This is a genomic window from Streptomyces sp. Edi2, assembly GCF_040253635.1.
Lineage (GTDB): Bacteria > Actinomycetota > Actinomycetes > Streptomycetales > Streptomycetaceae > Streptomyces.
In genome coordinates, this window is sequence record NZ_JBEJGX010000003.1 from 575,134 (window position 1) to 690,476 (window position 115,343).

The 115,343-nt window shown below is 71.4% G+C and carries 77 protein-coding genes and 2 pseudogenes (2 of these 79 only partly in view); 39 read left to right on the forward strand and 40 right to left on the reverse strand.

Annotated elements, in window-relative coordinates:
• Together ABR737_RS06055 and ABR737_RS06060 are read left to right on the forward strand one after the other, a co-directional pair.
• Positions 1-901, forward strand: the 3' portion of a protein-coding gene (locus ABR737_RS06055; RefSeq protein WP_350249152.1) for an erythromycin esterase family protein. Its footprint begins 455 nt before the window's first position; the window shows 901 of its 1,356 coding nt (coding positions 456-1,356); the start codon falls outside the window, past its left edge; its stop codon occupies positions 899-901.
• A 198-nt stretch (positions 902-1,099) separates the two neighbouring features.
• Positions 1,100-1,825 carry an MOSC domain-containing protein gene (locus ABR737_RS06060; protein WP_350249153.1) on the forward strand — a complete coding sequence of 242 codons (726 nt, stop codon included), beginning with the start codon at positions 1,100-1,102 and terminating at the stop codon, positions 1,823-1,825.
• A 207-nt stretch (positions 1,826-2,032) separates the two neighbouring features.
• Here ABR737_RS06060 and ABR737_RS06065 read toward each other — a convergent pair whose 3' ends face one another.
• From ABR737_RS06065 to ABR737_RS06075, 3 genes are all read right to left on the reverse strand, one after another.
• Entirely contained in the window at positions 2,033-3,934 is a 1,902-nt protein-coding gene (locus ABR737_RS06065) for an alpha-keto acid decarboxylase family protein (RefSeq protein WP_350249154.1), read from the reverse strand.
• Positions 3,931-6,060 (reverse strand): flavin monoamine oxidase family protein, encoded by a 2,130-nt coding sequence (locus tag ABR737_RS06070; RefSeq protein WP_350249155.1) that lies wholly within the window; start codon positions 6,058-6,060, stop codon positions 3,931-3,933. The genes ABR737_RS06065 and ABR737_RS06070 overlap by 4 nt, the downstream gene beginning before the upstream one ends.
• A 989-nt stretch (positions 6,061-7,049) precedes the next feature.
• A complete protein-coding gene (locus ABR737_RS06075) occupies positions 7,050-7,703 on the reverse strand; it encodes a TetR/AcrR family transcriptional regulator C-terminal domain-containing protein (RefSeq protein WP_350249156.1) in 654 nt (217 codons plus the stop codon).
• A gap of 89 nt (positions 7,704-7,792) precedes the next feature.
• On the opposite strand from ABR737_RS06075, the gene ABR737_RS06080 reads away from it, so the two are divergent.
• Positions 7,793-8,224 (forward strand): ester cyclase, encoded by a 432-nt coding sequence (locus ABR737_RS06080; protein WP_350249157.1) that lies wholly within the window; start codon positions 7,793-7,795, stop codon positions 8,222-8,224.
• A gap of 77 nt (positions 8,225-8,301) precedes the next feature.
• Here ABR737_RS06080 and ABR737_RS06085 read toward each other — a convergent pair whose 3' ends face one another.
• The 3 genes from ABR737_RS06085 to ABR737_RS06095 form a co-directional block, all read right to left on the reverse strand.
• Positions 8,302-8,850, reverse strand: a complete 549-nt coding sequence (locus ABR737_RS06085; protein WP_350249158.1) for a nitrobindin family protein — start codon at positions 8,848-8,850, stop codon at positions 8,302-8,304.
• A 439-nt stretch (positions 8,851-9,289) separates the two neighbouring features.
• Complete coding sequence (locus tag ABR737_RS06090; protein ID WP_350249159.1) at positions 9,290-10,204, reverse strand: GNAT family N-acetyltransferase; 915 nt, start codon at positions 10,202-10,204, stop codon at positions 9,290-9,292.
• A gap of 228 nt (positions 10,205-10,432) precedes the next feature.
• A complete protein-coding gene (locus tag ABR737_RS06095; protein ID WP_350249160.1) occupies positions 10,433-11,599 on the reverse strand; it encodes a serine hydrolase domain-containing protein in 1,167 nt (388 codons plus the stop codon).
• Positions 11,600-11,883: 284 nt separating this feature from the next.
• Between ABR737_RS06095 and ABR737_RS06100 the strand changes: the two genes are divergently transcribed.
• Both ABR737_RS06100 and ABR737_RS06105 read left to right on the forward strand, forming a co-directional pair.
• Positions 11,884-13,335, forward strand: a complete 1,452-nt coding sequence (locus tag ABR737_RS06100; RefSeq protein ID WP_350249161.1) for an MFS transporter — start codon at positions 11,884-11,886, stop codon at positions 13,333-13,335.
• Between the two features lie 398 nt (positions 13,336-13,733).
• Entirely contained in the window at positions 13,734-14,357 is a 624-nt protein-coding gene (locus ABR737_RS06105; protein WP_350249162.1) for a DUF4142 domain-containing protein, read from the forward strand.
• Between the two features lie 104 nt (positions 14,358-14,461).
• On the opposite strand, the gene ABR737_RS06110 is transcribed toward ABR737_RS06105, so the two are convergent.
• Together ABR737_RS06110 and ABR737_RS06115 are read right to left on the reverse strand one after the other, a co-directional pair.
• Positions 14,462-14,986 (reverse strand): MarR family winged helix-turn-helix transcriptional regulator, encoded by a 525-nt coding sequence (locus ABR737_RS06110; protein WP_350249163.1) that lies wholly within the window; start codon positions 14,984-14,986, stop codon positions 14,462-14,464.
• A 211-nt stretch (positions 14,987-15,197) separates the two neighbouring features.
• The gene (locus ABR737_RS06115) at positions 15,198-15,767 is read right to left on the reverse strand and encodes a TetR/AcrR family transcriptional regulator (protein ID WP_350249164.1); all 570 of its coding nucleotides are present in this window, start codon (positions 15,765-15,767) and stop codon (positions 15,198-15,200) included.
• A gap of 323 nt (positions 15,768-16,090) precedes the next feature.
• Here ABR737_RS06115 and ABR737_RS06120 point away from each other — a divergent pair, with 323 nt between their 5' ends.
• Positions 16,091-16,882, forward strand: coding sequence for an SDR family NAD(P)-dependent oxidoreductase (locus ABR737_RS06120; RefSeq protein ID WP_350256689.1), 792 nt, complete (start codon positions 16,091-16,093; stop codon positions 16,880-16,882).
• Positions 16,883-17,025: 143 nt separating this feature from the next.
• On the opposite strand, the gene ABR737_RS06125 is transcribed toward ABR737_RS06120, so the two are convergent.
• Complete coding sequence (locus ABR737_RS06125; RefSeq protein WP_350249165.1) at positions 17,026-18,300, reverse strand: GNAT family N-acetyltransferase; 1,275 nt, start codon at positions 18,298-18,300, stop codon at positions 17,026-17,028.
• Positions 18,301-18,556: 256 nt separating this feature from the next.
• Between ABR737_RS06125 and ABR737_RS06130 the strand changes: the two genes are divergently transcribed.
• Positions 18,557-19,087 carry a hypothetical protein gene (locus tag ABR737_RS06130; protein WP_350249166.1) on the forward strand — a complete coding sequence of 177 codons (531 nt, stop codon included), beginning with the start codon at positions 18,557-18,559 and terminating at the stop codon, positions 19,085-19,087.
• A 33-nt stretch (positions 19,088-19,120) separates the two neighbouring features.
• On the opposite strand, the gene ABR737_RS06135 is transcribed toward ABR737_RS06130, so the two are convergent.
• On the reverse strand, positions 19,121-20,146 hold the full coding sequence (locus ABR737_RS06135; protein WP_350249167.1) for a helix-turn-helix transcriptional regulator: 1,026 nt from the start codon (positions 20,144-20,146) through the stop codon (positions 19,121-19,123).
• 63 nt (positions 20,147-20,209) lie between these two features.
• Between ABR737_RS06135 and ABR737_RS06140 the strand changes: the two genes are divergently transcribed.
• Entirely contained in the window at positions 20,210-20,596 is a 387-nt protein-coding gene (locus ABR737_RS06140; RefSeq protein WP_350249168.1) for a VOC family protein, read from the forward strand.
• A gap of 101 nt (positions 20,597-20,697) precedes the next feature.
• On the opposite strand, the gene ABR737_RS06145 is transcribed toward ABR737_RS06140, so the two are convergent.
• Complete coding sequence (locus ABR737_RS06145; protein WP_350249169.1) at positions 20,698-21,141, reverse strand: hypothetical protein; 444 nt, start codon at positions 21,139-21,141, stop codon at positions 20,698-20,700.
• 403 nt (positions 21,142-21,544) lie between these two features.
• Between ABR737_RS06145 and ABR737_RS06150 the strand changes: the two genes are divergently transcribed.
• On the forward strand, positions 21,545-22,300 hold the full coding sequence (locus ABR737_RS06150) for a dienelactone hydrolase family protein (protein ID WP_350249170.1): 756 nt from the start codon (positions 21,545-21,547) through the stop codon (positions 22,298-22,300).
• Positions 22,301-22,441: 141 nt separating this feature from the next.
• On the opposite strand, the gene ABR737_RS06155 is transcribed toward ABR737_RS06150, so the two are convergent.
• The 6 genes from ABR737_RS06155 to ABR737_RS06180 all read right to left on the reverse strand — a co-directional run bounded on the left by ABR737_RS06155 (position 22,442) and on the right by ABR737_RS06180 (position 66,038).
• Positions 22,442-22,996 (reverse strand): GNAT family N-acetyltransferase, encoded by a 555-nt coding sequence (locus ABR737_RS06155; RefSeq protein WP_350249171.1) that lies wholly within the window; start codon positions 22,994-22,996, stop codon positions 22,442-22,444.
• An 887-nt stretch (positions 22,997-23,883) separates the two neighbouring features.
• A complete protein-coding gene (locus tag ABR737_RS06160) occupies positions 23,884-24,087 on the reverse strand; it encodes an MbtH family protein (protein ID WP_088796130.1) in 204 nt (67 codons plus the stop codon).
• Between the two features lie 212 nt (positions 24,088-24,299).
• Positions 24,300-44,492, reverse strand: a complete 20,193-nt coding sequence (locus tag ABR737_RS06165; RefSeq protein ID WP_350249172.1) for a non-ribosomal peptide synthase/polyketide synthase — start codon at positions 44,490-44,492, stop codon at positions 24,300-24,302.
• Between the two features lie 11 nt (positions 44,493-44,503).
• Positions 44,504-63,142: a non-ribosomal peptide synthetase gene (locus ABR737_RS06170; RefSeq protein ID WP_350249173.1), complete on the reverse strand. Its 18,639-nt coding sequence runs from the start codon at positions 63,140-63,142 to the stop codon at positions 44,504-44,506.
• A gap of 149 nt (positions 63,143-63,291) precedes the next feature.
• Positions 63,292-64,647, reverse strand: coding sequence for a serine hydrolase domain-containing protein (locus ABR737_RS06175; RefSeq protein WP_350249174.1), 1,356 nt, complete (start codon positions 64,645-64,647; stop codon positions 63,292-63,294).
• A 182-nt stretch (positions 64,648-64,829) separates the two neighbouring features.
• On the reverse strand, positions 64,830-66,038 hold the full coding sequence (locus ABR737_RS06180) for a cytochrome P450 (protein WP_350249175.1): 1,209 nt from the start codon (positions 66,036-66,038) through the stop codon (positions 64,830-64,832).
• 1,960 nt (positions 66,039-67,998) lie between these two features.
• On the opposite strand from ABR737_RS06180, the gene ABR737_RS06185 reads away from it, so the two are divergent.
• Positions 67,999-68,397, forward strand: a complete 399-nt coding sequence (locus ABR737_RS06185) for an STAS domain-containing protein (RefSeq protein WP_350249176.1) — start codon at positions 67,999-68,001, stop codon at positions 68,395-68,397.
• Positions 68,398-68,635: 238 nt separating this feature from the next.
• Here the strand turns inward: ABR737_RS06185 and ABR737_RS06190 are convergent, their stop codons facing one another.
• Positions 68,636-70,273 carry an APC family permease gene (locus ABR737_RS06190; protein WP_350249177.1) on the reverse strand — a complete coding sequence of 546 codons (1,638 nt, stop codon included), beginning with the start codon at positions 70,271-70,273 and terminating at the stop codon, positions 68,636-68,638.
• Between the two features lie 725 nt (positions 70,274-70,998).
• On the opposite strand from ABR737_RS06190, the gene ABR737_RS06195 reads away from it, so the two are divergent.
• From ABR737_RS06195 to ABR737_RS06215, 5 genes and pseudogenes are all read left to right on the forward strand, one after another.
• Positions 70,999-71,355 (forward strand): hypothetical protein, encoded by a 357-nt coding sequence (locus tag ABR737_RS06195; protein ID WP_350249178.1) that lies wholly within the window; start codon positions 70,999-71,001, stop codon positions 71,353-71,355.
• A gap of 254 nt (positions 71,356-71,609) precedes the next feature.
• Positions 71,610-71,783 (forward strand): CsbD family protein, encoded by a 174-nt coding sequence (locus ABR737_RS06200; RefSeq protein WP_088796137.1) that lies wholly within the window; start codon positions 71,610-71,612, stop codon positions 71,781-71,783.
• Between the two features lie 171 nt (positions 71,784-71,954).
• Positions 71,955-72,233: a hypothetical protein gene (locus tag ABR737_RS06205; protein WP_350249179.1), complete on the forward strand. Its 279-nt coding sequence runs from the start codon at positions 71,955-71,957 to the stop codon at positions 72,231-72,233.
• A gap of 72 nt (positions 72,234-72,305) precedes the next feature.
• Positions 72,306-72,527 (forward strand): annotated as a pseudogene (locus tag ABR737_RS06210) (amidohydrolase family protein); the annotation flags it as partial.
• Entirely contained in the window at positions 72,490-73,056 is a 567-nt protein-coding gene (locus ABR737_RS06215; RefSeq protein ID WP_350249180.1) for an amidohydrolase family protein, read from the forward strand. The pseudogene ABR737_RS06210 and the gene ABR737_RS06215, both read left to right, overlap by 38 nt.
• A gap of 166 nt (positions 73,057-73,222) precedes the next feature.
• Here ABR737_RS06215 and ABR737_RS06220 read toward each other — a convergent pair whose 3' ends face one another.
• Positions 73,223-73,813: a TetR/AcrR family transcriptional regulator gene (locus ABR737_RS06220; protein ID WP_350249181.1), complete on the reverse strand. Its 591-nt coding sequence runs from the start codon at positions 73,811-73,813 to the stop codon at positions 73,223-73,225.
• Between the two features lie 128 nt (positions 73,814-73,941).
• Here ABR737_RS06220 and ABR737_RS06225 point away from each other — a divergent pair, with 128 nt between their 5' ends.
• Entirely contained in the window at positions 73,942-74,916 is a 975-nt protein-coding gene (locus ABR737_RS06225) for a quinone oxidoreductase family protein (RefSeq protein ID WP_350249182.1), read from the forward strand.
• Between the two features lie 48 nt (positions 74,917-74,964).
• On the opposite strand, the gene ABR737_RS06230 is transcribed toward ABR737_RS06225, so the two are convergent.
• Positions 74,965-75,621 carry a maleylpyruvate isomerase N-terminal domain-containing protein gene (locus ABR737_RS06230; protein ID WP_350249183.1) on the reverse strand — a complete coding sequence of 219 codons (657 nt, stop codon included), beginning with the start codon at positions 75,619-75,621 and terminating at the stop codon, positions 74,965-74,967.
• 122 nt (positions 75,622-75,743) lie between these two features.
• Between ABR737_RS06230 and ABR737_RS06235 the strand changes: the two are divergent.
• Positions 75,744-76,517 (forward strand): annotated as a pseudogene (locus ABR737_RS06235) (DUF817 domain-containing protein); the annotation flags it as partial.
• A gap of 100 nt (positions 76,518-76,617) precedes the next feature.
• Here the strand turns inward: ABR737_RS06235 and ABR737_RS06240 are convergent.
• The 8 genes from ABR737_RS06240 to ABR737_RS06275 are packed head-to-tail and all read right to left on the reverse strand — an operon-like array spanning position 76,618 to position 80,294.
• On the reverse strand, positions 76,618-76,914 hold the full coding sequence (locus ABR737_RS06240) for a gas vesicle protein K (protein ID WP_350249184.1): 297 nt from the start codon (positions 76,912-76,914) through the stop codon (positions 76,618-76,620).
• Positions 76,911-77,141 (reverse strand): gas vesicle protein, encoded by a 231-nt coding sequence (locus ABR737_RS06245; protein WP_350249185.1) that lies wholly within the window; start codon positions 77,139-77,141, stop codon positions 76,911-76,913. Before ABR737_RS06245 ends, ABR737_RS06240 begins: the two co-directional genes overlap by 4 nt.
• A gap of 4 nt (positions 77,142-77,145) precedes the next feature.
• A complete protein-coding gene (locus ABR737_RS06250; protein ID WP_350249186.1) occupies positions 77,146-78,042 on the reverse strand; it encodes a GvpL/GvpF family gas vesicle protein in 897 nt (298 codons plus the stop codon).
• On the reverse strand, positions 78,039-78,419 hold the full coding sequence (locus ABR737_RS06255; RefSeq protein WP_350249187.1) for a gas vesicle protein: 381 nt from the start codon (positions 78,417-78,419) through the stop codon (positions 78,039-78,041). The genes ABR737_RS06250 and ABR737_RS06255 overlap by 4 nt, the downstream gene beginning before the upstream one ends.
• 47 nt (positions 78,420-78,466) lie before the next feature.
• Entirely contained in the window at positions 78,467-78,691 is a 225-nt protein-coding gene (locus ABR737_RS06260; RefSeq protein WP_328389800.1) for a gas vesicle protein GvpG, read from the reverse strand.
• A 1-nt stretch (position 78,692) separates the two neighbouring features.
• Positions 78,693-79,460 carry a GvpL/GvpF family gas vesicle protein gene (locus ABR737_RS06265; RefSeq protein ID WP_350249188.1) on the reverse strand — a complete coding sequence of 256 codons (768 nt, stop codon included), beginning with the start codon at positions 79,458-79,460 and terminating at the stop codon, positions 78,693-78,695.
• Between the two features lie 7 nt (positions 79,461-79,467).
• A complete protein-coding gene (gene gvpJ, locus ABR737_RS06270; protein WP_350249189.1) occupies positions 79,468-79,938 on the reverse strand; it encodes a gas vesicle protein GvpJ in 471 nt (156 codons plus the stop codon).
• Positions 79,939-79,973: 35 nt separating this feature from the next.
• On the reverse strand, positions 79,974-80,294 hold the full coding sequence (locus ABR737_RS06275) for a gas vesicle protein GvpO (protein ID WP_350249190.1): 321 nt from the start codon (positions 80,292-80,294) through the stop codon (positions 79,974-79,976).
• A gap of 280 nt (positions 80,295-80,574) precedes the next feature.
• On the opposite strand from ABR737_RS06275, the gene ABR737_RS06280 reads away from it, so the two are divergent.
• From ABR737_RS06280 to ABR737_RS06295, 4 genes are all read left to right on the forward strand, one after another.
• A complete protein-coding gene (locus tag ABR737_RS06280; protein ID WP_350249191.1) occupies positions 80,575-82,149 on the forward strand; it encodes a GMC family oxidoreductase in 1,575 nt (524 codons plus the stop codon).
• A 268-nt stretch (positions 82,150-82,417) separates the two neighbouring features.
• Complete coding sequence (locus tag ABR737_RS06285; RefSeq protein WP_350249192.1) at positions 82,418-83,677, forward strand: PP2C family protein-serine/threonine phosphatase; 1,260 nt, start codon at positions 82,418-82,420, stop codon at positions 83,675-83,677.
• Positions 83,678-84,078: 401 nt separating this feature from the next.
• The gene (locus ABR737_RS06290; protein WP_350249193.1) at positions 84,079-84,576 is read left to right on the forward strand and encodes a hypothetical protein; all 498 of its coding nucleotides are present in this window, start codon (positions 84,079-84,081) and stop codon (positions 84,574-84,576) included.
• 136 nt (positions 84,577-84,712) lie between these two features.
• Positions 84,713-86,086, forward strand: a complete 1,374-nt coding sequence (locus ABR737_RS06295; protein WP_350249194.1) for a hypothetical protein — start codon at positions 84,713-84,715, stop codon at positions 86,084-86,086.
• A gap of 49 nt (positions 86,087-86,135) precedes the next feature.
• On the opposite strand, the gene ABR737_RS06300 is transcribed toward ABR737_RS06295, so the two are convergent.
• The 5 genes from ABR737_RS06300 to ABR737_RS06320 form a co-directional block, all read right to left on the reverse strand.
• On the reverse strand, positions 86,136-86,855 hold the full coding sequence (locus tag ABR737_RS06300) for a hypothetical protein (protein ID WP_350249195.1): 720 nt from the start codon (positions 86,853-86,855) through the stop codon (positions 86,136-86,138).
• Complete coding sequence (locus tag ABR737_RS06305; RefSeq protein ID WP_350249196.1) at positions 86,852-88,189, reverse strand: molybdopterin-dependent oxidoreductase; 1,338 nt, start codon at positions 88,187-88,189, stop codon at positions 86,852-86,854. Before ABR737_RS06305 ends, ABR737_RS06300 begins: the two co-directional genes overlap by 4 nt.
• A 206-nt stretch (positions 88,190-88,395) precedes the next feature.
• Positions 88,396-89,019: a CBS domain-containing protein gene (locus tag ABR737_RS06310; RefSeq protein ID WP_350249197.1), complete on the reverse strand. Its 624-nt coding sequence runs from the start codon at positions 89,017-89,019 to the stop codon at positions 88,396-88,398.
• Positions 89,020-89,175: 156 nt separating this feature from the next.
• Positions 89,176-90,135 carry a universal stress protein gene (locus tag ABR737_RS06315; RefSeq protein WP_350249198.1) on the reverse strand — a complete coding sequence of 320 codons (960 nt, stop codon included), beginning with the start codon at positions 90,133-90,135 and terminating at the stop codon, positions 89,176-89,178.
• 160 nt (positions 90,136-90,295) lie between these two features.
• The gene (locus ABR737_RS06320; protein ID WP_350249199.1) at positions 90,296-90,631 is read right to left on the reverse strand and encodes a MerR family transcriptional regulator; all 336 of its coding nucleotides are present in this window, start codon (positions 90,629-90,631) and stop codon (positions 90,296-90,298) included.
• Between the two features lie 829 nt (positions 90,632-91,460).
• On the opposite strand from ABR737_RS06320, the gene ABR737_RS06325 reads away from it, so the two are divergent.
• The 3 genes from ABR737_RS06325 to ABR737_RS06335 all read left to right on the forward strand — a co-directional run bounded on the left by ABR737_RS06325 (position 91,461) and on the right by ABR737_RS06335 (position 93,886).
• Positions 91,461-91,664: a cold-shock protein gene (locus ABR737_RS06325; RefSeq protein ID WP_042152846.1), complete on the forward strand. Its 204-nt coding sequence runs from the start codon at positions 91,461-91,463 to the stop codon at positions 91,662-91,664.
• A gap of 344 nt (positions 91,665-92,008) precedes the next feature.
• The gene (locus tag ABR737_RS06330; protein ID WP_350249200.1) at positions 92,009-93,517 is read left to right on the forward strand and encodes a DEAD/DEAH box helicase; all 1,509 of its coding nucleotides are present in this window, start codon (positions 92,009-92,011) and stop codon (positions 93,515-93,517) included.
• A gap of 54 nt (positions 93,518-93,571) precedes the next feature.
• Positions 93,572-93,886 (forward strand): SCO5918 family protein, encoded by a 315-nt coding sequence (locus ABR737_RS06335; RefSeq protein ID WP_350249201.1) that lies wholly within the window; start codon positions 93,572-93,574, stop codon positions 93,884-93,886.
• A gap of 145 nt (positions 93,887-94,031) precedes the next feature.
• Here ABR737_RS06335 and ABR737_RS06340 read toward each other — a convergent pair whose 3' ends face one another.
• Complete coding sequence (locus ABR737_RS06340) at positions 94,032-94,409, reverse strand: GvpU-like protein (RefSeq protein ID WP_350249202.1); 378 nt, start codon at positions 94,407-94,409, stop codon at positions 94,032-94,034.
• Between the two features lie 354 nt (positions 94,410-94,763).
• On the opposite strand from ABR737_RS06340, the gene ABR737_RS06345 reads away from it, so the two are divergent.
• Positions 94,764-95,168 (forward strand): VOC family protein, encoded by a 405-nt coding sequence (locus ABR737_RS06345; RefSeq protein WP_350249203.1) that lies wholly within the window; start codon positions 94,764-94,766, stop codon positions 95,166-95,168.
• A 108-nt stretch (positions 95,169-95,276) separates the two neighbouring features.
• Here ABR737_RS06345 and ABR737_RS06350 read toward each other — a convergent pair whose 3' ends face one another.
• From ABR737_RS06350 to ABR737_RS06380, 6 genes are all read right to left on the reverse strand, one after another.
• Entirely contained in the window at positions 95,277-95,639 is a 363-nt protein-coding gene (locus ABR737_RS06350; RefSeq protein WP_350249204.1) for a hypothetical protein, read from the reverse strand.
• A gap of 354 nt (positions 95,640-95,993) precedes the next feature.
• A complete protein-coding gene (locus tag ABR737_RS06355; RefSeq protein ID WP_350249205.1) occupies positions 95,994-97,841 on the reverse strand; it encodes a phospholipase C in 1,848 nt (615 codons plus the stop codon).
• A gap of 170 nt (positions 97,842-98,011) precedes the next feature.
• Positions 98,012-99,265 (reverse strand): iron uptake transporter deferrochelatase/peroxidase subunit, encoded by a 1,254-nt coding sequence (gene efeB / locus ABR737_RS06360; protein ID WP_350249206.1) that lies wholly within the window; start codon positions 99,263-99,265, stop codon positions 98,012-98,014.
• Positions 99,266-99,270: 5 nt separating this feature from the next.
• Positions 99,271-100,488, reverse strand: a complete 1,218-nt coding sequence (locus ABR737_RS06365) for an EfeM/EfeO family lipoprotein (protein ID WP_350249207.1) — start codon at positions 100,486-100,488, stop codon at positions 99,271-99,273.
• A 269-nt stretch (positions 100,489-100,757) separates the two neighbouring features.
• A complete protein-coding gene (locus tag ABR737_RS06370) occupies positions 100,758-101,654 on the reverse strand; it encodes an NAD(P)H-binding protein (protein ID WP_350249208.1) in 897 nt (298 codons plus the stop codon).
• Positions 101,655-102,001: 347 nt separating this feature from the next.
• The gene (locus ABR737_RS06380; RefSeq protein WP_350249209.1) at positions 102,002-102,616 is read right to left on the reverse strand and encodes a helix-turn-helix domain-containing protein; all 615 of its coding nucleotides are present in this window, start codon (positions 102,614-102,616) and stop codon (positions 102,002-102,004) included.
• A 509-nt stretch (positions 102,617-103,125) separates the two neighbouring features.
• Between ABR737_RS06380 and ABR737_RS06385 the strand changes: the two genes are divergently transcribed.
• From ABR737_RS06385 to ABR737_RS06450, 14 genes are all read left to right on the forward strand, one after another.
• On the forward strand, positions 103,126-104,334 hold the full coding sequence (locus ABR737_RS06385) for a cytochrome P450 (RefSeq protein ID WP_350249210.1): 1,209 nt from the start codon (positions 103,126-103,128) through the stop codon (positions 104,332-104,334).
• Positions 104,335-104,616: 282 nt separating this feature from the next.
• On the forward strand, positions 104,617-105,681 hold the full coding sequence (locus ABR737_RS06390) for a type III polyketide synthase (RefSeq protein WP_350249211.1): 1,065 nt from the start codon (positions 104,617-104,619) through the stop codon (positions 105,679-105,681).
• Between the two features lie 427 nt (positions 105,682-106,108).
• The gene (dnaK, locus tag ABR737_RS06395; protein ID WP_350249212.1) at positions 106,109-108,019 is read left to right on the forward strand and encodes a molecular chaperone DnaK; all 1,911 of its coding nucleotides are present in this window, start codon (positions 106,109-106,111) and stop codon (positions 108,017-108,019) included.
• The gene (gene grpE, locus ABR737_RS06400) at positions 108,016-108,666 is read left to right on the forward strand and encodes a nucleotide exchange factor GrpE (RefSeq protein ID WP_350249213.1); all 651 of its coding nucleotides are present in this window, start codon (positions 108,016-108,018) and stop codon (positions 108,664-108,666) included. The genes dnaK and grpE overlap by 4 nt, the downstream gene beginning before the upstream one ends.
• Before the next feature lie 595 nt (positions 108,667-109,261).
• A complete protein-coding gene (locus tag ABR737_RS06405; RefSeq protein WP_350249214.1) occupies positions 109,262-109,591 on the forward strand; it encodes a gas vesicle protein GvpO in 330 nt (109 codons plus the stop codon).
• A gap of 84 nt (positions 109,592-109,675) precedes the next feature.
• On the forward strand, positions 109,676-110,122 hold the full coding sequence (locus ABR737_RS06410; protein WP_350249215.1) for a gas vesicle structural protein GvpA: 447 nt from the start codon (positions 109,676-109,678) through the stop codon (positions 110,120-110,122).
• Between the two features lie 2 nt (positions 110,123-110,124).
• Entirely contained in the window at positions 110,125-110,838 is a 714-nt protein-coding gene (locus tag ABR737_RS06415; RefSeq protein WP_350249216.1) for a GvpL/GvpF family gas vesicle protein, read from the forward strand.
• Positions 110,839-110,858: 20 nt separating this feature from the next.
• Positions 110,859-111,116: a gas vesicle protein GvpG gene (locus ABR737_RS06420; protein WP_350249217.1), complete on the forward strand. Its 258-nt coding sequence runs from the start codon at positions 110,859-110,861 to the stop codon at positions 111,114-111,116.
• Between the two features lie 30 nt (positions 111,117-111,146).
• Positions 111,147-111,920: a hypothetical protein gene (locus ABR737_RS06425; protein WP_350249218.1), complete on the forward strand. Its 774-nt coding sequence runs from the start codon at positions 111,147-111,149 to the stop codon at positions 111,918-111,920.
• Positions 111,913-113,214 carry an SRPBCC family protein gene (locus tag ABR737_RS06430; RefSeq protein ID WP_350249219.1) on the forward strand — a complete coding sequence of 434 codons (1,302 nt, stop codon included), beginning with the start codon at positions 111,913-111,915 and terminating at the stop codon, positions 113,212-113,214. The genes ABR737_RS06425 and ABR737_RS06430 overlap by 8 nt, the downstream gene beginning before the upstream one ends.
• A 54-nt stretch (positions 113,215-113,268) precedes the next feature.
• Complete coding sequence (gene gvpJ / locus ABR737_RS06435; RefSeq protein ID WP_350249220.1) at positions 113,269-113,694, forward strand: gas vesicle protein GvpJ; 426 nt, start codon at positions 113,269-113,271, stop codon at positions 113,692-113,694.
• A 203-nt stretch (positions 113,695-113,897) separates the two neighbouring features.
• On the forward strand, positions 113,898-114,677 hold the full coding sequence (locus tag ABR737_RS06440) for a GvpL/GvpF family gas vesicle protein (RefSeq protein WP_350256690.1): 780 nt from the start codon (positions 113,898-113,900) through the stop codon (positions 114,675-114,677).
• Between the two features lie 119 nt (positions 114,678-114,796).
• Complete coding sequence (locus ABR737_RS06445) at positions 114,797-114,991, forward strand: gas vesicle protein (protein WP_350256691.1); 195 nt, start codon at positions 114,797-114,799, stop codon at positions 114,989-114,991.
• A 128-nt stretch (positions 114,992-115,119) separates the two neighbouring features.
• A protein-coding gene (locus ABR737_RS06450; protein WP_350256692.1) for a gas vesicle protein K crosses the window boundary here: on the forward strand, positions 115,120-115,343 show its 5' portion. It continues 193 nt past the right edge of the window; 224 of the gene's 417 nt are visible here — the first part of the coding sequence; it begins with the start codon at positions 115,120-115,122; its stop codon lies beyond the right edge, outside the window.

Consider the following 115,343-nt stretch of genomic DNA (forward strand, 5'->3'; position numbering starts at 1 on the left):
TTACAACCGTCTGCATCCGCACGATCCGGTGCAGTTCATGGGCGATGACTTCGGGTACGCCGGTCGGGAGCTCTACGACAAGGTGACCGCCTATGTGGCCAAGGCCAACCCGTCGCTGCTGCCGCGCTTTGCCGAGCTCTATCGCGGCTTGCGGCCCACGACCAGCGTGGAAGCCCACCTGAGCGCTTATCAGAAGCTGCCGCTGGCCGACCGGAAGGAGATCGCCCACCGAACCGGGCGCGCGCTGGACCTGCTCAAGCGGCAGCGGCCCGGCACGGGAACCGACGGGGAGGCGCAGGCCTGGGCCGTACAGCACGCCACCGCCATCGACCAGACGGCCAGGGGGTACGCCTTTGACTTCGACGACCCGCGACAGAGCGCGGCGGCCATGCGCTACCGCGATGCGGTCATGGCGGACAACGTGGCCTGGTGGCAGCAGCACACCGGAGACAAGGTCATGCTGTCGGCCCATGATGCGCATGTGGCCCTGCAGAGCCCTGACCCGGAGCACTACCCCAAGATGCAAGGCAGCTTTCTGCGGGACAAGTTGGGCACCCGCTATGTGAGCATCAGCACGACCTTCGACCGGGGGTCGTTCCATGCCACCGGAGACGACGGAAAGGTGCGGACCTACACCGTGGGTCCCGCGAAACCCGGCAGTAATGAATACACCCTCGACCGGGTACGCCACCGCGACTACATCCTGGACCTGCGAACCGCCCCTCCCGCGGCCCGCGCCTGGCTGGCCACGGCCCGCCCCACCAAGAGCATCGGCACGGCCTATCCCGGTCCCGGCGTGGAGTATCCGATCGCTCTCGCGCGGTCGCACGACATCCTCGTCCATCTGCACCAGGTCGGTGCCGCCCGGCTGCTGGGCGCCCCGTCATCCGGCGGAAGGTGAGCCTCCGGAATCCGCTGCGGTGAACCGGGCGGGGGCGGTCACCAGATCGCACCAAGTCGCTCAGGTCGGTGAACGGGGTGACAAGCGGCCACCGGTGACACGGTGAGAAGGCTACGGGCAGATAGCCGGTCCGCCGCCGGTCCGCTTCCGGGTTGAAATCGGTGGAGGGGCAGAGGCGGGATGGCTAGCCTCCGGATCATGCAGCTGCTGACTGTGAACCTGGGCCGCCCCAGGGCCGTGGAGTATGCCACCGCCCCGAACGGCACCACCGGGATCTTCAAGGAGCCCACCGACGCTCCCGTCCGGGTGACGGATCCCGGCACCCCCGGCCAAGGAGCCAGCGGCAGCGGTCTCGCCGGTGACGCGGTCTGTGACCTGCGTCGTCACGGCGGCAGCGACCAGGCGGTGTACGCCTTCGCCCGGGAGGACTTGGACTTCTGGGAGCGCGAGCTGGGACGGCCGCTTTCCAATGGCGCCTTCGGGGAGAACCTCACCACGTCCGGCTTGGACGTCAACGGCGCAAAGGTCGGCGAGCGCTGGCGAATCGGTCCCGATCTGGTGCTGGAGGCCACCACGGGACGGATTTCCTGCCTCACCTTTCAGGGCCGGCTCGGCGAACAAGGCTGGGTCAGGCGCTTTACCCGGCACGCAGCCACCGGGGCCTATCTGCGGGTGATCGCTCCCGGCGAGATCCGCGCAGGCGATCCCATCGAGATCGTGCACCGACCGGATCACCGGGTGACGTGCGCCATGGCCCTCCGGGCCGTCACCTTCGAGCGGGACCTGCTGCCCGAGATCCTCGCCGCGGGCGAGGCCCTGCATTCCGAGGCGCGGCGAGTGGCGCAGGAGTATGTCGCCGCGGTCGAAGAGCGTGAGCGGAACAGGAAGGGAGCGGAGCGGGTCGTGAACGGAGCGGGCCCGTAAGGGCAAGGGCCCTGTACAGGTATGGGGCCGGCTCGCCGAAGGTGTCCGTGAAAGTGTCGGCGAACCGGCCCCGGAACCGCTCAGTCAGGCCCGGACAGCCCGCTCATGGTGTGCCGGTGCGCCTTAGCGGAGCAGACGGTCGCGCCGCCCCTCTGCCCCGGCCCGGCCCGCTCCGGCTCGCTCCGGTCCACCGTTCGGCGGCTCCGGTCATCGTGCGGCCCCTTCCCCCGCTACGCCACCGGGCGGCGGACAGTTCTCGGCGATCTTGTACTTGAGGGCCTTGGGGTAGTCGTGCCGCCCGAGCTGCACCCGTACGACGACCGGCCCCTGGTTGACCGTGTCGGTGGGCTCGGCGAGGCGCTGGAGCAGGGCGGCGAGTTCGTCGTGCGTGCGGACGGTGAAGCCGTTCATCGGGTGCTTGGCGGAGCCGAAGACCTCCGCAAGCTTCTCGTACCGCCAGGGGTGCAGTTCGTTGTAGAACTCGGCGCCGTCGGAGGGCGCGCCGTCGGAGGGCGGTGTCCCTTCCTTGTAGTAGCAGGGCTCGACGAGCATCTGCTCGATGCCGTAGAAGCCTTCGTTGTCCAGGACGAACACCACCGGGCGCAGACCCTGCCGTACGTGGGTGGACATCTCCTGGCATGTCTCCTGGAAGGAGCCGTCGCCGACGAAGACCAGCGGGCGCTTGTCCGCAGGGCGCCGGCCGAGCGCCACACCGGTGGCCGCGCCGACCGAGTAGCCGATGGACAGCCAGCTGTTCTGCGCGACGTACGAGGCACGCTCCGCCATCCGCAGATTCATCGAGCCGATCAGCGCGAACGCGGCGTCGCACACCACCGTGAATGGGTTGGTGCGCTCGCCCCTGGACTCGCTGGTCTGCGCTTCGAGGAAGGCGTTGAGGTGCCGGAAGAGGCTGTCGTACGTCACGTTCTGCGGGTACGGGCCGCCGGTCTGGGAGTCCAGGTAGGCGGCGGTGCTGCCGGGGACGTCCAGGCCCTCGTCATGCGCGCGGGTGAAGTAGTCCGCCTCGAAGGCACCGCTCCCGAACTCGGCGACCAGGCGTTCCCGTAGCGCGGGAAGGAACCCGGCGAGCTGCACATCGGGGAAGTACGAAGCGCCGACGTGCACTCCGTCGTGGGCGGCGACCGTCCAGTCGTCGCCGATCGACCGTGCACCGCCGAGGTTCTTCGAGGTCGCCCATGTGCCCAGTCCGATGCGGCAGCCCGCGCTGTTGAAGACCTCGGCCACCTCCGGGCTGCTGGCTTTGCCGTTGTAGACGCCGGAGAAGCCCGGGGTGTACTCGGAGACCACGGACTTGGCGCCGATGGTGGTGCAGAACGGGATGCGGGTATCGCGCACCAGCTTCTCGAACTCGTCGGAGAGCCGGAAGCGGTCGATCTCCTCACCGGCCCACAGAATCGGGTTGCCGTGCTGCCGCACCAGATCCATGCACGCCGTGACCGCCTCGTCGAGCATGCGCTGGTTCTTGGCGGTGACGGGCCGTTCCCGCCGGGTCAGCCGGCCCCGGGGTGCGGGGCACTGCGCCTCCCAGACGTCATCCATGACCTCCAGATAGACCGGCCGGCGGTGGGAGAGGCACGCGGTGATCGCGCTGTCGATCTGGGTGGGGGCCAGGCCCGGGTTGGAGATCGCCTGGGCGTCCACCGTCACCTGGCGGTAGACCTCCAGGTTGCTCTCGGGGCGCTGGGACATGTGCGAGGTGAGCAGGCCGATCGCCCGCTGGTTGAGCCACTGCTCGTAGGACGGCGCGGCGTTGATGGCGATCAGCGGCACGTATTCGGCGAAGCCGCCGCCGATCGCATTGAGCAGGTTGAACGCGCCCACGCTGTAGGTGACCGCGACCGCGCCGATGCCCTGCTCGCCGAGTTCGATCTGTGCGTCGGCGGACTTCACCCGCGCATACCCGTCGGCGGCCTGGCCCGCGCCGCCCTCGGTCGGGGTGCCCACCCAACGCACCGTGGTCTTCTCGTGCAGGGTCGACAGGAACGGGCCCAGATGGTCGCCCGGAACGCCGAACAGATGAGTGATGCCGAGCTGTTCCAGCCTGATGGCCAGGTACTCGGCGACGGTGCAGGTCGGTGAGGTGGTCATGACGTCACCACGTCCTCTCGCGACGGGGCCGGTTGAGTGGCGCCTGCCCGGCGCTCTCGGGGTGCCGCGGTCGGCGCGGCAGTGGCGCTCTCGTACGCCGTGGGGGACTCGTGGACCGTGAGGGCGGCGCGTACGGCCGTCTCCACCGCGCCCTCGATCCAGGCGTGTTTGAGCGAGACATGCTCACCGGCGAAGTGCACAGGCCCCTCGGCCCGGACCGCGTCGAGGTGGAAGCTGGTCATCTGATGCGGGGTGTAGACGGCCGCCTCACCACAGGCGTACGGGTCGCGCAGCCAGCTCTGGGTCTGGCCGGCACCGGTGTAGAAGACCTCGATCCGGCGGCCGTGCACCGACTGGAGGTTGAGCAGGGCGTAGCTGTAGCGCTCGGCATCGTCGAAGGAGTCCCAGCGGGCCGCGTCGTCCGACCAGGAGTAGGCGGCGAGTACCACGCCGCCCCTGCTGCCCGGGACGGGGTGCGAGGGGTAATACATGAAGCGGTTGGGGTTGTCGGTGGTGGAACCGCCACCGACGGCGTGGGTGGCGGGCCGCACGCCGCCGCGCAGCGTGGAGTTGCGGTAGTACTCCACCTGCTCCTGGCTGATGTGCTTCTCGTCGACACTCGGATGGGCGCCGAGCAGGCCGGTGGGCAGATTCCGCACGCTCTGCGGCACGGACACCGCGGCCTCGGCCTCGTCCTCGCCCCACTGCTGGTAGTACTCGTACAGGCCGGGCGCGATGGCGTCCAGCTCCCGCTTCCAGTCCGCCTCGGTGAACTCCCACCAGCGGCAGGAGAATTCCAGGAGCACCTTGGTGGCCTGGTCGTAGTGCGTCTCGATGACGGCGCGGCGCTTCTTGTAGGAGAACGGCGGGGTCACGGTGGTGAACCGCAGGCTGGAGAAGGGGATGGTGACGATCGCCAGGTCGCCGGTCCAGGTCTGCGGCTCTCCGTACGGATCGCCCTCGGGCACGGTCTGGATGGCGACGGCGGGGCCGCCCGGCCCGGTGAGCCCGCCCTGATGGCCGTCACGGCCCGGATCGTAGTACTCCAGCCTGACCATCCGCCGGCCCATCGCGATCTGGTCCCGCAGATTCTCGGCGAGTGCTTCCGGAAGCTGCCGGCTGCCGCCCTCGATCTCCCAGTACGTGGCGGCGGGGTCGATGTCGCTGCGGCCCAGGAAGCTGTGGAAGAACGCGAGGTGCAGGCGCGAGGTCATGTTCTCGACCGTGCCGATCGCCTCGATGGCCTCGTCGCTGAACCCGGCGTACTCGCGCAGGAAACGGCCCATCGAGTAGCCGTCGAAGTCCCGAATGACCGCGGCCCAGCCGTCCAGCCACTCCTGGAAGGGCTTGTTGACCCGGGTTCCGTCGCTCTGCAGCACGGAGTAGTAGTCGCGCACCGGCTCCAGTGCCTGGTGGACCATCTCGGCGACGGACAGCCGCGATTCGCAGCCGGTGAGGTGGAAGCCCTCGTTGATCGCGGACGGGTCCTTGGCGTACTGGGCGCGCCGTACCTGCGTGCGGTTGGTGCGGATCCAGGTGTTGTTGCGCTTGTCCGGGGCCCGGAACTCGGGGCTCGGAGCGCCGTTCGTCCAGACCTTGTCGTCCTTGAACGACTTGTAGATCACGGGTGGTAGCGGGGCGCTCTGGTTGCCGGTCGCCGGATCGATGTCGACGTTGAAGAACAGCCTCCGCTTCAGGCCGAGTTTGTCGATCAGCGCCAGGGTCAGCGGATGGAAGCTGGGCAGGCGCATCGCGCCGGCCTCCGCGTACTGCGCGGGGTCGGTGAAGGGCGGCTGCTCGCCCTTCTTGGCGTGGAAGGTCTTGATCCGGCCACCGACCCGGTTGGCATTGGCCTCCAGGATCGTCACCTCGTGCCCGGCGCGGGTCAGCAGATCACCGGCGACCAGCCCGGCGATGCCTGCTCCCACGATCAGGATGCGCTTGGGGACGACGGCCGGCTCCAGCCCGTTGTCGATCAGTACGTCGAGGTAGCGCAGCTTGAGGTCTTCATTGGCCGGCTCGGGGCCGACGAGCAGAAGTTCGCGGGCGAGCTGCTGATAGGTCTTCTCGGTGGCGCGCTCGGCTCCGGTGTGCTCACGGGAGAGGCCATGGCGGGTGTCGTTCATGACCGTTCCTCGATGGTGGTCACTTTTCTCCTTCGCTGGAACTCCGGGTGCATCGGAGCATCACGGGGCTTCGCGTAAGGGCGAATCCGGCTCCTGACACGCGGACTTGGAAAGGGACGTGGAAAGGGAACAAGGGCACGCCAAAGGCAACCGGCGCACGGCTGGTGGCGGCTTCTGGCGCCAGCCCAGCACCGAATGAACCACCTCGCAGAAGCACGAACGTCAAACGGAGCACCGGATCACTCGAAACGGCGAGTCCGACTCGGATTCGGTGTAAGACGCCGCGCAGGGGCCGAGTCGGAGAGGCGAAGGGCCCCGCCGCTTGTCGGATCCCGTGCCCTCAGCGAGCGCACGCAGAGGGAGAGAGGGGACAGCGAAGGAGCCGCCCGGCGGTCATCGCTGCAGGTCAGGCGCCTGTCGTGGTCAGACTGCAGGCCGGTGCTAGCGCCGGCACGCACGCCGTACGGTCGGGTAGGGAGGGCTCCCTCCGGGTGCTCGATTCGATGCGGAGGATTTTGTTCCGGCGTGGGTGCGCGGTCCGAGGGGGGCCGGTGAGACCGGGGAGACAGACCGGGTGAGCAGTGCGGTTGACGAGGGGCCCAGGCGCGGGCCCGGTCTCGGGCTCCGGGCAGACTCGGTGCGGACTCCGTGAGCGGACTCCCGTGGATGCGGGTGTCGGCTTGCTCAGGTCCGGCCCCGGTGGCGGCCCCGGTTCCAGATCCGACCCCGGGTCCGTGGCGGGCCAGTGGGGGCCGGCAGCAAAGGAACTTAACCCTTTCGCCTGGCAGCTACCCGGCTCGGACACCGGCGTTACGGTCGATGGGCAGCGACGCGGGTGGACCACGCCGTTCATGCGGTGTCGGCGAACTCCCTTACCCGCGTCCAGCCACAGCTTGCCGACTCCAACCGCCGCATACTGCCGCAGAGCCCCGAGAAGGGAAGCTCCGAAGCCGCGGGGACGGTATCCGGGTCCGCCGGCCACATGCCGCCTACTTCTGCGTCGTCCCGGCGATGGCGCCCCGGAGGCCGGTCAGTAGGGCGTCCAGTGCGAGGTCGAAGCGGGCCTGGTGGTCGGACGGCGTGCCGAGCCCGCCTGCGACTGCTTCGGACAGGGTGGGGAACGCGGTGAGGTCGAGGGCATCGTCGGTGGGCTGTTCGGGGTGCCCGGGGGTGTCAGCCGCTTCGGCAAGGCAGTGACCGATCACCAGCGTGGTGACGGAGTTGACGATCCGCATGGCCTCGACAGGGGCGATCCCGGCCCGCCCGAGCGCTGCCGCCGTGTCCTCAACTGCCTGCAGAGCCACGGGAGATCGGACGGGGCGCGTGGCGACCAGCGCGATCACTCCGGTATGCCGGAGCAGTTCAGCCCGGAAGGCGACGGCAAACTCCTTCAGGCGCAGCGCCCATTCCTCTGCCGGACCGTCGAAGGAGGGGCGCACGGCGGAGACCACCAGCTCGACCAGGCCGTCAAGCAGGGCGGCCTTGTTGGGCAGGTAGTGGTAGAGGGTCATTGCCTCGACGCCGAGCTCGGCGCCCAGGCGGCGCATGGACAGCTTCTCGACGCCGTCCCGGTCGGCGGCTTCCAGAGCCGCGCGCAGCACCTTGTCGCGAGTGAGCCCCACCCGCTTACCGGTCGTTCCCATGTACTCGGCAGCTCCGATTGACTTTCTTACACCGTAAGGCAAGAGTAGCACCCGGCCGAAACCTTACGCCGTAAGAAACGGGTGGGAACATGTGCGTCGCCAACGAGAACAAACAGCTCGTCACGGACTTCTTCACCGCACTCAACCAAGCCCGCACAACCGACCTGGGCGACTACCTGGCGGCGGACGTGGTGGACCACAACAAGGTCATCCACGGTGAACCGGATGAGCCCGGCGCAGCCTTCGCCGCCATCGCCACCCAGCTCTCGGCGCTGGCGCCCTACCACGCACGGGTCGACGAACTGATCGCCGAGGGCGACAAGGTCGTCGCCCGGATCACCCAGAGCGGCGTCAGCTCCGGGGTGCATCCCCGGATGCCGGTGCCGACCGGCCGCAGCTTCGAGAACGAGGCGATCTTCGTCTTCACCGTCACCGCCGGCCGGATCAGCGAGATCCGTGGTGTCTCCGACCGGCTCGGTCTCTTCCTGCAGCTGGGGTGGGACTGGCCGACCGCCGATTGACCGACCGGCAGTCGATGCAGGGGCACGCAAGAGCCTGCATGCGCCCGCGGCGACGGCGTGATGACGGGACTCTGCCCTCAGAGTCCGCCCCGGCGCCGAAGCTGCGCGGAGAGGTGGTGTTGCAGCGGGCGGCCGACCGCCGCGAGGTCGTGGACGAAGGTGAGGGTGTCGGCGTCGGTGAGGGTGTAGCGGCGGCGGGTGGCGGTGACCTCCTTGGCAGTGGGGGCGAGAGCCACCTCGTGGGTGGAGAGGTCGACCGTGCCGTCTGCTGCGGCGCCGACCGAGATCTCCGCGATGCCGGTGGGCTGGGTGATCAATGCCTCCACCCGCCCCTCCGGCTGCAGCCGCCACCAGCCGCTCTCCCTGGCCGACGGGCGCAGCGGGGTGCCGTCCGCGTCGAGCAGCCAGGCGCGTGCCTCGTAGTGGAGGAAGGGACGCCCGTCATGGCTGAAGGTGACCTCCTGCGCGTAGGTGAACTCCTCGTCGAGCGTCGGGTACCCACCGCGGCCCCGACCGGCCCAGGTACCCAGGAGGCCGAGCACCGGCGCGAGCAGGGCGTGTGGCGCAGGTGCTTCGTCCGGTCGAAGCGCGTCGGGATACGGGTGCTTCTGGGCGTGGTCGAACATGAGGGGTGCTCCTGGGCCGAGGCTGTCGAGGCTGGTGACGGGGGCAGCCTAGGGCCTGTGCGGCCGATCATGTGACGGGCTCGGGGTGGGTCGCTGGATCGGGCATGGGGCGGGGAGACCGTGTCGGCGGAGCGCCGCGCCGCATCTGACGAGTGACGAGTAGTTCCGCCCGGTTGAAGCCGTCTTCCCCCAAGGCAGGGCCGGCTGCAGGGCGGGCGTTGGGACGGCCACCGCAGGGGGATCAACGGGATGCTCTTCCGGAAGCGGATGGGTCTCGCGTGGCCGGATCTGCTCCTGCGTTTCGGGCCGTTCCGTGCTGTTCCGTGCCGTGCCCTGCCGCGCCCTGCCGTGCCCTGCCGTGGAAGACCGTGTACGAGCACGGGCACCGTCCCCGCCATCCGCCTCTCTTGCTCCGGCCGTGGTCCGCTGGGGCCCTCCTCTAGGCACGCAGGTCTTTGCGGAAGACCGTGGAGCTGTGCCGGACCGTCATGCCCACTCGTAGATACAGGTCGATCGCGCCGGTGTCCGAGTGTGTCCACAGGGTGCAGGAGCGCCGGCCCGCCTGGTGGAAGGCGCGGAACGTGTGGCGTAGCAGAAGCCGGGCGATGCCACGGCCACGGTGGCCGTGGCGGACGGCGACCTGTTCGATGTAGCCCTCGCCCGTACCGGATACGTCCAACGCCAGAACAGCGCCCACCAGTTGGCCGTCAGCGAGTGCCAGAGTCGACTGGGCCGGAGCGAAGGCGGCTCGCTCGATGGTGTGGGTGGCCCACTCCTCGTACGCCTGCCGCCGCTCCTGCCACTCGTCGAACGCGTCCTGGACGAGCACGTGCGCGGCGGGGCCGTCTCCGACGTGGAAGGGCCGCACCGCCACGCCCGTCGGTGGTTCAGGCACCGAGGGCTCGACGGGCATGGCGAACTCCAGCAGCCAGGCCGTCACCAGTGGCTCGTAACCGCGCGAGCGCAACAGCGCGACGGCTCGGGTGTCCGCGTCCGGCACGGTCTGCACGATGCCGTCCACGCCGGCCTGCCGCGCCCGTGCCTGCGCCCAGTCGAGAAGCGCGGCACCCAGGCCCCGGCCCCGGTGCTCCGGATGCACGTCGACCTCGGAGCGGCGGTCCACCCAGGCCCGGGCAGCCAGACGCCCGTCCCGGTCGTGGACAAGCACGGTGTCCGACTCCGGCACCAGACCTGGCCGCGCAAGATCGGCGGCGACGGCCCCGGCGTCGCTCTGCACGCGCCCGTAGGCCTCCCGTTCGCAGGCCGTGACCAGGGCCCGGATCGCCGGGCTGTCGTGGGCGCCCGCGGGACGCGAGCGGTAGCCGGGCGGCAGCGACGGGACAATTGAGGGCATCAACGGATGCTAAGGGCTGCCCCGTACGCCGGTCGCCCGGTCCAGGTGTATTGGCCTGATCCGCCGGCCAGGCGCTCGGGGCCCCCTCCCGGCTCATGCGTCAGGCGGTCGCGGACGCGTGGAGCGTCTTCCTCGGGTGGTCGCGGACGCGTAGAGCGTCTTCCTCAGGCAGTCGCGGCCTCGTAAAGCGCCTTCGTCAGGCAGTCGCAGCCTCGTAGAGCGCCTTCGTCAGGCAGTCGCAGCCTCGTAAAGCGCCTTCGTCAAGCGGGCGTTCTCCGGTGCCGCGCCGCCCGGGAAGGCGAAGCGGCGGCGGGTGTAGCCGTAGGCGAGACCCGGGCGCGCGTCGCCGAATGCGAGCGAGCCGGCCGCGCCGCTGTGCCCGAAGGCGTGCGCGCCGAGCGCCGGGAAGACCACGCTGACCGCCTCGAAGTCCAGGGCGAACGTGTTCGGATTGTGGGTGACCAGGTCGGTGCCGGCCGAGTGGATGCGGGAGAACTCGGCAACGGTCTCCGGCTTGAGCAGCGCGCCCAGGCCGTTGAACCCGCCGATGGTCGCGGCGTACATCCCGGCGATGCCTCGGGCATTGCCCACTCCGCCCACCGAGGCGGGGCTCTTCGCCAGCGACGCATCGGAGTTGACGAACCCAATCATGTCGAAGGACGGGTCCGCACTGGCGTTGAAGGCGATGGCGGCCGGCTGCAGCGGCCACTCGCCTTGGCGGCCACTCGCGTTGGCGGTCAGCTCGGCACGCTGCTCGGGGGTCGGCAGCATCGGCAGCACATCGCGGTGGCGGGCCCGCTCGGACTCGGGCAGTCCCAGGAAGAAGTCGAGAGCATACGGCGCGCGGACCCGCTCCTCGTAGATCTCCTGAAGGGAACGGCCGGTGGTCCGCCGTACCACCTCACCGGTGAGCGCGCCGATCGCCAGGGCGTGATAACCGTGGCCGACCCCCGGCTGCCAGAACGGCCGTTGTCCGGCGAGCCGTTCGGCGATGATCCGGTCGTCGGCAAGCTCCTCCGGGGTGAAGCCGTCGTCCGCGCCGATGACGCCGGAACGGTGCGCCATCAGCTCGCGCAGCGTCAGCGAGCCCTTGCCCTCGGCGGCGAACTCCGGCCAGTAGTCGGCAACCTTGCGGTCCAGCTCCAGGACCCCGTCCTGAACGAGCAGCGCGACCACCAGGTGAGCGGCACCCTTGGTGGTGGAGAAGACACCGGTCAGGCTGTCCCCACTGACGTCCCCCGCCCATAGGTCCACGACCAGCGTCCCGTCCTTGTACGCGGCGAGCTGGGCGCCCGGGTCGTTCTCCTCCCCTGCGAGGAATGCGGCGAACTCCTCGCGCACGCCGTTGTATCCCTTGGCGACAGTGCCGTGGACCGTGGTGGCCGCGGTCGTCATTCCCGCGGGCGTGGCACATGGCACACCGCAGGCCGCAGGCCGCAGGCCGCGCGTGGCGCCTGGCAGTCGGCACCCGGCACCCGGCACCCGGCACCCGGCACGAAGGAATGTTCCGGCCGGGCCCCGGTGGCGAGCCGGCGACCGGGCCCGCTCGGCCGCCCATGCCCCGGCCGGAAGCCGTCCGCGTCAGCTCGTATCCCGCATCCCGCATCCCGCACGATGCGCCCTGCGCGCCTTACGGTTCATCTCGGGCAATCCCCCGCAGACGGGATGGAGTGGTCGACATGATGTGCGCGGCGGGAGCCGACGGCGGCGGGTCCGTACCTGTTCCTGAGCGGGCCCCGGAGTCCGGGCGGCGGTCCTTGGCGCCGCTGCTGGCGGTGTGCGCCGGGTATTTCATGGTGATCCTGGACGTGACGATCATCAACGTCGCCGTGCCGGTGGTGGGCCGGGAGCTGTCGGCCTCGCTCACCGGCATCCAGTGGATCACCGACGGGTACACCCTGGTCTTCGCCGGGTTTCTGCTGACCGGCGGGGCGCTGGGCGACCGGCTGGGCAACCGTCGGGTCTTCTGCACGGGCGTGGTCGTGTTCACCGCATCCTCGGCCGCGTGCGCACTCGCGCCGAACGCCCCGTTCCTGGTCGCCGCCCGGCTGGTGGAAGGGCTCGGCGCGGCGCTGATCGTGCCCGGTTCCCTGGCGCTGCTCCAGCAGTCCTACCCGGCAGCCGCCGCGCGCTCACGGGCCTTCGGACTATGGGGTTCGATGGCGGGGATCGCGGCCTCCGCCGGGCCGTTGCTGGGCGGACTGCTGGTCTCCACTGCGGGCTGGCGATGGGTGTTCCTGATCAATCTGCCCGTTGGTCTGGCCTGCCTGGTACTGACGCTGCGACAGGTGGCGGCCTCACCCCGGCGCGCCGACCGGGCCCTGGACTGGCCCGCTCAGTGCCTGGTCGTGGCGGCAGTGGCACTGCTGACGGCCGCCCTCAACGAGGCCGGGCGTCGCGGCTGGTCCGATCCGGCCGTTCTCGCGGGGCTGGGCCTGTCCGTCGCGGCGGTCGCGGCACTGATGACACGCGAGCGGCTGGCCCGGTCTCCCGCCCTGCCGCCGCGCCTGCTGCGGTCCCGTGCGATGAGCGGCGGAGCCCTGATCGGCCTGCTGTTCAACTTCGGCTTCTACGGCATGGTGTTCACCGCCAGCCTGGACTTCCAGCACCAGCGCGGCTTCAGCGCCCTCGGCACCGGCGCGGCCCTCTTCCCGGCCGTCGCGATGACCATGTTCGCCTCCGTCCTGTCCGGGCGGCTGACCCGCACCACCGGCGACCGCCCGCTGGTGGCCTGCGGCATGCTCCTGGCGGCCCTGGGGCTGGCGGGCTGGGCCGCGGCCGGAGCCGCCCCGGCCTACCCGCTGCTGGTGCTCCCGATGATGGCCGCGGGCTTCGGCACTTCCTTCGCCCTCACCGGCTCGACGTCCACCGTGATGGGCGCCGCACCTGAGGCGTACTCGGGTACCGCGTCCGCGTTCTTCAATACCACGCGCCAGGTCGGCAGCGCCACCGGCGTGGCTCTCGGCGGCACCTTGCTCGCCACCGCCGCCGACTACGACGCGGGAACACGCCTGAGCATGGTCATCGGCGCACTCGCCTACCTGACGGCGGCAGGCCTCGCGTGGCGGTGCGTACCGGCGGGGCCCGGAAGGTCTCAGGGCAGCACACGGCATGGCGGGAGACGTCGGTAGTAGTCGGAAGTCGGCGTTGGCATCGGCAGGCGGCAGGCGGCAGGCGATGGCACTGCGGGCCGGCCGGCGTACGTCGTGAGTGCGGGCCGCACCGATTCGGCATCCTGCCGGCGGCATGCGGATGGCGAGCGACGGGCGCCGAGCGGTGAGTGCCGAACGGCGAACGGTGAACGGTGAACGGCGAGAAGGGGGCGGGATCTTATCCGATGGGTATCGAGCGTCAACCGCTTTTGCGCATCATCGCTGAATCGATTCCTTTGCCCCATGCAAAGATTAGCGTGGCTCATGCCCCAGCGGTCCGCTGCGCCACAGCGCCCGTAAGCGAATTGTCGCGCACTCCAGGAGGCATGATGAAGTCTCATGCTCGAAATCCCCGGCAGCCATCCAGCCGTGGCCGGGTGATCACCATTACCGTCGCTCTCATAGCGGTCGTCGCCACCGTATCCGTGTGGCTCGCCCAGCAAAACAGCTCCGCCGGCGAATCGGTCTCCGCCCACCTCCCGGCGGCAGAGGCGGGCCCAGCAGACTCTCAGCCGGGTAACACAGGGGAGGTGACGGCGCTGGACAAGACGTTCCTCACCAAGGTCCGGCAGGCCGGGCTGTGGGAGATGCCGGCCGGACGGCTCGCGCAGACACATGCCTCGAGCGAAGCCATCAAACGCGCCGGGATGCATCTGCTCGAAGGGCACAGCAAACTCGATCAGCTGGCCCGTGAGGACTCCGATGCGCTGAACGTGCCGATCCCCGACCAGGCCACGCCCGAACAGCAGGGCTGGCTCAATCAGCTGAAGAACGCCAAAGGCCGCGCCTTCGACCAGCTCTTCGTGGACCTGCTGCGGGCCTCCCACGGCAAGATCTTCATCACCATCGGCGAGGTCCGGGCAGCCACCAAGAACACTCTGATACGGCGGCTGGCAACCCAGACCAACAACACCGTCCAGGACCACATGGACGTCTTGGAAGACACCGGTCTGGTCAAGGACTCCACCCTCGATGACGTCGCCTCGACCATTCCCAAATGAGCATGACGCCAGGAGGAGCCGGCCCATGGCGATGACATGTGCCTCCCCTGCGCCTGGGAAGCCCGGCATCGGCACGTCCGGCCCTGGCTCCGGCTTCAGCGGCCTCAGCCACCACGCTGCGCCGAGGCGTCGGTCCAGCCCAGGGGATGCAGCTCCAGATCATGCGCGGGCGGCTCACCACCCGCCTCGTTGAGAGCGGTCAACGCCTTGATGAGAGCGGTCCGCTCGCCTGGGGCCAGCCGTTCGACGATCTCGCTGATCTCGGCGCGGCGTCGGCCGGTGACATCCTCAACGGTGCGACGCCCTTCCTCCGTGAGCGTCAGCAGGGTCTCGCGGCGGTTGCCGGGGTTGATCTGCCGGTCTGCCAGGCCCGCCGTGATGAGCCGGTCCACCATGCGCATCGCGGTCGACGGGGCAACCTGGAGCAGTTCGGCGAGGACGACCAGCTTGGTGGCTCCGCGCGTGGAGAGAACCATCAGCATCCGGAACTGCGGCAGCGTCACCCGCTCCTCGACCGCCGCAAGCGAACGCGCGGACACCGCGACCAGCAGTCTCGACGCCGTGAGGACCGCACGGGTCACCGCTTCCACATCATCCACGTCCCTCGCAGGGACTTCGCGCTCGGCCATCCCCCCTTTCTATCGCCCTTCGCGCGCCGCCCACTCACTCGGACGCCGTTGATGCCCCACTTTGTTGGCAATGGCCGCAGCCTGCGGGGGAGTTGGCGACCGGGTCGCTCGGCTCGGCGATCGCGTTCGGCGCCGGCCCTGCGCTGTCCTTACGTTGGCCCTGCCGCGGTCCGGACGCGGATTGGTGCCGGAATCTGCGCCCCGCAACCGCTCATGTCGTCCGTGCCGGAACTCCCGCGAGCAGGAGCAGTGCATCGACAAGGTCGTCGGTACTGGTGCCCGTGGCCAGGCGGCGGAGTTGCAGGCCGACGATGAGGGCGACGGTGGGGCCGGCGAGGCGCTCGGCGTCGGGGGTGCCGATCGCGCCCAGAAGAGAGGCCGCCAAACGGTCGTAGGCCGCGAAGCACTCCTGCGCGGCAGCGCGGAGCTGGGGGTCACGGCCGGCCTGGATGTAGAGCTCGAAGGGTGCGATGTGTTCGCTGTCGAAGGCGGTGTCGGCGGCGACCTGGCCGATCAGGGTGGCGGCCTGCTCCGGGGTGGTCGGGCCCGCGCAGTAGCGTGTGGCCAGGTCGGTGAAGCGGCGGGTCTCCTGGTCGACGAAGGAGCGCAAGCTCTCGCGCAGCAGGTCGTGCTGGGTCGCGAAGTGGTAGGTGATCGAGCCGAGTGAGACGCCGGCCTCCTTGGCGATGCGGCGGTTGGTGACCGCAGCGATCCCGTCGTCGCCGATGATCCGTAGCGTGGCCGCAATGATGCGTGCGCGGGCCTGGGAGGTGTTCGGCATGCCGCCATCGTCCCATGACCGGTCAGGACACCATCCACCGCTGGTGCCGGTCAGTCTCGTTGGCGGATGGGGTGGGAAGGTGGGCAGCGGGGACCGGTCGGCGGCGGGTCGGATGACCGGCCCGGTGGCGCGGCCCAGTCCCGGCCGCGGCTCCCCCGCTACCGCGAAGGCGCATATCCGCTAGCCGGTTTTCGCTAGCCGGTTGGCGTTCATCCAGCTTCCGCTACCCACTGCCCACTGCCTGCCGCCTGCCGCCAGGCCTCGCGGATCCCTCCGCCCTCCGTTACTGTTCGTTCGAACGAACAGTAACGGAGGACGACTTGCTGAACATCAAGGGCTCGACCGTTCTACTGACCGGCGCCAGCGGCGGAATCGGCAATGCGCTGGCCCGGGCGCTCGCGGCCAGAGGTGCCCACCTGGTGGTCACCGGCCGGCGCGCCGATGCGCTCAAGCAACTCGAAACGTCCTTGGGTGCCCGGCCCCTGGTCGCGGATCTGAGCGACCGTGAGGCGGTCGAAGATCTCGCCGAACGGGCCGGGCCCGTCGACATCTTGGTTGCCAACGCCGCCCTGCCCTCCAGCGGCCCGCTGCTCGACTACACATCCCGCCAGATCGACCGGTCGCTGGATGTGAACCTGCGCGCGCCGCTCCTGCTGTCCCGGCTCCTGGCACCGCGCATGGTGGCCGCCGGCCGCGGCCACCTGGTCATGATCGGCTCGATCTCGGGCCGGACGTCCTCCCCCTCCGCCTCGCTCTACAGCGCCGCGAAGTTCGGTCTGCGCGGCTTTGCCCACTCCTTGCGCCAGGATCTGCACGGTACGGGGGTGGGCGTGTCGCTCGTACAACCCGGCTTCGTCCGTGATGCGGGGATGTTCGCCGACACCGGGGCCACGCCACCCGCCGGTATACGTACCGTCAGCCCCGAACAGGTCGCGGCCAGCGCCCTCAGGGCGATCGAACGCAACCGTGCCGAGGTCAATGTGGCACCCCTCGAACTCCGCCTGGGCAGCGCCATCGGCGGACTCTTCCCCACCCTGGCCGCTGCCGCCCAGCGCGGGGCTTCGCCCGCCTCCCTCGTCCAGCAGATCGCCCAGGCCCAGCGCCACCAACGCTGAGCGCCACGGCCGGCCTGTCGCTTCCGGGTACTCCCAGGTGCTCCCAGGTGCTTCCGGATGTTGCCGGGTGCACCCGGGAGCGGCCTGCGCTGCCCTCGATGTATGGCTGAGAGGACAGCACTCGGCACTCGACACCCCGGCACTCAGTAGAGCGGGAACGCCCAGCCCCCGGGGTAGAAAGGCTGCCGACTGCCGCGGAAGGCGAGGTCGGCGAGGGCCAGCGCGCCCGGCCGCACTTCCTGGACCAGGCCCGCGGCCGCAAGCGATGCCAGCGTCGTACCCCCGAGGAAGGCCGCACCCAGCTCGGTTACGCCCATCCGCAGATCCGCGGAGGCCTTCGTACGCTCGCAGGTCACCCCATGCTCATCGGTCTGCAGGCGGTAGCGGCCGGTGTTCCACGGGCAGAATGCGTCGTCGAGGTCCAGGACCAGGTCCAGTGATGCCGCATACCGGCGTCCCGTCAGCGCCCGGTCCACATCGACCAGCCGCACCCACAGCCGGTCCACCACGGCCGAGCGTGCCGCACGCGGATCCGTCAGCACATGCTGGAGCGGTTCGTCCACCGCACCTTCGTATTCGATCCACGGCACCAGGTCGATCCCCACCAGATAGCGCCACAGTGCGGCATACGCCTGCCGTGACACAGCCGCCAGCTCAAGGACCTGCACCGCGCTGCTGTCGTTGCCTACGGCATCGCGCGAGCTCTTGTGCCGGTACAGGGCGTATCCGGTGAACTGGCCGTCTGGCTCCTGATGTACGGCGAAGCGCAGCGCGGTCGCGCCCCCGCGCGAGTGCGGCTCGTCGAACAGACGGACCTCCCAGTGAGGGGCACCCCTGTCGGGCCAGCCGACCGAGCTGCTCCGGACCCGATCGTAGATCTCCTGCACAAGAGGACGAGCCTGAGCGCGGTCCATCAACCGAACCATCCCCTGGCCGAAGTCCGTCCCGGGACGGAAGGACATGCCGCGCTTGTCGCACCGCAGCTGGTTCCCCTGCGTGGCGGGCCCGTAGCCGAAGCGGCCGTATACCGCGGACTCGGCGGGACGCAGCACGGCGACGGGCTCTGCGCCGTGCTCGTGCAGATCGGTCAGCTGCCGCCGCATCATCGAGGTGAGGATCCCGCGGCGCCGGTGAGTGGGGGTCACACCGACCGTGGCGACCCCCGCCACCGGCATGACGGCCCCGGGAACCGTCAGCAGCCGACTGTAGAGAGACGCGCCACCCACGGGGGTGTCCCCGTCGAATACGGCGATGGTGCGCTGCAATGCGGTTGCCGCACGCTGGTGGGCGATCTCCTCATCGGACCGGTCGACGCCATAGGTATCGGCGATCATTCTGGCCCAGTCGGAGAACTCGTCCTCGGTGACCGCACGGAGCGTATAAGGATCGGTCGTCGGGCCGGACGCCGGGTCGGACATTAAGTCGGACGCCGGGTCGGACATTGAGTCAGATATCAGGTCGGGTATCGGATCAGTCATCGCGCCTGTCTAGCGGACACCGAGCTGCGGCGCGATCAGTTCGGGGCCTTCCCTGCCGGCACCTGCTCTTGGGTCGGGCGGGCTCCCGCGGGCCGTGCCTGTGGCCCCTGCTCTCGGGGCCCACCCCATGGGGCCCTGACGACCGGCGCCCGGACCGCCGGTGAGTGACGGCGGGAGCGTCACGTAGGGTCATGGCATGGACTTGACCGGGAAGGTCTGGGGCGCCACCACTACGGAGCTGGAAGCGCGCTATCCCTGTGATTCTCTGGTGGCGGTGCCTGCCGAGGGGTGGGTCCGGGCCGTGGACGTGGCGGCGCCGCCCGGCCTCGTCTTCCGTTGGCTGCGGCAGTTGACCCTCGCGCCGTACAGCTATGACTGGATCGACTTCCGCGGACAGAAGAGTCCGCGCACGCTGGTCCAGGGACTGCCGGAACTGGCCCTGGGCCAGCCCTTCCTCGTGTTCGAGATCGCGGGCTTCGAGACCGGGACCCACATCACCGGCGTGCTGCCGGCCCGGCTCGCCGAACGGCACGGCCAGATGGCGGTGAGCTACACCCTGACCCCGCTCGGAGAGGGCTGCCGCCTGGTGGTGAAGGTCGCTGCCGAGGCCGAGGGGTCACTCGCCCGCAGACTGCGCCGCAGGCTTCTGGCCTGGGGTGATCTCGTGATGATGCGCAAACAGCTGCTGACGCTCAAGAAACTGGCCGAACGCGATGCCGGTGTCTGAGGGATAGGCAACGCCTCTTCGAGCGGGGCGCTTTCAGTGGTGCGTTGTTCTGTTCTCCTGGCTCGGTGCTCGTTCTCGTGCCACCTCGCTATCCAGGTTGGGACCGCCGTTCGCGTTGTGCTCGAAGAGTTCCTGGATACGACGGAGCAGGGCTTGCCGTACCGCGTCCGGCGACAGGACGTGCAGCGGTGTGGCCAGGCTGATGAGGTATCCGGCGAGGCCTTCTGCGTCTGGACCGCCGATGTCGACGATCGTGGCGTCGGGGCCTTCGGGACGGTGGGTACCCACGGACGACGGGATCAGCCTCAGAGCCTGGTTCATGGGCATCGGGAGGCGGATCGTCGCTTGGAGCGGGTAAGGGCCGGTCGCGACGGAGCGGGAGACGAGCAGCGCCGGGTCCGGTGGGTCGATGAACTCCACCGGCCGCCCGGTTGGCTGTAGTCGGTCGACTCTGTCGGCCCGGAAGGTCCGCCACCGGTCCCGTGTGACGTCCCGGGCGACGAAGTACCACCGGCGTTCGGTGTGGACGAGGCGGTAGGGGTCGACGTCCCGGACCGTGGCTTTCCCTGCCCAGTCGCGGTACGACAGTCGGGCACGCTCGCCCCGGCGGCATGCGGCCGCCAGTTCCAGCAGCATGCCGGCCGAGATCTGCGGCTCGTCGGGCCTGGGCGTGTGGACGAAGGTGGCGTCCATCTCGCCCAGCCGGTCCGCGATCCGCCGTGGCAGAACCTGACGGAGTTTCAGCAGGGCCGACAGCGCGGCCTGGTCGCCGCCGAGGGTGCCACTGAGCGCGGCCTCGCGCATCCCGACGGCCACGGCAAGTGCCTCTTCGTCATCGAGGATCAGCGGGGGAACCCTCGCTCCGGCCCGGAGGCGATAGCCGCCCCAGGGGCCGGGGTCGGACTCGACGGCGTAGCCGAGTTCCCTGAGTTTGGCGATGTCCCGCCGCACCGTGCGTTCGGCCACCGCCATCCGGCCGGCCAGTTCGCCGCAGGTCCACGACGGCCGGGAGGCCAACAAGGAGACCAATCGCAGCAGGCGGGCGGATGTGCTGATCACGTTCTGGAGTGTTCCACATGACCAGGACAGAAGGTGTCCTGGTCCCGCCATAGCGTTTGCTCCATGAGTACGGCACATACCTCCGCGCCCGCATTCCGCTATTCGGCCGTCACCTTCGACTGTCCGGACCCCGCCGAGCTGGCCCGCTTCTACGGCGAGGCTCTTGGCCTGCCCCTCGTCTTCTCCACTGACCACTTCGCCCTGCTCGGCCAGGAGGGTGGGGCCGGACTGGGGTTCAACCGGCTTTCCGACTACCGCCGTCCCACCTGGCCGGACCCTTCCCAGGAAAAGCAGGCCCACATCGAGCTGGGCGTCGATGACCTGGACGCCGCCCAGGCCCGGTTGCTCGCCCTGGGGGCCGTCGAGCCCGCCTTCCAGCCGGACCCCGACCGATGGCGAGTCCTGCTGGATCCCGCAGGCCACCCGTTCTGCATCTCCACGCTGGTCTGAGCGCGACCTGCACACCCACGGCTACGGCTACGGCTACGGCTACGGCTACGGCTACGGCTACGGCTACGAGTATGACCGCGCGCCCCGGCTGGGCGGCGAGTTCACCGTTGCCAGGGCGGTGAGTTCGCCGGTGCCGGGGTGGGCGGTTCTTCCCCTTCGTAGGCCGCCAGTGCTGCTTGGCGGCTCTCCAGGACCTCGGCGAGGTCGTCGGGGAGCACGCAGTCCTGTGCCAGTTTCATACAGGCCTTGGCCTCCACGAGAGCCCATGCCTGCCGGGCGCGTTTGTTGGCCAGACGTCTGCTGTCGCTCCGGAGGAAGCCGACGCCTGCCGCGCACCCCGCGGCGGCAAGGGCAACCAACGCCGCAGGTACGCGGGCGTCCGCCGATGCCAGGCCCGCGGCTCCGGAGACGGCGGCGAGGAGCGCTGCGGGGAAGCCCAGAGCGATATCGACCTTGGCCCAGAACTCAGCTCTGCGATGCGCCAGGTCCTTCTGTCGCGTCGCCTCGTCACATAGCCGTTCGACCTCGGCTCGTGGTCGGCTCAAGGGCTCGTTCCGGGAAAGCGGCACGGGCACGGGGGAGGGAGTGGCCATGTCTGGATTCCAACACACAGGAAACACAAGGGACTTGTACGGGCGTGCACAGACTTGAGGGGCGTCCGTGGTGGGCTCCTGACAGATCGACTTCGGCTGGGCCGGGGGCGCAAGCGAGTCTGTTGTTGTTGCTTCCGGCGAAGGAGGCTCCTGCCGGAAGCGTGGCCTGTTGCCTCCTTGAGGAGCGTGACATGAGGCTCCTCAAGCGTGGCCTGCGGTCTCGTCAGGCGTGACTTGTCGTCGCCTCGGCGGATGTCTTTTTTGCGCAGATGGTTACTGTGGGGAGCTCGCCGGCGCCGGTCGGCGGGCGGGCGGCGCCTCGTGGGTCGCCCGGAACCCGATGAGAGGTGCGGACATGACGAGCGTGCACGGTGGCCCCCTGGACATCCCCACTCCGGACGGCATCGCCGATGCCTATCTCGCCCACCCCGACGACGGCCAGCCGCACCCCGGCGTCCTGCTGTACATGGACGCCTTCGGACTGCGGCCGTCGCTGGAGGAGATGGCCAGGCGCCTGGCCGGGCACGGCTACACGGTGCTGGTGCCCAATGTCTTCTACCGCGCCGGACGTGCCCCGGTGGTGGAGCTGCCCGACTTCATCGATCCCTCTCAGCGGCCGGAGATCTTCGAGCAGCTTTTCCCGGTGATCCAGACCCTCACCCCGGACCTGGCGATGCGGGACGCCGGAGCCTACGTCGACTGGCTGGCCGCCTCCCCCGAGGTCACTGACGGCCCGTTGGGCACCGCCGGTTACTGCATGGGCGGGGTCCTCGCCATCCGCACCGCCGCGGCCCGTCCGGAACGCATCGGCGCCGCGGCCGCCTTCCACGCCGGCCGCCTGGTCACCGACGCCGAGGACAGTCCGCACCGGCTCGCCGACCGCATCACGGCGGAGCTGTACTTCGGCCACGCCGACCACGATCATTCGATGCCCGCCGACCAGATCAAGATCCTGGAGCAGACGCTGGACACCGCGGGCGTGCGCTACCGCAGCGAGCTGTACGAAGGTGCCGACCACGGCTACACGCAGGCCGACACCGCCGCGTACAACGCCGAGGCGAACGCACGCCACTGGCGCAACATGCTGGAACTCTTCGGGCGCCGTCTCTGACACCGCGGGCGGGCCGGCGCCGGACAGCTGCCGGCCTGCTGCTCTGTCGGCAGGCCGACCTGCCGGCTGCCGTCTTGTGGGCCGCCGTCGTGTCCGGTTGTCCGGTCCGTGTGCAGATGCTTCGTACGGCCGCCGTCCCGCTCAGCCCACCGGGACGGCGGCCGGACTTGCACCGGGGTCGGGGTGCCGGCTGTTGCCGGTGGGCAGGACCAGCATCTTCGTCACGGTGCCGTCGTCCGCGACGACGTCGCGGACATGGGTGAATCCCAGCTTTTTGCCCAGCGCCAGACTGGCGGCATTTTCGGCGCCCACCATTCCGTACACCTCGCTGAGCTGCAGGGTGTCAGCGGCGTAGTGCAGCAGACCGCGGACCAACTCGTTGCCCACCCCCCTCCCCCGGCTCTTCTTGACCAGCGCGGCGATCATCTCGTAGCCGTCGACGTTGCCGGTTTTCTTGATCTCCGCGTGGCCCACGTAGGCGCCCTCGGACCACACAGCCCATACGTCGAACATGTTCTTGGCGTAGATCTCGTGGAGAATCGCTTGGAATATGACCCGGATCTCTTCTTCGGGTACGCGGTCTTGGCCCATCCAGCGGCAGACCTCTTCGTCACCGAGCAGCGCGACGAAGACTTCCTCGTCCTCGGGCCGGTAGGGCGCAAGAATCAGCCGGTCGGTACGCAAGATCGGGGTCATTCCAAGGTCCCTTCTCATGGGAAAGCACAAGTGATGTGGGTGTGGCGAAAGGCAATGCCGGCGCGGAACGGAGGGGCCGGCTTCCGGGGAATGCCCCGGTCGTGAGGCGGGCTCGGCGCAGGCCGTGTCCGGGCATGTGCGAAAGTGCGTGATCTCGTGCGAACTGCGGGCCGTGCGGCGGTAGTTACCCCGTCATGCCGTCGACCGCCGCGGCCCGATGGTGGGACGGAGTCGTGCCCGCCGCTCCGGCCAGGAAGAACAGGTCCAGGTCACGGACCGGCCCCTGAGAAAATCCCCCGCGATCCGCAGTTCCCTCACCCCGTAAAAGTCTTGAACTCCGCTCTCAGGCGTCCGGCCTGTGCGGCGCATGTCACTGGTATAGCGCAATAACGCCCTATCGTCACTACCTGACGCCAAATCCGATATGCCAGGTAATTAAGGGGTACCCTGCCATTTTCCGTAGACAACGGGATGATGCAGATGCATGGCGCAGGGCCGCGACCCGGGGAAAGGGGAACCAGCAGCCGGAAATCGTTTTCGTCGGCGGTGAGCAGCGAGGATTCTGCGGGGACAGCCGGACGACGCGGAAGGTCGCAGGGCGACCCGGCAACTCGGAAAGCGGCCCCGCCACTTGGAAGGCGGCGCGTGGGCGGCGCAGTGCGCGGCGGGCGGCGCGGCGGGGCGGGGCGCAGTTCGCGGTGACGGCAGACAAGCAGGCACGGCGGCTCAGCGCCCGGCAACGGTGCGGCCGCAAGAGGAAGCGCAAGAGGAAGCGGTGAACGGGCCGTGCGGGCCGCGCCGGCCGGTGGCCGTGTCGCGGCCCGCACGGGGGTGGTGCGGGAGGGAGCAGGGCGCGGCGGTCGGCCGCGGCCCTGCGGGGCGGACCGTCAGGAGGCGGCGCGGTCCATGCGTTCGCGCAGGCTACGGGGGCGCATGTCGGTCCAGACCTCGTCGACGTAGGCGGAGCACTCGTCCTGGGTGCCCTCCTTGCCCACGGCGTGCCAGCCGTCGGGGACCTCCAGGTCGGCCAGCCACAGCGAGTACTGGTCCTCGTCGTTGCGCAGCACCTGGTAGCGGGCGTTCTCGTCCATGTCACGCTCTCCCATCATCGGTTGGGTTGGGTTGGGTTGGGCTGAGTTGGATTCGGTTGGACTGGGTTGGGCTGGGGTGGGCTGGGGTGGGCCGGTCGGGCAGTTGATCTTGTTCAGGGTGCCGTCAACGGCCGGTGTGCGGGGGGCCTTTCGGGAATTCGCCGTACGCGGTGCGGTGGGTGGCGTCGGCGGCCCGCCGGCCTGTGGGTCCCTCATGCGCTGTCCCGGGCGTGCTGGGCGATCCGGCGAAGAGCCTCGGCGAAGTCCTCGGCCACTGCCCGTACAGTCGTCTCCTCGTGTACGTCGGGGCGGTAGTGCCAGGTGAAGGCGAGCCGGCCCTCCTGCACCGCGCCGACGGCCTCCAGCAGGTGGGAGCCGCCGTCACGGGGGTCGTGGTCCTGGCCGAAGGAACCGTGCTCGGCACGGACGAGAGCTCCGGAGGAGTCGGCCGACCGCGCGTCCCACTGGCCCAGGTAGTTGAACACGATCTGCCCGCGGCCGGTGCGGTCCAGCCGCTCGCGCACCTCGGCGGGGCCGTGGGTGCGCAGGGCGCCGAAGCCGAGTCCGTTGCCGGGGACGGCGCGCAGTTGGCGGCGGACCGATTTGACCAGGGCCCGCCAGTCCCGGGACGGGCCGAGATCGGCGGGGTCGGAAACCTGGAGGCCGACCGGGTAGACGGTGGTGAACCAGCCGACCGTACGGGAGAGGTCGACGCCGTCCAGGACGTCCTCACGGCCGTGCCCTTCGAGGTCGATGCAGACCCGGTCCTGACCGGTCCAGCGGGCGAGTGCCAGGGACAGGGCGGCCAGCAGGACGTCGTTGATGCGGGTGCGGTAGGCGGTGGGGGCCGCGCGGAGCAGCGCCGTGGTGTCCGGCTCGTCGAGCGTCACGGTCACCGTGCGCGACGCGCCGGCCGGGGTGTCGGCGTCGTGGTCCACCGGAAGCGGGGCGGGGGCCGCGGCCTCTTCCCAGTAAGGGAGTTCGTGGTCCAGTCCGCCCTCGGCGACATGTGCGGCCAGACCTCGTGCCCAGTCCCTGAAGGCGGTGGTGCGCTCGTCGAGCGTGATGGCCTGCCCCGCCGCGGCCTGGTGGTAGGCGGTCTCCAGGTCGTCCAGCAGGATGCGCCAGGACACCGCGTCGACGACCAGGTGGTGGGCCACCAGGAGCAGGAAGGCGGGGCGGTCCGGGTCACCGGTGAACAGCGCCGCCCGGAGCAGCGGGCCCCGGCCGATGTCGAAGCCGGTGTGCAGGTCGTCGGCCGCCTTCTCCATGGCGGTGTCGGCCTCGTCGGGCGGCAGGCCGGTCAGGTCGTGCCGGGTGAGGAGGCCGTGCGGCTCCGCGGGCGGCGGGTTGTGCTGGTGCCAGCGGCCGCCGTCCTCGGTGAACCGCATACGCAGCGCGTCGTGGTGTTCCAGCAGGGCGGTCAGCGCTGCGTGGAGGGCGGCCGGGTCGGGAGTGCCGTCGAGTTCGAGCAGCGCGGACTGGTTGAAGTGGTGGTGGTTGGCGCGGGGGGTGGCGAAGAACCACTGCTGGATGGGGGTGAGCGGCAGGTCGCCGGTCACCGGGCCGCTGTCGGTCCGGTCCGGTCCGGTGGTGACGACGGTGGCCAGGGCGGCGACCGTCTGGTGGGTGAACAGGTCCTTGGTGGCCAGGTGCAGTCCGGCCCGTCGCAGCCGCGACACCACTTGCATGCTCAGGATCGAGTCCCCGCCGAGGTCGAAGAAGTTGTCCTCGGCGCCGACGGTGTCGAGGCCGAGCACATCGGCCCAGATCTGGGCGATCCGGCGTTCGGTGTCGGTGCGCGGCGCGATGTGCGGGCCGGTGGCGCCGGCGGCCGGGTCGGGATCGGGCAGGGCGCGCCGGTCGGTCTTGCCGTTCGGGGTGAGCGGCAGCCGGGCCAGGGGGACGAAGGCCGACGGGACCATGTGCGGGGGCAGGAGGCGCGCCAGGTGCTCGCGCAGCTCCGTGACGGGCAGCGGCTCCGTGACGAGCAGCGGCTCCGGGGTGCCGTCGGGTGAGACCTCGGACAGGACGTGGGACGCGACGTCGGACGGAACGTCGGACAGGACAGCTGACGGAACGACGTAGGCGACCAAACGTGCGGGGGCGGTGGGCTGTTGGCCGGCCGCGGCGCGTACGGCGACCACCGCGTCCCGTACGTGGGGGCTGCGGCGCAGGGCGCTCTCGATCTCGCCGGGCTCGATGCGGAAGCCGCGCACCTTGACCTGGTCGTCGGCGCGTCCGGCGTAGCGCAGGTCGCCGTCGGCGCCCCAGCGGGCCAGGTCGCCGGTGCGGTACATCCGTTCGCCCGCGGCGCCGAACGGGTCGGCGACGAACCGGGCCGCGGTCAGGCCCGGGCGTGCCAGGTAACCGCGGGCGAGTCCGGGCCCGGCGACGTACAGCTCGCCGGTCACCCCGACCGGTACGGGGCGCAGGGCGGCGTCCAGGACGTACGCCCGACTGGTGCCGAGGGGACGGCCGATGGACGGGGTGCCCGCTTCCGGGGCCAGCGGGCCGGTCCAGGCGGACACCACCGTCGCCTCGGTCGGGCCATAGGAGTTGATCATGCGGCGGCCGGGGGCCCAGCGCGCCACCAGGTCGGCGGGGCAGGCCTCGGCGCCGACGATCAGGGTGCGCAGGCCGGGCAGGTTGTCGGCGGACTCGGGCGGCACGGTGACCAGGGCGGCGGGCGGGATCAGGGCGTGGGTGATCCGCCGCTCGGTGAGCACCTGGGCCAGCCGGTCGCCGACCAGCGGTCCCTCCTCCCCCGCGACCAGCGTGGCGCCGGCCAGCAGGGAGAGGCACAGCTCCAGGAAGGACGCGTCGAAGCTGGGTGAGGCGAACTGGAGGACCCGGTCACCCTGGCGGACCTCGTACCGTTCGGCGGCGGCCACGGCGAAAGCGGCGAGTCCGGTGTGTGTGACCACCACGGCCTTGGGGGTGCCGGTCGAGCCGGAGGTGTAGATGACGTAGGCGGGGTGCGCCTCGGTCAGCGGGGTGCGGCGGTCCGCGTCGGTGGGCGCGGTGCCGGGGCCGTCGTTCCGCCAGACGGCGGCCGGGTCGTCGAGGACCACGGCTGCCGCCGCGTCGCGCACCATGAACGCGCGCCGCTCGGCCGGGTACGCCGGGTCCACGGGCAGGAAGGCGCCGCCGGCCTTGGCCACGGCCAGTTGGGCCACCACGGTCTCCGCCGAGCGGGGCAGCGCCAGCGCCACCACGTCCTCGGGACCGACCCCGCGGCCGATCAGATGGTGTGCCAGCCGGTTCGCCGCGCGCTCCAGCTCCGCGTACGTCAGCTCGCGTGCGCCGTCGGCCAGCGCCACCGCGTCGGGTGTGCGAGCCGCCTGCCGCTGGAACAGCTCGGGCAGGGTGGCCGGGGGCACCGGGCGGGCGGTGCCGTGCCCGTGGGCCAGCAGGCGGCGCAGTGCGTCGTCCGGGGCCAGGGGCAGGGCGCCGAGGGGGCGGTGCGGGTTCTCGGCGATGCCGGTCAGCAGCGTGGTGAGCTGGTCGGCCATCCGCTCGGCGGTGGCGGCGTCGAACAGGTCGGTGTTGTAGGTGAGCAGCCCGTGCAGGGCGCCGGAGTCGGTTTCGGCGAACTCCAGGGTGAGGTCGAAGCCGGCGTGGTGGGTGTCCGGCTCGATGTCGCTCACCTGGAGACCCGGCAGGTCCAGTGCCGCGCCGGGCGCGTTCTGGAGCACGACCATGGCCTGGAAGAGCGGGGTACGGCTGGTGTCGCGTACGGGCTGGACCTGGTCCACCACCTGCTCGAACGGCACGTCCTGGTGCGCGAAGGCGTCGAGTACGGTCTCCCGCACCTGCGCCAGGAAGGCGGGGTAGGCCTCGTCGGGATCGACGGTCGAGCGCAGGACCAGCGTGTTGACGAAGAAGCCGATCAGGCGCTGGGTCTCGGCGCGGTCGCGGCCCGAGGTGACGGTTCCGACGGCGATGTCGTGCTGCCCTGACAGCCGCGCGAAGAGGGTCTGCGCGGCGGCGATCAGCGTGGTGAACAGGGTGGTCTGCCGGGCCCGGCCGAACTCCGCCAGTTTGCGGGCCGTTTCGGGCGGGAGGACGAGCGGGGCCGTCGCGCCGTTCCTGGTCTGCACGGCCGGGCGGGGCCGGTCGGTGGGCAGGTCCAGGGGTTCGGCGCCGGCGAGGCGTTCCTGCCAGTAGCGCAGTTGCTCCTCGGCGGCCGTGCCGTGCGCGGTGCGCTGCCAGTGCGCGACATCGGCGTACTGCACGGGCAGCGGCGGCAGTTCGGCCGTGGTGGCGCCGAGTGCGGCCCGGTAGAGGTGGGCCAGGTCGCCGGTGAGGACCGCGGTGGACCAGCCGTCGGTGATGATGTGGTGCAGGGTCAGCGTCAGGACGTGGTGGTCGTCCGCCAGCCGGATCAGCTGGGCCCGCAGCAGGGGGCCCTGGCGCAGGTCGAAGGGGCGGGTGCGGTCCTCGGCCAGCAGCCTTTCGAGCTCCGCCGTGCGATCGCCTGCGGGCAGCGCCGACAGGTCGTGCAGCGGCAGCGGCACGTCCTGGGGCGGGTGGATGACCTGGATGCCCTGGCCGTCCTCGGATTCGAAGGTGGTGCGCAGCGACTCGTGCCGGGCCACCAGCGCGGTCAGGGCGGAGCCGAGTGCGGGGGTGTCGAGCCGGCCGCTCAGGCGCAGCGCCAGCGGGGTGATGTACTCGGTGCTGCCGGGCGCGAACGCATCGAGGAACCACAGGCGTTGCTGGGCGAAGGACAGCGGCGGCGCGGTGTCCCGGGGTGCCGGGAGGATGGCGCCGTGGCCCGTGGGGGCGCTCTCGCCTTGGGCCAGCAGCGCGGCGAGCGCGGCCGGGGTCGGGTGGGTGAACACCGCGCGCGGGGTCACTTCGGTCCGGAACGCCTCCGCCAGCCGGGAGGCCAGCCGGATGCTCAGGATCGAGTCGCCGCCGAGCGCGAAGAAGTCGTCCTCGACACCGACGTCCGCGACGCCGAGCACGTCGGCCCAGACCTCGGCCGTGCGGCGTTCGGCTTCGGTGCGCGGGGCGACCGGCTCCGGGCGGTCCGGGCCGGCGGCGGGTGCGGGCAGGGCCGCGCGGTCCACCTTGCCGTTGGCGCTGAGCGGCAGGGCCGCCAGCGGCACGAATGCCGTGGGAACCAGGTAGTCGGGCAGCGTCTGCCGGGCGTGGGCGCGCAGCGCCTCGGTGTCGAGGCCGTCGCGGCCGTCGTGGCCGTCGTGGCCGTCGTGGCCCACCACGTAGGCGACCAGCCGCTTGGTTCCCGGCCGTTCCTCCCGGGCCACCACCGCCACGTCGGCGACGCCGGGATGGGCCGCCAGGGCGCCCTCCACCTCGCCGGGTTCGACACGGAAGCCCCGGATCTTGACCTGGTCGTCGGCGCGGCCGAGGAATTCCACCGTGCCGTCGAGCCGCCGGCGGGCCAGGTCCCCGGTGCGGTACATCCGGCCGCCGGGCGGGCCGAAGGGGTCCGCGACGAACCGGTCCGCGGTCGCACCGGGACGGCCGAGGTAGCCGCGGGCCACGCCCTCGCCCGCCAGGAAGAGTTCACCCGCGGTGCCCGGTGGTACGGGCCGCATCCGTGCGTCGAGGACATGGACGCGCATGTCGTCCAGCGGGTGGCCGATGGGGACGGTGCCGGGGACCGCCGCGGCACCGGTCATGGCGAAGGAGGTCGCGAAGGTCGTGGTCTCGGTCGGTCCGTAGCCGTCCACCACGGTCAGTCCCGGGCAGGCGGCCAGTACCCGGCGCGCGGCGGCGGCGGGGACCACGTCGCCGCCGGTCCACACCTGGCGCAGCCCGTCGAAGCAGTCGGGCGCGTCCTGGGCCAGCAGCCGGAAGAGCCCTGCCGTCAGCCACAGGGCCGTCACCTCTCCCCCGGCGGCCAGCCGCCGCAGCAGGGCCGCGTCCACGGCGCCCTGCGGGGCCACCACGACGCGTCCGCCGTTCAGCAGCGGCGCCCAGACCTCGAAGGTGGCGGCGTCGAAGGCCACCGGCGAGTGCAGCAGGACCCGTGCGCAGCCGGGGCCGGTGAAGCGGCTGTCGGTGGCGAGCGCCGCCACGTCGCGGTGACGCACCCCGACGGCCTTGGGGGTGCCGGTCGACCCGGAGGTGAACATCACGTAGGCCAGCCGGTCCGGGTCGGCGGGCGCGGGCGGCACGGCGGGCGCGGCCGGTCCGGCGGTGCGTGCGGCGGCCACGTCCTCGGCGGTCAGCCGTAGTGTCGCTCCCGCCTGGTCGAGCAGCATCCGCCGGCGCTCCTCGGGGGCGCGGCCGTCGACCGGCACATAGGCGCCGCCCGCCTTGAGCACTGCCAGCTGAGCCACCACGAGGGCGGCCGAGCGGTCCATGAGCAGCGCCACCCGGCCCTCGGGGGCCAGGCCGTCCGCCAGGAGCCGGGCGGCCACCCGGTCCGACCAGTCGCCGAGCTGACGATACGTCACCTCCGCGCCGTCCACCTCCGCGAGCGCGACCTCGTCCGGGGTGCGGCGCGCCTGCTCGGCGAACAAGTCCACCGGCGAGTTGCCCGCGGCAGGGCGTGCGGTGGTGTTCCACCGGTGCAGCAGCGTGCGGTCGGCGGCGGTGAGCAGGCCGAGGTCGTCCAGGCGTCGGTCCGTGCCGTCGGCGAGCGCGGTCAGCAGGGTCTCCAGGTGGGCCGCGGCCCGCTCCACCGTCGTACGGTCGAACAGCGCCCCGTCGTAGGCGAGGTCGAAACCTAGGCGGTCGGCGAGGTAGGCACGCAGGCACAGCGGGAAGTTGGTGGCGTCCTCGGCGCGTACGTCCTGGATGCGGATGCCCGCTCCGGCGGCGGCCGTCTCGTCGAAGGGGTAGTTCTCGAAGACCATCATGCTGTCGAACAGCGCCTCGCCCGGCGGGAGTTCGCTGAGGGCCTGGATGCGGGCGAGGGAGACGAAGTCGAAGCGCCGCGCTTCGCTCTGCCGGTCCTGGAGGTCGCGCAGCCAGGGCAGGACCCGCTGGTCGCCGTCGGTCCCGGCGCGGGTCGGCACGGTGTTGATGAACATGCCGACCATGGACTCGACGCCCGGCAGTTCGGCCGGGCGGCCCGAGACCGTGGTGCCGAACACCACGTCCTGGCGGCCGCTGTAGCGCGCCAGCAGCAGCGCCCAGGCGCCCTGCACCACCGTGTTGACGGTCAGGCCGTTCCGACCGGCCGTCTCGCGCAACCGGTCGGAGATCTCGGGGGTGAGTTCCATGTGCACCAGCGCGTCCGACCGGGCGCGGTGCGCCTCGACGGGCGGCCGGTCGTAGGGCAGCGGGGTGCGGGCGGTGAACCCGGTGAGGGTGCCGGTCCAGTGCCGCTCGGCCTCCTCCTCGTCCTGCTGTGCCAGCCACTGCAGGAAGTCGCGGAACGGGCGGCGGGCCGGCGGGCGGACGGTGTGTCCCCCGACCGTCGCCGCGTACTGCGCACACACGTCGGCGAAGAGCGCTCCGGTGCTCCAGCCGTCGAGCATCAGGTGGTGCGAGGACCACACCAACTGGATCTCGTCGCCGGGCAGTGCGGCCACCGCGATGCGGCTCAGCGGCGCGGTGGTGACGTCCATCCCGGCCGCCCGGTCCTCGGCGAGCAGCCGGTCGAGCGCACGGTCGCGCTCGGCGGGGGTCAGGGTCCGCCAGTCGTGGTGGGTGACGGGCAGGACGGCGCGGTGGTGCACGACCTGCACCGGCCCGGGCAGGCCTTGCCAGCGGACGCTGCTGCGCAGCGCCGGAGTGTGGTCGGCGACTTGCTGCCAGGCGGCGGCGAACGCCTGCGGGTCGGCGACCCCGGCGATCCGGACGGCCATCTGGTCGAAGTAGGCGCCCGCCGAGTCGACCAGCCCGTGGAAGAGCATGCCGGACTGCAGCGGGGTCAGCGGATGGATGTCCGCCACGTCCCGTCCGTCGCCCGCGATCAGGTCCACCTGGTGCTGGTCGAGCCGGGCGAGCGGGAAGTCGGACGGGGTGCGGCCGCCGGTGTCCGGCCGGGCGCAGTGCGCGACGATCTCGGTCAGGGCCGCGACGGTGTCCTCGGCGAGGCGGCGCACGGTGGACTCGTCGTACACCGCGGGCGGGTAGGTCCAGCCGAGTTCGAGCCGGCCGTCCTGGACCACGCCGGTCACGTCGAGCAGGTAGGTGCGGGTCTCGTCGGGGTCGGTGTCCTGGCCGGCCGGCGGCAGGGCGGCGCGGTACAGCCCGTCGTCGTCGGGGCGGTCGGCGGAGGCGATGTCCCACTGGCCGTGGTAGTTGAAGCCGATGCGCGGCCGCGGTGCGCCGGGCAGCGGGCTCTGCGGCAGGAGGTGGCGCAGCGCGCCGTAGCTCAGGCCCCGCAGCGGCACGGCGCGCAACTGCTCCTTGACGGAGCGGACGGTGTCGCGCCAGTCGGCGTCCGGGGCGACGGACAGGGCGAGCGGGAACTCGGCGGTGAACCAGCCGACGGTGCGGGAGAGGTCCAGTTCGTCGAACAGGTCCTCGCGGCCGTGGCCCTCCACGCCGATCAGCACGGTGTCCTGGCCGCTCCAGCGGGTCAGGGTGCGGCCGAGGGCGCTGAGCAGGACGTCGTTGACCTGGGTGCGGTAGACGCCGGGGACCTGGCGCAGCAGGGCGTCGGTCTCGGCCCGGCCCAGGCTGACGGTGAGGGTGGCGGCGGTGCCGTGGGTGTTGGGGCCCGGCCGGTCGACGGGGAGGTCGGCCGGGGTGTGGCAGGCCCGGGTCCAGTACGGCAGGTCGCCGTCGAGGGCGCCGGAGCGGGCGTGCCGCTCCAGGCGGGCGGCCCAGTGTCCGTAGCCGCTGCTCGCCGGGGCGAGGGCGGGCTGCCGTCCGGCGGCGGCGTCGCGGTAGGCGGCCTCCAGGTCGGCGAGCAGGATGCGCCAGGAGACCCCGTCGACCGCCACGTGGTGGACGGTGAGGACGAGTTGGGCGGGGCGGTCGGGTCCGCAGTCGAAGTACAGGACCCGTACGACCCGGCCCTCGGTGATGTCGAGGGAGGACTGTGCGGCGGCGGTCGTGCGCTGGACGGCCTCCTCTTGTCCGGGAGCGTCGAGACCGGTCAGGTCGTGGCGGAAGAAGACGTCGCCGGGGGCGGCCGGCAGCACCTCCTGGTGCCAGGTGCCGTCGGTGTGGCGGAAGCGGGTGCGCAGCGCCTCGTGGTGGGCCACCAGGGCGGCGGCCGCGTGCCGCAGCGCCGCCTCGTCGCTGTGCGGTGCCAGCTCCAGCCGGTTGGTCATGGTGAAGCGCAGCGCGTCGCCGGGCCGCCGGCCGTCGAGGTACCAGTGCTGGATGGGGGTGAGCGGCGCGGGGCCGGCCGGCGCCCCGGTGGCGTCGGCGGGCGGCGGGTTCACGGGGGCGGTGCGCAGGGCGAGTTCGGCGATGGTCTGGTGGCGGAAGACGTCCTTGGAGGTGAGTTTGAGTCCGGCCCGCCGGGCCCGGGAGACGATCTGGATGCTGAGGATCGAGTCGCCGCCCAGGGCGAAGAAGTTGTCCTCGACGCCGACCCGGGGGACGCCCAGCACCTGAGCCCAGATGCCGGCGAGGCAGGTCTCAGTGCCGGTGCGCGGGGCCGTGTACGGCGTGGCGGTGTCCGGCTGGGCGGGGGGCTCGGGCAGGGCGCGCCGGTCTGTCTTGCCGCTGCTGGTCCGGGGGATCCGGTCCAGGGGGACGAACACCGCGGGGACCATGTAGTCCGGCAGGGTGCGGCGCAGCCGGACCCGCAGCTCCTCGGCCGGGGGCGTCCGGTCCCCGGCAGGCACCACATAGGCCACCAGCCGTGCCCGGCCCGCGTGTTCGGCGGCCACCACCACGGCGTCGGCCACCGCGGGGTCACCGAGCAGGGCGGCCTCGATCTCGCCGGGTTCGATCCGGAAGCCCCGGACCTTGACCTGGTCGTCGGTGCGGCCAAGGTACTCCAGCAGCCCCCGCCGGTCCCAGCGCGCGCGGTCGCCGGTGCGGTACATCCGGGTGCCGGGCGGGCCGAACGGGTCGGCGAGGAAGCGCCCTGCGGTGAGCCCGGGACGTCCCAGATAGCCGCGGGTGACCTGGGCACCGGCGAGGTACAGCTCCCCCGGCACCCCGACCGGCACCGGCCGCAGGGCGCCGTCGAGCACATAGGCGCGCAGGTTACGGCCCGGGCGGCCGATCAGGGGACGCTCGGCGCGGCCTGCGTGACCGGCCTCGCCGACGCGGCCGGCGAAGGGGCCGTACACGGCGTCGACGGTGCACTCGGTGGGGCCGTAGACGTTGTACGCGGTGACGCCCGCGGTCTCCCGCAGCTCGCGCCACAGCGGGGTGCCGATGGCCTCGCCGCCGGCCATGACGATCCGGGGGCGGTGGTGGGCGCCGGTGAGCAGCCCGGCGGCCAGCAGCTCGTGCAGGAAGGACGGTGTCACATTGACGCAGTCCAGGCGGCTTTCGGCGACCTGGCGGACGAAGGCGGCCGGGTCCAGGCGTACGTCCTCGTCGACGAGGTGGACCTCCTGGCCCAGTGCCAGCAGCAGCGGGCCTTCCCATGAGGTGTCGAAGGAGAAGGCGGCGCTCAGCGCGAAGCGCAGGGGGCGTCCGTCGGTGGTGTGCGGGGTGACGAGCCCGGCCAGGTGGTCGTGGCAGAGGTTGACCAGCTGGCGGTGTTCGACGGCGACGCCCTTGGGCCGGCCGGTGGAGCCGGAGGTGTAGTTGAGGTAGGCGGTGTGGGAGCCGTACAGGGGCGCTGTCCGGTCGGCGTCGGTGGGGTTGTGGCCGGGCTGCCGGTCCAGGGGGGCGTCGCGCAGCGTGTCGGCGGTCAGCACGGTCTGCGGTGCGGCGTCCGAGAGCAGGAACGCGCGGCGTTCGGCGGGCAGTTCGGGGTCCAGGGACAGCTGGGTGCCGCCCGCCTTGAGGACGGCGAGGAGGGCCACCAGCATGTCGGAGGTGCGCGGCAGTTGCACGGCGACCACCCGCTCCGGGCCGACGCCGAGCGAGATGAGGTGGTGGGCCAGCCGGTTGGCGCGGTCGTTCAGGGCGGTGAAGTCCAGGGTGGCGTCCCGTGCCACCAGGGCCGTGGCGTGCGGGGTGCGGGCCGCCTGTGCCTCGAAGAGGTCGACGAACGTCCGGTCCGGGACGGGCAGGGTCTCGCCCTGCCACTCCGCCAGCACCTGCCGCCGCTCCGCGGGGGACAGCAACGGCAGGTCGCCGACCGTGCGGCCGGGGTCGTCCGCGACCGCTTCCAGCAGCAGGCGCAGCCGGGCGGTCGCCCGCTCGACGGTGTCCGCGTCGAACAGGTCGGTGTTGTACTCGACGTAGCCGGTGAGGCCGCCGTCGCGCTCCACGAAGTCGAAGCCGAGGTCGAAGGCGGCGTGCCGGCCGGGCGGCTGAACGGTCTCGACGTCGAGGCCCGGCAGGTGCGGTGCCTCGCCGCCGAGGTTGTGCAGGGCCACCATGACCTGGAAGAGGGGGGTGCGGCTGGTGTCGCGTTCCGGCTGGAGCACATCGACAAGCTGCTCGAAGGGCACGTCCTGGTGGGCGAACGCGTCCAGCACGGTGGCGCGCACCTCGGACAGCAGCGCGGTGAACGGCAGGTCGTCGGGCACCCGGCTGCGCAGCACCAGGGTGTTCACGAACATCCCGACCAGGTGCTCCAGTTCGGGGCGTTCGCGTCCGGAGGCCACGGTGCCGACCGCGATGTCCTCCTGGCCGGCCCAGCGGGCGAGCAGCACCTTGCAGGCGGCGAGCAGGGTCATGTAGAGGGTGGCGTCGGCGCGGCGGCCGGTCTCGCGCAGCCGGTCGGTCAGCGCGGCGGGCAGGGTGAACTGCAGCAGGGCGCCGTTCTCGGTGCGGACGGCGGGACGCGGCCGGTCGGTGGGCAGCTCCAGCGGCGCCACGTCGGACAGCTTCTCCTGCCAGTAGGCGAGTTGGGTGTCGTCGGCGTCGGCGGCGCGGGCCCGTTGCCAGGCCGCGTAGTCGGCGTACTGGAGCGGCAGTGCGGGCAGGTCGGGGCGGCGGTCCTGGAGGGCCGCCGCGTAGAGCTCGCCCAGGTCCCGGCCGAGCACGGCGGTGGACCAGCCGTCGGTGACGATGTGGTGCATGGCCAGGGTCAGGACGTGCTCGCCGTCGGTGAGCCGGATCAGCCGGGTCCGCAGCAGCGGCCCGTTGCCCAGGTCGAACGGGGTGGCTCCCTCACGTGCCAGCAGCGCGTCGAGTGCGCCGTCACGGTCGTGGGCCGGGGTGGCCGACAGGTCGTCCAGCGGCAGGTCGACCGCCCGGGGGGCGTGGACCTGCTGGCGGGCGTGGCCGTCGTGTTCGGCGAAGGTGGTGCGCAGCGGTTCGTGCCGGGCCACCAGGGCGTCCAGGGCGGTGCGCAGGGCGGCTTCGTCGAGGGGGCCGCGCAGGCGCAGCACGAAGAAGGTGACGTAGGCGGTGCTGTCCGGCTCGAAGGTGTCCAGGAACCACAGGCGTTGCTGGGGGAACGACAGGGGCAGCGCGGCGGTGCGGTCGGCCGCGGGGATCGGGTCGTCCGGTGCCCGGCCGGCCGCGGCCGGATCGGGCAGGGCGGCGGCCAGGGCGGCGACGGTGGGGTGGGTGAACAGCAGCCGGGGCGAGACCTCGGCGCCGAGGGCGGCGCGGAGCCGGGAGGTGACGCGGATGGCGAGGATGGAGTCGCCGCCCAGGGCGAAGAAGCTGTCCTCCACGCCCATGTCCCCGGTGTCCAGGACTTCCGCCCACACCCGGGCGACCAGGCGTTCCGCCTCGGTGCGCGGTACGGTGCGCTCCTCTCCCGCGGCGAAGCCGTCCGGGCCGGGGGCGGGCAGGGCGCGGTGGTCGAGCTTGCCGTTGACGGTCAGCGGCAGTGCGTCCAGGGGGACATAGGCGGCGGGCACCATGTGCGCGGGCAGGGTCTTTGCCAGGTGGGCGCGCAGTGCGGCGGCGGAGGGCGGGGCGTCCTGGCCGGTGCCCACGACATGGGCCACCAGCCGCCGCACCCCGGGGGTGTCCTCGCGCACCCCGACCACGGCCTCGGCGACGTCCGGGTGGGCGGTCAGGGCGGCCTCGATCTCGCCGGGTTCGATCCGGAAGCCGCGGATCTTGACCTGCTGGTCGGCCCGGCCCAAGTACTCCAGGGTGCCGTCGGCTCGCCAGCGGGCCCGGTCGCCGGTCCGGTACATCCGGGTTCCGGGCGGCCCGAACGGGTCCGCCACGAACCGCGCCGCGGTCAGGCCGGGCCGGTTCAGATAGCCGCGGGCCAGGCCCTCGCCGGCCACGTACATCTCCCCTACGGCGCCGGGCGGCACCGGGGCGAGGCGGCCGTCGAGCACCCGGACCCGCAGGTCGGGGAGGCCGCGGCCGATGGTGCTGCCGGTGGCCGCGGTCACCGTGGCGCGGTCCAGGGGCGCGTAGGAGACGTGCACGGTGGTCTCGGTGATCCCGTACATGTTGACCAGGACGGGCGCGGTGTCCGGGTGCCGTTCGTACCAGTCGGTGAGCCGTACCGGGTCCAGCGCCTCCCCGCCGAAGACCACCCGCCGCAGGGCCAGCCGCGCCCCGAGTTCGGGGTGTTCGGCGTCGGCACGCATCAGGGGGTAGAACGCCGAGGGCGTCTGGTTGAGCACCGTGACCCGCTCGTCCACCAGCAGGCGCAGGAACTCCTCGGGGGAACGGGTCACCTCGTGCGGGACGACGACGAGCCGGCCGCCGTGCAGCAGCGCGCCCCAGATCTCCCAGACGGAGAAGTCGAAGGCGTAGGAGTGGAACAGCGTCCATACGTCGTGCTCGTCGAAGGCGAACCATTCCTGGGTGCGGGAGAACAGCCGCACCACGTTGGCGTGCGGGACGACCACGCCCTTGGGCAGGCCGGTGGAGCCCGAGGTGTAGATGACGTAGGCGGGGTGCTCCGGCAGCGGGCGGCGGGCGGTTGCCGGGCCGGTGGCGGGGCGCCGTTCGAGGTCGGCGCGGACCTCGGGGTCGTCCAGGAGCAGCCGGGGGCAGGCGGCGTCCCCGAGCCGTCCGGCGACGGCAGCGGTGGTCACCAGCAGGGCCGGGGCGGCGTCGGAGAGCAGGTGGGCGATGCGGCCCTGGGGCAGCTCCGGGTCGACGGGCAGGTAGGCGGCGCCGGTCTTGAGCACCGCGACGATCGCCACGATCATTTCCGGGGAGCGGGGCAGCGCGAGGGCCACGAAGCGCTCGGGGCCCGCTCCCGTCTCGGCCAGCCGGTGGGCCAGTTGGCCTGCCCGCGCGTCGAGTTCGGCGTAGGACAGGGTGGTGCCCGCGCAGGTCACGGCGGGGGCGTCGGGTGTGCGGGCCGCCCGGTCCTCGAACAGGTCGGTCAGGGTCTGCCCGGGCCGCCCCTGCTCCGTGCCGTTCCAGTCCACCAGCATCCGCCGGCGTTCCCCGGCGGTGGTCCACGCCAGCTCGCGCAGCGGCCGGTCCGGACCGGCGGCGATCTCCGTGAGCAGCAGGCACAGCCGGTCGGCGAGCGCACGGACGGTGGCGGAGTCGAAGAGGTCCGGGTCGTGGGCGAGGTCGAAGCCGAGGCGGTCGCTGTGGTGGGCGCGCAGGACCAGCGGGAAGTTGGTCGCGTCCCGCGAGGCGACGTCGAGGATGCGGACGCCGGCGCCGGACGTCCGCGCGTCGTCGAACGGGTAGTTCTCGAAGGCGACCATGCTGTCGAACAGCGCGGTGCCCGCCGGGACGTCGCTGAGCGAGGTCAGCTGGGCCAGCGAGACGGCCTCGAAGCGCCGGGATTCGGACTGGGCGTCCTGGAGGTCCCGCAGCCAGTCGGCCGTGGTGCGGCGTTCGTCGACCCACACCCGGGTGGGCAGGGTGTTGATGAACATCCCCACCATGGACTCGACGCCGTGGAGTGCGTCCGGGCGGCCGGAGACGGTGGTGCCGAACACCACGTCCTGCTCTCCGCTGTAGCGCGCCAGCAGCAGCGCCCAGGCGCCCTGGACGACCGTGTTGAGGGTGAGTCCGCTGCGCCGGGCGGTGTGCAGCAGCGCGCGGGAGAGCTCGACGGGCAGGCTCGCCGTGTGCACCGCGGCGGAGCGGGCCCGGTGCGCCTCGCGGGACGGCCGGTCGCAGGGCAGCGGTGTCGGGGTGGCGAAGCCCGCGAGGACTGTGCGCCAGTGCTCCTCGGCCTCGCGGCCGTCCCGGCCGGACAGCCAGCGGACATAGTCGCCGAACGGGCGGCGCACGGGTGGCGTCGGCGCGCGGTCCGCGACGAGGGCGGCGTACTCCTCGCACACCTCGGTCAGGACCTGCGCCAGGCTCCAGCCGTCCAGGATCAGGTGGTGCGAGGTCCACAGCAGCCGCAGCCTGCCGCCGGGCAGCTGGATCAGGGTGAGCCGCATCAGGGGCGGTGTGCCGAGGTCCAGGCCCTGGGCCAGGTCCTCGGCCTGGATCCGGGCGAGTTCGTCCGCCTGCCGGTCGTCGGCGAGCTCGCGCCGGTCGACGTGGACGGTGGGCACGGTCACCCGCCGGTGCACGATCTGGAGCGGGACGGGCACGTCCTCCCAGACGACCGAGGTGCGCAGCACCGGCGTCCGGTCGACGACCCGCTGCCAGGCCCGGGCGAAGGCGCGCGGGTCCGCGACGCCGTCCAGCAGCAGGCTTGCCTGGTCGAGGTAGACGTCGTCGGCCCCGCCCATCAGGCGGTGGAAGAGCATGCCTTCCTGGAGCGGGGTGAGCGGGAGGATGTCCTCGACCGCGCGCCCGTCCCCGGCCAGGCGGTCCACCCCGGCCTGGTCCAGCCGGGCGAGGGGGAAGTCGGAGGGGGTGCGGCCGCCCGCTTCCGGCCGTGCGCAGTGGGCGGCGATCGCGGCCAGCGCCCTGGCCGTGCCGTCCGCCAGCTCCCGTACCGTGCTCTCGTCGTGCACCTGGTCGCTGTAGTGCCAGGTCAGCTCCAGCACGCCGTCGGCCACGACGGCCGAGACGTCCAGCAGGTGGTCGAGTGCTTCGTCGGCGGCCAGGTCGCGGCCGGGGACTTCGCCGGCGGGCGCGAAGTCCTGTCCTGGCGCGCTCTCCCACTGGCCGTGGTAGTTGAAGCAGACCTGTGGCAGGGGCAGTTCACGCAAGGCGCGGGCGGCCGGGTCCGGTGAGCCCAGACGGGCCGGCGCCTCGTAGCCGAGGCCGCGGCGGGGGACGGCCCGCAGCTGTTCCTTCACGGCCTTGAGGGTCGCGCCCCAGTCCGGCTCCCGCGACGGGCCGTCCAGGGTGAGGGTGACCGGGTACTGGGTGGTGAACCAGCCGACGGTACGGGAGAGGTCGGCTCCACCGAGGCCGGGCGCGTCCTGGTCGTCGTGCGCGTCGATGTCCTCCCGGCCGTGCCCCTCCAGGGCCACCGTCACCCGCTCCGCACCCGCCCAGTCGGCGAGCACCCGGCCCAGCGCGCTCAGCAGGACGTCGTTGACCTGGGTGCGGTAGACGCCGGGCACCCGGCGCAGCAGCGCCTCGGTGGTGTCGCGGTCGAGGCGGGCGCGGACGGTGCGGACCGAGCCGGCGCGTGCGGTGCCGGGGCGGTCCACCGGCAGCGGGGTACGCGCCACCGCGGCCTCGGCCGTCCAGTACGCCAGGTCGCCGTCGAGTCCGCCGTCTTGTACGTGCCGGGCCAGCTGCCCCGCCCAGGTGGTGAACGGTGTGGTGGCGGGCTCCAGTTGGGCCGCCTCGCCGGCGGCTGTCCGGCGGTAGGCGCTCTCCAGGTCGGCGAGCAGGATGCGCCAGGAAACGCTGTCGACGGCGAGGTGGTGGGCCGTCAGGAACAGTTGCGGCCGGCTGCCCTGCTCCGCGCGGAGCAGGACGGCGCGCAGCAGGGTGCCGGTGGCGGGGTCGAGGTCCGCGCGGGCGGCGTCGGCCGCTGCGGTGCGCGCGGCCTCGCGGGCGGCGCCGGTGGCCCGCGACAGGTCGTGGGTGGTCAGGAGGCCGGGCGCCACGGCGTCGACGGGGTGCTGGCGCCAGGTGTCACCGGTGCGGACGAACCGGGTGCGCAGCGCCGGGTGGTGGGCGGCCACGAGGTACAGAGCCCGCTCCAGGGCGTCCGGGTCGAGGTCGTACGGCAGATCGAGCAGCATTGACATGCAAAAGTGCCGCAGCGGTCCGTGGGTGGCGAAGAACCACTCCTGGATGGGGGTGAGCGGGGCCGGTCCGGCGTCGTCCGGCTGCCGCGCCGCGGGTGCCGGGGCGGTGCGCTGGACCACGGCGGCGGCCAGCTCGGCGATGGTCTGGTGCAGGAAGACGTCCCGGGAGGTCAGGCTCAGTCCGGCGGCGCGGGCCCGGGAGACGGCCTGGATGCTGAGGATCGAGTCGCCGCCGAGCTCGAAGAAGTTGTCGGTGACCCCCACCTGTGCGAGGCCGAGCACGGCGGACCAGATCCCGGCGAGCTCCCGCTCGGCCGGGGTGCGCGGGGCCACGAACTCCCGCTCGCGCGGGGCCGCGTCGAGGTCGGGGGCGGGCAGCGCGCGGCGGTCCAGCTTGCCGCTGGTGGTGAGCGGCAGGGCGTCCAGGACGACAAAGGCGGCGGGCATCATGTGGGCCGGCAGGGTGCGCCCCAGGGCCGTCCGCAGCTCGGAGACGGGCAGCGGACCGCTCCCTGCGGCGGGCACCAGGTAGGCGGCGAGGCGGGCGTGGCCGCGCTCGTCGGCGACGGCGACGACGGCCGCTGCGGCGACGGCGGGCAGCGCCAGCAGCGCCGACTCGATCTCGCCGGGCTCGATGCGGTGACCGCGGATCTTGACCTGGTCATCGGCGCGGCCCAGGTAGTCGAGTCGTCCGTCGGCGGTCCAGCGGGCCAGGTCGCCGGTGCGGTACAGGCGGCTGCCGGGCGGCCCGAACGGGTCCGCCACGAACCGCGCGGCGGTCAGGCCGGGCCGGTTCAGATAGCCGCGGGCGAGCTGGTCGCCCGCGAGGTAGAGCTCGCCGCCGACGCCGGGCGGCACCGGCTGGAGACGGTCATCGAGGACATGCGCGCGCACGTTGGCCAGCGGCCGGCCCACCACCGGCCGGGCGGTGCCGTCGATCCGGCAGGCCAGGGCGTCGACGGTGCACTCGGTGGGGCCGTAGAAGTTGTAGGCGGCGACATCGTCCAGCCCGGCGAGCTCCCGCCACAGCGCGGGGCCGACGGCCTCGCCGCCCAGCATCAGCACCCGGGGGTGGTGGCGGGGGTCGGTGAGCAGCCCGGCGGGCAGGAGCTGGCGCAGGTAGGAGGGGGTGAGGTCGAGGAAGTCGATGCGGTGCTCGACGACGTACTCGACCAGAGCGGCCGGATCGAGCCGGGTCGTCTCGTCGACCAGGTGCAGCCGGTGGCCGTCGGCCATCAGCAGCACGCCCTCCAGGGAGGTGTCGAAGGAGAACGAGGCGGTCAGGGCAACCCGCAGGGGGCCGCCGCCGGCCTCGGCGACGAAGCCGTTGCGGTGTCCGGCCAGCAGGTTCATCAGCGCACGGTGCTCCACGGACACGCCCTTGGGGCGGCCGGTGGACCCGGAGGTGTAGATGACGTAGGCGGTGTGGCCGGGGTGCAGCGGGGCACGGCGGTCGGCGTCGGTGGGGTCGGTGTCGGTGGGGTCGCCCGTAGCGGACGGTGCCGGGACGTCGCGCAGTGCCGCCTCGTCGAGCACCAGCATCGGCCGGGCGTCCGTCAGGAGGAACTGCAGCCGTTCTTGAGGCAGTTCGGGGTCGACCGGCAGGTATCCGGCACCGGTCTTGAGGACGGCGAGGATCGCCACGATCATGTCGGCGGTGCGCGGCAGCCGCAGCGCGACGAGCTGCTCGGGGCCGGCGCCCCGGTCGATGAGGTGGTGGGCGAGCCGGTTGGCGCGGGCGTTGACGGTGGCGTAGTCCAGTGTGATGTCCCCGGCCACCAGTGCCGTCGCGTGCGGGGTGCGGGCCGTCTGCGCCTCGAAGGCGGCGGGGTAGGTGGTGGGGGCGACGGGCAGCGTGGTGTCGTTCCATTCGGTGGTCAGCCGGTGCCGTTCGCGCTCCGACAGCAGGGAGAGTTCGCCCAGCGGACGGTCCGGTTCGGCCGCGACTCCCGTGAGCAGCAGGACCAGCTGCTCGGCCATCCGTGCGGCGGTGGCGGCGTCGAAGAGGTCGGTGCGGTACTCCAGCAGGCCGGTCAGGTCGTCCCCGTCGGGGACGAACTCGATGCTCAGGTCGAAGGTGGCCGCGCGGCGGGGCACGGTGACGGCCTCGGCCGTGAGGTCCCGCAGGCCGGGAGCCGCGGGCGGGGCGGGGTGGAGCAGGACCATGGCGTCGAAGAGCGGGTTGCGGCCCGCTTCCCGTACCGCTCCCGCGGCCTCCACCACCCGCTCGAAGGGGGTGTCGCCGTGGGCGAAGGCGTCGAGGACGGCGGTGGCGGAGGTGTCCAGCAGCTCGCGGTAGGAGCGCGCGGTGTCGACGGGGGCGCGCAGCACGACCGTGTTGACGAAGAGGCCGACCGCGCGCTCCAGTTCGGTGCGTCCGCGCCCGGGGGTGAGCGAGCCGACGGCGATGTCGTCCTGGCCCGACCAGCGGGCGAACAGCGCCTGGCAGGCCGCGACCAGGGCCGCGAACAGGGTGGTGTGCTGCTGCGCCGCCACCTCCCGCAGCCGGGCCGTCGCGGCTGCCGGTACGCGGAAGGCGTGGACCGCGCCGTCGCCCGCCTCCTCGCCGCTGCGGGGACGGTCGAGCGGCAGCGCCGGCGGCACGGTGCCGTCGAGCTGTTTGGTCCAGTAGGAGAGCTGTTCCGCCAGCAGGGCGCCGGACAGCCGTTCGCGCTGCCATACGGCGAAGTCCGGGTACTGCGTCGCGACGGGAGCGAGCGCAGGGGTCTCCCCGTGGGCCAGGGCGTCGTACAGCGTGCACAGTTCGTCCAGCAGCACGCCCATGGACCAGCCGTCGGTGACGATGTGGTGCGCGGTGAGCAGCAGGACGTGCGCGTCGTCGGCCAGGCGGATCAGCAGGGCCCGCAGCAGCGGCCCGGTGCGCAGGTCGAACGGGCGCGAGTACTCCGCCAGCAGCACGTCGTCCAGCGCTTCGGGGCCCGGTGCGGACCGGTCCCCCGAGCCGGCTGCGGGGGCGTTCCCCTTCCCCAGGTCGTGCAGCGGCAGCGGCACGGGGGCGGCCGGGTGCACGGTCTGCACGGGGCGGCCGTCGATGTCGTCGAACGTGGTCCGCAGGGACTCGTGGCGCTCCGGTACGGCGTCCAGCGCCCGGGACAGCGCGGCACGGTCCAGCGGGCCGGTCAGCCGCAGGGCGACCGCGCTGTTGTAGCGGGCGTCGCCGGGCCGGAGCTGGTCCAGGAACCACAACTGCTGCTGGGCGAAGGCGAGCGGCAGGGGCTGCGACCGGTCCGCGCGCGGAATCTGCTGCCGGGCCTTGGTGGCGGCCGGCGGGGCCTGGCCCGCCAGGCGGCGGCGCAGCGCCTCCTGCAACTCCTGGGGCAGGGCCGCGGCACGGTCCTTCTTCGAATGCGAAGACGTCATGTCGTCGTTCCTCACCGTTCGTTGTGGTCGCTGGTGCCGCGTGCGGCGTCTTCGAGTTCGCGCAGGACGTGTTCCTCCACCAGGTCCGCCAGGGCGGCGACCGTGCGGGCGGTCAGCACGTCCCGGGGGGTGAGCTCCACGCCGAAGGTCTCGTTGACCCGGGAGGCGATGCGCAGGCTGCGCAGCGAGTCGCCGCCGAGGGCGAAGAAGTCGTCCTCGGCGCCCACGGCCGTCTCCAGCGCCTCGGACCAGACGTCCGCGAGGAATTGCTCGGTGGGGGTGCGCGGGGCGACCTGTGCGGTGGGCTCGTGCGGGTCGGGCCCGGGTGCGGGCAGGGCCGCGCGGTCGGTCTTGCCGTTCTCGGTGAGCGGGAAGCGCTCCAGGACGACGAAGGCCGAGGGGACCATGTGGCCGGGCAGCGTCCGGGCGGCGAAGGCGCGCAGCTCCGCGCCCGCCGGGATCTCGGCGTCCGGTGCGGCGAGCAGGTGGGCCACCAGGCGCGGCGTGCCGGGCTCGTCCTCCCGTACGGCCACCACGGCGTCCCGGACGGCCGGATGGCCTGCCAGGGCGGCCTCGACCTCTCCTGCCTCGATCCGGTGCCCGCGCAGCTTCATCTGGTGGTCGGTACGGCCGAGGTAGTGCAGCTCGCCGCGGGCGTCGCGGCGGACCAGGTCGCCGGTGCGGTACATCCGCTCGCCCGGTGCGCCGTACGGGTCGGCGAGGAACCGGGTGGCGGTCAGGCCGGGACGGTGGAGGTAGCCGCGGGCCAGGGAGGGCCCGCTGATCCACAGTTCGCCGGGGACGCCGTCGGCGACCGGCCGCAGCCGCTCGTCGAGCACATAGCTGCGGCTGCCCGCGCGGGGGCGCCCGATGGGGGGCGCGGCTCCGTCGGGCTCCAGCGGACCGGACCAGGTGGCGACCACGGTGGTCTCGGTGGGTCCGTAGGAGTTGATCATCCGGTGGTGCGGGGCCCAGCGGGCGACCAGGTCGGCGCCGCAGGCGTCCGCGCCGACGATGAGGGTGCGCAGGTCCGGCAGGGTCCCCGCGGTGGCGGGCGGCACCGTGGCGAGCGCGGCGGGCGGCAGCAGGGTGTGGGTGATGCGTTCCGTGCGCAGCACCTCGGCCAGTTGCCCGCCGAGCAGCGGTCCGGGCGGCGGCACCACGAGAGCGGCGCCGGCCGGCAGGGCCATGCACAACTCCAGTACGGAGGCGTCGAAGCTGGGGGTGGCGAAGGCCAGCACCCGGTCGCCCGGCCGTACCCGGTAGTGCTCGGCCTCGGCGGCGGCGAAGGCGGCCAGGCCGCGGTGGGTAACGACCACGCCCTTGGGGGTGCCGGTGGAGCCCGAGGTGTAGATCACGTAGGCCGGGTCGTCGAGGTCGAGCGGGCGGACGCGGTCCCGGTCGGTGGGCCGGTGGGCGGGTGCGTCGTCGTCCCCGGCGGCCAGGAGGTCGCGGACCTCGGCGGCCTCCAGGGTGACGGCCGGGGCGGCGTCGCCCAGCATCAGCGCGATCCGCTCGGCCGGGTACCCGGGGTCCACCGGCAGGTAGGCGGCGCCCGTCTTGGCGGTGGCGAGCTGGGCGACGACCATGTCGGCCGATCTCGGCAGGACCAGGGCGACGAGGTCGCCGGGGCCGGTCCCCCGGGTACGGAGGTGGTGTGCGAGGTGGTTGGCCCGCGCCTCCAACTGCCCGAAGGAGAGCTGGAGTTCGGGTGCGCTCACGGCGGGGGCGTCCGGCCACCGGTCGACCGCCGCCTCGACGAGCGCGGCCAGGGTGGCGGCCGGGACCGGGTCACCGGCCGTCGGGGCACCGCGCCCGGTCAGCCGCTCGCGCTCCTCCGGCGGCAGGATGTCGATCCCGTCCACGGTCGTCGCGCCGCCGGGTTCTGCCAGGGCGCCCAGGGTGTGCACCAGCTGGGCGGCCAGGGACCGGGCGGTGGACTCCTCGAAGTACCGCGGGTCGTAGCCGAGTTCGACGCTCAGCCGGGTGTCGGGCGAGATCACCACGGTGAGCGGGTAGTTGGTGGCCTCCAGGGCGTGCAGATCGCGGACGCTCAGGCCGTGTGCGGTGGCCGCGGTGTCGTTGATCGGGTAGTTCTCGAAGACCACCAGGCTCTCGAACAGCGGCTCCCCGGCGGGCAGTTCGCTCCAGTTGCGCAGGTCGGACAGCGGGACCTGGTCGAAGCCGCGGGCGTCGGCCTGTGCGGACTGCAGAGCGCCCAGCCAGTCCGCCGGGGCCGCACCGCCGTCCACGTGGCACCGCACCGGCAGGGTGTTGATGAACAGGCCGGTGATGGCGTCGGCGCCGGGCAGGTCGGCGGGCCGGCCGGAGACCGTCGTGCCGAAGCACACCTCGCGCTCTCCGCTCCAGCGCGCCAGCAGCAGGCCCCAGACTCCTTGGACGACGGTGTTGAGGGTGAGGTGGTGGCGCCGGGCGAAGTCCTGGAGCGCGGCGCTCTCCCGCTCGCCGAGCCGCTCGGAGAGCCAGGTGCCGGCCCGGGTGGCGGCGCCGGGCGCCGGGCGACGGTCGTAGGGCAGCGGGGTGGGCGCGGTCAGGCCGGCCAGGGCACCGCGCCAGTGCTGTTCGGCCGGGGCGGTGTCGTGGGCGGCGAGCCAGGCGGCGTAGTCCGCGAACGGCCTGCGGTCGGGCAGTTGCGGGGCGGTGCCCCGGGCGAGCGCCGCGTGGCAGGAGAAGACGTCCGAGAGGACCTGGAAGACGCTCCAGCCGTCGAGCAGCACATGGTGGAAGGTCCACACGACCCGCACCTCGGCCGGGGAGAGCCGGATGAGGGTGAGCCGCAGCAGCGGCGCCCGGTCGAGGGCGAGCCCGCGGTCGCGGTCCTCGGCGAGCAGCCGCGCCAGTTCGGCGTCGCGCCGCTCCTGCGTCAGCGCGCTCCAGTCGAGTTCGGTGACGGGCAGGGTGACGGAGCGGTGGACGGTCTGCAGGGGCAGCGGCACCTCGTGCAGGACCACCGCGCTGCGCAGCACGGGGGTGCGGTCGACGACCTGCTGCCAGGCGGCGGCCAGCAGCCGGGGGTCGGTGACGCCGTCCAGGACGAAGGTGGCCTGTTCGACGTAGAGGCCCTGGTCGGGTTCGTCGAGCCCGTGGAAGACCATTCCGGTCTGGGTGGGGGTCAGCGGGTAGACATCCGTGACGTCCCGGCCGTCGCCGACGAGACGGTCGACGGTTTCCTGGTCGAGGCGGACCAGCGGGAAGTCGGAGGGCGTGCGCCCGCCGGCGTCCGGCTCCGCGCAGTGCCGCACGATCTCCCGCAGCTCGGCGGTCATCTCCTCGGCCAGCGCGGCCACGGTGGACGGCAGGTGCAGGTTCTTCGAGTACGACCAGGTGAACTCCAGCCGCTTGTCCGCCACCATGCCGACGATGTCGATCAGATGCGGCCGGTCGGCCGCCCGGTCCATATCGCCCTCCAGCGCGCCGTACGGTGCGTGCAGCAGCCCGTCGCCGCCGGACGCGCTCCAGTCCTGCTGACCGAGGTAGTTGAAGGCGATCTGCGGATCGGCCGGCAGCACCGGGGCGTCCGGGGTGCGCAGATGGCGCAGCGCACCGTGTCCCAGACCCTGCCCGGGCAGCGCCCGCAGGCCCTCCTTGGCGGACTTCAGCGCCGTGGCGAGGTCCGCGTGCGGCGGAAGGTCCAGCGCGACCGGGAACATGGTGGTAAACCAGCCGACGGTGCGGGAGAGGTCGATGTCGTCGAAGATCTCTTCGCGGCCGTGGCCCTCCAGCCCGATCCGTACCCGGTCGTGCCCGGTCCAGCGGGCCAGCACCCGGCCCAGGGCGCACAGCAGGACGTCGTTGATCCGGGTCCGGTAGACGTCCGGGACGTCCTGGAGCAGGCGGCGGGTCTCCTCGGCCTCCAGGCGGACGGTCACGGTGTCCTCGGAGTCCGCGGAATTGCGGCCCGTGCGGTCGGTGGGCAGGTCCGTGTGCCCCTCCGCCGCGCCCCAGTGGGCGAGTTCGCCGTCGAAGCCGCCGGCCGCGGTGTGGTCGTGCAGCCGCTGCGCCCAGGCCCGGAACGAAGTGGTCTTGGGGCCGAGCGCGGCCCGTTCCCCGGCGCGCACCCGACGGTAGGCGGAGTCGAGGTCTTCCAGGATGATGCGCCAGGACACCGCGTCGACGACCAGGTGGTGGGCCGCCAGCACCAGGACCGGGCGATCCTGGTCACCCCGGTGGCACAGCGCGGTCTTCAGCAGCGGCCCGCTGACGAGGTCGAAGCCCGCGCACAGGTCCGCCGTCAGCGCACGCAGCTCCGCGGCGCGGTCCTGCGGCTCCAGGCGGGCGAGGTCGTGGACCTCCAGGGCGGGGGCCGCACCGGGCGCCGCGGTGTACTGGCGCCGGTGGCCGCCGCCGGTGGTCCCGTACACCGTGCGCAGGGCGTCGTGGTGCTCCAGCACCGCGGCCAGGGCGGCGCGCAGCGCACCCTCGTCGACCTCGGCGGCCAGCTGGAAGGAGAGCGACTGGGTGAAGTGCCCGGGGTTCTCCGGGACGCTGTCGAACAGCCAGTGCTGGACGGGGGTGAGCGGCACCTCGCCCACCACCGGGCCCTGTTCGGCGGTGGACGCCGTGGCCGGCAGTTCCGCCGCGGCCGCGGCCAGGGCCGCGACGGTCTGGTGGACGAACAGGTGGCGCGGGGTCAGTGCGAGGCCGGCGCGGCGGGCCGCGGAGACGATCTGGATGCTGAGGATCGAGTCCCCGCCGAGCGCGAAGTAGTTGTCCTCGGCGCCCACCCGGTCCACGCCCAGCACCTCGGCCCAGATGGCGGCGAGCGTCTGCTCGGCGTCCGTGCGCGGCGGGACGTAACCGGCGGCCGGGGCGGCCCAGTCGGGTGCCGGCAGGGCACGCCGGTCGAGCTTGCCGGTGGCTCCCAGCGGCAGCCGCTCCAGGGGGACGACGACCGCGGGGACGAGGTGGTCGGGCAGGCTCTGTGCCAGGAAGGCACGCACCGCGGCGGGGTCGGCGTCCGCCGCGCCCCGGGTGACCACGTACCCCACCAGGCGTTTGTGGCCGTCGGTCTCGACGACCCGCGCGGCGGCCTCGGCCACCTCGGGGTGCCGGGCCAGCGCGGCCTCGACCTCGCCGAGTTCGATGCGGAAGCCGCGCACCTTGACCTGGTCGTCGCTGCGGCCCAGGTACTCCAACTGCCCGTCGGCGTCCCAGCGCACGAGGTCGCCGGTGCGGTACATCCGCTCGCCCGCGGGGCCGAACGGGTCGGCCAGGAAGCGCCGGGCGGTCAGCCCGGGCCGCGCGAAGTAGCCGCGCGCCACACCGGTCCCGGCGAGGTAGAGCTCGCCGGGTACCCCGACGGGGACCGGCCGCAGGTGCGGATCGAGGACATAGGCCCGGGCGCCGGCGACCGGACTGCCGATCGGCGGTGTGCGGTCCGGATCGGCCGGGTCGCAGTACCACGCGGTGGCGTAGACGGTGGCCTCGGTGGGGCCGTAGATGTTCGCGACCCGGCAGCCGGGTACGGCCGCGCGGACCTCCCGTACGGTACGGGCCGCAAGGCCCTCGCCGGCCAGCACCACGGTGTCCGCCGTGACGTGCACGGTGTCCTCGGCGAGCAGCTGGCCGAGGGCGGAGGGGACGGCGCTGAGCAGGCTCGCGGTCCAGGGGGCCGAGCGCTCGGCGAGGGCCAGCAGGTCGCTGACGATCTCGACGCAGCCGCCGGACAGCAGCGGGCCGAAGATCTCGAAGACCGACACATCGAAGTTGAGCGAGGTGGACGCCACGACGTGGGACAGGCCCCGGCCGCCGAACTCTCCGGCCGCCCAGTCGGCCAGTGCGACGACCGACCCGTGGGTGGCCACCACGCCCTTGGGCAGGCCGGTGGAACCGGAGGTGTGGATGACGTAGGCGGGGTGGGCGGGCAGCAGCGCACCGGTCCGCTCGCCGTCGCCGATATCGGCGGCGGACTGCCCGGCGAGCCGGTCCGCGGTCCCGGGGCCGTCGAGCGCGATCCGGGTGGCGGGCCCGTCGGGCAGCCGCCCGGCCAGGGCGGCGGTGGTGAGCACGATGTCCGGCCCGATGTCGTCGAAGAGGAAGGAGACCCGCTCGGCCGGGTACTTGGGGTCGACCGGAAGGTAGCCGGCACCGCTCTTGAGCACGGCCAGCAGGGCCGTGATCAGGTCGGCCGTGCGCGGCAGCGCGAGGGCGACGAACCGCTCGGGGCCCGCGCCCGAGGCGATCAGCAGCCGGGCCAGCCGGTTGGCGCGTTCGTTCAGCTCCCGGTAGGTGAGCCGGTCGTCGCCGGCCAGTACGGCGGTGGCGTGCGGGGTGCGGCCCGCCTGCTCCTCGAACACCTGGGGCAGGACGCGCCGCGGCGGCGCGACGGCCGTTCCGCCGAACTCCCGCAGGATGCGTCCGCGTTCGTCCGCGGTGACCAGCGGCAGGTCGCCCAGGCGGCGGTCCGGGTCGGCCGCCATCTCCGTCAGCAGGACCCGCAGGCAGGTGCCCAGGCGCTCGACCGTCGCCGCGTCGAAGGCCGCCGGGTCGTAGTCCAGGGCCACGGTGAGGCGTTCGCCGGGGGCGACGATCACGCTGAGCGGGTAGTTGGTCGGCTCCAGATCGCGTTCCTGCTGGATGCCCAGGCCGTGCCGGGCGAGGGCGTCGCCGTCGAAGGGGTAGTTCTCGAAGACCACGATGCTGTCGAACAGGCCGGTCCCGCGCGGGACTTCGCTCCAGGTCTGGAGCTCGGCCAGGGAGACGAAGTCGTAGCGCCGCGACTCCGACTGGGCGGTCTGCAGGTCGCGCAGCCAGTCCAGCAGCGCGCGGTGCCCGTCGACCCGGACCCGGGTGGGGAGGGTGTTGATGAACAGGCCGACCATGGACTCCACCCCGGGCAGCGCGGCGGGCCGGCCGGAGACGGTGGTGCCGAAGACCACGTCGTCGCTGTTGCCGTAGCGGGAGAGCAGCAGGCCCCAGGCGCCCTGCAGCACGGTGTTCATGGTGAGGCCGGCGTGCTGCGCGGTCTCCCGCAGGCGGGCGGAGTCCGCCTCGTCCAGGGTGACGTGGACCGAGCCCGAGGACGAGGCGCGGTGGGCCTCCAAAGGCTTGTGGTCCCGCGGGAGTTCGGTCGGTGAGGTGAATCCGGCCAGCGCGGTGCGCCAGTGCCGCTCGGCCTGGGTGCTGTCCTGCTCCGCCAGCCAGCGCAGGTAGCTGCCGAAGGGCTGGCGGGAGGGGACCTCGGGGCGGCGGCCCGCGGTGAGCGCCGCGTACCGTTCGCAGATCTCGTCGAAGACCTGGGCCGCGCTCCAGCCGTCGAGCAGGATGTGGTGGAACGTCCACACCAGCCGGACCCGGTCACCGGACAGCTTGATCAGGGCCAGCCGCATCAGCGGGGCGGCGGCGAGGTCGAGACCGGCCGCCCGGTCCTCGGCGAGCAGGGTGGTCAGCGCGTGCTCGCACGCCTCGGGGGTCCACCCGGACCAGTCGTGGTGGGTGACGGGCACGGTGGCCCGCGTCTGGACGATCTGGAGCGGTTCGGCGGTCTCGGCCCACACCAGGCGGGTGCGCAGCATCGGGTTGGCGTCGGCCGTCTGCTGCCAGGCCGTGGCGAGCGCGGCCGGGTCGGTGACGCCGGAGAGCACCAGCTGGACCTGGTTGAAGTAGGTGTGGGAGTCGGGGTCCATCAGGCTGTGGAACAGCATGCCCGCCTGCATCGGCGTCAGCGGGTAGATGTCCTCCACCGCGCGGCCGTCCGCCGCGACCCGGTCCACGGCCGCCTGGTCGAGGCGGGCGAGCGGGTAGTCGGAGGGGGTGCGGCCGCCGGCGTCCGGGCCGGCGCAGTGCGCGACGATGTCCTCCAGCGCCGTGAGCATGCCGGTGGCCAGCGCGCTGACCGTCTCCTCGTGGTGCACTCCGCTGCTGTAGTACCAGGTGAGTTCGAGGCGCCGGTCCTCGACCCGGCCCACCACGTCCAGCAGGTGCGGCCGGACGGTCCCGGGCGCGGCGGCGCCGTCCAGTCCGCCGCGTACGGCACGGATCAGCCCGCCGTCGCCGGACCAGTCGAACTGGCCGAGGTAGTTGAAGCTGATGAGGGGCTGGGGCGTGCCGGTGAGTTCGGGGGCGCCCGCCAGGTGCCGCAGCGCTCCGTGGCCGAGGCCCCGGCCGGGTACCGCCCGCAGTTGTTCCTTGACGGACTTGAGCGCCGCGGCCCAGTCGCCGTCCTCGACGTCCAGGGCGACGGGGAACAGGGAGGTGAACCAGCCGACCGTACGGGACAGGTCGACGCCCTCGAAGAGGTGGTCCTCGCGGCCGTGTCCCTCCAGGCCGACGGCGACGGTGCGCTCGCCGGTCCAGTCGGCCAGCACCCGGCCGAGCGCGGTGAGCAGCACGTCGTTGATCTGTGTGCGGTAGACGCCGGGCACCTTCTGCAGCAGGTCGCCGGTCCGCCCGCGGTCCAGGCGGACGGTGACCGAGCGCAGGTCGGCGATGGTGTTGGTGCCGTCGGCATCGACGGGCAGGGGGGCGGCGCACTGCTGGGCCACCGCGCTCCAGTGCGCCCGCTCTCCGTCGAAGCCGCCGGACCCGGTGCGGTCGTGCAGCCGGCGGGCCCATTCCTGTACGGAGGTGGTCCGGGCGGGCGGGGCCACCGGGTCACCGTTGCGGGCCTGCCGGTAGGTGCTCTCCAGGTCCTCCAGCAGCACCCGCCAGGAGACCCCGTCGACCACCAGGTGGTGGACGGTCAGGAACAGCCGCGACGGCAGGCCCGGGGCGCCGGTGAACAGGCGGGCGGCGAGCAGGGGTCCGGTGTCCAGCCGGAAGCCGGCGTGCGCCTCGGCCGTGGCGGCCTCGACCACGGCGGCGCACTCCTCCTCGTCCCGTCCGGTCAGGTCGTGCACCTGCAGCAGCTGCGGTGCGGTGGCGTCCGGGGCGGGGCAGTGCTGGTGCCAGGTGCCGTCCGCCCGCTGCGCGAAGCGGGCCCGCAGGGCGTCGTGGTGGGCCCACAGGGCGTGCAGCGCCACGTGCAGCGCCCGCGGGTCGGGCTCCTCGGCCAGTTCGATGACGAGGGACTGGTTGAAGTACCCGGGGTGCTCCGGCCGGGCGTCGAGGAACCAGTGCTGGATCGGGGTGAGGGCGATGTCCCCGGTGACCGGGCCGGTGCCGCTCAGGGGTGCGGCGGCGCCGGTGGCGGCGGCCAGGGCGGCGATGGTGGGGTGGCGGAACAGGTCCCTGGGGGTCAGGGCCAGGCCCGCCCGGCGGGCGCGCGAGACGACCTGGATGCTGAGGATCGAATCGCCGCCCAGCATGAAGAAGTTGTCCTCGACGCCCACCCGGTCGACGCCCAGCAGGGCGCACCAGATCTCCGCGAGGATCCGCTCGGCCTCGGTGCGCGGCGCGCGGTGCTCACCGGCGGTGGCGGCCGACAGGTCGGGGGCGGGCAGCCGGCGCCGGTCCACTTTTCCGTTGCCGGTCAGGGGCAGCGCGTCCAGGGTCACGAAGGCGGCGGGGACCATGTAGTCGGGCAGCTCGGCGGCGAGGTGGGCGCGCAGCTCCTCGGCCTGCGGCACCGTCGCCTCCGGGGCGGGGACGAGGTAGGCGACCAGGCGCTTGCGGCCGCCGTCCTCGGGGACGGTCACCACCGCTTCGGCGACGCCGGCATGGCGGGTGAGCACGGCCTCGATCTCGGCCGGTTCGACGCGGAAGCCGCGGATCTTGATCTGGTCGTCGGCGCGCCCCACGAAGTGGAGTTCGCCGTCGGCGCTCCAGCGCACGATGTCGCCGGTGCGGTACATCCGGCTCCCGGCCGGGCCGAACGGGTCGGCAAGGTAGCGTGCGGCGGTCGCGCCGGGGCGGCCGGCGTAGCCGCGGGCGAGCCCGGCGCCGGCGATGTACAGCTCTCCCGGGATACCCGGCGGCTGCGGCTGCAGCGCGTCATCCAGGACGTAGACGCGCATGTTGTCCAGCGGGCGGCCGATGGGCAGGGCGGCGGGCAGCGGGTCGCCGGAGCGAAAGGCCCGGCGGGTCGCGAAGGTGGTGGTCTCGGTGGGGCCGTAGCCGTCGACCACGGTCAGGTCCGGGCAGGCGTCCAGGACGCGGCGTACCGCGGCGCCCGGCACGGCCTCGCCGCCGGTCCACACCTCCCGGGCGCCCCGCAGGCACGCGGGGTCCTCCTGGGACAGCAGGCGGAACAGCCCGGCGGTCAGCCACAGGCAGGTGACGCCCTGTTCACGGATCGCCCGGCGCACCGTGGTGGCGTCCACGTCGGCCGGCGGGGCGAGGACGGCCCGGCCGCCGCGCAGCAGCGACACCCACAGTTCGTAGGTGGCCGCGTCGAAGGCCTGCGGCGAGTGCACCAGGACCCGGTCGTGACCGTCGAATGCGCGGTCGAAGGCGAGCGCCACGACGTCCCGGTGGCGCACCGCGACCCCCTTGGGGCGGCCGGTGGAGCCGGAGGTGAACATCAGGTAGAGCGCGTTGTCGGGGTGCAGGGCGGGCAGGGGCGTGCCCTCCGGCGCATCGGCATCGGCCGGTGCGGCCTCGTCCGTCACCAGCAGGGTGCGCCCGCCGGGTGCCGCCTCGCGGGCGGCCTCCTCCCAGGCGGCGTCGGTGAGCACCAGCTCCGCCGTGGTCTCCGCCAGCACCTGCCGCAGCCGCTCCCGTGGCGCGCGGCCGTCCAGCGGGACGTACACCCCGCCCGCCTTGACGAGGGCCAGCTGCGCGATGACCAGGGCGGCCGACCGGTCCATGAGGACCCCGACCGGGGACTCCGGACGCACGCCGAGCCCGGCCAGTCGGCGGGCCAACGCGTCGGTGCGGGCGTCGAGTTCGCGGTAGGTGAGCCGGGTGTCCCCGGCGTCCAGCGCCATGGCGTCGGGGGTGCGCCGGGCCTGGGCGGCGAACAGCTCGGCGACCGTGCCCCGGGGCAGCGGGGCGGCGGTGTCGTTCCACTCCTCGGTCACCTGGCGGCGGCGTGCCGCGCCGAGCACCGGCAGCCGGGCGGGCGGCCGCCCGGCGTCCGCGGCCAGGCCCTCCAGCAGCACGGTGAGGTACTCCCCCATCCGCTCCACGGTGGCCGCGTCGAACAGCTCCGGGTCGTAGCCGAGCCGCAGGGCCAGCTCCTGGCCGGGGTAGGCGACCAGGCTCAGCGGGTAGTTGGTGGTCTCGATGCCGTCGAGGCCGCTCAGCCGCAGTCCGTGCGCGGCGGCGAGGTCGCCGCCGACCGGATAGTTCTCGAACACCACGATGCTGTCGAAGAGCGGGACCCGCTCGGGCAGGTCGCTGAACGCCTTCAGCCGGGCGAGCGGGACGAAGTCGAAGCGCCGGTCCTCGGTCTGGATCTCCTGCACCCGGCGCAGCCAGTCCGTCAGGGTGCCGTCGGCGGGGACCGTCAGCCGGGTCGGCACGGTCGCGATGAACAGGCCGTTCATGGCCTCGACGCCGGGCAGCTCCGGCGGCCGTCCCGACACCGTGGTGCCGAAGACGACGTCCCTGCGCCCCGTCTGACGTGCCAGCAGCAGCGCCCAGGCGCCCTGGACCAGCGTGTTCATGGTCAGGCCCGCGTCCTTGGCCAGGCGGTCCAGGCGGCGGGTGGTGGCGGCGGGCAGCGCGATCCGTACCGCCTCGGTGGACTCCGCGCGGTGGGTCTCCCGGGGCTCGCGGTCGTAGGGCAGGACGGTGGGCTCGCTCCAGCCGTCGAGCCGGTCCTGCCAGTGCCGTTCGGCCTGTGCCCAGTCGCGGCCCTGCAGCCAGGCCACGTAGTCGCGGAACGGCCGGCGGCTGGGCAGGCCCGCCACCGCGGGCGCGGCGTCGTCGTGGTCCGCCCGGTCGCGCAGCGCGGCGTGGCACCGGAAGACATCGGAGAGCACCTGGAACAGGCTCCAGCCGTCGAGCACCAGGTGGTGGAAGGACCACACCACCTGGACCTCGGTGTCGGAGAGCCGGGCCAGGACCAGGCGCAGCAGCGGGGCACGGTCGAGGCCGATCCCGCGCCGCCGGTCGCGGTCGAGCAGTTCTTGCAGTGCGGCCCGGCGCTCGTCGTCCGGCAGGGCCCGCCAGTCCAGCTCGGTGACCGGCACGGTGACGCCGCGCTCCACCACCAGCAGCGGCTCGGGCACGTCCTGCCAGACGACGCGTCCGCGCAGCACCGGGGTGCGGTCCGTGACCTGCTGCCAGGCCGCGGCGAGGGCCTGCGGGTCGGGCACGCCGTCCAGGACGAAGGTGAGCTGCTGGAAGTAGACGCTCTGGTCGTCCTGGGAGAGCCGGTGGAAGAGCATGCCGGCCTGGGTGGGGGTCAGCGGGTGGATGTCCTCGACGGTGCTGCCGTCGCCCACCAGCCGGTCCACGGTGGGCTGGTCGAGCGCGGCCAGCGGGAAGTCGGAGGGGGTGCGGCCGCCGGCTCCGGGCCGGGCGGCGTCCCGGGCGATGTCGCCCAGCGCCCGGGCGAAGTCCCCGGCGAGCCCCGCGACGGTCTCCTCGTGATGGAGGTTCGCCGAGTAGAACCAGGTGAACTCCAGGGCGTCGCCGTCCAGCCGGCCGACGACCTCCAGGGCGTGCGGGCGCGGCGCGGCGGGGTCGGCGTCCAGCGCCAGTTCGCGGTACGGGCCGCGGTAGAGGCTGCCGTCACCGCCCGGCGTGCCGAACTGGCCGAGGTAGTTGAAGCTGATGTCCGCGGTCGGGGTGCCGGGCAGGCCCTCCGGCCGGAGCAGGTGCCGCTGGACGCCGTAGCCGAGGCCGCGGCGGGGCACGGCGCGCAACTGCTCCTTGACCGACTTCAGCACGGTGCACCGGTCGGCGTCCCGTGCCACGGTGAGGGCGACCGGGTAGCGGGTGGTGAACCAGCCGACGGTACGGCTCAGGTCCACATCGGGGAACAGCTCCTCCCGGCCGTGGCCCTCCAGGTCGACCGGGACCCGGTCGCGTCCGGTCCACTCGTGGAGCACCCGGCCCAGCGCGCTCAGCAGCACATCGTTGACCTGGGTGCGGAAGGCCCCGGGCAGGGTGTGCAGCACGGCGGAGGTGTCCGCAGGGGTGAGGCGCACGGTCACCGAGCGGGCCGACGCATAGGTGTTGGCGCCGGCGAGGTCGGCCGGCAGCGCCGGGTCACAGGTGCGGGCGAGCGCCGTCCAGTAGTCCGTCTCGTCCTGGAAGCCGCCGGTTTCGGCGTGCCCGGTCAGCCGCTTCGCCCAGTGGCGCAGCGGGGAGGACTTCGGCGGCAGCGCGGCGTCCGCTCCCGCGCGCCGTGCGCGGTAGGCCCGGTCCAGGTCCTCCAGCAGCAGCCGCCAGGAGACGCCGTCGACCACCAGGTGGTGGACGGCCAGGTGCAGGACGGGAGGCAGACCGGTGCCCCGGTCGTGGAGCACGGCGCGCAGCAGGGGGCCGCGGCTCAGGTCGAACGGCCCGTGGTGCGGGACGTCGTCGGCGGGGCCGGTGTGGCGGCGCAGCGCGAACCCGGGTGCGTCGCGGTCGATGTGCTGGCGCCACCGGCCGTCGCCGTCCCGCACGAAGCGCGAGCGCAGGGCGTCGTGGTGGGCGACCACGTCGTGCAGGGCGGCTTCCAACGCCGTGGCGTCGAGGCCGTCGGCCAGCTCGACGGACATCGTCTGGGCGAAGTGGCCGGACCGCTCGGGGTCGCTCTCGAACAGCCAGTGCTGAATGGGCGTCAGCGGCGCCGGCCCGGTGGCCTCCGCCTCGGGTGCCGGGCCCGGGGCCGGCTGCCCGGCGGCGTCCACGCACTGCGCGAGGGCGGCGACCGTCTGGTGCCGGTACACGTCGCGCGAGGTGACGGCCAGGCCCGCCTGCCGTGCCTGGGCGACCACCTGGATGCTGAGGATCGAATCGCCGCCCAGCGAGAAGAAGTTGTCGTCGACGCCGACGCGCTCGACCCGCAGGACGTCGGCCCACACCGTGGCCAGCGCCCGTTCGGTGGCGGTGCGCGGCGCGGCGTAGTCCGCCGTACCCGCAGTCGTCCAGTCCGGGTCGGGCAGCCGGCCGCGGTCCAGCTTGCCGTTGGGGTTGAGCGGCATCGCGTCCAGGACGACGACGGTGGCGGGCACCATGTAGTCGGGCACGCTGCGGCCGAGCAGCCGGCGTATCGCGTTCGGGGCGAGCTCGGCCCCGGGCGCCGGGACGACATAGCCGATCAGCCGCTTGTGGCCGCCGCTCTCCCGGGTGGCGGCGGCCGCCTGGGCCACCCCCGCACAGCGCAGCAGCGCCTCCTCGACCTCACCCAGCTCGATACGGAAGCCCCGCACCTTGACCTGCTGGTCGGCCCGGCCCAGGTACTCCAGCTCACCGTCGGTGGTCCAGCGCACCAGGTCGCCGGTGCGGTACATCCGGCTGCCGGGGGCGGCGAAGGGGTCGGCGAGGAACCGGGTGGCGGTCAGGCCGGGACGCCTGAGGTATCCCCGGGCCAGGCCCCCTCCCCCGAGGTACAACTCGCCTGTCACGCCCGGGGGTTGCGGGCGCAGCATGCTGTCCAGGACGTAGCAGCGGGTCCGGGCGACGGGCCGGCCGATGGGCGGGGCCTGCTCGGGCGTGTCCTCGTCGGCGAACCATGCCGTGGCGTAGACCGTGGCCTCGGTCGGGCCGTAGATGTTGGCGACCCGGGAGGACGGCATCGTCTCCCGGATCTCCCGTACGGTCTGCGCGGGCAGCGCCTCGCCCGCCAGGACCACCGTGTCGGCCGTGACGGAGCCGGTGTCCCGGGTGAGCAGCCGGGAGATCACCGACGGCACCCCGCTGAGGAGGCCCGCCTGCCGCGGCGCGGTTCCCGGCCGGTCGGCGAGGGCCGGGAGGTCGGCCACCACTTCGATGCTGCCACCGGAGAGCAGGGGGCAGAGCAGTTCGAAGACGGAGACGTCGAAATTGAGCGAGGTGGAGGCCACCACATGCGTCAGCCGCTCCGGGCCGAACTGTGCTCCCGCCCAGGCCGCCAGGTCCGCCACGCTGCGATGCGTGACCACGACACCTTTGGGACGGCCGGTCGAACCGGACGTGTAGATGACGTACGCGGGGTGGCCGGGGTCGAGCGGCCGGACCCGTTCGGCGTCGGTCAGGTCCTCCTCCGGATGCCCGGCCCACTCGGCCACGGTCTCCGGGTCGTCCAGTACCAGCCGCTCCACGCCCCCGGGCAGCGCGCCGGCCGTGTCCCGGGTGGTCAGCACGAGGGCCGGCTCGGCGTCGGTGAGCATGAAGCGGATGCGCTCGGCCGGATAGCCGGGGTCCACCGGCAGATAGCCGGCGCCCGCCTTGAGCACCGCCCACAGGGCGGGGACCAGGTCGGCCGAGCGCGGCAGGGCCAGCGCCACCAGGGTCTCGGGTCCCGCCCCGCGGCGGACCAGCAGCCGGGCCAGGCGGTTGGCGCGCCGGTTCACCTCGTCGTAGGTGAGCTGGGTGTCCCCGCAGACCACGGCGGTCCGGCCGGGAGTGCGCAGGGTCTGCGCCTCCAGGAGCTCGGGCAGGGTGGTGTCCGGGCCGTCCTGCAGCGGGACGTTCCAGGCGTCGAGCATGGTGCGCCGCTCGTCGTCGGTCAGCAGCGGCAGTTCGGCGACGGTCCGCTGCGGGCCTTCCGCCATCCCCTCCAGCAGGAGGTGCAGCTGACGGCTCATCCGGGCCACGGTGCGGGCATCGAACAGGTCGGTGTTGTACTCGACGGTCAGCCCGAAGGACCCGTCGCTGCGCGGCAGGAACTCCAGCACCAGGTCGAAGCGCGCCGCCGGGCGCGGCAGCGGATGCTCCTCGACCCGTACGCCGCCGGCTTCCTGCGGGTGCACCATGGCGGTCTGCTGGACGACCAGGACCTGCACCAGCGGGGTGCGGCTGGGGTCGCGCTGCGGGGCCAGCTCCTCGACGACCCGGTCGAACGGGACGCCGTCGTGGCTGAAGGCGTCCAGCAGCATCGCCCGCACGGTGTCCAGGAAGTGGTCGACGGTGGCGGCGGGGTCGACATCGCTGCGCAGCACCAGGGTGTTGACGAAGAAGCCGGTGACCTCCTCCAGTTCCCGGTGGGTGCGCCCGTTGGTGACGGTGCCGAACACGACGTCGCGCTGGCCGGTGTAGCGGGAGAACAGCACCGAGGCCGCCCCGGCGAACAGGGTGAAGAGCGTCGTGCCCTTGGACCGGGCGAGTACGCCGAGGCGTTCGGCCAGGTCGGCCGGCAGGTCGTGGCGGTGTGCCGCGCCGGCCGTGGTGCGCACCGGCGGACGGGGCCGGTCCGTGGGCAGGTCCAGCTGCGGCAGACCGGTGAGGTGCCGCTTCCAGTACGCGAGGTCGGCGGCGTCCCGGTCCGGGGCGGGGTGCGCGCGCTCCCAAACGGCGAAGTCGGGGTACTGGAGGACCGGTTCGGCAAGGCCGTCCGGGCTGCCGTCCGCCTCGGCGGCGTACAGCGCGGCCAGTTCACGGACCAGCACGCCGACCGACCAGCCGTCGGTGACAATGTGGTGCTGCGCCAGGAGCAGCAGGTGCTCCTCGTCGGCGAGCCGGACCAACAGGGCCCGGGTGAGGGGACCCTCGCGCAGGTCGTAGGGGGTCTCCAGCTCCTCGACGAGCAGCCGCTCGGCCGCCGCGTCCCGGCCCTCGGCGGGGAGGGCACCGAGGTCGGCGGTGCGCAACGGCAGGGAGGCGGTGGCATCGACGCGTTGCACACCGCGCCCGTCCACCGTGGTGAAGGTGGTGCGCAGGGAGTCGTGGCGCGCGGCGAGCCGGTCCAGGGCGCGGCGCAGCGCGGCGCCGTCCAGCGGACCGCCCAGGCGCACCCCGACGCCGGTGTTGTACTCGGTGTCGCCGGCCGTCAGGTCGTCGAGGAACCACAGCCGTTGCTGGGCGCCGGACAGCGGCAGCGGACGGTCACGCGGGACCGGGGTGATCGGTGCCGCCCGGCCCGTGGTGGCCGGGTCACCGAGGAGCGGCACCAGTGCGGCGATGGTCCGGGCGGTGAACAGGTCACGCACGGACAGCCGGTCGCCGAACTCGTCGCGGATCCGGGACAGCACCCGCACGGCGAGGACGGAGTCGCCGCCGAGTGCGAAGAAGTCGTCCCCGGTGCCGATGGTGCGCACCGACAGCACCTTTGACCAGATGCCGGCCAGGGTCCGCTCGGTGGGTGTCCGGGGGGCGGTGTGGCCCGCTTCCGGGGCGCGGGCCGGTTCGGGTGCGGGCAGCGCCCGGCGGTCGACCTTGTGGTGTGCGGTCAGCGGGAACGCGTCCAGGACGACGACGGCGGAGGGCACCATATGGGCCGGCAGGCTGCGGGAGACCACGGCGCGCAACTCCGCGGACTGCGGGGCCCGGGCGGGGTCGGCCGGGGTGACGTAGGCGACGAGCCGCTGCCGCCCCGGCTCGTCCTCGCGCACGATGACCACCGCTTCACCGACGCGGGGGTGCCGGGCCAACGCCGCCTCGATTTCCCCGGGTTCGATGCGGAAGCCGCGCACCTTGACCTGCCGGTCGGCCCGCCCGAGGAATTCCAGTTCGCCGTCGGCGCTCCGGCGCACCAGGTCCCCGGTGCGGTAGAGCCTGGTGCCGGGCGGTCCGTACGGGTCGGCGACGAAGCGCGCGGCGGTCAGCCCCGGACGGCCGAGGTAACCGCGTGCCACCCCGGCGCCGCCCACGTACAGCTCTCCGCCGACTCCCGCCGGCACCGGCCGCATCGCCGCGTCCAGCACCTGGACCCGGGTGTGCGGCAGCGGTCTGCCGATGGACGGCGTGCCACCGCCCACGGCCAGCGGCCCGGTCCAGGACGCGACCACCGTGGCCTCGGTGGGGCCGTAGGAGTTGATCAGCCGGCGCCCCGCCGCCCAGCGGTCGGCCAGCTCGGCCGGGCAGGCTTCGGCACCCACGATCAGGGTCCGCAGGTCGGGCAGGCCGTGGCCATCCGCCGGGGCGGGCACGGTCGCGAGCGCGGCCGGCGGTATGAGCGCGTGGGTGATGCGGTGGTCCGCCAGGACGTCCGCGAGTTCTTCGCCCAGCCACGGCCCGTCGGGCGGAACGACGAGGGTCGCGCCCGCCAGCAGGGAAATGCACAGCTCCAGGACGGAGGCGTCGAAGCTCGGGGAGGAGAACTGCAGGACGCGGGCGCCCGGCGTGACGTCGTACCGGGCGGCGGCCGCCGCGGCGAAGGGGCCCAGACCCGCGTGGGGCACCGTCACGCCCTTGGGGGTGCCGGTGGATCCCGAGGTGTAGATGACGTAGGCGGGGTGCTCGGCGCACAGCGGCGCGAGCCGGTCGCCGTCCTGCGGCGCACGGTCAGGACCGGTGGGGGGCCGGGTCTGCGCCGGGTCGTCGATGACCACGGCCGGCCGGGCGTCGGACAGCATCAGGTCCCGGCGTTCGGCGGGGTACACCGGGTCGACCGGCAGGAACGCACCGCCGGCCTTGGCCACGGCGAGTTCCGCGATGACAAGTTCGACCGAGCGCGGAAGTACCACCGCCACCGTCCGCTCCGGCCCCACCCCGCGTCCGATGAGGTCGTGGGCGAGGCGATTGGCCAGCCGGTCGAGCTCACGGTAGGACCAGGTCCGCCGGCCGTCCGTCACCGCGGGTGCGTCCGGGGTGCGGGCCACCCAGGCAGCGAACAGGTCCCCGAGCGGGGCGCCGGGCCCCGGGCGGACCGGGCCGGACCCGGGGACCGGGGGAACGGTCCGGTCCTGCGGCGATGCGGACTCCGGGGCTGAACTTTCGTGCTGGTCCGTCATGGAGGTCGGTCCTTCTCAGCGGGGACGGGCAGTGCGCAGGACATCGGGCAGCCCGGAAGAGCGGTCCCGGGCGGGGCGCCGGAGCGTTCGGACGAGCCGGGTGCGAGAGAGCGGGGAGTCGCACCGGGTGGGTCCGCGGCAGGCCCGGTTCAGGCGGTGACGGTACGGCAGGCCGTGCGGCCGGAGATCTGGACGCGGTCGATGGCGCCGCTGTCCGGATCACGCACGAAGCGTCCGCCGGGATGGCGGCGGCCGGACGCGGGATCCACCAGGTCACAGGTCAGATCCGGGTAACAGACCAGGGGCGCCGGGGTGTCGCCGTTCACGGTCAGCGTCAGGGAGCCGTCGGCGTCCGCCGCCACCCGGTACTCGACGGTGCCGTTGTGGTAGGTCCCGGCACACTGGGGAAGTGCGACGGCGCGGCCGCGCTCGGACGGGCGCGCGGCCGAGGGGACCTGTACTCCGGTGATCCGGTCGAGGTCTTCGGCCAGTTCGTGCCACAGAGCGGTGCCGTTGTTGGCGTTGCTGGTGAAGGCGACCACCGTGCCGCTGTCCGGCTCGGCCCGCAGATGGCAGGAGGTGCCCTGGGCGTTGCCGTCGTGGCCGCACCACTGCTGCGCCCCCTGCTGGAAGAGCGCGAGGCCCAGGCCCCATGCGTCCGCGAGGACGCCCGGGGCGGCGCCCGGTACGGGACGGCGCATCTCCTCGGCGGCGTCGGGCGTCAGCACCGTGCGGGGGCCGTGTCCGATCAGGGCCCGGCCCAGTGCCACCAGGTTGAGCGCGCTCGCCAGCAGGGCACCCGCCGGGGCCTCCACCGGCGCCAGGTTCTGCTGCACCGGAAGCACGCGGCCCGAGGCCGGGTTCACGGAGTGGCCGCGGGCCACCGGACGTGTCGGCGCGCGGTCACCGAGGAAGGCGGGAACGGTGCCCAGGGGCTCCAGGAGCAGCGCCCGCACGGCCTCCTGCCAGGGCATGCCCGTCACCGCTTCGATCAGCCGGCCGGCGGCGACGTACCCGGCGTTGGAGTAGGAGAAGCCGCTGCCGGGCGCGCACACCGCGTCCCGGCCGGAGCAGTACGCGGAGAGGTAGCGGGCGGGGGTCAGCGCCGCCGCGTCGTCCGAGTCGGGCCCGGTCGGGAGTCCCCCGGTGTGGCTGAGCAGCTGCCGCACGGTGAGGTGCGGCGCCCGCCGCAGCTCCGGCACATGCGTGCCGACGGGGTCGGTCAGCGCGAGGTCACCGTCGTCGGCCAGGAGCTGGACGACCGCGGCCGTGTAGGGCTTGGTGACGGAGCCCAGCGGCACCGCCGTGTCCGCGGTGAACATCTCGCCGGTGCTGACGTCCGCCTCGCCCGTCTGGACGGTGTACGTGACCGAGTCGACCTGCACCGCGAGTTGGGCCCCCGGCACCTGGTGGGTACGCGCGAGTGTGTCCAGACGCTCTTGTAAGAGCCGTCGTATGTGGGTCGGCTGCCGGCTCGCGACCTGAGCACTCGAAGCATGCGGCATGAGAAAGGAACTCCCGGAACTCGAACTCACGGGGGAATGGCGCGCCTGCCTGCCGTGACGGCAACCCGCTCACGGCACGGACGGACCAGCCCCTGGGCCTGATCGCCGAGGGAACTCGGCAACCGATCTCCTCGCGCGGGCCCGGCCGTTGGTGCCGGGCCCGCTCTTCTCCGCGAACGGCGCTATGCCCTCCGCACCTCCACCGGCAGACGACGCGCACTGACGATGACGGCCGGATTCTGGAACTCGACCTCACGGCGGCTCGGGATGGTGAGGCAGGAGAAGCGGTCCAGCAGCTGTCGCAGCGCGATGCGTGCCTCCAGCCTGGCCAGGGGTGCGCCGAAGCAGAAGTGAATGCCGTGGCCGAAGGTCAGGTGCGGGTTGGGGTTGCGCATCACGTGGAAGGTGCCGGGATCGGTGAACCGTGCCGGGTCGCGGTTGGCGGTGGCCAGGTTGGCCATCAGGATGGCGTCGGCGGGGAGGGTCCTGCCGCCGAGCTCTACCTCACGGGTGGTACGGCGCCCCAGTTCGGGGAAGGGCGGCAGCCAGCGCAGCACCTCTTCGATGGCGTCCGGCAGCCGGCCTGGTTCGGCCCGCACCTGCGCGGCGGCCTCGGGGTACTCGTCGAAGCTGAGCACGGCGTTGCCCAGCAGGGCGGTGGTGGTGATGTGCCCGGCGACCAGCAACAGGGCCACAAAGCCGACGATCTCCTGGTCCGCCAGGCGTGCACCGTCCACTTCGGCCTGCAGCAGCCTGCTGGTCAGCCCCTCGCCGGGGTATTTCCGGTGGTGGCGGATGTGCTCGAGGATGTAGCCGTTCATCTCGCGCACGGTCGGCGCGATGGAGTCCAGGGCGCGCTCGATATCGCTCATGTCCAGCGATTCGCCGATCTCGTCCCCGCCGAAGAGCGTGGCCGCCCACTCCTGGAACAGCCCGCGGTCAGCGGCCGGCACACCGAGCAGCTCGGCTATCACGAGGATGGGCAGCGGGTAGGCCAGCGCGTCCACCACGTCGAACCGGTCGCGGTCCCCGACGGCATCGAGCAGTTCCGCCGCGATGGCGTGGATCCTCGGTTCGAGTCCGGCGACGACGCGCGGGGTGAACGCCTGGCTGACGAGGGTGCGCAGCTTGCGGTGCTCCGGCGGGTCCATGCCGACGAAGTTGCCCTGGCGGAAGGTCTCGAAGTCCGGCTGGGTGGGGGTCAGTCCGGAGAAGTCCGAGGAGTACGTCGCCGGGTCCGCGAGCACCGCGGCCACGCTCCGGTGGTCCAGCACCTGCCAGACGTTCTGCCTCTCGTCATGGCGCACGGGACCGGCCTCGCCCAAGCTACTCCACCGGCCGACCAGATCGTCGAAGACGAAAGGTGCCTCTTTCAGTTCGTTGCTGGTCACCGGTTCTCCCTGAAGTGCGGGTCCGGGAGGGTTCGTTCCTCCCCGGCGGTTATGCGCTGGACTGGTCGGCGGCCATACCCCTCGAAAAGACGGAGCGCCGTGTGACGCAACAGGCTTATTATCACAGCCCTTTCATGGCCTTGCATTGCCTTCGGATTAATTTTGTTCTTCTTGTGCAAGAATTGGCGAAGCCAGGATCGACGCACGGCTTCCACCACGCTGTCACGGCATCCCCAAAAGGGCATCCAGGATCTCCCGGCAACATGAACGCCCATAGAGATGTGCGCACATGAACACCGGTTAACGGCATGCCGATACGGTCCCCCATCGGACCCGCGACGCATTGTTCGCGCAGACTGCCCCTGAATCCGGATTACTTGTCCGGTGCGGCTGCGGCAGCACCGGCCCGCACACGCCGGGTGACCGGCTTCGGCGGCGCCTGGATTCCCACTGCGGGTGCGCTCAACGGCGACAGCAGCAGAAAAGCAGCCTCGGCGGCCGACCGGTACGCCCCCGCGTACAGACCGACGGCAACTCCCGGACAGAGCTGGACGCGCCATTCCACATGCCGAGCTCCCTCCCACCCCTAGACGCAGGCAATCGAGAACATGGCGCCGGGTCCACCTCGCGGCTCGACAAATCAGACCGCGAAACCCCTGCCCGGCCCTTCATCGTCGCCCGGACACACGGCAGCGAAGCCACCGTTGACCCTCTCGTTACCACACATCCCCCACTGAAAACCCCCACACATGACACGCGTCAGGCATCCCCGCACACGTAAAGGTGGGTGATCCGCACACGAGCCAACGGCGCCCGAAAAAGACCGAGAGAAACGCAAAACACTACCGGCAGGTACAGTTTGATGTTGTCAACGCTCTGCACCCCCAGGCGCTTTCACGCCAGTCCAGCTTGACCGACAGTCTTCACTCCCAGTCATACAATAGCAACCCCCTGCGGTTTGACTGAGAGTGATTTCTATACCCATTCACCTCTGCTCGCCAGTAGGCCGCAAGCGACCCCTGTTGCTCATGAGGCAAACAATTTTCGACCGTCCGTTCGATCCACGGGCGGGGAAGTGGGTATTGAGTGTTTCCCCGGAGTGCGGCAGGGCGCTCCAAGGGGCCACGCTCCCCCGCCGCAGGATGATGCCACCACTGCTCTGCGGCAGGTGTCAGACCTTGGCAAACCACTGCGGGGAGAGCAAGCCTCAAGAGCAGATCCGGGCCAGGACAGGGGCCGCAACCGATGCACCCGAAGGCGTTCGCCACCGCAGCGACCACAGCGGAGCCGGGCAGGCCAGGCCCGCTTTCACCGCGCCCATCGGCCATCGCGGCCGGCCTCCGGGGTTGTTGACCGGCCAACGCGGCCGCTCTCCCGGTGGCTTGCTTTCGGCGTCCGGTTAATTGGCTGGATTGCATGCCTTGCGGCCGATGCGAACGCGGCAGTAACTGCTTTGGGGGCACCTGCCCGGAAAGAGATGGCGTATTTGTTGCCGCTGGGCAAGCAGTTGGTGAGGGAGCGTCGAATATGCCCCGTCGGGGACACGCCGCTCTCGTCCCGGGACGGTGCGGAACCCCCTCACGGGAGGCGGCACCCCCGCACACCTGAAACGGCGAAGGCCCGCACGCCGGCCGGGCGGGCCCCCACCGGTGACGCCCCGGCGCGCCGGGAATTGTCGTACTCCGCCGCCGCGTTGTCGCGACATTGCCGCTGAGCGGTCAAGTCACCTGCGGGGCAATCCAGTTGAACCACCCGCCGTCGGACAGCGCGGCGGTGCGGCCCCGCCGGCCGTGGTGCCACAGGTTCCGAACGAGCGGCGCGATGTGGGACAGTGAGGTGACGGAACAGCCTGGTTCGGCTTGTGAGTCTTGCTCACCCGGTGCTCCGAGAGGCGGGATGTGATCCCCGGCAGCTCCTGCCGTGGCGGCCCGCAAACGCCGGACCGCACGCGGCGCCTGCCGTGTGCCCGCAGTGTTGCGGCTGCCGGAGACTGCCACCCCAACTCTTCGAGGGCATTATTCCTTTCACCATCAGCACCCAGTATCTGGACGACACCGTGCTCCTCATGGCCCGCGGTGAGATCGACCGCGCCTGCGAGCCCGCATGTGACGACGCCCTCGCCTCGCTGCCCGCAACACTGGACGGTGTGGTGCTGGACATGCAGAACGTGCCGTTCATGGACGTGACGGGCCTGCACTTCCTCTGTGCCCTGCACCGTCAGACCACCCGCCATCACACCCGTCTGCACACCCGTGGCTGGCAGGCGCAACCACGGTACGTGCTGGATTCGGCGCTGCACCTCGACCTCCGGGGCGCCGACCTGAACATCGCGGTACGCGCGGCACTCGACCTGCTGTAGGGGTGACTCCGCCTGGAACCTGCCTTCGCGGTCAGCGGCACGGAGGCCGTTGCGGAACACAACGGCAGCGGCCCCGAGCAGGCCGGCGGTGCGGTTGCGCACGTCGGTACGGGCCCCTACGGCGTACGGGCCGTACCTGCCGCACCCGCCGCATCTGCCGTACGAAGCGAAAAGCCGAGGGTCCGGCCGGGTTGACCGGCCGGACCCTCGGCTTGCGGGGTGTCAGCTCAGGGTGCGGTCAGTGTCCGCCCTCGTCCACGACCGCGACCTCCTCGATGTTCTGTTCGATCGCCTCGGACGAGACGGCGGTGGCGCGGGCCCAGTAGTAGATGCCCAGCGAGAACGCCGTGATGACCACGATGTCCCACCAGAGCGGAAGGTGCCCCTGGCCGCCGAAGCCGCCCTGCCACGCGATGAGGCCCATGCCGACCAGGTACACCGGAAGCCACTGCGCGGCCTTCCAGTCCAGTCGCGGGGCGTTCGGCAGGTGCTTCTTCGTCGCGTACCAGGCGTAGCTGCCGAGCAGCACATACCCGATGATGATCGCCCAGCCCAGCCGCTGGAGGGTGTCCCAGCCGGCCCAGTAAATGATCAGGCTCGCGACGACGAAGGACACCGGCGAGATCACACCGCCGCCGGGCAGGCGGTACGGGCGCTCATGGTGCGGCAGCCGGTTGCGGAAGACCCCGAACGCCAGCGGCGCGCCCGCGTACATCAGCACGCTCGCCGAGGTGATGAAGGAGACCAGCTCCTGCCAGCTCGGGAAGGGCAGGAAGCAGATCACGCCGGTCACGAACGAGATGATCAGGCCGAACCACGGCACACCACGGCCGTCGGTCTTCTCGAACAGCCGGGGCGCATAGCCGTTCTTGCTGAGGCCGTAGGAGATGCGCGAGGTCGAGGTGGTGTAGATCAGGCCGGTGCCACCGGGGGAGATGATCGCGTCCGCGTAGAGGACCCAGCCCAGCCAACCCAGGCCCACCACGGTCGCCAGGCCGGCCCACGGACCGCTGATGCCCGCGTAGTCCAGCTTGGCCCACCCGTGTGCGAAGGAGGCCAGCGGCAGCGCGCCTATGTAGACCACCTGGAGAAGGACGTAGATCACGGCGCCGATCAATACCGAGCCGATCGTGGCGCGCGGCAGGTCGCGCTTGGGGTTGCGGCTCTCCCCGGCGAGCTGGATGGCCTGCTCGAAGCCGAGCAGCGCGAAGATGATGCCGCTGGTGCTGATGGCGCTGAGCACACCCTTGGCACCGAAGGGGGCGAAGCCCTGCGAGGTGAAGTTGTGCGGGTGGAAGTTGGTCGCCGCGATGACGAAGATCGCCCCGAGGGGTACGGCGATCTTCCACCAGGTCGCCGCGCTGTTCGTGTGCGCCAGCACCTTCACACCGAGGAAGTTCACCGCGACAAAGATCGCCATCAGGACGACCGCGACGATGAAGCCGCTGGTCGTGAGGGTCCCGTTGGCGTGCTGGAACCCCTGGGCCCACGACCAGTGACCGGCGTAACCGATCATGGCCTCGACCTCGATCGGGGCCACGGTCGCCGCCTGGAGCCAGGAGAACCAGCCGAAGGACATTCCGGCCAGGCCACCAAAGGCGTAGTGCGGATACCGCGCCGTACCACCGGCCACCGGGAACAGGCCACCGAGCTCGGCGTGCACCAGTGCCAGCAGCACCACCGCGACCGCGCCGATGATCCAGGAGATCAGTGCGGCCGGCCCCGCCACCACCACGGCCTTCTGCGCCCCGTAGAGCCACCCCGAGCCGATGATGGAGCCGACCGACGCCCACATCAGGCCGATCAGTCCCACGTCCCTCCGGAGGGAGCCGGAGGCCCGTGCCCTCTCAGGAGCGATCTCGTCAACGCTTGCCATAGGAGGCCTTTCAAGACAGGACTGGCTGAAAATTTGCCTCAGAGTAGGGAGCATTCAGGGCCCTGCAAAGACCCGTTGCCTGAATAGTGGGATTCCTTGAAGGAATCCATACCGAATTCTCAACTCGCCCCTGTGGACATTTCACGGGATTCCCGAATGAGTGGCCCAGGGGGCGAGATCGGTAGCAGGAAGCGACCAGGCAATTACTCATCCGATTCTCCGGGCGTCTCATAAATTTGAGGAAAAATTGAGGCTTCGAGGGGCAAGGGGAGCTTCATATGAGGTAATGCCACGCATCAAGGCCCTCGGGATCTTCAACGGCTTCCCTTGACGGGCCGAGGGGCCGGCGGGGCCGACCGGGTCGACGCGGGAAATCACCGGACATCACGCCGCGGCACAGCAGGCCTATGGGGCCGTACGTCCCCTCACGCCGCCCCTCCCCCCGTGCAAGCACGGGTGCGGACCGAGCCGCCCGATGTGACCTGTTCGACGCCATCCGTTCGACGCCATCCGTTCGACGTCAGCCGTTCGACGTGACCCGTTCGACGTCAGCCGTGCGTCCTGACGCGTCAATTCCTCGATCGGTCCACCCATAAAGCGCATTTTTGCGGCGCTCTCAAGTGGTGCGCCGTGACAAGGCAGCTGACAACGGGTCATATATCGCTACTGCGATCAGAAGGCCGACGCGGTGTCGCCCTTCGCAGTAGGCCGAAAGGAACATGCCCATGCGCACTGCCCGCACCCTGTTCGCCTCAGCGGTCATTACCGCGGTATTCGCGGTGGGCGCGCCCACCGCGACGGCCTCGTCCGCGGCCCAGGACAGCACCACGGTCAGCGCCACCACCGCACACCATGACGATCACGGCCGTCACCGGAGAGGCGACCACGACCGGGACCGTGACCGGGACCGATACCGGGACCGTGACCGTGACCGGAACCGGGATCACGACCACGGCAGGTCCGGCCACCGCTGGCACGACCGCCACCACCACATGTGCAAGCACCACCACCACCGGCACCACCACCGGCCCGTCGGCGGTATGCACACCGGCGGCGGCGCCCTGATGGACGTCGACCGCTAGTCGACCGCTAAGGGCCGCCCTCAGGGGCCGGGTTTGCGCACGGGGATCAGACACGGTGACTGCTGCTCAGAAACCTTTACGAAAAGCATGGTTGCCAAGCGGACCACCGGGTCACCGACCGCCCGCCGCGCATGCGGCTACGGGAATACCCTCCACTCGGCTCTTGCCCTCCAGGCCCCTCCGCGGGAAACTCCCCTGTTTCCCGCGGAGTTCTGCGGGCAGCGGAATGATGACGCCGACGAAAGGACCTCATCATGAGCGCCGTGGAGAAGGCGAAGGCCAAGGCGGAGCAGACGACCGGGAAGGCGGAAAAGGAAGTCGGCCGCACGGTCGGCAATGAACGTCTCGAAGCAGATGGCGTGGTGCGGGAATCCAAGGGAAACCTGCGCGACGCAAAGGAAAGCGGCAAGGACGCACTCAAGGACTGACGCCAGGAATCCGTCATGGGTGGGTGGGACACATATGCCTGTGGTCCCACCCACCCACGACATGCGTTACTCCGCGAGCCGGGACGGATTCCCCTCGCGGAAGCAAGACGGCGCCATGGCCGAGGCCGCCGGCGATTCGCCGTACCAAGCCATGGCTGATAGGGAGGTGGCATGAGCGAAATTCCTCCGGTTCTGACCGTTACCGCCATCAGCACCATCGGAGCCGCCGATGTTCACGACGAGAACGCGGACTCCTGGGTGGTGATCGAAACCGCCGAGCAGGGCCAGTTGCTGCTGAATCTGCCCGGCCCCCTCTATGAGGCCGCTGTCCAGGCCACCAGGCTTCCGGCCGACCAGCCCGGCCCGGGACGCCTGGCGCTCACCGACGACGAGATCGCCGCCTACCGCGCCCATATCGCAGCGCTCTCCGATGCCGACCGGCGAGCCTGACGGCACCCACGGGAGGCCGGCCGAGTGGCCGGAAACCGCCCTCGCGGACGAGGGCCCCGGAGCTGGTAACGCATGCCGTCGAAGGCGCTCGGAGGCCCGGTGGTGCCGCTGATCGCCGACACGGTCGCCGACCGGCCCGAACGCTTCGAGGGTTTCGCCACCCTGCCGACGCCGGACCCGGACGCGTCGGCGGCCGAACTGCGCCGGGCCGTGGACACGCTCGGCCTCAAGGGCGCCATGGTGTTCGGCCGCACCGGTGAGCGCAGTAGGGACGACCCCGGCTTTCGTCCGCTCTACGAGGCGCGGCGGAGCTGCGGGTCCCCCTGTACATCCACCCGCAGCTCCCCCGCCGCACGGTCCGGGATGCCTACTACGCGGGTTTCGGGAAGAGAGCGAGCTCGCCTTCGCCGGTCCGGGCGTCGGCTGGCACTACGAGACGGGCGTCCAGCTGATGCGCCTCATCCTCGCGGGCACCTTGGACCGGCATCCGGATCTGCAGATCATCCTCGGTCATTGGGGCGAAGTCGTGCTCTTCTACCTGGAGCGGATGGAGTCGCTGAACCCGGCGCTCAAGCTCGACCGGCCCTTGCGCGACTACTTCCGGCAGAACGTCTTCTACACGCCGAGCGGCATTCTCAGCCAGGCCTGCCTTCAGCGCACCCTCGAGATCGCCGGTGTGGAACGCGTGATGTTCTCGGCCGACTACCCCTTCCAGGAAACCGGCGGAGGCAGGGCTCGTGAGTTCCTGGAACGTGCCGAGCTGGCGCCCGAGGAGCGGGAACTCATCGCCCACGGCAACTGGGAGCGACTGCTCGCACGCTGAGCCCTCCGGGCGGGTCAACTTCGCCCACACGCCGCCCGGTTGGCGGGCAAGCTGGTGGCACGATCCGTTCACCACGGACGCCGCCTGGGTACGGCCCGTGCCGCACCACGGGATGCCCGTCGTGGCCCATCCGCGCACCGTGTAATGGGCCTGGCCCGGACTTCACTCACTCCAGCACGCCGGTGACCAGCAGCTTCAGCGACATCGCGAGCCGTCGAGTCTCGCCCTGCCCCAGCAGGCGCACGATCGGCCCGTTCTGCAGTGCGCCGAGCAGGACATGGGCCAGCAACTCGGCGTCCAGCCCGGGGCGTTCTTCGGCGAGCAGCCCGCTGATGTGGCCGTGCCAGAACCCGTAGACCGAGTGCTGTTCGCGCGCGTCCTCCTGGGGGTCGCGGGGGGCTGTCGCCGCCTGACCGAGGGCAGCCAACAGACCCTTGTTGCGGCCGACCACGTCCACGACCGCGTCGAGGAAGGCCAGCAGCCGCTCTCCGGGAGGGGCGCCCGGGCCCAGCGGCGGGGGGCCGTGTGCGACCGACTCGTGCAAGGAGAGGGCACGTTCCAGCATGAGCTCCCGCATGAGGCCCGCGCGGCTGCCGAAGCGGTGGAACACCGTGCCCTTGCCGACACCGGCCGCGGCAGCGATGCGCTCCATCGACACCTGCTCCGGTGGGTTTTCGGTGAGGAGCCTTTCGGTCGCCTCCAGGATTGCGCGCCGGTTGCGTACCGCGTCGGCGCGTTCGCAGCGGCCTTCCGCCATCAGTTTTCTCCTCGCCCAAGACCCGTGATCCCGTGGACAACTGGACCTGCGGTCCAGTACGTTCTGAACTGGACCTGCGGTCCAGTTCACTCCAGTGTAGAACACCACCCTGTTCAAGGAGAGTTGCCGTGCGACGAATCCGCTACCACTCCTACGGCGGCCCCGAGGTCCTCACCCTGGAAGAAGCCCCCGTTCCGGTCCCGAAGGCGGGGCAGGTGCTCATCCGGGCCGAGGCGATCGGCGCCAATTTCGTGGACACCCAGCTTCGGCGCGGCATGGCCCAGGCCGAGCTCTACCCGAGGCCCTTACCCAGGTCCCTCACAGGCGACGTAGTGGGCACGGTCGAGGCGGTCGGGCCGGACACGGACCCGGCCCTGTTCGGGCGGCGGGTCGCCGCGGCGTCCGAGGACGCGTTCTGCGACCTGGCTGTCGCGGATGCACGCTGGCTCGTCCCGGTACCCGACGGGCTCGACGCGGACACGGCCAGTGCACTCCCGATGGCGGCACCAGTGGCCCTGGGTGCACTGCGCGCCGGACGGCTTGCGCACGGCGAGATCGTACTGGTCCACTCCGCTGCGGGCACCATTGGCCACCTCGCCGTGCAGCTCGTGAAGGCGGCCGGCGCGGGGACGGTCGTCGCCACGGCCAGTACGGCTGCCAAGCTGGACTTCGCCCGCGCCCACGGCGCCGACATCGGCGTCAACTACAGCGACGAGGACTGGCCGCAGCAGGTCCGCACGGCCGTGCCCGGCGGAGTGAATGTCGTCCTCGATGCGGCCGGTGGCGAGATTCTGCGCCGCAGCCTGGACGTACTGGCACCGTACGGACGGCTGGTGGCGTACGGCGCGGCGAGCGGCGAGCTCGGCAGCGTCCCCGTCACCGACCTGTTCGCACTGAGATCCGTCATCGGGTTTTCCCTGCTTGCCGCGCGTGCGGCTGACCCCGAGCAGGCTCTGAAGGATCTGGCTGAACTCACCGAGTACGCGGCGCAGGGGCTGTTGCGCACAGCGGTCCACGCCCGGCTGCCGCTGACCGCGGCCGGCGAGGTGCACCGGCTGCTGGAGAGCCGTGCACAGCTGGGCCGCGTACTGGTCGTCCCGTAGGACGGCCGACCCGTCCGCAGTGGACGTATCAGCTCAGGGATCGACGTATCAGCCCAGGACGAGCGGCAGCTTCGCGGCCAGTCCGCCGAGGTCGGCGCACTCCCCCTCGGCCGGTGCCCGGCGCCCGGTGCCGATCAGCAGTGCGTCCTTGTCGGTGAACGACGCGGGGAATGCGGCGCCGGCGATCTGTTCCAGCATCGCGCGGGACCGGGCCAGGCCCTCCGGGGGCGGTTCCTTCGCGTCCGGGAGGTACGCGATCAGATCGAGGTGGTGCAGCGTCCATTCCAGGACGTACGCGGCCAGGTAGTCGCTTACGGTCAGGACCTCGTCGCGGGTGCTCACCCGGGTGCCGGGGTCGGCGAGTTCTGCGGCGCGTCCGGCGGCGGAGCCGACGTCGTCGAGGTGGAAGGTGAGCAGGCGTGGTTCCTGGTACGCGGCGGCCAGCCGGACGGTCAGCGCATCGAGCGGGTCCTCGCCGGTCGGCGGTTGGTCCTGGACCTTCCAGTAGGTCACCGCGTTCACGGTCGGCCGGGTTCCGGCGGGGGTGGCGAGGGTGATCAGGACGTCCTGCGCGTCGATGATCAGGTGGCACACGAGGTCCCGCACGAGCCAGCCGGTGCAGCCGGACGGCTGCCCGAAGTCCTGGTCAGGGAGTTCGGCGACCGCCGTACGCAACGCTGCCCATGAGCGTGAGAAGAGATCCACATCGGCACGGTAGTGCGGTCCCGGAACGGCGGACAAGGGATGCCCCCTCCACGGGGGTGGTCCCCTAGCCCACGGGGCGGGGCGGTGGCAACCAGTGCACGGGCCCGTGCGTCGACAAAGGTATGTCGACCGTGAACATCTTTCTCCGGAAGGCACTGCTCTTCGCCTGGCTGGAGACGCGCTGCTGTGCCTTCGCCATCGCCCTGCTGTCGGGCGTGGCCGTCTCCCGGGCGCTGCCCCAGCTGCCCATTGCCCGATACGACCTGCTGGTCGCCTATGGGGTGCTGCTGACCGCGCTGTTCCTGGCCTGCCGCTGGGAGAGCGGGCGCGACCTCGCGGTCATCGCGGTGTGCCATGTGATCGGTCTGGCCTTCGAAGTGGTGAAGGTCGCCCTGGGGTCCTGGAGCTATCCCGAGCCGGCTGTACTGAAGTTCGCCGGCGTGCCCCTCTACGGCGGCTTCCTCTACGCCGCCGTGGGCAGCTACGTGTGCCGGGCCTGGCATGTGATGGATCTGGAGCTGAGCCGCTACCGCGCCGGAGCGACCTCGGTGGTGGCCGTGGCGATCTATGTGAACTTCTTCAGTCACCACTGGCTCCCTGACCTGCGCTGGCCCCTCGCCGCCGCGCTGCTCGCGGCCACGGCCGGGACACAGGTGAGGATTACCGTCGGGCACACCCGCCACAGGATGCCCCTGGCGCTCGGCTTCGCCCTGATCGGCTTCTTCCTGTGGCTCGCGGAGAACATCGCCACCTACCTCGGCGCCTGGCGCTACCCCGACCAGCTGCACGGCTGGCAGCCCGTCGCCGTGGAGAAGATCGGTGCCTGGGCGCTCCTGATCAGCGTGACCTTCGTCCTGGTCGCCTGGGCCAAGGGCAAGCAGACCCCCAGGAGCCCGAGCCCAAGCCCGGGGCCGGGTACGGGTACGGGTACGGGTACGGTCGGCGATTCTCCGCGACTCCGCACCCGTGCCGCACGGAGGGCGAGCCGCGAGGCCCTTAATGGCGCGGCAGGAGGGACCCCAGAGGCCCGAGATCGAGGTTGAGGTCTTCGAGGCGCAGGCCGTGCTGATCGCACAGCTCGGTCATCCGCTCTTCGAGGTGCATCAGTGTCTCCCCGATCTGGTCCACCTGTGCGTCGCTCAGGTCTCCCTGTTCCACCCGGCGGATCGCCTGCCGTTCCATCAACTGCCGCAGGAGCTCCACCACGGTGAGTACCAGCGAGACGAGGTCGCGGCCCATCTGGTCACGGTCGAGGTCGAATCTGCTCTCGCGCGGGCCGGTGCGTTCGCTCATAGCGGGCCCGAGTCCGACCACGGCGCGGGCACGCGTTCGCTGACCGATGACAGCAACGCGTGGAGGGAGAGCCGCACCAGGGGCACGTCCGCGATGGCGATGACCAGGTCCCCGCTGATGACGACCCCGGTGGCCAGGATGCGGTCCAGAAGGTCGACCAGCGGGACGCCGATGGGGCCGGCGAGCGGGCCCGGTGTTTCCCAGGGGACGGGGTGCTGGGCGGACAACGGCTCACACCTCCCCGACGAAGGAGTACGGGACCCAGGGGCCCGATAGTTCGACCTCTGCTCCCGTGCGAAGCCGCAGGCTCGCCACCGCGTCCCGCAGTCGCTTTTCGCACACCGAGGTCACCAGGTAGGTGGCGTTCAGGATCTGCATGCGGTGCTTCTCCCCCGTCATCTCCGGGCTGTGCGGGCGCAGCCGGCGGGCCGCAGTGGCCAGGCGGCTCAGGGCGGCATCGATGTCTTCGGCGCTCTGCAGCGCGCGGTCGTGCCGGTGTTCCCGCGCCTGGTGCAGCCCTCGCTTCCGCTCCAGGTAAGCGCGGCCCGCTCCGCGTGGCGCCCGGTCGCCGCCGTGCGGAAGAGGCGGGGCGGGCGCAGCCGTGGAGGGCGCGAGGGCCGACGCGGGAAGGTAGACCTTGACCCCCCATTCGGCGTGGTCTTCGATGCGTGCCAGCACCGCGGTGAAGCGGTCCGTGTCCGCTTCCAGGGCCTGGCGCGCTCGCTCGTCCCCCCGGTAGAGAGTGGCCAGCGCCAGCGGTGCCGTGGGGCCACAGGCGGCGGCCGCGGTCACGACTTCGTGGTGAGCTCGTGCGCAGCGTTCCAGCTCCGTACGGTCCGACAGCCGCTGCTGCCATGCGTCCTCGCTGAACTCGGCAGCGGGCACGTCCTGGACGACCGCCGTGAGGGCGCCGAACCGCAGACCGCGTACGGGAAAGCCTTCGGCGAGGCCGGCGAGGCCCGTGAGGGCGGCCGGGCCGAGCTGTCGGCATACCGCATAGACGTAGGTCGCGGTGGCTCCGTACGCGGTGCCGGGCTGCTCCTCCGTTGCGTCGCTGCACGTTGCATCGCGGCCCGTTGCGTCGCTGCACGTTGCGTGGCTGCATGTTGCGTGGCTGCTGCCCGTCATGTCCCTGCCCCTGCGCCGGCGCCCGCCGTGTCCTGTGACCGGGAGGAGGGTGAGTCACCCTCCTCGGCGGACTCCAGTGCTTCCACGCGCTCACGCAACCGGTGGTTCTCCTCCCGCAACTCGTTCCGTGCTGCCTTGGAACTGAGTGCGGGGTCGGTCTCCCACCAGTCGATGCCGGCTTTCCTGGCCGTCTCCACTGACGCGACGAACAGCCGGAGTCTGATGGTGAGGAGTTCGATGTCGAGGAGGTCGATCTTGATGTCACCGGCGATGACGATCCCCTTGTCCAGGACGCGTTCGAGGATGTCGGCGAGGTTCGAGGTGGACGGGCCGTTGGCGGCAGGAGGAGCGGCCCATCTCTCATCGACGTCGGTCACGCGGTCGCTCCTTTCCTGCGGTCTCTTCCTTCGCTTCGCCGGCCACGTCAGCTCTCGTAGAGCAGGTCGAGCAGTTGCTCCTCTTCCCGTTCGAACGCCTCTTTGCCGAGGTGACCGGATTCGAATTCATGGTTCAGCGCGACGAGCCGGGCGCGGATCACGGAGGGGTCGTGCAGCTCGCGGTCGGCCGCCTGAGCGAGTTGATCGGCCACCCAGACCACACCCCGGACCGGCGCGAGCGGCAGGGTGAGCACACCGCTGATCAGCCCCACCTCAGCCTCCCGCCCTCGCCCTCGCGGCGAGCGGCCGCGGTTCGAGGAAGCTGTAGCAGGGCAGCGGGCCCGCCACCCGGAGTTCGACGCGATCGCGGTGGTGCCGGGCCAGACGCTCTGCCTCCGCGAGGAAGCCGGCGCTGTCGTTCCGGTCCACCAGGAACGACATATTGACCTGGCACCCGGAAACCTCCGGCCCGGCGGCGACCGCATGCGCCCGGGGCCTCAGCGCCCGCACGATCTCATGACCCGCTTCGGCGGCGCGGCGCGACAGCGCGCCGGCCACCGCCTCGCCGAGGCGCATGTTCGCCTCGTAGCCAGGCCGTCGGCGCACCGCCTCGCGCAGGCCGCGGATGGTGGCGTCCCCTTTGACGAGCGCGGCGAGCGAGTCGTCGGCAGGCATCGCCTTGACGTTGATCTCGACCCTTCCCGCGAGGTCGTCCAAGGCGGCCAGATGCTGCTCCTCGGCGTCCGAGAGCTGCCGGCGGACCACCGCCTCGTCCGGTGCGACCATGCCGAACCGCATGGGCAGGACGGGCCCGGACGCGGCCAGGGCCAGCAGCAGCTCCTGGTGCGCCATGAGGTCGCGACGACGGGCGCGCAGGTTCGGCGGCGCCGGGCTCACGACCGCGGCAACGTGCCCTTCACCGATGCGCTCCACCGCCCCCGGCGGTTCTCCCACTCCGCGCAGGTGCGAGGGCAACGGGTGGTCGGCCCGGACGATGCCGTAGACGTAAATGCCGCAGACGTAGCTGCCGTCGTCCGTCACAGGTCACTCACTCCTCTTCTGAGCGCCGTCGGCGGGAGGCGGTTTTGGACCGGGTGGAACTGCTGCGCCGCCGGCGCTGCGGCTGCGCTTCCTCCTCGGATTCGTCATCCTCGTCGTCGCCGCCCACCACCGAGCGGACGGTGTCACCAATGGAGCTGACGGCTTTCTTGGCCTTGTGCTTTCCGACGCTTTTGGCTGCCTGGCCGCCGAAGAGCTCCGGAACGGTCACGCTGCCCGAATCGTGCTCCAGATCCAGCCGGTTGCACGCCTCCGCAAAGCGCAGATACGTATCGACGCTGGCCACCACGATGCGGGCGTCTATCTTGAGGATTTCGATCCCGACCAGGGACACGCGTATGAACACATCGATGACCATCCCCCGGTCCAGGATGAGTTCCATCACGTCGTACAGCGTTCCTGCCCTGGGCGGGCAGGGAATGACTTCGCCGGACAGTCCCGAATATGTCGTCGTGGCCATGTGAGGTGCCCTTTCAGCTGGTCAGCGCTCCGCGTTCACTGGTCGGCCGCACCTCGTCGATAGCGGTGGGTCCGGTAGTACTCGAGTAGTTCGCCCTCGTCGTCGAGCTTCACGTCGTATGTCGCCAGAAGGCTCGTGGTATCCGGAATCCGCGCCAGCTCCAGCACATCCACCTCGACACACCAGCCGTCGTCGGTCCGGCGTACCGCGGAAACACCTTCCACCCGCTGGCTGATCAGGCTCTGCAGCAATTCGGCGGCCCGGCGAGCCACTGTCCCGGGACCGTTCCCCGGCGTTTTCTTCTGCTTTCGGGCAGCCGTGGACGACCGGACCCTCGTTCGGGATTGTTCTGCCATACACCAAGTCTCATCGCCACCCTGGCCTGCGCATCTTCAACGGGACCAAATGAGGCGCCGACGGTTCGGCGCGACCGCATGCGGGACCCCGGACGACGATGCCGTGGCCCGGCCGGCGAAGCCCCCGCCACGAGCCCTTGCCGGTCGCTCGTCCCGCGTTACGGTCCGCCCCCGTCGTCCGCTCCCGTCGTCCGCTCCCCTGTCGACAATGGCTGGTTTCCCGGTGTGGCCGGACCCGCCAGGGCAGGTTGGGTGAAGAGGGTCCGGACGGGGAGGGGAGATGGGCGGAGAGGTGCGCGTGTACGACTACATCATCGTGGGGGCCGGGTCGGCGGGGTGCGTGCTGGCAGCCCGGCTCAGCGAGGACGAGAACACCCGCGTCCTGCTCGTCGAGGCCGGGCCGGCGGACGATGCCCAGGAGATCCACGTTCCGGCCGCCTTCAGCAAGTTGTTCCAGACCAAGTACGACTGGAGTTACCTCAGCGCATGCGAACCGGGTCTGGACGGCCGCCGCCGGTTCCTGCCCCGGGGCCGGATGCTCGGTGGTTCGTCGTCCATGAACGCGATGATCTACATCCGCGGCAACCGGCGCGACTACGACGCCTGGGCCGTCGCCGGCGCCGAGCAGTGGAGCTGGGACGACGTCCTGCCCTACTTCCTGCGCGCCGAGGACTTCCAGGGCAAGAAATCACCGTGGCACGGCACCGGCGGTCCGCTGACCGTCAGCGAAGGCCGCTCCCGGCATCCGCTGATGGCTGCTTATGTCGCGGCCGCCTTGGAGGCCGGCCACCCCTTCACCGCCGACTTCAACGGCCCGGAACAGGACGGTGTCGGCTACTACCACCTCACCCAGCGCAACGGCATGCGCTGCAGCACGGCCGTTGCGTATCTGCGGCCGGCTCTGGACCGGCCGAATCTGGAGGTGCTCACCGGCGCCCAGTGCACCCGCATCCTGTTCGACGGCGAGCGCGCGAGCGGCGTCGAGCTGGAGCGGGGCGGCGAACTGCGGCAATGGCACGCCGAGCGGGAGGTGGTGCTGTCGGCCGGTGCGTACAACTCCCCGCAACTGCTGATGCTTTCCGGGATCGGCGTGGCGGGTGAACTCGCGGCGCTCGGCATCACGCCCCGGGTGGACCTCCCGGTGGGGGAAAATCTGCAGGACCACCCGCATGTCGGCCTCTCCTATCTGACCGACACCGCAACCCTGTTGACCGCCGAGACGCCGGACACCGTGCGCATGCTGGAGACCGAGGGGCGGGGCCCGCTCACCTCCAATGTCGGTGAGGCCGGCGGCTTCCACCGCACCCGCGAGGAACTGGACGCCCCGGACATCCAGGTGCACGCCACCCCGGTGATGTTCCACGAGGAGGGCATCAGCCCCGTCACCGACCACGCCTTCATGTTCGGCGCGGTCCTGCTCGCCCCCACCAGCCGGGGCAAGGTCTCGCTGCGGTCGGCGATCCCCAGCGCCGCTCCGCACATCCTGCACAACTACCTGGCCACCGAGGACGACCGCGCCACGATGCTGCGGGCGCTGAGGATGCTGCTGGACATCGCCGACCGCCCCAGTCTGCGCAAGCACCGCCGTGCCGACTTCCGCGTTCCCCGCTCCACGGACGACGCCGGGCTGCTGGAGTTCGCCCGTCGTGAGCTGCACACCTTGTACCACCCGGCGGGCAGCTGCCCGATCGGCCCCGTGGTCGACTCCCGGCTCAGGGTGCACGGGGTGAGCGGCCTGCGGGTGGTGGACGCGTCGGTGATGCCCACGGTGGTCCGGGGCAATACCAATGCCCCCACGATCATGATCGCGGAGAAGGCGGCGGACCTGATCCGCGACATCCCTGCCCCGGCCTGACGGACCTGCGCAGCGTGTCCGGTTCGACGGGCCTGAACGGCTTGACGGGCCTGAGCAGCCTGACCGGCCCGTTCGAGTGAGCCGCGGGGACGGGCCGTACCCGGGCCGGTGCCGTGCGGCGTACGCCCTGGGGTCCGGCCGAGCGGAGGGCACCGCCCCGGACCTGGCGCGGGCCGCCCCCGACCTGGCGCGGGCCGCCGGTGTCCCGGCGGGCGCCGGCTCCGGGTCCCTCCTAGATTGGCCCCATGGGGCCGTGCACGGCAGGAGGATGGGCAGGCAACCCGTGAGGAGACCGGAGCTCGATCATGCGGCGCTGTTCGCCGCGACACCGAGCGCTTGCCTGGTCCTGGACCCGGACCTGGTGATCGTCGACGTCAACCAGGCATACCTCCAGGCCACCGGACGCACCCGGGACAATCTGCTCGGGCAGTACGTCTTCGATGCCTTCCCCGACAACCCCGCCGACCCCGACGCCGAAGGGGTGCAGAACCTGCACCCCTCGCTGAACCGGGTGCTGGCTTCCGGAGAGCCGGACACCATGGCGGTCCAGCGGTACGACATCCCCGTGGCCGACCAGCCGGGTCTGTTCGAGGAGCGCTGGTGGTCCACCATCAACACCCCCGTCATCGGGTCGGACGGCACCGTGGGCTGGATCATCCACCGGGTGGAGGACGTCACGGCGTTCGTACACTCCCGCCGGTCCCGTCAGATGCCCGGCGGGCAGCTGAGCGAGCGCGAGGAGGCGATGGAGGCCGAGCTGTACGTCCGTGCGCGGGCGCTGCAGCACCTGAACGAGGAGCTGCGCCGGGCCCACGCCCGCGAACGCCAGGTCGCGCTCACCCTCCAGGAGGCCATGCTCCACTCCCCCGACCTCGCCCGGCACCACAACATCGCGGTGCGCTACCTCCCCGCCATCGGCTCACTGAACGTCTGCGGCGACTGGTACGACATCGTCGACCTCCCCGGGGAGGCCTTTGCCGTCGCGGTCGGCGATGTCGTCGGCCACGGCCTGGAGGCCGCCGCCGTCATGGGGATGCTCCGCAGTGCCCTCAGCGCCGCCGCCCGTTCCGTCGAGGGGCCCGCCCAGGCGCTGAAGGTGCTGGGCCTGTACGCCCGGTCCGTCGACAAGGCCCTGGCCACCACCGCCGTCCAGGTACTGATCGACACCGGCCGTCGCGAGGCCACCTACAGCAGCGCCGGTCACCCACCCCCCGTCCTGCTGCGCGCCGACGGCACCCACGCGCTCCTGGACCAGGCCACCGACCCGCCCCTGGGCGCCCACTCCGAAGACGAACCCCGCCCGCAGGCCCGCCTTCCGTACGCCTCCGGCGACACCCTCGTCCTCTACAGCGACGGGCTCGTCGAACGCCGCGACGAGGACATCGACGCCAGCCTGGCCCGGCTCACCGACGCCCTCTCCCGCTACAGCCGGTTCAGCCCGGAACGCCTCGCCGACGCGCTGCTGACCCGCCTCGGCGTCAGCGCCGGTGCCCACGACGACATCGCCCTCGTCATCGTCCGCCTGTAACCGCGCGGAGAGTGAGGACACGTACGAGTTCGGCGGGATTCTTCGGTTTCTGCGGGAGTGACCCAACGGACTGCCGACTGCCGACTACGGACTACGGACTACGGACTACGGACTACGGACTACGACGAGAGTCATTCGACGTGTACTCCCTGTCATGGTGGTCGACTCCCCCGCGCACATGGGCAGCTCTCCTCGCCCCGCAACCCGACCAGCAGATGCAGCTACGAGGTGCGTCACGCACGATGGGATGAAGAAGATCCAGATCCTCGAACCACTCGGGATGACCGATGACAGAGCATCCAGGACTTCCTCGTGCGAACCACCGTCGTGCGCCGCAGGGCTGCTCGGCACGGCGGCCTACCGGAACCGGCCCGCCCGGCTGCCCCCACCACATGTCCGCGGTGAGCACCACGCGGGTCTTCCGCGCCGTGCTCACTGCCGTGCTCCCCACCGTGATCCTGGCCCTTGTCGTGGTCCTTACCGGTGTGGGGGCGTTCACCGGCACTGCCCGGGCGGACAGCCCCCGTTCCCGGACCACTACGGCTTCAGCTGGGGCCTTCACCCCGGCCTCGGCCGCCCACCGTGCGGTCGCCCCGAGTCAGCCCGCGCCGGAGCCCTCAGATGTGGTCCAGACGTATTTCAGGGTGCTCAACGACCGTGATTTCGTGGCTGCTTGGGCGATCGGCGGACGGCAGCACATCGCGGGCCGGACGTACGACGCCTTTGTGGCGTCCTTCAACACCGTCTCGAAGTTCGACGTCACGATCGAATCAGTGGACGGCAACAAGGTCGCGGTCAAGCTTGACGCCGCACAGACCGATAGAACCCATCGTCATTACGCCGGCACCTACACCGTTGCGGACGGCGTGATCGTGGCCGCCGACATCCACCCCGAGTGACCGTACAAGCGCCTCGGCCCTCACCCGCTGTCGGAGCCCCGGCCCTCCCCCGCGCCCCGCATGTCTCTTTGAGCTGGGTTCCCGCCTGCCCGGTGTCGCCCGGGGTGCGCGGCCCGAGCTGACTTACCGTGGCCGGGTGACAGCAAGTGCAGGCAAACGCGCATGCCGCCGTGACCTGTGGGCGGTTGCGGGTGCGGTGGCGCTGTGCGTACTGGCGGCGGTCGTGGGGCGCGTCATCAACCGGACCATTTACGGTGCCGAGGGCATTCTGCGGCTCGGCTGGCCCCCGTTGTACGCATGGTGGCTCCCGCACACCGGCCCCGGCACTCCGGCGGCGGTGGCCGTCGCCGCACTGGTGGTGGTCTACGGTCCGCCGACCGCACGGCGTCTGCGGTGGCGGGCGCTGGTACCGGCCGTGTGGGCCGCGGCGATGGCCTGGACGTGGTCGCTCGCGCTCGTGGACGGGTGGGGGCGTGGCATCGCCGAACGGCTGACCACGAACCTGGAGTACCTGCAGTCCGTCGACGACGTGCACGATCTCGGCGCGTTTCTGCGCGACTTCACCCACCACATCCTGGTCGGCTCGCCCGCCATCTGGCCGGCGCATGTGGCCGGTCATCCGCCCGGGGCGCTGCTGACGTTCGTCGGCCTGGACCGGATCGGGCTGGGCGGCGGCGCCTGGGCCGCGGCCTGGTGCCTCACCGTCGGGACCTCCCTCACCGCGGCGATCCTGGTGACCGTGCGTGTGTGTGGTGGTGAGGAACTGGCGCGCCGGGCCGCCCCGTTCCTCGTGCTGGCCCCCGCGGCGGTATGGATCGGGGTCAGCGCCGACGGCTACTTCGCGGGTGTGGCCGCCTGGGCCCTCGCCCTGCTGGCCATGGCGGCCACACGGAGCACGCGGGTACCGCGTCTTGCCGCGCTGGGCGCGGGGCTGCTGCTCGGCTGGGCCTGGTATCTGTCCTACGGCCTGACCTTGCTCGTCATCCCCGGGGCGGCGGTGCTGCTGATCGCGCGCTCGGCCCGTCCGTTGCCCTGGGTGATTCTGGGGGTGCTGGTGTGGGTGGTGGCGTTCACCTCGGCCGGCTTCTGGTGGCTGGAGGGCTATACGACCCTCGTCGAGCGCTACTACCAAGGCGCCGCGAAGGTACGCCCGTACAGCTACTTCCTCTGGGCCAACCTGGCGGCCCAGGTACTGAGCGTGGGCCTGGCCACCGTCGCCGGGCTGCGCCGCGCCGCCGGGCCGCTGTGGACGGCGGTACGCGGCATCCGGCGCGTACCGCCGAGCGGGCAGGGCGCCCTCGCCGTGCTGGTCGCGGCAGGGCTGTGCATGCTGCTGCTCGCTGATGTGTCCGGGATGAGCAAGGCGGAGACCGAACGGATCTGGCTGCCCTTCGCGGTGTGGACGCTGCCCGCATGCGCGCTGCTGCCGCGCCGCTTCCATTCCTGGTGGCTGGCGGCGCAGGGGCTTCTCGCGCTGCTGGTGAACCATCTGTTGCTGACCGGCTGGTGACGGTGGCCGGCTGCGGCCACCGCTGACGACCGGCGGCCGGCCCGCGCGTCTACTCCTTCTGCTCCGGGGGCGCCGGCGGAGGAGGAGACGAGGGAGGAGCCGAGGGGGGAGACTGCGGCGGACTCGGCGGCGGAGGCGGAGGAGTCGGCGGCGGAGGAGTCGGCGACGGAGGCGGAGGAGTCGGCGACGGTGGAGGAGTCGGCGGAGAAGCCGGCGGCGACGGGGGTGCTGCCGGAGGTGGTGCCGGAGACAGCGGACCCTCGGATCGTGCACCGGAGGCATACGTACGCCACAAGGCGATCAGCAGACACACCGCGGAGGCCGCAAAGAGCGCCGCGGAGATCAGCAGCCAGCGGCCCCAGAACACCTCGGACGGCAGGGCGGTGTACAGCGAGAACCCCGGGACCCTGCGCAGGATGAGCGGGTACCACACCAACAGCAGCAGGAGGGCGACAAAGGCGGGCACCCGGAGGTAGTTGATCCCGCCTGCCACCACGGGCGCCGGAGCGACCCCGGACGCCGGAGGTTCCGCGTCGCGCCGCCGACGGTGCGGGCGCCGGATGAGGCGTTGTGCCACACGGTCGGTGACGGTGTAGAGGGGCAGGAACACCAGGTCGTGCAGGAGGGCCGCGCCGACGAACCAGAGGAGGACACCGAGGGTGTCTCCGGTGAGCAGTCGCACGCCCGCGTACCCGGCCAGGAAGAAGGAGCACAGGACGAGGAGGAAGTGGAGCGGAGACGCCCCGTAGCGGGGGCGGAAGCCCTTCACCGTGCGTCCCCGAAGGTCAGACGGGTGACCCATTTCGTGTTGTGCACACCAGGGTTGGCGGGGACGATGATGCGCGCCGGGTATCCGTGGTCCGGGGAGAGGTCGGCGCCGTTGACCCGGAGGGCCAGCAGCGACCTGGCATCGCGTACCTGGTTGTCGCGCAGATGCGTCGAGCGGAAGGCTCCGGCACGCTGCACGGACTCGACGAAAACGCCCGGTGGGCCGTGGCGCAGTCCGACGAGGGCGGCGAGGTCCGTCAGCCGGACACCGCTCCAGTGCTGGTCGTCGGTGGACCAGCCCTCGACGCAGGCGATGGGCAGGGCGGCCGTGTGCTGGGGCAGGGCGAGGAGTTGTGCGCGGGTGCAGCTCTGCTCCCGGCCATTGCCCCGTACGACCAGCCGCCATTCGGGGCCGATGTCGCGGGCCCGGATCCCGACGCTCGCCGCGGTCTTGTTGATCTGGAAGCCGTTGGGCCCCCGCCCCGGCTCCTGCCCGCGCGGAGCCAGCAGCGCGGTGCCGCGGAGGATGCCACCGATGCTCTGCCCGGCCGTGACGAGGAGCAGGCCCAGGGACCCCGCACCCACCAGGCCGAGAGCACCGCGCCGCGACATGGTGGGAGCCGCGGGGTGCGGGGTCACCAGGCCGGTGTCGTCGGCCGGTTCACTCTCCGTCCGGGCGGCCGGGGTCCGCAGCTCGGTGCGCAGGCGGCGGCTGCGCAGCGCACTGGCCATTACGGGGACACGGAAGGCGATATGGACGAGGAAGGCGCCGATGAACACCCAGGCGCCGTAGAAGTGCAGGGTGTAGAAGGAGCCCGGGAAGATGTAGTGCAGCTGGATGTTCAGCACGCCGGTGACGAACTCGAACAGTGCCCCGCCCACGAGAAGCAGCAGCGAAAGCCGTTCCAGCGCATGGCTCGGTGAGCGCAGCGGCGGCCAGGAGAACAGCTTCGGGATGACCGACCACAGCTTCGCCAGCAGCACGGGGATCAGCACCACACCGAGCGTGACATGGATGCCCTGGGTGAGGCGGTAGAGCCAATACGGGCTGGTCGGCCAGGAGAAGAGGTAGAAGCCCAGCCAGCCCTTGCCCGGAGTCTGGTCGTTGCCCGGAGCCAGCTCGGGGTTGTAGGCGGCGTAGGACAGCAGTCCGGTGACGAAGAGCACGGGGATGCCGACGAGCAGGACCAGCCCGAACACCGAGGTCAGCCACGGCCCCCGCAGGGGGCTGCGCCAGAACGCGGGACGTGCCGGACCCGGTGGCGGACCGCTTGGCAGGTGGAGGAGGCCGGAGGCGCGGCGGTGCGGTCCGTCGTCGTGGTCGCTCGGCTCCATGGCATCCCTCCGCCGTTTCCTGGCCGGCTCGGCCGGCCGCCCAGGGAAAAGATATGCAGCGAGGGGCACATATCGTGCTAACCAGGCCCATTCGGCGGATTGTGGGGCGCGGACGGCCGGGAGGACACCTCCGGGCGAGTGGAACCGCCCGCCAGGGCCGCCTGCCGAGGGGCGGCTGCCGAGAGGTGACTTCCCGGCCACACGCTCTACTCCGAAGCCCCCTGCACCTCCCCGGAGGTGTCGTCCCGCAGGTAGGCGAGCCGGTCGACCACCTCGACCACCCCGTCGACGCTTTCGCACAACCGCACGGCAATAGGGACCAGGCTCTTGTGATCCACCGTGCCGGTGAGCGTCACGGTGCCCTCCGCGACGTCGACCGTGACCGCGGACGGGGACACCCCGAGCGTCCGCGTCAGCACCTCCTCCAGTACCTCCTCCTGGATGGCGCGGTCCCGGCGCAGAAACAGCCGCACCAGGTCACTGCGGCTGATCACCCCGATGAGCCGCCCGGTGTCGTCGACCACGGGCAGCCGCTTGACCTTCTTCTTCTCCATCGTCCTGGCCGCTTCGACGACACTCCACTCGGGCCGGGCCACCACGGCAGGGCTCGTCATGATCGCTTCGGCGGTGGTCGACCCGAGCTTGGCGAGCTGCCTGCGCAGCAGATCGGCCTCGGACACCACGCCCACCGGCCGCTCGTCCTCGTCGAGGACCGGGACGGCGGTGATGTCGTACTCGTCGAGCAGGTGGGCGATCTCCTTGAACGGAGTGCCCCGTTGGACGACGACGGCGTGGGGTGTCATCAGGTCGGCAACGCTGCGGTGCCTCATGTTCGGCCAGTCCCTCCGGGTGGTGCACGGGCCGGATCTCACCGGCCTCACGGGCGGGGAATCCGGTACGGACAAGACTGCCTCGCCCCGGTGCGGTGTGCGGGGCCCGACGGGTCCGGCGCGTCCTCGGCCACGCGCGCTCGCAGGGGCGGCCCACTATTCGTGCGGAACCACCGCGATCGGGCAGGTCACATGGTGCATGGCGGCATGCGCCACCGGACCGACGCGTGGCGCGAGCGGGGGACGGTGCAGTTTGCGGCCGACCACCAGCAGTGCGGCCCCGAAGACCGACTGGACCAGGGCCCGGGTCGGGCTCTCCGCCAGAACGGTCCGCTGTACCGGCACCTCGGGGAATCGCTCACACCACGGACGCAGAGCGTCCTGCAGCTCGACATCCGCTTCTTTGGTGAGTTCCGTCGCGGCATCGGGGTCCAGGCCCCACGGGGTGTAAGCCTCCATGGGGAGCGGACGCCCGTGCACGGCCTGCAGCGAAAGCCCCCGGCTCGCCGCGGCGTCGAAGGCAAAGTCGAGCATCCGTTCGCACGGGCCGTTGAGGCTGAGGCCGGTGACGACCCGTGCCTCGGGGGCGGGCGGCGGGCCATCCGGCCGTTCGTGACGCGAGGGTCCGTGACGCGGCGGTTCGTGACGCGGGGGTTCGTGACGCGGGGGTTCGTGACGCGGTGCTTTCGCGCGCCCGCCCTCCTCCCGGACGAGAACGACCGGCCCCTTGGCCCGGCCCACCACGTTCAGGCTCACATCGCCGAGTACATAGCTCTCCCACGGCCCGAGCGCCCGCGAGCCGAGCACGATCATCCGCGACTCGCCGGCCGCTCCCAGCAGCGCCGGTTCGGCCTCCGCCCCCACCAGGTCCTCGATGATCCGCAGATCCGGATGACGCTCGCACACCTCGTCCCGGGCCCGGCGCACGATCTCCCGGGCGCCGGCGTTCCGGTCCCGGTCCGCGGGCGGGTGCGGCGTCTCGGCGGCCAGCAGTATGCACGCATGAAGAAGCCGAAGCGCCGACTGCCGCCGGTCCGCTTCGTCGGCGGCCCAGTGCGCGGCCGCCAGGCTCTCCGGCGAGCCGTCGAGTCCCACGGTGATGACTTCCGGCTCCATGGCCGCCTCCGACCGGGTACGACGTCTCCGCCCTACTCCCCCATCGTGGCCCCGATCGCCGGAGCCTGCCAGGCCGTACGGGTCCCGCGGCCGCGGCGCGGTGAGACCAGGGCTCGCCTGCCGCTGCGGACCGTCCGAGGGCCGTGGGCGCCGGCTGCCGTCAGGAGCCGTTGGACGGGCTGAGGCCGGCGGACGGACCCGGGCCGTGGGACGGGCCCGGGGCGGAGGTCGGGCCCGGGGCGGCCGGGTGCTTGCGGAGTTCTTCGTTGAGCCTCCGGGCTTCGTCGAGTTGGTCTTCGAGGGTGACGATGCGGCAGGCGGCGTCGATCGGAGTCCCCTGGTCGACGAGCTCGCGGGCGCGCGCGGCAATGCGCAACTGGTGGCGGGAGTAACGGCGGTGGCCGCCCTCGGAGCGGAGCGGAACGATGAGCCGCGCCTCGCCCACCGCCCGCAGGAAGGCGGGCGCCGTGCCGATCATCTCCGCGGCACGCCCCATGGTGTACGCGGGGAAGTCATCGTCATCGAATGTGTCGGTGACATGCGGGCGGGCTCTGGTGTCACTTGCACCTCTCTGCTGAACGCGTCGAAGGGCCCTGGCGCGTACGGCACCGGGCCCCGAGGTCGTCGTCAACACCATCTACCGGCACCGCACACCGGCCGGACCGCCCGGCAGGGACCGTTTCCGCTCCGGAGTCCGGATACCCCCGCAGGGCATACCGCGCCGGCAGGCAATTTCGTTGACTACGCGAGAAATATTCGCCACTGCGATTTCGAATATCTATCGCAAATGGCATAGATTTCCGGCGTAGCCACGACCGTCCGCAGTGGTCCGGAGCGGCGAGGCCGAGGAGTAGGGAGGCAGGGAGGAGATCCGGACGGGCCGCTCCCCGTGCAACGACCCGGCGAAGCGCCGGGCGGACGCCGTCACGGTCGGCGCGGGGCCGGTCGTGGGCGCACAGCGGACGGACCGGCTGCGCGCGGGAGCCGCGCCGGGCAGGAGCGTGGGCGGGCCGCGCTTCCCGCCCGGAGGACCGGCGCGCCGATGGTGAATATCTGGTGCCGCAACGACAGAAATACCTGCCGGGCCGGTGGGGATTTTTCCGGCCGGAAAGGGACGGGAGCAACAGCCGCGCAGGTCCGCTGGTGCCGTGCTAGTGTCGATCTCAGTTGCAGTTGTGGTTCCCAAAGACTTCACGCTACCTCGCCCGCTTCCCAGGCCGGCGGGGAATGCTTTTGTATTTCCGGTTTTCCGGAGGGGCAATCATCGCGGCGACGCGGGGTTCGCACAGTGCGGACCCCGGGCACTGCCCCGAAGGAGATATGACATGGCTACTGGCACCGTGAAGTGGTTCAACTCGGAAAAGGGTTTCGGCTTCATCGAGCAGGACGGCGGCGGCGCTGACGTCTTCGCCCACTACTCGAACATCGCCACCCAGGGCTTCCGTGAGCTGCAGGAGGGCCAGAAGGTGACCTTCGACGTCACGCAGGGCCAGAAGGGCCCGCAGGCCGAGAACATCCTCCCCGCCTGACACTGACGCGTCACACCGCAGCTGGGGCCCGCACCTTGGGTGCGGGCCCCAGCTCGTTGCCCTTTGCGGAATGCGCTGTGCGTGCCGTCGCGGCCGCACGAGCGACAAGGGGCAGCCTGTTCGGCGCCGGAACCGCAGCCTGCTGCGGCAGTACGGCAGCCCGTCCAGTTCCGTGCTCCGGCACCGTGTCCGCCTCCTTTTGCGGCGGCACTTTTTCACGCGCCGGCGGTCGATTCCGCCCCGCCTCGTTCCATCTGTTTTCTACGGTCCGTGCTGCGATTCTTTTGTGTGTGGCTGACAGCTGCCGGGAATTCTTCGACGTACCGCATCGAGGAAGGTTCTTCATGAACCGCACAGCTCGCCCGAACGACCGCTCCACCCGGAACCGTTCCAACGGCTCCGCCGGCTCCGGCCGCGGCGGCTACCGCCCGCAGGCGTCGAACCGGTCCGGCGCCAAGCGCCGCCGCCCCGCCGCACGGCCGGAAGAGTTCGCGCTGCCCGTCACGCACACCCCCGCACTTCCCCCGGCCGAGAACTTCGCCGCACTGGACATGCCGCCCGCGCTGCTGGCATCTCTGACCGCCGAAGGGGTGACCGCCCCGTTCCCGATCCAGGCCGCCACGCTGCCGAACTCGCTGGCCGGGCGCGACGTCCTGGGCCGTGGGCGCACCGGTTCGGGCAAGACGCTCGCCTTCGGGCTGGCCCTGCTGGCCCGTACCGCCGGCCAGCGCGCCGAGCCCGGACGGCCGCTCGCCCTGGTGCTGGTCCCCACCCGCGAACTGGCCCAGCAGGTCACCGACGCACTCACCCCCTACGCCCGGTCGCTGTCCCTGCGGATGACCACCGTCGTCGGCGGGATGTCGATCGGCCGCCAGTCCAGCGCACTGCGCGCCGGGGCCGAAGTGGTCGTCGCGACGCCCGGACGGCTCAAGGACCTCATCGGCCGTGGTGACTGCCGCCTGAACCAGGTCGCCATCACCGTGCTGGACGAGGCCGACCAGATGGCCGACATGGGCTTTATGCCCCAGGTCACCGCGCTGCTCGACCAGGTCCGTCCCGAGGGGCAGCGGATGCTCTTCTCGGCCACCCTGGACCGCAATGTCGACCTGCTGGTCCGGCGCTATCTGACCGACCCCGTGGTCCACTCCGTCGACCCCTCGGCAGGCGCCGTCACCACGATGGAGCACCACCTGCTGCATGTCCGCGACGCCGACAAGCACGCCACCACGACGGAGATCGCCGCCCGTGAAGGCCGGTCGATCATGTTCCTGGACACCAAGCGCGCCGTCGACAAGCTCACCAAGCACCTGCTGAACAGCGGCGTGCGCGCCGCGGCATTGCACGGCGGCAAGTCCCAGCCCCAGCGCACCCGCACCCTGGCCCAGTTCAAGACCGGCCATGTCACCGTCCTGGTGGCCACCAACGTCGCGGCCCGCGGCATCCACGTCGACAACCTCGACCTCGTCGTCAACGTCGACCCGCCCACGGACCACAAGGACTACCTGCACCGCGGCGGCCGTACCGCCCGGGCCGGCGAGTCCGGCAGCGTCGTCACCCTCGTCCTGCCCAACCAGCGCCGCGAAATGGACCGCCTGATGGTCGACGCGGGTATCACCCCGCAGTCCACCCAGGTCCGCTCCGGGGAGGCCGAGCTGAGCCGCATCACCGGCGCCCAGGCACCCTCCGGGGTCCCCGTCACCATCGCTGCACCGGTCGTCGAGCGCCCCAAGCGCAGCGGCTCCTCCACCCGCGGCCGCCGCAGCCGCTCCGCCCAGGCCCGTCGCTCCACCGGATCGCCTCGCACCGCGACCGGTGCGTCCCCGCGGCAGCGGTCCGGCGGCAAGGCCTCGTGACCACCCAGCTCCACCCGCCCGTTTCCGGCTTCTCCTCGACCCTGTAGAGGCACTATGCGCGTCGTCATCGCCCGCTTCCCCTTCGACTTGATCAAGACTGAGGTGCAGGATGCGATGAAGGGCATCAAGCCCGAGCCCGTCACGGGTGAGTCCGTGCTGATCGGCAACCGGCACTACCCCGTCAAGCAGGTCGGGGAGGTCATCACCCGGCAGGACCGTCGTGACTTCAGCGCCGGCGAGGTGACCCGGGCGCTGACCCGCCTCGGGTTCACCTGCCGCTCCGCGGCCCCGGCGGCCCGCACCCCGCTCGAGGAGGCGTCGGACCTGCTCCAGGCACCGGCGTCCCCTGACCTGCATCCGGAAAGCTGACGCCCTGACGGTCGCCGCGGCATGGCGTCATGGCGTCGCGGTGGCATGACGTCATGACGTCGCAGGGGCATGGCGTCACCGTCATGCCTCATGGCGTCATGGCGTAAGGCGTCATGACGCATGGCGTATGGCGATTCGTCAGCGATCAGCGGTCGGAGTAGCGGAAGTCGCCGACCGTCCAGGCGCCCACGTCCTTGATCGCGACGCGGTACATCCCGCCGGTCTCGGGCAGGCCGAAGCTTCCCTGCAGGATCCTCGCCACATGGAAGTGCAGATGCGTGGGCGGACCGCTCCGGTTGGCCGGGCGGGAGTGCGTACCGGCTGAGGAGAAGAGCGAGGAGAACGGCCCCAGCTGTTCCGATTCCTCGAGGACCTCGGCCACACGCTGCCGCCACACGGTCTCGGGGGCCAACCGCCCGGTGAGGACGGCGCCTTGGACCGCAACGGTGAGAGACATCTGATTGCTCTGCTCCGACTCCACCATGGCGGCGATGTCGACGAGCAGTTCGTCGGGCTTCGACATGGCAGCAGACTTTACTGCCGTGACCGGCCCTTGGCAGCACACGCGGCGGCAGGGAGTGGGCCCGCGCTGCCCTCCTGACACTCGTACGGCTCTCCGAAGGCGGCCGTACGGCTCCCGTGCGGCGCTCGTACGGGCTCTCGTACGACTCCAGGGCCGATTCCCCGGGTGATTCCCGGGCCGACTCCCGGGCCGCCGCCGTACGGGCCCCGTGCCGCCGCCCGGACCTGCCGGCTGCAGCCGTCGGCCCCTGTGGCCGCGAGAGCCGCCCTCCTTTCCCCGGAGTGCCGGAGCCTTCACGGGGTAACGGTTCGAAGGGGCGGGCGAGGTGCCCGTCGACAGGAAGGGAAGCGGCGGATGGCCATAGCCAAGACCAGCGTCCTGGTACTGGATTGTGCGGAGCCCGCGGCGCTGGCGGATTTCTACGCACAATTCCTCGGTGGAGAAGTACGGATCGGCACCAGCCCGGACTTCATCGAAGTCGTCGAAGGCGGCACCGTCCATCTCGCGATACGGCGGGACCGCGGTGCGGCGCCGCCGAGTTGGCCCCGGCCCGATGACTCGCAACAGGCCCATCTGCACTTTCTCGTCCCGCAGGACAACATGGACGAGGCGGAGCGCGAGGCGGTCAGCCTGGGGGCGCGGCCCTTGCAGACCCGGGAGAACGGCGGGCCCTACGACGCCCGCCGCTACTCGGACCCCGCGGGCCACCCCTTCGTTCTCGCCGCGAGCGAAGGGCACGCCCTGGGGCAGGCGAACTGAAGCGCGCCGCCAACGGGACGCGGGCCGGGACCCTTGCCCAGGGTCCCGGCCCGCTCGGTAGGCACGGAAGGGTTCGCGCAGAACACGTCGGGGACGGTGCCGTGGCCCTCAAGGGTTCTGCGGGTCGACCCCCGTATGCGCTTCGGCGTCCTTCCCGCCGCTGGGCCGGCGCGACGGGCCCTTCGGCCCCATGTCCCGCATGCCCTTCTCATCAGTCTCGGCAGCGTGCTTCTCGCCGCTGCGCGTCTCGCTCTTCACCTCGCTCGCCGGCGGCACCTTCTCCTGCCCGGACGTTTCCTTGCTGCGGTCCTTCTCGGGCGCATAGCGCTCGGGGTGGAACGACCTGTGCGCACTCTCGTTCTTCTGCTGCTCGGTCTGGTCGACGTCGGGCGACCAGCCGTGCTGCTCGGTGCCCTTGTGCGTGCTGGGGCCCTCACCCGTCCTCGGGTGCGACTTCCGGTCCTTGGTCATGTCTGCTCCCTTGGTTGGCGTCGCCGGCGGGCGGCGCCGGCCCCGCGCCCCACGCGATGGCCGAAAGGCCTGCGCAGGGGCGGCAAGCCCTCGCATCCTGCAGTCCTCCGGCTCATGTGCCGTGCGGTGTCGTGCCCATGCCGCTGGGACCCACGTGCCGAAGGCTCCCCCACGTCCAGCCTGCGGGCCGACCGGATCATCCGCATCTCAGCCAGGGGTGGTGCGGTGCGTAGCCTCGGGGTGACCCTCCGTCCCTACGGGTGCCGCCGGCCGATATCTCGGGCGGGCAGGCTCCCGTAGGGACGGTGACCCCGTAGGGACGATGGCCTCGTCGCCGGGCCTCGTCCGCACGGATCAGGCGGTCCGGTGGTGCTCCTTGCGGCGGCGCAGCACCAGGAAGGTGCCGGTGACGCCTGCCGCGACCACGGCCGCGCCGACGCCCACCGGGAGCACGGGGAAGCCGGACGCATCGTCGGCCGAGGCCAGGTTCTGCAGTGCGGGGCCCGGGTCGATGGTCGTGGCGACCGGTGCGACATGCCGGATCGGGCCGACCGACTTGACCGAGCCGTCCGCGTTGAGGAGCACCTGCTTGTTGTTGGGGTGCCGGAAGTCGAACATGCCGTTCAGCGAGCCGGCCCGGCTGTCGAAGGAGGCATCGCCGATCCGGCCGGTGTGCCAGTTGTTCTCGATGAACTTGATGACCGAGGTCTGCTCGGTCCGAGTGTGGTCGATCTTGTTGACCCTGCTGTACGGGGAGATGACCAGCAGCGGCTGCCGGGTGCCGGGGCCGCAGCGGTCCGCATAGCCGCCGGCGGCCGCGGGACCGGCCTGGCAGGCCGGGCTGTCCGTGGCCTTGCCGTTGGAGCCCTTCGAGGAGTCCTTGGAGCCGTTGCGCGGCTTGACGAAGGTGTGGTCGTACCAGCCGTCGGAGTCGTCATAGGCGACGACGATGGCGGTGTCCTTCCACTGCGGCGACTGCTGGATGCGGTTGATCCGGTCGACGAGGAAGTGCTGTTCGTCGAGCGGGTCGGAGTAGGACGCGTGGGCGTCCTGGTACTCGGGGGCCTTGAGGAAGCTGACGGCGGGCAGCTTTCCTGCCTTGAGGACGGCGTCGAAGTCGCTCAGGTCGTAGTTGTGGTTGGCCCGTCCGGCGTGGCCGACCTCGTCGACGCTCTTCGGCGGCAGGTGGTGCGGGTTGGACGTCGACTTGTAGTACTCGAACGGCGCGTGGTGCGGGCTGTAGTCGACGACCGCCGCTCCCCCGACGTTGGTGTGCGTGGTCCCGCCGCACTTGGCGTAGTGGTCCGGCTTGCCGTCCCATCCGGTGCTGGGCCGGAAGCCGCCCTGGAACCAGCCCCAGCTGACATGGCGGGAGTTGAGGACGTCGCCGATGTTGCGCCCCTTCATGGCGGCGACCGCGTTCTTGCCGGTGTGGTCCTTGTTGGAGCAGTCGTCGTACGCCGGGTCCGGGTCGTTGATCATCGTGCCGACGCCCCGTGCGTCGGGTGACTGCACGGCGTACGCGTCGGGGGTGGCGGTCTGCCGCGGGTTCTCGGTGCCGGAGGCGGGGTCCATGGAGACGACGCCGTGGGTCTGTCCGGAGGCCAGGTTGATGGCGCCCGGTGTGGAGGGGCCGTAGACCGAGCTGAAGGAGCGGTCGTTGAGGGCGTAGTGCTGGGCGTAGTTCCACAGGCCGGTGACGGTGTTGCCGTCGTAGTAGTCCATCACCAGGCCGGGCTCGCCGAAGAGACCGCCGGAGCACTTTCCGGAGTCGGTGTTCTGGACGAACCGGTCGGCCTTGCCGCCGTTGTACGCGTACTGCTCGGGCCCGTAGTCATGGGTCTGGTCGCAGGTCATGGCCTGCTGTGGCGTGAGCCGCTTGGGCGCGTACTGGTTGGGGTTGTGCTTCAACAGCCCGGCGGTGCGCAGGTTGTCGATGTCCCGGGGGGTGTGCGGGGAGGCGGTGAACTTGGTGCCGTCGGTGTTGGCGGCCCGGGGATAGGTCGCGAAGTAGTGGTCGAACGAGATGTTCTCGTCGAAGAGCACGACCACGTGCTTGACGGGGGTGGCCGTACGGGAGGAATCGGGGTGGTGCGGCCCGGCGGCCCATGAGGGCGCACCCGCGCCCAGGACCGTGAGGGCCGCGGCCCCCGTGAGGGCCCCCAGGCGCCGTATCGCTGTTCGTCTTCCCCTACTGGCCATGCTGTTCACCCTCCGGGCCGGGACGTGTTGGTGCTGTACGGCGGGATGCTCTGCCGGGCGGACGGCAGTGCGGCAGAGCCATCATGACGCTGGAGTGAACAGTGAGTCAGGTATGCCAGGACAAACCTTGACCGGGTATTGACCCTTCGAGGACCCACGGCGTGCGCCGGTCAGGCCAGCAGGGCCCGGCCGTACCAGTCCGTTTCCTCGCGCACGCCCGGCAGCGCGAAGAAGTAGCCGCCCCCGAAGGGCGAGATGTAGTCCGTCAACGGCTCGCCGGCCAGCCTTCGCTGCACGGTCTCGAACTGGCGGGCGAGGTCCCGCTGGTAGCAGCAGAACAGCAGGCCCATATCGAGGTTGCCGTTGCTGTCCACGCCCCTGTCGTAGTTGTAGGCCCGGCGCAGGATCCGTTGACCGGCGCTGGACGGGGTGCGCGGATTGGCCAGCCGGATATGGCTGTCCAGGGGGATCACCTCACCCTTGGGGTCGCCGGGATAGTCGGGGGCGTCGTGTTCCCGGTCGCCGTCCAGCGGCGCCCCGGTCTCCCGGGAGCGGCCGAACATGCGCTCCTGTTCGGTCAGTGACACCCGGTCCCAGAACTCCACCAGCATGCGGATCAACCGCACCACCTGGTAGCTGCCGCCAACCGCCCAGTCCGGCTCACCGTCTCCTGCCCCGACCCACACCAGCCGGTCCATTTCCCGGGCCGCGCGGGCATCGGGGTTGGCCGTGCCGTCCTTGAAGCCCATGAGGTTGCGCGGCGTCCCTGACGGCCGGGGCGGGCTGGTGAAACCGTCCAGCCGCCAGCGCACCTGCATACCGCCCCGGGTGTGCCGGGCGATGTCACGCAAGGCGTGCAGCACGGTGTCCGTGTCGTCCGCGCACAGCTGGAGGCTCAGGTCGCCGTGGCACCAGTCGGACTGCAGGTCGTCGTCGGGGAAGGAGGGCATGGTGGTCAGGCGGCGCGGCGCGCGTCCGTGCAGCCCGAACCGGTCGTCGAACAGCGAGGCGCCCACGGCGAGGGTCACCGACAGCCCGCCCGCGGGGACCTGGGCCCCCAGGAGGCCCGAGTCGGTGGGCGGACCGGTGATGCCGACCGACGCCGGTGTCCCGCCACCGGTCAGGAACCGGGCGCGGGCGGTGACGGTACGCATCAGCTCGGCCAGTTCCCGGCGGTTCTGTGCGGTCACATCGAACGCGGTGTACGCCGTGACCCGGCGGGGCGGCGCGAGCACCGAGGCCTGGCGCGGGCCGTGGAAGGGCACCCGTGGGGTGGCCCCGGCGACCGGGCCGGGGCCGGTGGTCAGGGCCGGTGCACCGGCCTGGTGCGGCCCGTCGTCGGCGGACGCGGCGCCACCGGCCGCGAGTCCGGCCCCGGCGAGCGCCGCTCCCCGGAGGAATCCCCGTCGGCCGACACCGCTCATGTCCCTCACACCGTTCTCCGCGCATCACACAGCGTCGCCACCGACGCCAGCCGTTCCACCAGGTCTCCGAACACCGCGTCGATCCGCTCCCGCCGATTGCGGTCCAGATCGCTCAGTGCCGGCCACCGTCCGTCCTTCCGGAAGCCGTCGAGCAGCCGCTGCGTCCGCCTCAATTCGCTTTCCACCTGCGGCAGGCCGGGGTACCGGGGCACCAGCAGGGGGCGCAGCCGGGTGAGGACGGCCCGGGTGCCGTCGAGGTGGGCGCGGGCGGTGGCGAGGGTGCTGCCGCTGCCGTAGTCGGTCCGTCCGGTCAGCTCGGACTGCAGCGTGTTCTCCAGGATCTCGTGGGCCCGCAGGCCGAGGTCCGCCGGCTCCATCCGGGTCTGCGCCCAGTCGTCCCGCAGCTTGCGCACGGCGTCGTCGAGAGCGGCGGCCGGTGGGCGCAGGGAGCCGGCGGACTGCCCGTGCCACAGCCCGTATTCGATGCGGTGGAACCCGGTGAAATCCGGGTCGCGTTCGCCGCCCGGCAGGCCGGCGGTCGTGCCGTTGATCTGCTGGTCCGCGTCGCCGAAGGCCCCGTATGCCGCGCCCAGCCGCTCGTAGGCGAGGTGCGCGGGCAGCCAGGCGTCCCGGGCCGCCGCCAGGTCCCCGCGCGCCAGGGCGGCCCGCAGGGTCCCGGTCCGCCCGACGAGATCGTCCAGGCCGCCCGCGACCCACTTCTGGTAGTCCAGCGCCGGGGGGATCAGATCGTGCTCGGTGACCGGGGCGGCCGCGGGGCCGGCCCGACCGCCACCGTCGATCCGGACGGTGGGGCCCGTGACCGCGTCGGCGTCGTCCGGCAGGCACATGAAGGCGTACGAGCCCCGGCCCAGCCGGACCCGCAGGTGCCGCGTGGTCCCGGGGCCGATGCCCTCCACCTCGCCGTACACCGCGCCGCTGCGCGGGGACTTGAGATAGACCTCGGCCGCCGCGGCGGAGGTGTTGTGCAGATCGAAGACCTGGGTGCCGGGGCGGGGGTTGCCCCATCCCCGGCCGCAACCGCCCGGTGACACCTCGACGGTGGTGTGCCGCAGCCCGTCCGACGCGACTGTCTGCCCCTGCCCCGCGGCGTCCTCAGTGCCACCGGGCAGCACCAGCGCCGCCAGCAGCCCGCCGGCCAGGATCACACCCCCGCCCCACCGGACACCGGGGGACCGCAGCTTCCCGAGACCGGTTCGCGGCACTCCGAGCCTCCCGGGGGACGTTCACACCACGCGATGACGTACGTGGCGCAGGATGAGAAGAGGAAAGAGCCACGGCCCGCAGCGTTCCACCAGGGCCGACGACAACGCTGCACATGCTAAACAGCGCGGCACGCCCGAACACGCTTTCCCCGGAAGAGATGCCAAGAATTTCCTGGTGGTTCATCGGACCGTTGCCGTTCACGAGCTCACGGACCGCCCACCGAGTTCGAGAGCCCGGGAGGCCCCGACGATGAGGGCGGTCCCTGCGTTCATGCCTGGACCGCCGGCTTGAGGACCTGCTCGCACCACTCGCGGAAGGTCGTCGGGCTCGTGGTCTGCGGGGTGCGCGGCACCCCGTCGTCGAGGCCGTCCTCCTTGGCGCGCATCATGTCGAGGTAGCCCTGCACGAGCGCGTCCCCCATGCCGTGTCCGCCGAGTCCGGTGCGGAATTCCTCGAGCGTCTGCCGTTCGTAGCGGATCGGGTGGCCGAGCACGTCGGACATGATGCGCGCCAGGTCGTTCGGTGACAGGTCCTCGGGGCCCAGCACGGGGACCTCACCCGTCCCCGTCCACGAGCGGTCGAGCAGTAGGCCGGCGGCAGCCGCGGCGATATCCCGGGTGGCGGCCGTCGGCGCCTTGCGGTCCGCGGCGACGGTGTCGGTGAAGACGCCGTTGTCCCGGATCGAAGCCACCTGCCGCAGCAGGTTGTCCATGAACGTCGGATTGGCGAGCGCCCGGTAGGCCACGCCCGTACTCGCGATGAGGTCGTCCATGGCCAGCGACGCCGTCACGTGCCCGGCGCGGTCGGCGACGGGGGTGCCCCGGCCGAGCGCCGAGACACCGACGACGTGTCCGACTCCATGGGTCGTAAACGCCTTCGCGGCAGTGCGGGTGAACCCGGAGTACATGGCGTCCAGGCTCGGCGTGTGTGGGTTCGAGGGGACCAGCCAGAAGACCGCGTCCGCGTCGGCGAAGGCCCGGTCAACGACCTGGGCGTCGCCGTGCGAGCCGGTGACGACGTCGACGCGGGCGCGGACCGCGTCGGGGAGTTTCTCGGGGTCACGCACGATGACGCGCAGCTCTTCGCCGCGCGCGCGGGTCTCGTCGAGGAGGATCTGCAGGAGCCGGCTGCCGATCTGGCCGGTGGGAGCGGTAAGAACGATCATGCGTCGAGTCTCGGGGCGGGCCATCCGCGGCGTCCAATACCCTTCCCGACGATTGATGCCTTCAGGGTATTGATCTCGATGCATGCGAGCTCCGCCTGCACAAGCTCCGCCACTTCGTCACGGTGGCCGAGCACCTGCACTTCGGCCGGGCGGTGGAAGGGCTCTACATCGCCCAGCCGGTTCTCAGCCGTCAAATCAGGCCCTGCGAGCAGGAGTTGGGGTGCAGCCATCGCGCTCATCCCGTTGAGCGTCGCGCGGTCCTGCTCCCGCCCCGGCCTCGCCCCCTCCTCATCACTGATGCCCCAAGGATCGAGACCCGGCAGCGGGGAAGGCGCCGGGCCGGTCGGTCAGGCGGAGCCGGGGTGCGGCGTGGGCGGGGCGGGTGGGCCGGCGCGGACGTGCATGCGTTCGCCCTGTGCGCCGAAGAGGCTGAGGAATTCCACGGGATGCGGGCCGGCGTTGGCGAAGCCGTGCGGGGTGTGGGTGTCGAATTCGGCGGCCTCGCCGGAGGTGAGGACGAGGTCGTGGTCACCGAGAGCCAGCCACAGCCGGCCGGACAGGACGTAAAGCCACTCGTAGCCCTCGTGTGTGCGCAGCTCAGGCCGTGCGCCGGTCGCTTTCCTGGCGGGGAGGATGTGTTTGAAGGCGTGCAGACCACCGAGGTGACGGGTCAGCGGCACAAAGGTCTGTCCGTTGCGGGTGAAAGGGCGCGGATGGACCCGGGGGTCGCCGGTGGCCGGCGCCCCGACCAGCTCGTCCAGCTGCACTCCGTGGGCCTTGGCGAGCGGAAGCAGGAGTTCGAGGGTCGGTTTGCGCTGCCCGGATTCCAGCCGCGAAAGGGTGCTGAGCGAGATGCCGGTGACCTCGCTCAGCTGCGCCAGGGTGGCTCCGCGCTCGCGCCGCAGCGCCCGTAGCCGGGGGCCGACCGCGTTGAGCACGCCGGGAATGTCATCGTCCGCCATGCCTCCATTTGCTATCCCGGCAACAACTTTTGTCAAGTCGGCGAGAGGGGCGTCTCTCCGGCTCCGGCCCGGCCTCGACCGGCGTTCCGCACCGGCCTCGTCCGCCTTCCCGGGGCGGCCTTCCCGCACTGACCTCGTCCGGCTTTCCGCCCCTGCCTCGACCGGTTTTCCGCGCCGGCCTCGACCGGCTTTGCGCCCCGGCCTCGACCGGCTTTGCGCCCCCGTACACACCGGACTGCACCGGCGAGGAGCCGGAGAGATCACCCGATTGGCGCACCACACCGACCACCCACCACTGTCCGTAAGTCACTGTGGAACGGCAGGACAAAGGCATCCGTCAGGCCCTTGCCTGCACAGGAAGCAGTAGCCGCCCCCCGCATCTCCGCTTTTCGCTCACCGGGATGAATTGGCGTCTTTCTGGCCGGCGGCCCGATACACCGCATGCGTGCGCCCGGTCTTTCTTCGCAGGCGGTGAATTCACTCATCCCCTCTCACGTCGGGAGCTCACCATGGAACCCGGACCTCACGTCTGGAACTGCCCGTTCGACTATGCGGAGGGCCTGGAATTCGATCCGACGCTCAAGCGCCTGCTGACCGAGGAACCGGTCGCCCGTATCCGGCTGCCCCACGGGGAGGGCGAGGCCTGGCTCGTCACCAAGTACGACGACGTACGCACGGTGACCACCGACCGGCGTTTCAGCCGGAGCGCCGTCATCGGCCGGGACTTTCCCCGTATGACGCCCGAGCCGATCGTCCAGGACGAGGCGATCAACGTGATGGACCCGCCCGCCAGCAGCCGCTTGCGGAGCCTGGTCTCCAAGGCGTTCGCCCCGCGTCACGTGGAGCGCATGCGGGCCCGCACGCAGCATGTCGTGGACGAACTGCTGGACCGGATGACCGCGCAGGGTCCGCCCGGCGACCTAATGGAGAGCCTGGCGAACCCGCTGCCGCTGACGACGATCTGCGAGGTCCTCGACATCCCCGAGCGCGACCAGGACCAGCTGCGCGCGCACGCCCGGACGATGATGAACGTCACCGTCGAAAACCGGGACCGCGCCGTCCGGGCCAAGGCCGATATGCGGGCCTACTTCGAGACGCTGACCGCGAAGCGGCGTCAGCACCCGGGAGAAGACCTGATCAGCGCCCTGGCCACCGCTCGTGACGGGGACGAGATCCTCAACGACCAGGAACTCACCGTGATGGCCATGGTCCTGCTCATCACCGGCCAGGACACCACCACCTACGAGATCGGCAACCTCGCCTACACGCTGCTCACCCGGCCCGAGGAGCTGGCGATGCTGCGCTCCCGGCCCGAGATGCTTCCGCAGGCGATCGACGAAATGCTGCGGTTCATCCCCTTCCGCAAGGGCGTCGGCATCCCCCGCGTCGCCACCGAGGACGTGGAGCTGAGCGGGGTGACGATCCGGGCCGGGGACATCGTGCACGTCTCCTATCTGACGGCCAACCGGGACAGCCGGAAGTTCGACCGGCCCGACGAACTGGACCTGGAACGCGAGGGCCGGACCGCCCACATGACGTTCGGCTGGGGCGGACACCACTGCCTGGGTGCCCCGCTCGCGGTCACGGAGCTGGAAGTCGCCCTCAAAGCCCTCCTCGACCGCTTCCCGGAACTCCGGCTGGCACAGCCGGCCGAGGAAGTCCGCTGGAACACCACCTCGATCTGGCGCTATCCGCTGGAGCTGCCGGTCACTTGGTAACGGTGGGCCACGGCCGCAAAATGCAGATTCCACCCGCCTGGCGTACGGTTACTACTCGGAAAGATCAATCCACCAGCACGGGGAGAGTTCATTCTTCGACGGCTGGCCCGTTCGTTTCCCTTCCGGGGTCGCCCATTTCGAACCGCCGGATCCGCACATGGTTTCTTTGCCCGCTCTGAATGGGCGAGTTACCGCGACGGATACCTCCGACCGAAAAGGAAAACGACTCGAATTCAGCGCAGGGAAACCCTGAGGGGCCACAGTCTGCAAGGAGTGCATCTCATGGCGGTTCTGTGCAAACCAGCAATCGCGGTCCCTGAATACGTCATCACCCAAGACGACACCCTCGAACTCGCGCAACGGCTGCACAAGGACCACACGCAGCTGAGACTGATCCTGCGGCTGATCGAGAACACCGGCGTCCTCAAGCGGCATCTGATCCAGCCGATCGACAAGGTACTCAAGCACCCGGGGCTCGACGCCCGTAGCGCGGTCTACGAAGAGGAGTCCAAGGCCCGCGTCCCCGCCGTGGTCCGCAAGGCACTCGACCAGGCCGAGCTGGACCCGCAGGAGATCGACCTCATCGTCTACGTCTCCTGCACCGGCTTCATGATGCCGGCCCTGACCGCCTGGCTCATCAACACCCTGGGCTTCCGGTCGGAGACACGGCAGATGCCGATAGCCCAACTCGGCTGCGCGGCAGGGGGCGCGGCGGTCAACCGGGCACACGACTTCTGCACGGCATACCCCGACGCCAACGTGCTCATCGTCGCGTGCGAGTTCTGCTCGCTGTGCTACCAGCCCACGGACCTGGGTGTGGGGTCGCTGCTGTCGAACGGCCTCTTCGGTGACGCGGTCGCCTCCGCCGTGGTCCGCGGGCGCGGTGGCACCGGGGTCCGGCTGGAGCGCAACAGCTCGTACCTGATCCCGAACACCGAGGACTGGATCTCCTACGCGATCCGGTCCACCGGTTTCCACTTCCAGCTGGACAAGCGCGTACCCGGGACCATGGAACCGCTCGCCCCCGCCCTGCGCGCCGTCGCGGAGCAGCACCATTGGGACGCGGGCGAGCTGGACTTCTATATCGTCCACGCGGGCGGTCCGCGCATCCTGGACGACCTGTGCCGCTTCCTCGAGGTTCCTCCGGAGGCGTTCCGCTTCAGCCGCGCCACGCTGACCGAGTACGGCAACATCGCCAGCGCGGTGGTACTCGACGCCCTGGCGCGCATGTTCGACGAAGCGTCGGCCCTCGACGGCCAGCGCGGTCTGCTGGCCGGCTTCGGCCCCGGCATCACCGCGGAGATGGCCCTGGGCACCTGGTCCTCCGCCCCTGCTCCGGCGGCATGACCCGACCGCCCGGTGCGCCCGGCAGCTGACCTGCTGCCGGGCGCACCGGGCGGAGCAGGTGCCGAGCGGAGCCTGCATCGGGCTCAGCCCCCCGGCATGGCCCGGCATGTCCCGGCCGACCCCCGTCACCGGCTCGAGCACCACCCGACTGCGGCAGCCGGCGGGAGCGCGGGAGCAATTCGCGCATACCGTGTATATGGCTTGAATGGGAATATCTTGACAGATACGGCAACACGTTTTATGCACGTTTCATACGGACGACGAGGTACTGGCTCGCCCTCCATATCAGCAGGTGAGAGGCGCTGCCGGGGAGCCTCGGGGCGACCTGGACGTTCCGGTCCGGCTGCCGCCAGGGGCCTGCGGGCGTCAGGCCCCGGTGCCGGGTGGCGCGGGCTCCGGGAGTCGGCCGCAAGACGAGGAGAAGATCATGGCACGTGCAGTGGGTATTGACCTTGGTACGACGAACTCGGTGGTCAGCGTGCTGGAGGCCGGTGAGCCCGTCGTGATCACCAACGCCGAGGGGGCCCGGACCACCCCGTCGGTGGTCGGGTTCGCCAAAGGCGGCGATGTGCTGGTGGGTGAGGTCGCCAAGCGGCAGGCCGTGACCAACGTCGACCGCACCGCGCGGTCGGTCAAGCGCCACATGGGCGAGTCCGAGTGGCGTTTCCCGGACAGCGGCGACATCGACGGCAAGCGGTACACCGCGCAGGAGATCTCCGCGCGGGTGCTGCAGAAGCTCAAGCGCGATGCCGAGGAGTACCTGGGCGAGGACGTGACGGACGCGGTGGTCACCGTTCCGGCGTATTTCAATGACGCCCAGCGCACCGCTACCAAGGAGGCCGGTGAGATCGCGGGCCTGAAGGTGCTGCGGATCGTCAATGAGCCGACCGCCGCGGCGCTGGCCTACGGCCTCGACAAGGAGAACGACCAGACCATTCTGGTCTTCGACCTCGGTGGCGGCACCTTCGACGTCTCGCTGCTGGACATCGGCGACGGCGTCGTCGAGGTGAAGGCCACCAACGGCGACACCCACCTGGGCGGCGACGACTGGGACCAGCGGATCGTCGATTACCTGACCAAGCAGTTCAAGAACGCCTACGGCATCGACCTGTCCAAGGACAAGATGGCCACCCAGCGGCTGCGGGAGGCCGCCGAGAAGGCCAAGATCGAGCTGTCCGCGGCGACCGAGACCACGATCAATCTCCCGTACCTGAGCGCATCGGCCGACGGGCCCCTACACCTGGACGAGAAGCTCACCCGCTCACAGTTCGAGCAGCTCACCGCCGATCTTCTGGAGCGGTGCAAGACCCCGTTCCACAATGCGGTGAAGGACGCCGGGATCAAGGTCTCCGACATCAATCATGTGATCCTGGTCGGCGGCTCGACCCGTATGCCCGCGGTGACCGAGCTGGTCAAGGAGCTGACCGGCAAGGATCCGCACAAGGGCGTCAACCCTGACGAGGTCGTCGCCATCGGCGCGGCCCTTCAGGCCGGCGTGCTCAAGGGCGAGGTCAAGGACGTCCTCCTCCTGGACGTCACCCCGCTGTCCCTCGGTATCGAGACCAAGGGCGGCATCATGACCAAGCTGCTCGAACGCAACACCACGATCCCGACCAAGCGGTCCGAGATCTTCACGACGGCCGAGGACAACCAGCCGTCCGTGCAGATCCAGGTCTACCAGGGCGAGCGCGAGATCGCGGCGTACAACAAGAAGCTCGGGATGTTCCAGCTGACCGGTCTGCCGCCGGCCCCCCGCGGGGTCCCGCAGATCGAGGTCTCCTTCGACATCGACGCCAACGGCATCATGCACGTCACGGCCAAGGACCTGGGCACCGGCAAGGAGCAGAAGATGACCGTCACCGGCGGCTCCTCGCTGCCGAAGGACGACATCGACCGGATGGTCCGCGACGCCGAGCACCACGCCGAGGAGGACCGCCGCCGCCGGGAGACCGCGGAGACGCGCAACCAGGCCGAGCAACTGGTCTACCAGACCGAGAAGTTCCTCAAGGACAACGAGGAGAAGGTCCCCGGCGAGGTCAAGACCGAGGTCGAGACCGCGATCGGTGAGGTCAAGGAGAAGCTGAAGGCCGCCGAGTCCCCCGACGGCGACAACACCGCGGAGCTGCGTACCGCCTCCGAGAAGCTGGCGACCGTCTCCCAGAAGCTGGGGCAGGCCATGTACGCCGAGTCGCAGGCCCAGGCTCAGGGATCCGCCCAGGGATCCGAGGGAGCAGGCGGCTCCGACGAGAGCGGGTCGGGCGCAGCCTCCGGCGACCAGGACGATGTCGTCGACGCGGAGATCGTCGATGACGACAAGCAGGAGGGGAGCACACGATGAACCGTCCGACCCACGTCCGTGACCTCCCTCACCCGCCGCTGGCCCTCGTGGGGCACAGGCAGGGGGAAACCCCCGGACCGGTCCCGCCCCCCACCTCCCAGGCCGGGGAGCGGACCGCGCAGGACGACACGGCGAAGCCGTCCGGGGAAGGCCGGGACCCCGGCCGCCCATCCCGCCAGGACGAGGCCGTCGCACAGCCGGCGTCGCAGGACGCCGCGCTGCGCGCCGAGCTCCAGGAGCGTACGGCCGATCTGCAGCGGCTGAAGGCTGAGTACGACAACTACCGCAAGCGGGTCCACCGCGACCGCCTGGCGGTCGGCGAGATCGCCGTGGCCAATGTGCTCAGCCGGCTGCTGTCCGTACTCGACGCCCTTGCCGAGGCCGGGGAGCAGGGCGAGGTGACCGGTGGTTTCCAGCGCGTCGCCGAGGCGCTGCACACCGAACTGGGGGCGCTGGGCCTCCAGCCCTTCGGTACGGTGGGCGCCCCCTTCGACCCGACGATCCACGAGGCTGTCACGTACACCCCCGACGACCAGCTGGAAGAGCCCGTCTGCACCGCGGTCCTCCGCCAGGGCTACCGGGTGGGCGACCGCCTGCTGCGTCCCGCGCAGGTGACGGTGGCCGGCAAACCGGCCGCGGGGGCGTAGCGCTCCCCTAGACCGGGCCGGGTCAGGCCGGGCGAGGCCGGGCCGCGCCCTTGGACCGGGCCACCAGGCCCGGGCCGGGCCACCAGGCCCGGGCCGGGCCACCAGGCCGGACCACGGAAAGAAACCGGACCAACTCACCGGCCTTTCCGCCGTGGCACCACGGCGGAAAGGCCGGTTCTTGCGTCATGGTGTCCTCGCGCATCTGTCTATGGCGCACCTCGGCCCGCCGCACGGCCCGTGACGGGCACCCGCGCCCCTGAATTTCCGTTCCGCATCAGTTCCGCACCAGGGGAACTCGCGCGGCGGTCCACCCCCGGCTCCCCTCTCCTCCGCAGGCCAGAGCGGGCGACAGGAACGGGAACCAGAAGCGGAACCCGGAACCGGATCAGACATCAGCGGATTCCGGTCCGGTCGCATCGGGTTCCGTGGAGCGAGCGACGAGTTGATCGGCGGAGCTCGCCTTCCCCATGACGGAATTCCGCCCTCTGTCGGCGGCTACGCATATGTTCGAGTGCCGGGGGCACCCGGTCCTCCATCGCCACAGACAGCCACCGTTCTTCGACCAAAAACCCTACGACGCACGACAGGCGGGATCATGGCGACCGAGGAAAAAACGGACCGCAAGCAAACGGACCGCGAGAAGGAAGAAGCACACAACGGCGGACCAGAGCGGATCGCCGCCCCCACAGCAATGCGCCGCGCTTCGGGGCAACTTGCCCAGATGCTGCAATGCGAGCCCGGCTCGGTGACGGCTCTCAAGGCCACCGATGACGGCTGGTCGGCGGATGTGGAAGTGGTGGAGATCGAAAGGGTCCCGGACACCGCAAGCGTCATGGCTTCCTACCGCGTTCACCTCGACGCGCAGGGCCAACTCCTGGGATACGAGCGCACTCGCCGATATGGGCGCGGCCAGATCGACCGATGATTCGGCGATAGCGGCCACTGCTCGGCTCTGCCATGACGTGACGGCCCCATGACCCGCTCCAGTCAACTGGAAGGGAGCTCGACCGTGACAGCCATTCAGCAATCCAACGCATCGACCAGCAGCGGGGGAGGTTCAGGAAATCTCTACGATGTCCTTGAACTGATTCTCGACCGAGGGCTTGTCATTGACGCCTTTGTGCGGGTTTCCCTCGTCGGCATCGAAATTCTCAAGATCGACGTACGCGTCGTCGTCGCAAGCGTGGACACCTATCTGCGCTTTGCCGAGGCGTGCAACCGTCTGGACCTGGAATCGGGGCGTAAGGCGCCGAGCCAGCTCACCGATCTGGTCGGTGAGGCCACCGAGAGCGGCGCCAAAGGGAAGTCGAAGGGCGCACTGACCGGCGCTGTCGAGGCATTCACCGACTCCCTGCACAAGGGCCAGGAGGGGGCCGAGGAAGAGGCGGAAGAGCGCCCGGCGCGTAAATCCTCCAGCTCCACCAGCCGTCGCACGGCCCGCCGTCGGGAGGACTGACCATGGCGACCTACCTCTACGCCATCACCGGCGCGGAGCACCCCCTGCAGCTGTCCGACGTCAACGGTGTCGGTGAGCCCGCGGCACGGCTGCGCACCGTCAGGACGAAGCACCTGTGCGCGGTGGTCAGCGACGCGCCGGACGGGCTGCGGGCCAAGCGCCGCGATGTGGCGGCCCACCAGAGCGTCCAGGACCGTCTGCTGGCCGACGGTGCCGCCCTCCCGATGCGCTTCGGGCTGGTCGGCCCCGACGACGCGCAGGTGGTCTCCGCCCTGGAGGAACACCGCGACACCTACACACAGCGCCTCAAGGAGATCGACGGCTGCCGCGAGTACCACCTCAAGGTCGCACGCGACGAGGACGATCTGCTGCGGGAGATCGTGCGGGAGTCCGCCGAGGTACAGCAGCTCAACGACCGTACGCGGCAGAACCCGGACGCCTACGACGCCAAGGTGGCCCTGGGCGAGCTGATTTCACAGGAGGTCGAGGCCCGCCACGACCGCGCCCGTACGGACATCGTGGCCCGGCTCGCTCCGGCTGCGGTGCGCACCGCGAACGTCGAGCCGACGAAGCGCCACTTCCTCAATGTGTCGTTCCTCGTCCGACAGGAGCAGGCAGCGGCGTTCTCCGAGGCGGTCCACGCGGAAGCCGGGCAGCGCGGAGACGCCTACGCCTTCAGTCTGCACGGCCCGTTGCCGCCGTACAGCTTCGTCTGACGGCCGGGCGGAGATCCGTCATGGGCCTCATCACGCAGATCCTGACGCTGCCGGTCGCCCCGGTGCGGGGCACGGTCTGGGTCCTGGACCAGGTGCTGCTCACCGCGGAGCGCGAGTACTACGACCCGGAGCCGGTGCGGGAGGAACTTGCCGCGCTGGAGCAGCAGTTGCTCGACGGAAGCATCACGACCGATGAGTTCGACTCCCGCGAGGACGAGCTCTTGGACCGGCTGGAGTGGCTGGAGGCCAACCAGCAACGACTACGTACCGACTCCTGATCACGGGGAGAACGAGGTGTACGAGAGATGATGAGCACCGCCAAGATAGGTGTGGCCCTCGTAGGGGGCTATCTCCTGGGGCGCACGAAGAAAGCCAAGATGGCCATCGGCCTGGGCATGTTCCTGGCCGGCAAGAAACTGAATCTGGACCCGCGGCAGCTGGGCGCCCTGGTGGCCAACTCACCGGTCCTCGGCCCCCTCAACGACCAGGTGCGCAAGGAGCTGGTGGACGCCACGAAGTCGGCCGCCGGCGCCGCGCTCAACCAGCGGATGAACGGCCTCGCCGATTCGCTGCACGAGCGCACCCTGGCCCTCGAGGAGGGCGGCACGGACGGTGCCGGGCGCGCGGAGGACGGCGCGGAGCCGGAGCGGGAGCCGGAGGACGAGCCACGGGGCGAGGCCGGGGATGTCGACGACGTGGCGGACGCCGGGGACGCCGCCGACGCGGAGAGCGAGAAGTCCGCCCCGCGCCGTAAGACCTCCGCCAGGTCGTCCGCTGACTCGGCCGCGAACTCGTCCACGAAGTCAGTCACGAGGACGTCTACGAAGGCGTCCGCGAAAACGGCTACGAAGACGGCTGCGAAATCGGCATCGGCCAAGAGGTCGGCCGCCGCCGACCGGTCCTCCACGGCGCGGCGCTCGGCGTCGAGCGCGGCCAAGACTTCGGGAAAGGCCGCGTCCTCCCGCGGACGCACCTCCACCGCCCCCGGGCGGAAGGCCGCCTCCGGTGCCCGTAACAAGGCCTCGAACAAGGCTTCCGGCGCGGCGCGCACGGGTGCCGACCGTGGGGGCAGCAATGGCTGAGTCAACCTTCAGCAAGATCAAGGACGAGGTGACCAAGAGCCCGGCGGCCGACCAGCTCAAGGAGGAGCTGCAGCACTACCTCCAGGCACGGGCGGAACACGCGGTCACCAGTCTCGGCCACAAGCTGGGCGAGAGCGTCGGCAAACTCGCCGAACCCGGCCAGGGCGCCAGTGGCCTGGTGAGCAGTCTGGCGAAGGGCGGCAAGGCACTCGGTGAGGGCAAGTCGCCGCAGCAGGCGGCGCTGACCGCGGGCGCCTCCCACCTCAAGGACACCGTCAAGGACAAGGTGAAGAGCCTGTTCGGCAAGGGCCGCAAGGGCGGTGGCGGCAAGTCCAAGAGTGTGACGATCGTCGAGGACATCGATGTGGGTGTTCCCGTACGCGAGGCATACGACCAGTGGACGCAGTTCCAGGAGTTCAGCACCTTCGCCAAGGGCGTCGTCAGTGTCGAGAAATCCGACGACACCAGCAGCAACTGGAAGGTGAAGGTCGCCAAGTCCACCCGCAGTTGGCGGGCCAATGTCACCGAGCAGGTGCCCGACGAGCGGATCAGCTGGACGACGGAAGGCGCGAAGGGCACGGTCAAGGGTGTGGTGACCTTCCACCGCCTCACCGACAACCTGACGCGGGTGCTGCTGGTTCTCGAGTACTTTCCCAAGGGGCTGTTCGAGAAGACCGGCAACATCTGGCGCGCCCAGGGCCGCCGGGCCCGGCTGGACCTCAAGCTCTACCGCAAATTCATCATGCTGCGCGGCGAGGCCACGGATGGCTGGCGCGGTGAGATCCAGGACGGCGAGGTCGTGGTCGAGCACGATGACGCCGTCGCGGCGGAGGAGGAGGACCGGGAGAGGGAACGGGAGGAGGACGGAGAGGACGCCGAACACGGCTCCGGCGATCTGCGCCCCGGAGACGATGAGGCCGACGGGGATGCCGACGCTGAGGACGAGGATGCCGAGGACGCCGAGGACCGGGAAGACGCCGATGACGCCTATGACGGCGAGGACGGCGATGAGTACCACGACGTAGCAGACGACGACGTGGACGACCACGACGATCTCGCAGCGGGCGCCGAAGACGAAGACGACCATGACGACGATGGCGACGATGGCGACGATGGCGATCTCGAAGAGCCCGTCGATGAGCACGACGACCGCGGAGAACCGCTCGACGAGGACGACGACCACGCGGAACCGCTCGACGAGGACGACGACCCGGCGGACGAACGGGACCCGTACGACGAGGACGAGCCGCGGGCACCCCGCCGGGGCGGCCGCCGTGCCGCCGTTGCCCGCTGACCCGTCCCGACCGCATCCGCGACCGCGACCGCGACCGCACAGACGAGGCTGATCATGTCCGATTCACTGGCCGGCCGTATGGGGCCTTCCTCCGGTCCGTCCCCGTACGGCCGGCAGGGGGCTTCCGCCAACCTGGCCGACATCCTGGAGCGCGTCCTCGACAAGGGCGTCGTCATCGCGGGTGACATCCAGATCAACCTGCTCGACATCGAGCTGCTGACCATCAAGCTCCGGCTGCTCGTCGCCTCCGTCGACAAGGCCAAGGAGATGGGCATCGACTGGTGGGAACACGACCCCTCCCTTTCGTCCCGCGCCCGCGCACCGCAGCAGATCCCGGACGGGCGACGGCCGGCCGTCGCCGGTGACTCACTGGCCGAGGAGAACCAGCAGCTGCGCGCCGAACTGGCCGAACTGCGCGCGGCCATCGGCTCCCCCCAGGGCTCCGGCGCGCAGCAGGCAGATCGTAAGGAGGAGCAGTGAACCGCCCCACGCAACAAGCCGAGGAGACCGCTGCCTCGCCACTCCCCCTCGATCGGCCCGCTGATCGGCCCTCTGGTCGATCCACGGAACGATCAGCGGAACGATCCGCGGAACGATCCGCGGAACGGCCCACTGGGCGTCCCTTTGATCGGCCTGCTGATCAGCAAGAATCCGACCGCTCCCGGATCTCGTACGTCTACGCCATCGGACGGGCCGGCACCGCCCTCGAAGCGTCGGCTCCTCAGCTGACCGGGCTGCGGGACGGCCCCGTGCGCACGGTCACCGCCGGCAGCCTGACCGCCCTCGTCTCCTCCGTCCCGGCCGACGCCTTCAGCGCGGAAGGTATGAAGGCGCAGCTGGAAGACCTGACGGAGCTGGAGACGATCGCGCGGACACACCACGCCGTCGTCGAGGCCGCCTGGGCCGGCACCATGGTGCTGCCCATGCGCCTGGCCACGGTGTATCTGGACGATGCCCGGGTGCGGGCGATGCTGGACGAGCGCGGCACCGAGCTCGATGCGCTGCTCTCCCGGCTCGAAGGCCATGCCGAACTGGGGGTGAAGGTGTACGCGGACGCACGCGCAGCGGCCGCGGCCGGATCTCCCGCGCCGGCCCACAGGCCGGACGCCGCTGCGTCCGAAGTGAGCCCCGGCCGGGCTTACTTGCAGCAGCGGCGGGCCCAGCGCCGTACGCATCGTGATGCCTACCGCGCGGCGGGAGTCGTCGCCACCGACGTGCGGGTCCGGGTGGCCGACATGGCTCAGGACATGGTTGCGCACCGGCCGCAGCAGGGTGAACTGGCCTCCGGTGCAGGCGAGAACATCGCCAACGAGGCCTACCTGGTCCCCACGGACCGCGTCGGGGAATTCCATCGGGCCCTCAAGGGTCTGGCCGATGGCGTCCCCGGCGTACGCGTCGAGATCACCGGTCCGTGGGCCCCGTACTCCTTCGCGACACCGCCCACGGAAAGCACAAATCCGTGAAGGGAAACGACCTTCAGGGGGCCGCATTCACGGATTCCTCGCACGCGGATGTCTCGCACACGGATGCCTGGCACGCGGCTGACTCACATACGGATGTCTCGCACTCGGCTGACTCTCTTGTGACGGACCGCTCCGACGAAGAATCTCTGGCCGGGCGGCAGATTGCTCTGATCGATCTCCTGGACCGTCTCCTGAACGGCGGCGCGGTCCTTACCGGAGATGTGGTGCTGTCCATTGCCGACGTGGATCTGGTCCATATCAACCTGCGAGCGGTGATTCGCTCGATCACGCCCGACAGTCCGGCACCGTGGTGAAGATCTGCATTGCGTTGCGAAGATCCGCGTTGCCGAAGACCCCGTGAACCCGCTGCCCGGCCACTCAGCTCGCTTCCTTCCCGCACCGCCCCGAGGAGAATTCCCACGTGACGAGGGATACGTACGCCATGACCGATGAACCGGTGGATCCGGCCGCGCCCGTGAAGCCCGCCTTCGCGGAGGTGGCGCAGGCGGCGGCACGGGCGTTCGACCTGGTGCCGGCCGGGCCCGGGGAACACCGCCAGGGGCAGGACAGCAGCATCGCCCAACGGCTGAAGACCGACCCGGAAACGGTCGAACGCGATCTCATCAAATTGGTGCTGACCATCGTGGAGCTCTTGCGGCAGCTCAT

Excerpts from the sequence above, each read along its gene's own strand:
- gvpJ (WP_350249189.1), bottom strand. The coding sequence starts at position 79,938 with ATGGCCACGACGACATATTCGGGACTGTCCGGCGAAGTCATTCCCTGC.
- ABR737_RS06165 (WP_350249172.1), bottom strand. The coding sequence starts at position 44,492 with ATGACGTCTTCGCATTCGAAGAAGGACCGTGCCGCGGCCCTGCCCCAG.
- ABR737_RS06405 (WP_350249214.1), top strand. The coding sequence starts at position 109,262 with ATGGCGACCGAGGAAAAAACGGACCGCAAGCAAACGGACCGCGAGAAG.
- ABR737_RS06200 (WP_088796137.1), top strand. The coding sequence starts at position 71,610 with ATGAGCGCCGTGGAGAAGGCGAAGGCCAAGGCGGAGCAGACGACCGGG.
- ABR737_RS06085 (WP_350249158.1), bottom strand. The coding sequence starts at position 8,850 with ATGTTCGACCACGCCCAGAAGCACCCGTATCCCGACGCGCTTCGACCG.
- ABR737_RS06430 (WP_350249219.1), top strand. The coding sequence starts at position 111,913 with ATGGCTGAGTCAACCTTCAGCAAGATCAAGGACGAGGTGACCAAGAGC.
- ABR737_RS06285 (WP_350249192.1), top strand. The coding sequence starts at position 82,418 with ATGGGCAGGCAACCCGTGAGGAGACCGGAGCTCGATCATGCGGCGCTG.
- gvpJ (WP_350249220.1), top strand. The coding sequence starts at position 113,269 with ATGTCCGATTCACTGGCCGGCCGTATGGGGCCTTCCTCCGGTCCGTCC.
- ABR737_RS06280 (WP_350249191.1), top strand. The coding sequence starts at position 80,575 with ATGGGCGGAGAGGTGCGCGTGTACGACTACATCATCGTGGGGGCCGGG.
- ABR737_RS06250 (WP_350249186.1), bottom strand. The coding sequence starts at position 78,042 with ATGACGGGCAGCAGCCACGCAACATGCAGCCACGCAACGTGCAGCGAC.
- ABR737_RS06425 (WP_350249218.1), top strand. The coding sequence starts at position 111,147 with ATGAGCACCGCCAAGATAGGTGTGGCCCTCGTAGGGGGCTATCTCCTG.
- ABR737_RS06060 (WP_350249153.1), top strand. The coding sequence starts at position 1,100 with ATGCAGCTGCTGACTGTGAACCTGGGCCGCCCCAGGGCCGTGGAGTAT.
- ABR737_RS06150 (WP_350249170.1), top strand. The coding sequence starts at position 21,545 with ATGACGAGCGTGCACGGTGGCCCCCTGGACATCCCCACTCCGGACGGC.
- ABR737_RS06350 (WP_350249204.1), bottom strand. The coding sequence starts at position 95,639 with ATGACCAAGGACCGGAAGTCGCACCCGAGGACGGGTGAGGGCCCCAGC.
- ABR737_RS06075 (WP_350249156.1), bottom strand. The coding sequence starts at position 7,703 with ATGGGAACGACCGGTAAGCGGGTGGGGCTCACTCGCGACAAGGTGCTG.
- ABR737_RS06240 (WP_350249184.1), bottom strand. The coding sequence starts at position 76,914 with ATGAGCGAACGCACCGGCCCGCGCGAGAGCAGATTCGACCTCGACCGT.
- ABR737_RS06155 (WP_350249171.1), bottom strand. The coding sequence starts at position 22,996 with ATGACCCCGATCTTGCGTACCGACCGGCTGATTCTTGCGCCCTACCGG.
- ABR737_RS06340 (WP_350249202.1), bottom strand. The coding sequence starts at position 94,409 with ATGTCGAAGCCCGACGAACTGCTCGTCGACATCGCCGCCATGGTGGAG.
- ABR737_RS06170 (WP_350249173.1), bottom strand. The coding sequence starts at position 63,142 with ATGACGGACCAGCACGAAAGTTCAGCCCCGGAGTCCGCATCGCCGCAG.
- ABR737_RS06110 (WP_350249163.1), bottom strand. The coding sequence starts at position 14,986 with ATGGCCGAGCGCGAAGTCCCTGCGAGGGACGTGGATGATGTGGAAGCG.
- ABR737_RS06415 (WP_350249216.1), top strand. The coding sequence starts at position 110,125 with ATGGCGACCTACCTCTACGCCATCACCGGCGCGGAGCACCCCCTGCAG.
- ABR737_RS06315 (WP_350249198.1), bottom strand. The coding sequence starts at position 90,135 with ATGGAGCCGGAAGTCATCACCGTGGGACTCGACGGCTCGCCGGAGAGC.
- ABR737_RS06100 (WP_350249161.1), top strand. The coding sequence starts at position 11,884 with ATGATGTGCGCGGCGGGAGCCGACGGCGGCGGGTCCGTACCTGTTCCT.
- ABR737_RS06325 (WP_042152846.1), top strand. The coding sequence starts at position 91,461 with ATGGCTACTGGCACCGTGAAGTGGTTCAACTCGGAAAAGGGTTTCGGC.
- ABR737_RS06330 (WP_350249200.1), top strand. The coding sequence starts at position 92,009 with ATGAACCGCACAGCTCGCCCGAACGACCGCTCCACCCGGAACCGTTCC.
- ABR737_RS06275 (WP_350249190.1), bottom strand. The coding sequence starts at position 80,294 with ATGGCAGAACAATCCCGAACGAGGGTCCGGTCGTCCACGGCTGCCCGA.
- ABR737_RS06140 (WP_350249168.1), top strand. The coding sequence starts at position 20,210 with ATGAGTACGGCACATACCTCCGCGCCCGCATTCCGCTATTCGGCCGTC.
- ABR737_RS06220 (WP_350249181.1), bottom strand. The coding sequence starts at position 73,813 with ATGGCGGAAGGCCGCTGCGAACGCGCCGACGCGGTACGCAACCGGCGC.
- ABR737_RS06175 (WP_350249174.1), bottom strand. The coding sequence starts at position 64,647 with ATGCCGCATGCTTCGAGTGCTCAGGTCGCGAGCCGGCAGCCGACCCAC.
- ABR737_RS06195 (WP_350249178.1), top strand. The coding sequence starts at position 70,999 with ATGCGCACTGCCCGCACCCTGTTCGCCTCAGCGGTCATTACCGCGGTA.
- ABR737_RS06065 (WP_350249154.1), bottom strand. The coding sequence starts at position 3,934 with ATGACCACCTCACCGACCTGCACCGTCGCCGAGTACCTGGCCATCAGG.
- ABR737_RS06420 (WP_350249217.1), top strand. The coding sequence starts at position 110,859 with ATGGGCCTCATCACGCAGATCCTGACGCTGCCGGTCGCCCCGGTGCGG.
- dnaK (WP_350249212.1), top strand. The coding sequence starts at position 106,109 with ATGGCACGTGCAGTGGGTATTGACCTTGGTACGACGAACTCGGTGGTC.
- ABR737_RS06380 (WP_350249209.1), bottom strand. The coding sequence starts at position 102,616 with ATGGCGGACGATGACATTCCCGGCGTGCTCAACGCGGTCGGCCCCCGG.
- ABR737_RS06370 (WP_350249208.1), bottom strand. The coding sequence starts at position 101,654 with ATGATCGTTCTTACCGCTCCCACCGGCCAGATCGGCAGCCGGCTCCTG.
- ABR737_RS06385 (WP_350249210.1), top strand. The coding sequence starts at position 103,126 with ATGGAACCCGGACCTCACGTCTGGAACTGCCCGTTCGACTATGCGGAG.
- ABR737_RS06095 (WP_350249160.1), bottom strand. The coding sequence starts at position 11,599 with ATGACGACCGCGGCCACCACGGTCCACGGCACTGTCGCCAAGGGATAC.
- ABR737_RS06390 (WP_350249211.1), top strand. The coding sequence starts at position 104,617 with ATGGCGGTTCTGTGCAAACCAGCAATCGCGGTCCCTGAATACGTCATC.
- ABR737_RS06190 (WP_350249177.1), bottom strand. The coding sequence starts at position 70,273 with ATGGCAAGCGTTGACGAGATCGCTCCTGAGAGGGCACGGGCCTCCGGC.
- ABR737_RS06355 (WP_350249205.1), bottom strand. The coding sequence starts at position 97,841 with ATGGCCAGTAGGGGAAGACGAACAGCGATACGGCGCCTGGGGGCCCTC.
- ABR737_RS06115 (WP_350249164.1), bottom strand. The coding sequence starts at position 15,767 with ATGCCGAACACCTCCCAGGCCCGCGCACGCATCATTGCGGCCACGCTA.
- ABR737_RS06090 (WP_350249159.1), bottom strand. The coding sequence starts at position 10,204 with ATGCCCTCAATTGTCCCGTCGCTGCCGCCCGGCTACCGCTCGCGTCCC.
- ABR737_RS06345 (WP_350249203.1), top strand. The coding sequence starts at position 94,764 with ATGGCCATAGCCAAGACCAGCGTCCTGGTACTGGATTGTGCGGAGCCC.
- ABR737_RS06320 (WP_350249199.1), bottom strand. The coding sequence starts at position 90,631 with ATGGGGCGTGCCGCGGAGATGATCGGCACGGCGCCCGCCTTCCTGCGG.
- ABR737_RS06130 (WP_350249166.1), top strand. The coding sequence starts at position 18,557 with ATGGACTTGACCGGGAAGGTCTGGGGCGCCACCACTACGGAGCTGGAA.
- ABR737_RS06080 (WP_350249157.1), top strand. The coding sequence starts at position 7,793 with ATGTGCGTCGCCAACGAGAACAAACAGCTCGTCACGGACTTCTTCACC.
- ABR737_RS06070 (WP_350249155.1), bottom strand. The coding sequence starts at position 6,060 with ATGAACGACACCCGCCATGGCCTCTCCCGTGAGCACACCGGAGCCGAG.
- ABR737_RS06305 (WP_350249196.1), bottom strand. The coding sequence starts at position 88,189 with ATGGAGCCGAGCGACCACGACGACGGACCGCACCGCCGCGCCTCCGGC.
- ABR737_RS06205 (WP_350249179.1), top strand. The coding sequence starts at position 71,955 with ATGAGCGAAATTCCTCCGGTTCTGACCGTTACCGCCATCAGCACCATC.
- grpE (WP_350249213.1), top strand. The coding sequence starts at position 108,016 with ATGAACCGTCCGACCCACGTCCGTGACCTCCCTCACCCGCCGCTGGCC.
- ABR737_RS06335 (WP_350249201.1), top strand. The coding sequence starts at position 93,572 with ATGCGCGTCGTCATCGCCCGCTTCCCCTTCGACTTGATCAAGACTGAG.
- efeB (WP_350249206.1), bottom strand. The coding sequence starts at position 99,265 with ATGAGCGGTGTCGGCCGACGGGGATTCCTCCGGGGAGCGGCGCTCGCC.
- ABR737_RS06160 (WP_088796130.1), bottom strand. The coding sequence starts at position 24,087 with ATGGACGAGAACGCCCGCTACCAGGTGCTGCGCAACGACGAGGACCAG.
- ABR737_RS06125 (WP_350249165.1), bottom strand. The coding sequence starts at position 18,300 with ATGTCCGACCCGGCGTCCGGCCCGACGACCGATCCTTATACGCTCCGT.
- ABR737_RS06310 (WP_350249197.1), bottom strand. The coding sequence starts at position 89,019 with ATGAGGCACCGCAGCGTTGCCGACCTGATGACACCCCACGCCGTCGTC.